The organism is Erythrobacter sp. S249, assembly GCF_057364975.1.
On the sequence record NZ_CP200287.1, the window covers coordinates 515,634 to 627,336 of the forward strand.

Consider the following 111,703-nt stretch of genomic DNA (forward strand, 5'->3'; position numbering starts at 1 on the left):
GGCAAAGAAGTTGATCATCGCGCTAAGGCTGAAATAGCCCGCAGTCCCCATCCAGAGGTTTTCACCGCGCCCTCGGCGCTGATCCAGCGAGGCGTGCTGCATTACGCCCCTGCGCGCGAGCTGATTGGCCCAATCCTGAGCCTCATTGGCGAGCTGCGGCGACCAAGAAAGGGCCTGAACACCGAATTCGGTGCGTTCTACGTTGTGCGCGTGCAGCAATTCACTGGCGAAGCGGTCTGCCTGCGAGGCGGAATTTTGGCGTTCTTGAGCAATAGCGCTGGGCGCGCTCACGCTCGCGAGAAGGGCCAGACACCCGAAAATTTTCGCACGGATTCGCATGGCTGCACCTTGACTTAGAGCCTTTAACAAAGGCTGAAAGAAGCGATGGCGCGTGCTCTTTACATCCACTGGCCCTTCTGCGCGAAGAAATGCCCCTATTGCGATTTCAACTCGCATGTCCGCGCCAGTGTGGACGTTCAGCTGTGGCAAACTGCGTTGCTCGCCGATATGCGGTTTGAGGCGAAACTGGCGGGCGGAGAGCCGCTGACATCGATCTTTTTCGGTGGAGGAACACCTTCGCTCATGCCGCCCGAACTGGTCGCAGCGCTGCTCGCAGAAGCAGAACAATTGTGGAGATTGGCCCCAAATATCGAAATCACTTTAGAGGCCAATCCTTCCTCTGTTGAAGCCAGCAATTTTGCGGCCCTAGCCAATGCCGGGATCAACCGTGTTTCGCTGGGTGTTCAATCGCTTGAAGACGATAGCTTGCAATGGCTCGGGCGTTTGCATGGGGCGGATGAAGCCCTCGGCGCGCTAACCACTGCGCAGCAACACTTTGAGCGGGTCAGTTTCGATCTGATCTACGCCATGCCTAATCACACCCCCAAATTGTGGGAGGCGCAGCTGGCTCGGGCGCTATCACTCGGCACGGCGCATCTGTCGCTTTATCAGCTCACAATTGAGCCCGGCACACGTTTTGCCAGCGATGTGCGGCGCGGCATTTTTACGCCGCTGGACGACGACGCAGCGGCAGAGCTCTTCACGATCACGCAAGAACTGACCGGCAAAGCTGGCCTGCCTGCCTATGAAATCAGCAATCACGCGCGGTGCGGCGAGGAAAGCCGCCACAATCTCACCTATTGGCGCTACCAAGACTATTGCGGGATCGGCCCCGGCGCGCATGGCCGGCGCGGCGGAATGGCCACAACACGGCACAAGAAGCCGGAAAACTTCCTTCGCGCGGTCAGTGAGCAAGGGCACGGTATTGCCGACAAACAGGCGCTTCGCCCGAGAGATCAAGCCGCAGAAGCGCTGCTGATGGGTCTGCGATTGATCGAGGGGATCGACCTTGGCGCAATGTCGGCGCGCTTCGAATTGGACGAGGCGCAATTGATCGATCCGCGCGGATTGAGGCGCAATTGCGATCTTGGCCTTATGTGGCGGCGCGATGACGCAATCGGGGTGACGCCGGCCGGCCTGCCATTGCTCGACGCGCTGCTGGGCGAAGTGGTGGCCGACAGCCTGGTGGACGCGTGAGCCTGCACGATCTTCTGTCCGAGTGGCGCGATCATCTGGCCGAAGGACGGCGGCGGAGCCCGCACACCGTACGCGCCTATTGCTCAGCGGCGGAGCGGCTGCTCAAGGCCCGCAATCTGACGGATTGGAACGGCGTTGCCGGATTGGAGGCGCATGACCTGCGCGCGCATCTCGCCGCACGCCGCAATGATGGCCTCTCCAACGCCAGCACTGCGCGCGAGCTATCCGCGCTCAAGGCGTTCATCACCTTTGCCCGGGCACAGACCGGCGATCCCGATCCATCCGCACCGCGCCTGCGCGGACCGCGCACCAAAAAGGGCCTGCCCCGCCCTGTCACCCCCGATGAAGCGGTCAATATCGCCGACCTCGTCGCAGGCATGCCGGATGAGGGTTGGATTGGCGCGCGCGACCGTGCGGTTCTACTGCTGATGTATGGATCGGGCTTGCGCATCGCAGAGGCCTTGTCGCTCAAGTGGTCCGATGCAGAGCTGGGCGAGACACTTCAGGTCACCGGCAAGGGCGGAAAACAGCGGATTGTACCGATCTTGCCCGTCACGCGGGACGCGGTGGCGCGCTATGCGGAACTTTGCCCGTGGAAAGCTGAATCAAGCGAAGTTCTGTTCCGCGGGGCAAAGGGCGGCCCGCTGTCCCCCGGCATGGTGCAAAGGGCGATGGCCAATGCTCGCCGCGCTTTGGGCCTACCCGACACAGCAACCCCGCATGCGCTGCGCCACAGTTTTGCAACGCATTTGTTGGGTGCGGGAGCCGATTTAAGGTCTTTGCAAGAGTTATTGGGGCATACATCACTCGGCTCAACCCAGATTTACACCCAAGTAGATGCGGCGCGAATGCTAGAAAATTACCGTGCTGCGCATCCGCGCGCCGGGAAAAAGAGATAAACGATATAGGAGGGAGAGATCATGAGATTGGACCTGGTAGCCATATTCGTGGTTGTTTCGGGCGGAGTGGCATTCGCGTATTACAGCGGGGCGTTTGGCGGCTCTCACACAAGCGAAGGTTATGAACGCGGCAAATATTACGCAAAGTGCGACACTGATTATTTGCAAAGCGCGCCCTATCTGAGTTTCAGCGCCTCATCCAATCAATGCGAGTGTTTTGACGACAAACTTCAAAAGCTAACGCCGTCGCAGCAAGCCGCCGCATACAAGTCTCTTGAAGACCGCCTGACCCTCGCATTCATGGGCAAGGCAGGCGCGAAGGTTGAAGGTTCAAATGTGACCTATAACGACAGCGCACTTGGCGAAGTGAGTGCAAATGTCAAAATTGAGACCAGCGGCAAAGCCATCATGGCTCAATGCAATATGTTCTAGCTCATCCGCCCCTCAATCGCGTCCCAGAACAGGTGGTTTTCTGGGCGCGGGACGGATTTGAGGAGCTTGCAAGAGTTGCTTGGCCACGCGTCATTGGGCTCAATGTAGATTGAGGCTAAGGTTGATCCTGCCGCGATGCTGGAAAATTATCGCTTAGCGCATTTCAGTGCGAAGAAATGAGTCATATGAGTTCAAGAATTGCGACGTTACTTTCGTTATATTAAAATGCGAAATTTTTCTTGTAAGGCTTCGACAATTATTGTCTTTCTAGAAAAAAATGGAGTTGATTCGTGAATCTTGCTAGAACACATAGCGGCCAATCTGAGACCAACACTGGAACAGATGATTTTGATAAATTTATAGTCATTGGATACACTCCAGTAGGCACAATCCAAGGTGGTTACGGCACAATTGAAGTTCATGCCCGGGAAACCGTAATAGCGGCGGCGAACTCAGTGAACCAACACATTAGGTTTGAAGTGAACTCAGGTGATGAATACGCGCAGACAACGATCGCGTCTATTAACGCGAAGCATGTCGACACGTTTATCTCTCATCTGGAGAAACTGCAGCAAACGACAATAGACAAAGATCGATATCAGTTCACCGAAATCCAAATTGAGTCCGACGAACTGAGGATTGTTGTATTTAACAATGATCGCAATGAGGTGATGTGGGCCTGTCAATGCCAAGGTCAAAATGTCCACTTTAACAGCTTGAATAAAATTTCGGAGTTTAAGAGCTTGGTCGAAAAAGCTAAGGCTCAATTAGCAGTTTGACAGAATTAGATGGCGAGCTCCTTTTCGGTTGGCTTGCCTCATGCCACCCGCCCCTCAATCGCGTCCCAGATCATGCCAGCCGTGTCGGTTCCGTTGAATGCATCAATCGCGACGATCCCCGTCGGTGATGTGACGTTTATCTCGGTCAGCCATTTGCCGCCGATCACGTCGATACCGACAAATGTCAGGCCCAGTCGTTTAAGCTCTGGCCCCATCGCATCGCATATCTCTTGCTCACGGTCTGTGAGGCCGGTTTTTTCCGCACTGCCGCCCATGGCGAGGTTAGATCGAAACTCGCCCTCGCCCGGTATCCGGTTGATTGCACCCGCAACTTCGCCATCGACCAGCACGATACGCTTATCGCCCTCCGCCACTTCAGGAAGGAACGGCTGGACCATATGCGGCTCTGGCCAGGTCTGGTTGAACACCTCAAACAGAGCGGTGAGATTGTCGCCATCGGCTGGCACGCGGAAGATCGCTTTGCCGCCATTGCCGTGGATTGGCTTCACCACCACAGCGCCATGTTCGGCCATAAAGCGCTTCACCTCGTCTGGGGAGCGCGTGATGAGGGTCGGCGGCATAAACTGCCGGTAGTCAAGCACCATCACCTTTTCAGGTGAATTGCGGACATTGGCCGGATCATTGACCACCAGCGTTTCTTTGCCAATCCGCTCCAGCAGGTGGGTTGCGGTGATATAGCCCATGTGAAACGGCGGGTCCTGCCGCATAAGGATCACGTCGATGTCCTTGCCCAGATCCAGCCGCTCAGCTGCGCCTTTGGTAAAGTGATCGCCCTCAACCCGTTGCACCGTGACCGGCGCACATTCGGCAAACAGACGGTCGTCCGCATCCAGCGTCAGGCTTTCAACATGATACTCATAGATGGAATGCCCGCGCTCTTGCGCGCCCAGCATCAGCGCAAAGCTGGAATCGCCCTTAATGTTGACGCTTTCAATAGGGTCCATTTGAACCGCGATGCGAAGACTCATCAATAATCCTTTCAAGGCTGGTGCCAGTCTAAGGCATCCAAGCGTTGGTGATGTGGCGAGGCATGCTGCCCGGTGCAAGGAGGATAACGTCAATTCGCATATCATCGCCCTCGCGCAAATATTCGTGGGCAACGCATTCGGCCGCGGCGGCAACGCGGGTTAGGCGTCTTTCATCGATCGCGTAGTCGAGGTCAGCCTTCTTCTTGCGCCATTTCACCTCTGTGAAGGCGACAAGCGCACCCTTGCGAGCGATGAGGTCGATCTCTCCGCGCGGCGTCTTCACCCTTTGGGCAAGGACCTGCCACCCCTTCAGGCGCAGCCACATGGCCGCCCGTAATTCGCCATCGCGGCCACTCTTTTCCGCGATCTGCCGCTTCATAGCGCTTTGAGCTCTACTGCGCGGGCATAGAGCGTCTTGCGGTCCAATCCGCTCGCCTTGGCCACTTGTCCCGCCGCCTTGCTGGGGCTCATGGTTTCTAGCGCCTCTCTCAGCAGTTCATCAGGATCACCCACCGGCGCATCACCCGACGGCGGGCCGATGAGGAGTACAATCTCACCCTTCGGCGGATGGTCGGTGTAATAAACCGCCAGCTCGCTTGCCGTTCCCACCCTGCATTCCTCATGCAGCTTGGTCAGCTCCCGGGCGACAGCGACCTGCCGGTCCGGCATATCCGCGGCGATAGCACCAAGGCTTTTGACCAGCCGAGGCCCAGTTTCATAGAAAATCAGCGTTGTGTTAACGGTACCGAGCTCTTGCAGCACTTCTCCGCGCGCCTTTTGCTTCACGGGTAGGAAGCCTGCGAACAAGAAGCGATCATTGGGTAAGCCCGCGAGTGTAAGGCCCGCAATGGCTGCGCACGCACCGGGCAGCGTAGTGACCGCTACGCCAGCCTCCCTCGCATCGCGCACCAGCCGAAAACCGGGGTCAGAAATCAGCGGCGTGCCCGCATCGCTCACCAGCGCCACGGAGCCAGCTCGCGCCGTATCAATAAGCTCTCGCCTCGCCCCCTCCTCGCTGTGATCATCATAGCGCCGCATCCGTTTCGAAATGCCTAGATGCGACAACAGCTTGCCCGTGACCCTAGTATCCTCGCAAGCAATCACATCACAGCGTTGCAAAATGTCGACAGCACGGAGCGTTATATCGCCGAGATTGCCAATCGGAGTTGCTACAATGTAGAGGCCCTGCTCAAGTGATTTGGATACAGGCGATGAAGAGTGCGGGTCAGTCACCCCAGCTCTTTGGAACAGCCAACAGGGGTCGGCAAGTATGAAGCGTAATTGGTTTAATCGGCGCACTCTGGTGATTGCGGGCGCTGCCGCTGTGCTCGGCGGGTGTCAGGTGATCCCCAAAACGGGTCCAACCACCACCACGGACCCGGGCCCCTCTACGGAACCTAGCGCGACTGCTCTGCCCACCGACGCCACCCGTCACCGGATAGCTCTGCTGGTCCCGATGTCGGGCAGCACAGGCGCCGTTGGCCAATCGCTGGCAAATGCCACAACCATGGCTTTGCTCGATACCAATGCGAACAATTTGCGCATTACGACCTATGACACCTCTCAGGGCGCGGGCGCGGCGGCTCGCAGAGCCATCGCCGATGGCAACCGCCTGATCCTCGGCCCATTGCTGTCCGAAAATGTGTCGGCGGTTCAGGCACAGGCCCGTCCAGCAGGCGTGACGACAATCTCATTCTCGAACGACACCAGCGTTGCGAGCCCGGATGTGTTCGTGATGGGGCACATTCCAGAGCAATCGATCCGCCGCAGCGTCCGCTATGCACGCAACCAAGGCGCAACGCGCTTTGCCGCTCTGCTTCCCAATGGCGACTATGGCGAGCGATCAATGGGCGCGCTTAGCAATGCTCTGCGTGATTTTGGCGGATCGCTGACCACAACTCAGCGCTACTCGCGCAGCAACACCTCTATCGTCAGTGCAGCCCAGCGTCTGCGCGATGCTGGCGGTTATGACACGGTGTTGCTTGGCGAAGGCGCGCGGCTATCGGTTCAGGCTGCAGGTGAGCTTAAGAAAGAAAACGGCGTAAACTCCCGGATCCTCGGCACGGAGCTGTGGAGCGGCGAAACCGCCCTCACCCGTTCCAGCGCAATGCGCGGCGCATTGTTCTCTGCGGTGTCTGATGGACGCTATAAGCGCTTTACGGACAGCTATGAGACCCGCTTCGGCTCCAAGCCCTATCGGATTTCAACCTTGGGCTATGACGCTGTCCTGCTCACTCTCAGGGTCGCGCGCGATTGGCGTGTTGGCAGCCAGTTCCCAGAACGGCAGCTGCGTGATCGCGGCGGCTTCCTTGGACTGGACGGTCCATTCCGCTTCCAACGCAACGGTGTTGTGGAGCGCGCAATGGAAGTGCGTGAGGTGCGCGGCAACAGCGTCGTAATCGTCGACCAGGCGCCTCAGCGCTTCGAGGACTGAGCAAAACGTAGAGTTACCTGCTTGTTAGCGGCTCTCTGCCGGGCCTATAGCCTTACGCATGTCTGATGATCTGTTTGAAGGTACTCCGTCATCGAGCGGTGATTACGATTCCTCATCGATTGAGGTGCTCGAAGGGCTGGAGCCAGTGCGGCGCCGGCCTGGGATGTACATTGGCGGCACGGATGACCGCGCGCTGCATCACCTTGCCGCCGAAGTTCTCGACAACTCGATGGACGAGGCCGTTGCGGGCCATGCCAACCGGATCGAAGTGCGCCTGGAGGAAGGCAATCGCCTGACCATCGGCGACAATGGCCGCGGCATTCCGGTTGATGAGCATCCGAAGTTTCCGGGCAAATCCACGCTTGAGGTGATCCTGTCCACGCTTCACTCGGGCGGCAAGTTCTCTGGCAAGGCCTATGCCACCAGCGGCGGTCTGCACGGGGTTGGCGTGAGCGTCGTCAACGCTCTGTCGTCACACACCCGGGTTGAGGTTGCGCGCGACAAGCAATTGTTCGCGCAAGAATTCTCCAAAGGGCAAACGCTCGGGAAGATCGAAAACCTTGGCGCAACGCCCAATCGGCGCGGCACGCAGGTCAGCTTCACGCCCGATGAAGAGATATTTGGCGACCGCAAATTTAAGCCGCACCGGCTATTCAAGCTCGCCCGTTCCAAAGCCTATCTGTTTGCTGGCGTTGAAATCCGCTGGAAATGCGCGCCTAGCCTCGCGTCCGAGGACGTGCCCGAAGAGGCCACGTTCAAATTTCCTGGCGGTCTCGCTGATCACTTGGCGGAGCAAGTCGGCGCACGCGAATGCGTTACCGCACAGGCCTTCACCGGAAACCAGGACTTTCCCGAGGACGACAGCGGCACCTCGCAAGGGCGGGTCGAATGGGCCATCGCATGGCCGCTCTATTCCGACGGATCGACCAGCTGGTATTGTAACACGGTCCCAACCCCCGATGGCGGAACGCATGAGCAAGGTCTAAGAGCTGCTCTGACCAAGGGCCTGCGCGCCTTTGGCGAGCTGACCGGTACGAAGAAGGCCAAAGACATCAGCGCCGATGACGTGATGACCGGCGGCGAGGTGATGCTCAGCGTCTTTATCCGCGACCCGTCGTTTCAGTCGCAAACGAAGGACCGCCTCACCTCGCCGGAGGCGGCCCGCTTTGTTGAGAACGCGGTGCGCGATCACTTCGACCATTTCCTCACTGACAATATGGACCGGGGCAAGGCCCTGCTCGGCGAGGTTATGGAGCGCATGGATGAGCGCCTGCGCCGCAAGCAAGAGCGCGAGATCAAGCGCAAGACCGCGACCAATGCCAAGAAGCTGCGCCTGCCAGGTAAACTCACCGATTGTTCCGGCGAAGGGGACAAAGAAACCGAGCTGTTTATCGTTGAGGGCGATTCGGCTGGTGGCAGCGCGAAGCAAGCGCGCAACCGCAAGACGCAGGCGATCCTGCCGATCCGCGGCAAGATCCTGAATGTGGCCTCGGCAACTGCCGACAAAATCCGCGCCAATCAGGAAATCGCCGACCTTTCACTCGCGCTGGGATGCGGCACCCGCAAAGACTGCGACGCTGAAAATCTGCGCTATGACCGCGTGATTATCATGACCGATGCGGACGTCGATGGTGCACACATTGCAACCCTGCTGATGACGTTCTTCTTCCAAGAGATGTCGGACATCGTGAAAAAGGGCCATCTGTTCCTGGCCAAGCCGCCGCTTTATAAGCTGACCGCTGGCAAAGAGAGCCGCTACGCCAATGATGATGCGCACCGCGCGCAGCTGGAAGAGACGGTTTTCAAAGGCAAAAAGGTCGAAGTTGGCCGGTTTAAAGGCCTTGGCGAAATGAACCCGCAGCAGCTTCGCGAAACCACTATGGATCCAGACACCCGCAGCCTGATCCGCATCACCCTGCCCCAAGAGTTTGAAGACCGCGCGGCGGTGAAGGAAGTCGTCGATCAGCTCATGGGCCGCAATCCAGAGCACCGCTTCAACTTCATCCAAAACCGCGCTGGAGAGGTCGACCGCGAGGCGATTGATGCCTGAGGAGAGATCAAAAATGCAGACTTCGGATCAAATCAAAACACGCACCGGATCTGGAAGCGGTACCGCCGATTTACTCTGTCCTAGGTGCGATGGAAGCTACCTACACCACAACGAAGTATTAGTCTTCGACAGATCAGAAGACGCGGAGGCAACGACCGTTTCAGAGGTGGATGCTGGCACGACTACGGTGAGAATGCTCGACTCAAATTCGTCTGGTAATCCAAGTGCACGACGTGACGGGATTTCGATCAAATTCTGGTGCGAGCATTGTGGTGAAGATCGCCCGCTCACTCTAAATATTGCTCAACACAAAGGCGAAACGGAAGTTTTCTGGGTTTTGATTGATGCCTGACGATCAGGACCAGCCTGACGACGCGCCAAGAAAATACCCCAACCCGCGCGAGGAAGACATCATGGCGGGAGACCGTCGGATTTCGCGCCCAGACAGCGCACTGCCTGATTGGCATATTCCCGATGCGGCCTACCGCCCCATCCCCATTGCCTGGTTTGCAGCCGCGTTTTTGCTGCAATCGATCGTTATGTTCGCAATCTTCATGCTGCTGATCAGCAAGAGCGGATATTTCACCATTGCTGGCGCGGCCATCGCCACCGGAGCAATTGGCGCATGGACCTGGGACAGGGGGATGAAAGACGCCGCAACCGGGTGGAAAGTCGCTACCATCGTGCTTCTTGCTGTGCAGTTTGCGCTGGTCGCGCTGACGGCATCTGCCCGCCTCTAACCCGCCGTTTCAGTGTGAATATGCAGATGCCCTTCTAACGTGCGGTGCACCGGGCATTTGTCCGCAATCGCAATTATCCGGGCGCGCTGGTCAGCTGTCAGGTCGTCGCCCAGAACCGTGATTGAGCGGTTGAGCGCCTGAATTTGCGCGCCTTCGCCCTCCTCCTCGCAATGATCGCAATCGCTCGCATGATCCCGCTCATGAGTCACATGCACCTGATAGCCGTCGACCGGCCAGCCCTTGCGGTCTGCATACATCTTCATGGTCATGACAGTGCAAGTGCCCAGCGCGGCGTTGAGCAGATCATAAGGGGTCGGGCCGCTGTCATCACCGCCATAGCTGCGCGGTTCATCAGCGACGAACCGGTGGCTGGTAGTGAACACCTCAGTTCCGAACTTGCCGTGACCAGATTTCACTAAAACGCCCGCTTCCGGCACTTCGGTCTCACCGCAACTCTTGAGGTATCTTTTCGCCCATGAAGCGATCGCTACAGCGGCATATTCGGCATCCTCTGCCTTGGTCAAAAGGTGATCGGCATCGTCTAGACTGATGAAACTTTTCGGATGAAAAGCGGCCTGAAACAAAGTCGCCGCATGCTCTACGCCGACGATTGTATCGGTAGGCGAGTGCAGCGCGAGGTATGGTAGCCGGAGCTCTTTAACGAGATCGAGCAATTTGACCGACTCCGTTCGCTCAAGAAATTCCCGGCTGACCGAGAACCTTTGCCCTCCAATTGTCACAGGTCCCTCGCCGTCGGCTCGGATTGCCTCGTGATCGCCTTTGATGATGTGCAGCACATGCGGAACGTCCGAAGGTGCGCCAATGGTCGCGACAGCCGCAACATTCTCCGCGCCCAGCTCATGCGCCGCGGCCAGCACCGCTGCTCCGCCAAGACTGTGTCCAACCATTAGTAAAGGCGCGTCGAAACGCGACCGCAAAGCGCCAGCGACCGCGACCAGATCGGCAATGTCCGTGGCAAAGCCAGCGCGGCCAAACTCACCTTCGCTTCCGCCAAGCCCGGTGAAGTCGAACCTGAGTGTCGCAATGCCCTGAGCAGCCAGTGCCCGAGCGACGCTGATCGCGGCGCGGCTTTGCTTGGTGCAAGTGAAGCAATGCGCAAAAACCGCAGCGCCTCTGACCAGCCCCGTGGGCATTTCAAGCGCCCCGTCCAGGCTGTGCCCGGCGGTTGTCGTGATCGAAAAAGTCTCTGTCGGCATTGCGGGCCCTCCAATGGGTGATGCTTGTAGGGCTATTAGCGCGCTCAAGCCATTTGGTTACGCCTTGCGGAACACCACCGCGCGATGCACTGTGCGTGCTATGCTCAGAAACCTTGCACTCGCTCTCTCGCTTCTACTCGTCCCTAGTTCCGTATTGGCCCAAGACTCGCCCACTAGCGAGACGGTGACTTCCGAGCCGCTGAACGCACGCGCGCAGGATGTGGTCGCTCTGATGAATGGAGAAAAAGCGCCAGAAGATGTGTTCGGGCCGCAATTTCTCGCGTCAGTGCCACCAGCACAATTCAACATCGTCACGCAGCAGCTGACCTCGCAATTTGGCGCCGCAATCGGAGTGGAGAGCGTTGAGCCAACCGGAGAATTCACCGCGAACATCGCTATTCGATTTGAAAAGGCGATTGGACAAGGCACGCTGGCGCTGAGTTCAACTGAGCCGCACAAAATCGAAGGCCTGCTGCTGCGCCAATTTGATGCGATCGATGACAGTCTTGCCAAGATCGAAGCAGATCTCGCTGCGTTACCAGGCGAAGTTGGCGCGTATTATGGCCCCATCAGCGGCGATGCCCCCGTCCTCTCCGTCAATCCTGATGAGCAATTCGCCATTGGCTCAGCGTTCAAGCTTTATGTGCTCGCAGCTCTCGCAGAAGATGTCCGGGCCGGCGAGCGGAGCTGGGACGAGGTCGTAACCCTGACTGAAAAGAGCTTTCCCAGTGGCATGATGCAAGACTGGCGGAATTCCGCGCCAGTCACGCTGCACACGCTGGCTAGCCTGATGATCTCGATCAGTGACAACACAGCGACCGATCAGTTGATCAAAGAGCTGGGAAGAGATCGAGTTTTGCGCGCGCTGATCGAGAGCGGGCATAGCGATCCATCGAAGAATGATCCCTTTCTCACAACCAGAGAAATGTTCGCGCTAAAAGGCGGCTCCAAGCAAGCACTCGAAGCCTTTCAGGCGGAGAGCAATCGCGATCGCCGGCTCGAAATGCTTGAGCAGCTTGAAGCAGCCTCCATCACCGCTGAAGAGATCAATTTAGCCTTTGCAACCGGTCCGGTCGCGCTGGATGTTGAGTGGTTCGCGAGCGCCAATGATCTGCGAAAATTGCTTCAGCGTATTTATACAGAATCCCACGATGGCGCATTGTCGATCATGGCGATCAATCCCAGCATGCCAGACAATCTGCGCAATCAATGGCGATATGTGGGCTATAAGGGCGGATCAGAGCCCGGCGTCCTTAACCTCACATGGCTTCTCGCCGACGAGTCTGGCAACAACCACGTCCTTGTGCTCAGCTGGAACAATCCCGATGCTGCGCTGGAAAACACTGCGCTGGAGCTGATCGCGCAGCGCATCCTTGCCCTGCCCCGCTAAAGCGGTCTCCGAGAACAGCCCTCCGGTTTGAGCGCGAGCTTACGTAGCGTCACCCTTGCCACCTGAACGGATCGACCTTAACCCTCGCGTCAAGTCCAGTTGCCAATTGAGATTTACAGGAAAACCCATGACCGACACGACGCAGCAGCGCTTTGAAGGCACCAATGATTACATCGCCACCGATGATCTGAAAGTCGCAGTGGATGCTGCGGTGACGCTGCGCCGCCCGCTGTTGGTCAAGGGTGAACCTGGCACCGGCAAAACAGTGCTGGCGCACGAAATTGCAAAAGCCATCGGCGCGCCGCTAATCGAGTGGAACGTGAAATCGACCACAAAGGCGCAGCAAGGCCTTTATGAATATGATGCGGTTGCGCGCCTGCGCGATGGTCAGCTGGGCGAGGAACGCGTCCACGACATCCGCAATTACATCAAGAAGGGCAAGCTGTGGGAAGCCTTCACCTCTGAGCAGCTGCCCGTGCTGCTGATCGACGAGATTGATAAGGCCGATATCGAATTTCCCAACGATCTCTTGCAAGAGCTCGATCGGATGAGCTTTGACGTCTACGAAACGCAAGAGCGCGTGGCGGCGAAAGAGCGCCCTATCGTGGTCATCACCTCGAACAATGAGAAGGAATTGCCAGACGCATTCCTGCGCCGCTGTTTCTTCCACTACATCAAGTTTCCAGACCGCGACACGATGCAGTCGATCATCGACGTGCATTATCCTGGCATCCAAAAGACGCTGGTCAAAAAGGCGATGGATATCTTCTATGAGCTGCGCGAAGTGCCTGGCCTAAAGAAAAAGCCATCAACCAGCGAGCTGCTCGACTGGCTAAAGCTACTGATGAACGAAGATATGCCGCTGGAAACGCTGCAGGACGCCAATCCGAACAGCGCCATTCCACCGCTTCACGGCGCACTGCTCAAGAATGAGCAGGACGTGATGATGTTTGAACGGCTGGCCTTTATGGCGCGGCGCAATCCGACTTAGTCAAACGAGTAAGCAAGCTCCAGATCGCCCCAACGGCGGCCTTTAAAGAACAGCGGCATGTAGACGTTGCGAACGACGATGTACTGCTCGCCGTTACCCTCTTGACGATAGACGGCCATCATATACGGTGCGTTGCTAGATTTTGCTTTCTTGTCGATTGGGTCGAGGATTATGCGGCCGTGGCGACAATACGTCGTGTCATGAACGACATCGCCAGTCGGCTCCTTGGACCGCTCACTAAGGTGCGTCGGCAGAAAGCCATTTACGTCAGTGCAGGCAGCAGCAACGATCGCTGAATCGAGATCCTTCGCTCTGTCCAAAAACGGCCGCCAGTTTTGATGGGCCCAATCGGTCAGTTTGTTGCGGAAACGCTCTGGATTGCTGCCAGCAATCCGCTGATAATTATGGTCAAACAGTTCCGCTTCGGTGATCTCACCATTTTCGAGCGCAGCCTCTGTATGGACCACCAGCTCTTGCATAAATTCCTGTGCCCGCGAGACCATTGCCTCATCTTCTGGGCACAGACCAGCTTGGACAATTTTATCAAACATCTCGCTAGCAGTAAGCTCTAGCTCCATCATGCGCAGGTGCGCATTTTGCAGATCTTCCTCGTTCTCACGAGCGGAAATATCATAGCGCGCAATAACTTCTTGGACCGATCCAACATGGCCGCTGATCGTTCCGGTGGACCGGGCAATCACATCGTTTTGTTTGTCGACCTCTTCCACCAGTTCGCCAACGCTGCTGATCGTCGTTTCAATCCGCGCAACGGAAGCCTTCGCATCGTCACTCGCAATCGATCCTTGCTCGATCTGACCGATCACACTGCTGGCTTCCTCACCCAGGCGGTCGATAGTTAGAGCAATTTCCTCTGTCGCTTTGCGCGTGTCATTGGCCAGACTTTTGACCTCTCCAGCCACCACCGCAAAGGTCCGGCCAGCTTCCCCAGCCCTCATCGCTTCAATAGTCGCGTTCAGCGCTAGGATATTGGTCGTTTCTGCAATTTGATCAATGTCATGAGCACTGCGCTTCACTTGTTCCATTGCAGCGGAAAAGCCTGTCACATGTTGGCCGAGGGTATCGACCAAGTTGAGGACGGCATTGATCTGTTCCAATGATGATTGGATAAGCGAGGTGCCCTCGCCCAACCGCTCAATTGCGCGCTCTGACAGAAGCCGTGCTTCATCGCTCGCTTCAGAGACCTTTGTCTGATCCGCTTCCAGTTCTGAAACGGTATCACGCAGCGCTTTGTGCTCTTCGCGCAGGGCCTGAGAGGATTTAATAACTCCGGCGACAATACCGGCAACATCGGTACAGCCCAAAGTGACCGAGCTGCAACTCTCTGGAATTGCCTTGAGGGCGCTGGCACCCTCACGATCGATCTCAAATGCTTTCATCAGTACCTGTTCCTAAAATCTGTGTGGGGCCTCTGGTAACCAGTGATGGTTAGCGAAGGCTTAAAGAGACCGAGAAAACGGCAAAATTTGGCCGCCCACGGCACTCGTATTCACACATTCAGGACTAGCGCCGAGGCACCGCTGCAGTTAGAGCTTCGCCCATGTTTTTCAATTTCGTCGACGAACTTCGTGAAGCCGGGATTTCGGCCAGTTTCAAAGAGCACCTCACCTTGCTGGAGGCGCTCGACAAAGATGTGATCGAGCAAACGCCTGAGGCCTTCTACTACCTCAGCCGTGCGACCTTCGTAAAAGACGAGGGGCTGATCGACCGCTTTGATCAGGTCTTCAACAAGGTTTTCAAAGGCATTCTGTCCGATTACGGCCAAAACCCAGTCGATATTCCAGAGGACTGGCTAAAGGCCGTCGCCGAGAAATTCCTCAGCGAAGAGGAGATGGAAAAGATCAAATCCCTGGGCGATTGGGACGAGATCATGGACACGCTGAAAAAGCGCCTTGAGGAACAGGAAAAGCGCCACGAAGGCGGCAATAAGTGGATCGGAACCGGCGGAACGTCTCCATTTGGGCATGGCGGCTATAACCCGGAAGGTGTGCGGATCGGCGGCGAGAGCAAGCATAAGCGCGCGATCAAGGTTTGGGAAAAGCGCGAGTTTCAAAACCTCGACAACACCAAAGAGCTGGGTACGCGCAACATCAAAATGGCGCTGCGCCGCCTGCGCCGCTTCGCCCGCGAAGGTGTGGCCGATGAGCTCGATCTGGATGCGACCATTGATGGCACCGCAAAGCAGGGCTGGCTCGACATTCATATGCGCCCCGAGCGGCACAATGCGGTGAAATTGCTGCTGTTCCTTGATGTTGGCGGATCGATGGACCCCTTCATCAAGCTGTGCGAGGAGCTGTTCAGCGCAGCCTCCTCAGAATTCAAAAACCTCGAATTCTTCTACTTTCACAACTGCCTTTACGAAGGCGTGTGGAAAGACAATTCGCGCCGCTGGCAGGAACGCACGAAGACGTGGGATGTGCTCCACAAATTCGGGCATGATTACAAAGTGATCTTTGTCGGCGATGCGGCGATGAGCCCCTATGAAATCACCCATGCCGGCGGCAGCGTTGAGCATATGAATGAGGAAGCTGGCGCGATCTGGATGAACCGGGTGACCAACACCTATCCGGCGACCGTTTGGCTGAACCCTGTGCCTGAAAAGCAGTGGAGCTATTCGCAATCGACCAAGATGCTCAAGCAGCTGGTGAATGACCGGATGTACCCGCTGACCTTGGACGGTCTGGACGATGCAACGCGGGAGCTGAGCCGCAAGGTGGGGCATTAGTCCTGATGTCAACTATCGACCGAAAGGCGGACGCTTGCATAGTGTTATTGTTTCTACCAAAATCAACGACATCCTCGATCACCCGCTATTCGGTAAAAAAAGGTCTTCATACATGATCTCAGTCCGCGTGCTCGCCGTGCTTGCTTCATTCGTTACGCTCACGGCGTGTGTGGATCGGGTTGAAACATCTGCCCCTCCTGCGGTTGATGGGCAATCGGGTGCAGACGACCGCTTGATGGTCGATACTGCTAGGACGCGGCTTCAGTCTGTGGTGAAGCAAGAAGACCTTCCATCGCTCTCTACCGCAATCGTCCGCTCTGACGGAACAATCGAATATCTCTCATTTGGGACGCTGCAACGCGGACAAAATACGCCGGTCTCGGAGGACACGATTTTCCAGATCGCCTCTTTGTCAAAAACGCTCACCGGAATTGTTACGAACAGTCTGATTAGATCAGATAGGTTGGACCCCGAAGCGCCTATCACGAGATATCTTGCTCCCCTTCTGGGAGCTCAAACTAATGCGACCCTTGCCAACATCACCACCAGGCAGTTGCTCCATCACCGAACTGGCATCAAAGATGAGAACTGTTCACTTTATGCGAAGCGCCAAGACGGTGAACCATGGCTCGATGGATATTCACGTGCTGAGTTGATCGCCGATTTGCGCGAACTATCGCTACCTGCAGAACCTGCCGGCTTCGGTTACACGAGTTGCGGCTATGCCATCGTCGGCCTCATCAACGAAGTGATTGCCGATGAGCAATTCGCTGCGCTTTTGAACGACCGCGTCGCCTTAAAATACGGCATGACAGATACGGTGGTCACGCTAAGCGCAGAACAGCAAAACCGACTAGCGACGCCGTATCGGAAGGATAACAGGCAGACCCCAACCGCAGCTTCGAATATGGGCATGGGAACTCCAGGAAGCGCCGTTTATTCCTCGACCCAAGACTTGGCGCGACTGCAGGTTGCCCAACTGAGTGCATATCGCGACTATATCGCCGATGGGACAGTGTCTGAGCTGATCCTCTCCCAAGAGACTGAAGCGGGTCGGAATGAAGACGTTCGCTTTGGAACTGGAATTATCGAGATTCGTGAGGAAGAAGGAACAATCTATCTGCACGACGGCGATGCAGATGGATTTGCGTCGCTCTATGCGTTTGCTCCAGAGCAGGACATTGGCATCGTCATGTTGGCAGGTAGCGGTGGACGAGTGTTTGTCGAAACTGGGATTGAGCTACTCACTGAATTCATGGCCCGCGAGAATGCCGCAATGGGTAAGGAGGAGAACTAGCCGAACCGCGCGGAAACTCTCCAATCAGCTTTGCATTGCTTCAACTGTTAGGCCCATTGCTAGCTTTCTATTCGGAAGACTCATGATTTGACGCTGGCTGCTGGTCTTGGAGACTCAATAAGGTTGCTACCACCCCAAAAAGACGGACGCTCCTCCTTAGTACAGCAAATGCTCCCTAACGGTCTGCACCCACGCGGCTTCATCGTTTGACGCCAGCGCGTCGAGATCGCTTGGCCGCGCTGCTGCATCGTCGACCCATTCCCGCAAAGATGGCCCGCCATTGATCACATCGATGGCCAGCACGTCATTGGTGTATTCGTATTTGAAGTCCGTCCCGCGCCACAGTTCATAGTCAGAATAAAGGCTGCGGATCGCCTTGAAAGCGAGCGCCTGAAGACGCCACGGCTTAAACAAATCATGATCGTAATGCGGCCCCTCTGCATGGATCATCAAGGCGTTACACAGCTTTCCTGTATGCTTGTGGAAGGTCGGCTCGAACCAACAATCCCTCAAAGCGCAGCCCTGAAGCCAATCAGGCTGGAGGCCGTGCATCTCTGCCAGCACTGCCTTTGCATCAATGTCTGGCGCGCCGAACAAGACTTCCAGTGGCCGCGTGGTCCCGCGGCCCTCTGACACAGTGGCACCTTCGATCATCACCGTACCCGCATAGGCGCGGGCCATGTTCACATTGGCGGCATTGGGTGAAGGGTTGATCCAGATCCGCGACGTGGGCCAGCCATGGCCCTCACCGCTCGGTTCCCAGCCCTCCATCGCAACCACGCGATAATCCACATCGAGGCCAAAGTGCGCAATGAACCAATGGCCCATCTCGCCGAGCGTCAGGCCGTGCCGCATGGGCATGGGCGCGGCTCCCACGAAGCTCTCGTGGCCCGGCACAAGCAAGGTGCCCTCGACTGGCCGACCAGCGGGATTGGGGCGATCCAGCACCCAAACCTCTTTGCCGCCCTTACCCGCTTCTTCCAGTAGGTAGAGCAGCGTAGTCACAAAGGTGTAGATGCGGCATCCAAGATCTTGAAGATCAAACAAAAAGATATCGGCGCTCGCCATCATATCAGGCGTCGGACGGCGCACTTCGCCATAGAGCGAAAACACCGGAATGCCGTATTGCGGATCGGTCTCGTCCGCCGTTTCCACCATATTGTCCTGCTTATCGCCTTTCAGCCCATGCTGCGGGCCGAATGCGCTGGTGACATTCACCCCAGCAGCGATCAGCGCATCGAGCGAATGGGTGAGGTCAGCGGTGACACTGGCCGGGTGCGCGACCAATGCGACGCGTTTGCCCTCCAGAGCGCTGAGCAATGGCTTGTCTGCCAACAGGCGATCAATTCCAAACTTCATGGCATGGATTTGCGGCAGGCGCGCGGCAAAGGCAACTCGCTTTTGCACATAAATTTTGTGCGCTTTGATCAATTGTGGTTATAGCAGCGTCTTATGGACTGGACCCTCGCTATTATCGCGGCCCTTTGGGCGATCATTCTCGGCGGAGCAGGCGGCCTTCTGACCGAAATTGGCGAGTGGTATCGCGATCTGAACAAGCCAAGCTGGCAGCCGCCGGATTGGTTGTTCGGTCCAGCATGGACGATCATCCTCGGCCTGTCGGCCTGGAGCCTGTATCTCGCATGGACAAACGCGCCCTCGCCCGCTGATCAGCGGATAATCGCCGGACTGTTCGGCATGAACTTCGCGCTGCACCTTGCTTGGTCGCCGCTGTTTTTCAAAGCGAAACGGCCAGATTGGGCGCTGTTTGAAAACGTCTTTCTGTGGCTTTCGGTGCTTTCGCTCGTGCTGGTCTTGCCGAATTACTCCACGCTCGCAGGCTGGCTGAATGCGCCATATCTTGCGTGGGTGACTTTCGCGGCATTCCTCAATTGGAAGATCGTGCAGCTCAACCGCCCCTTCGGCAGCGGCGCCGCGCAGGACACCTAGCGCTCGACCACCAATTGCCGGCAGGCTTCGCTGTGAAACTCCGGCTTGCCCGGCGGGAATGCCAGCGCCCAATATTGGATTGCTCCGTCACCATGCTCAACGATGGCGTTGAGCGCGACTTGCGCAGGACCAGGCAAGTCGGCGGCAATGCTCGCCTTTAGCACCAGCTCATTGTCACTATATGAGCATGATACGGCAATCGCATCGACCGGGGCATCGCGAGCGCCCTCGCGAAAGTCGTCAAAATCATAGGCCGCCCAGCGCGAAGAGGGCGAGAGATTGAACTCGCGGTAGTATGTGCCGCCAATCGGCTGCCAAAAAATCTCAAAGCAGGTCGTCTTCCACAGGAAGTCTTTGCGCTCTGGCCCGGCGTGCTGAGGCACTTTGATCCCGCCAATCGCCCCGTCGAAGCGAAATTCCGCATCACAGCCAACCGCCGTGGGCGTAATCTGCGCCGTAACCGCGTTGATGGGCCCGAGATCGCATGTCCGATGAAGCATAAGTGGTTGCATGGGAGACCCTATCGCCGAGCAGCGCGCGCCAGACAATGGCCATTCATGACTTTCCCGCCGCTTCGCACACTGTTAAGCGCTCGCCATCATGAAAGCTTACGAATCTGATCTGCTCCAGCTGCTCGATGAACGCGGCTACATCCACCAAGTCACTGACAGCGGCGCGCTCGATCAGCTCGCGGCTAAGCAGGTTGTGCCGGGATATATCGGCTTTGATGCGACCGCGCCCAGCCTACACGTGGGCAGCCTGGTCCAGATCATGATGCTGCGCCGTCTGCAACAGACCGGCCACAAGCCGATTGTTGTGATGGGCGGCGGCACGACAAAGGTCGGCGACCCTTCCGGCAAGGATGAAAGCCGCAAACTGCTGACCGGGGATGCTATTCAGGGCAATATCGCCTCGATCCGCACGGTGTTTGAGCGTTTGCTGACATTCGGCGACGGACCAAGCGATGCGGTGATGGTCGACAATGACGAGTGGCTGTCAAAGCTCGGTTATGTCGAATTGCTGCGCGATGTCGGGCCGCACTTCACGGTCAACCGGATGCTGACCTTCGATTCGGTCCGCTTGCGCCTCGACCGGGAACAGCCGCTTACCTTCCTCGAATTCAATTACATGATCCTTCAGGCCTATGACTTCCTAGAGCTCGCGCGCCGATATGAGTGCCGCTTGCAAATGGGCGGTAGCGATCAATGGGGCAATATCGTCAACGGCATGGAATTGTCGCGCCGGATGGAGAGCCGCGAGCTCTATGGCCTGACAACGCCGCTGCTGACCACGGCGGATGGCGCGAAGATGGGCAAGACCGCATCGGGCGCCGTTTGGCTCAACGATGATCAATTGCCCGCCTATGACTTCTGGCAATATTGGCGCAATTGCGATGACCGCGACGTGGGCCGCTTCCTGAAATTGTTCACAGACCTGCCGCTGGAGGAGATCGCCAAGCTTGAGGCGCTTGAGGGCGCAGAGATCAACGATGCCAAGGTCGTGCTCGCAAACGAAGTGACCAAGCTGGTGCGCGGCGATGAGGCTGCCAAAGCCGCCGAAGCAACTGCGAAGGAAACCTTTGCTGGCGGCGGTGCGGGCGAAGATCTGCCATCATTGGCGGTGGGCGCAGATGGCATGCGGATCGGCGCGGTGCTAACCAAAATCGGCTTCACAGCCTCCAATGGCGAGGCGAAACGCAAGATCGCCGAGGGCGCGGTAAAGATCGATGACACGGCCATCACAGAGCCCGGTTTTCTCGTGGCACCGGCGGATGGCGAGACCCTGAAACTGAGCCTGGGCAAGAAGAAGCATGGGCTGATTACCCGCTAAATTCCGCCTTTGTGACAGTTCTAAACCGCGCTCTATTTCGCCAGCTTTACCAATTGTCAGCCTTTTCGATCCATTAGAGTTGTCACTCGGACAATAATGGAGGGTCGAGAACTGTGTCAGCCGGAGCGAATCTGAGCGTCACTGATATGCGTCGAGCTGCACGTCACCCGGTCGATTTCCCGGTGATTGTGGAGCACTTTGCGCACGGCGACCTCGAATTACATGTATCAAACTTGTCCGCGCACGGCTTTATGGTCGACGATGCGAGCGGCAATCTCAATCGCGGTGATCGCGTGATCATCCGCTTGCCGATTGTTGGCCGGATCGAAGCCTATTTGATCTGGATCCACGAAGAACGGGCAGGCTTTCAGTTTGAGCGGATCATTCGGATTGACGACTTTATCGAAATAATTGACGCGCTTCAGCCCAATCCGCGCCTGCGCCGCAAGCGCTAGACCCTTGTCGCCAGTCCGTTTGACCGGGCAGCGATACAACAAATAGTTCTCGCACCTTGGCAGGCCATGTTGCGCCTGCCATTGCCCATGCGTGAGCGACACTGATCAAATTCCAAGCCACCCGTTCCGGGTTCCCAATTTCCGCGCCTATTGGGTCAGCCGCTTTGCGATGACGCTGGCGCAATACGCCATGCTGCTGATCATTGGCTGGCAGACTTATAATATCGCGCGCGATGCCGGGATGAGCATTGCCGAGGCTTCCGGCCAGCTTGCGCTTATCGGCCTTTTTCAGTTCCTGCCCTTGTTCGTGCTGACACCGTTTACGGGTCTCGCAGCGGACCGATTTGACAGGCGGCGCCTCGCGCAATTGACCGTATTTTTGCAATTTACCTGCGCCGCCGCCCTCGCCTGGTTCACGTGGAGCGGCGCGATCACACTCCCGGTTCTGTTCTCGATAGCCGTCCTGCTGGGCATTGCGCGGGGGTTCGCAGGACCAGCTCTATCAGCGCTGGCTCCCAATCTTGTTCCAAAGGCGCTGCTGCCCATGGCAATCGCTTTGTCATCCATCGCTTGGCAGGTCGGCATGATCCTCGGCCCAGCGATTGGTGGGGTGCTGTACCGAGCGGGGCCTGCCCTTCCCTACTTCGCGGCCTGCGCCTTGTTCGCAGTCTCGCTGATCGCACTGTCCATCATTGGGAAAGTGCCTCAACCGGCGACCCGCAAGGACCAGCGCCCAATCGGCGCGATCATCGATGGTGTGTCTTACGTTGTCCGCAACAAGATGGTCCTTGGCGCGATCACGCTTGATCTGTTTGCGGTGTTTCTTGCGGGAGCGACAGCGCTCTTCCCGGTCTACGCACGCGATATCCTGAACGCGGGAGAAGTTGGACTAGGCTTCCTCGCCGCGGCACCTGCGGTCGGCGCGGCGGTTACTGCCCTGTGGTTCTCATTTCGGCCGCTCAAGACCAATGTAGGCCCCAAAATGCTGTGGGCCGTCGCAGTGTTCGGCCTCGCGACGATTGTCTTCGGGCTATCCACGTCGATGCCGCTGAGCCTCGCGATGCTGGTAATTGTCGGCGCAGCGGACATGTTTAGCGTCTATATCCGGCAATCCTTGATCCAGCTGCACACGCCCGATGATAAACGAGGCCGGGTGTCCTCCGCGTCGCTACTTACGATCAGCGCCTCCAATGAAGGTGGGGATGCGTTCTCCGGTTTTCTCGCCAGCGCCGTTGGCCCGGTTGCCGCCGTTGTGGCCGGCGGAATTGGCGCGATTGTAACCGTTGGGCTGTGGAGCCGAATATTCCCTGTGTTGCGGATGACTAAGAGCTTCGATCCGCCGGAAGACATGCTAAACACACCATCAGAAACAATATCCCCCAAGGAAAAACATCAGGAGGCCTGAGATGAAAGCTGCAAACATTCTCGAGACGATTGGCAACACCCCGCACATTCGCCTGTCACGACTGTTCCCCAATCATGAAGTGTGGCTGAAATCAGAGCGCAGCAATCCTGGCGGCTCGATCAAGGATCGCATCGCCCTCGCTATGGTCGAAGACGCTGAGCAATCGGGCAAGCTCGCACCTGGCGGCACAATCGTTGAGCCGACCAGCGGGAACACCGGTATTGGTCTCGCCATGGTCGCGGCGGTTAAGGGCTATAAGTTGGTGCTTGTTATGCCCGAAAGCATGTCCATTGAGCGCCGCCGCCTGATGCTGGCCTATGGTGCAAGCTTTGACCTTACCCCGAAAGAAAAAGGTATGAAGGGCGCGATTGAGCGCGCAACCGAAATTGTCGAGAGCACCGAAGGCGCTTGGATGCCATCGCAGTTTGAGAACCCAGCCAATGTCGCGGTTCACGCCCGCACAACTGCGAAGGAAATCCTCGCCGATTTCGCCGACACACCGATTGACGTAATGATCACCGGCGTCGGAACGGGCGGCCATCTCACCGGATGCGCAGAGGAAATCAAAAAGAGCTGGAGTGGGTTCAAGGCGTATGGCGTGGAGCCAGAGCTGTCACCCGTCATCAATGGCGGCCAGCCCGGCCCTCACCCAATCCAGGGTATTGGCGCAGGCTTTATCCCGGGCAACCTTCACACGGACGCGATCGATGGCGCGATCCAGGTAGACGCAGAGGATGCCCGCGAAATGGCACGACGCGCAGCCGCTGAGGAAGGGATGCTGATCGGTATCTCCAGCGGCGCAACACTGGCTGCGATTGCAAAGAAACTGCCAGATCTGGATGCGGGCACACGCGTGCTCGGCTTTAACTATGATACCGGCGAGCGCTATCTTTCCGTGCCCGACTTCCTGCCGGTGGAATAACACCCGATCCAAGCCGTGAGTTTAATCTGATCTTGACCTTATCGCTTCATCAAAGGCGAGGTCTGGAGATACTGATATGAAATTCATCCTACTTGAATCGCGCGGCGGAAATTACATGGTGGTGGCAGACAACATCGCCTGGCTCCGCACCGGCGAAAATGGCCAAACCAATGTCGGAATGGTCGGGGGCAGCCCGCTGCTCGTCACCGGTTCGATTGAGGAAGTGGCCGAGAAAATTATGGCCGGAGCAAGTTCCGCCTAAGGCACGAAAAAGGCCCGAGAGTTTGCGCTCTCGGGCCTTTTCACGTGACGATGATATTTGGCGTTACGCCGCTGTGGCAAACGCGTCTGCCGACAGTTTCATCATATTTTCAGAGCCAGCCTCCAGCTTGCGGCGCAGAGCGCCCGCATCCGGCAGGAAGCGTTCGGCGTAATACGCCGCTGAGGTCAGCTTAGCTTCGTAGAACGCGCGGTCTTCTGTGTCCGTTGCCAGCTGCTGAAGCGCGGTCTTACCCATTTTCAGCCACATAAAGCCGAGCGACACGATGCCCATGATGTGCATATAGTGGTGCGCGCCAGCACCGAGGTGGTTCGGGTTCGCCATCGCGTTTTGCATAAACCACATGGTCGCGGCTTTCTGCTCACCCAGCGCCTTTTCAAGCTTGGTCGCAACGTCAGCCAGTTCGGGCGAGTCCTTCGCAGAGGCAATCTCTTCGTCGATCATCGCGAAGAAGGCCTGAACCGCGCGGCCACCCTTTGATGCGAGCTTACGGCCACAAAGATCCATCGCTTGCACGCCGTTGGTGCCTTCGTAGATCATCGCGATCCGGCTATCGCGGACAAATTGCTCCATGCCCCACTCAGTCACATAACCGTGGCCGCCGTAAACCTGCTGCATGTTGTTGGCGATGTCATAGCCCTTGTCAGTGCCGTAGCCTTTGATGACCGGGGTCATCAGACCGATCAGATCATCCGCGAGCTGGCGCTCTTCTTCGGTTTGCGCTTTGTGCGTGAGGTCCACCTGCAATGCGCCCCAAAGGCACAGTGCACGCATGCTCTCGTTGAACACTTTCGCGTCCATCAACATCCGGCGAACGTCCGGGTGGACAAAGATCGGATCAGCCTGAGCTTCGGTGTCTGCTGGACCGGTCAGAGCGCGGCCCTGACGGCGATCAAGCGCATAGGTGACAGCGTTTTGGTAGGCGACTTCTGCTTGCGCGAGGCCTTGCATACCAACGCCGAGGCGCGCTGCGTTCATCATCACGAACATTGCGGCGAGACCTCGGTTTTCTTCGCCCAGCATCCAACCGGTGGCGCCGTCATAGTTGAGAACGCAGGTCGCGTTGCCGTGAATGCCCATCTTCTTTTCGATGGAGCCACACGATACGCCATTGCGCTCACCCGGTTCGCCGTTCTCATCAACAATGAATTTCGGAACCACAAACAGCGAAATTCCCTTGGAGCTATCCGGGGCGCCCGGTGTCTTCGCCAGAACCAAGTGAATGATGTTGCTGGTGAGGTCGTGCTCGCCAGCGGAGATGAAAATCTTGGTGCCAGTGATCGCGTAGGAACCATCGCCCTTCGGTTCAGCCTTGGTGCGGATCATGCCAAGATCAGTGCCGCAATGCGGCTCTGTCAGGTTCATGGTGCCCGACCATTCGCCAGAGATCATCTTAGGCGCGTACATTTCCTTTTGCTCTTGCGTGCCCGCAGCCAGCAAGGCCGCTGTCGCGCCGCCAGTCAGGCCGGGATACATCGCAAACGCCTGGTTCGCGGTGCCGATATATTCTTCAAACGCAAAGCCAAGAACATGCGGCAGATCCTGACCGCCAAATTCCTCTGGCCCGGTCAGCGTCGTCCAACCGCTCTCGACCAATGCCTCATAGGCTTCTTTGAAGCCATCCGGCGTGGTCACAGAACCATCTTCATGACGGGTGCAGCCTTGCTCGTCGCCAATCTGGTTGAGCGGGGCGAGAACTTCTGAGCAAAACTTGCCGGCTTCATTCACAACCGTATCGATCATGTCAGGCGTCGCATTCTCAAAGCCCGGCAGATTGCCGTAGCTCGCCAGATCGAGCATTTCGCTGATGATGAAACGGGTTTCGCGGGTTGGAGCGGTGTATGTTGGCATCACTAGATCCCTTAGTGGAGTGTTGAGTGTTCAGGGGGGTTAGGCGGTCAAAGATCGAGCTTTTCGATCTCGGCCACAAAATCGGTAAGTTCCTTGATCGAGGAGTTGATATCGGCCCTCTGGCTTTTCAGCTTGGCGATGTGCGTGCGGCACTTCTCGATCGTGACACGGCGTTGTTCCACGCGGCCATCGTCGAGATCGTAGAGGTCGATCATCTCGCGGATCTCGGTCAGACTAAAGCCGACGTTCTTTGCCCGCATAATCCAGGCGAGCCTCGCACGGTCACGCTTTGAATAGACCCGGGTCAGCCCGACGCGAGCCGGAGAGATAAGCCCCTCGTCCTCATAAAAGCGCAGCGCGCGTGCGGTGCACTCAAATTCGCTGGTCAGGTCAGAGATGGAAAACTGTTCACGCTCGTGCTTATCCGGGCGATCAAGATGCGCGCCATTGCGGCGCCGGCCTGTTTCACCGGAAACGTCGGCTTTGCGAGAAGATGATTGTGCGTGTGCTGTAGCCATGCACAATCATCTACCTTACCTTTACGTGAGCGTCAAGTATTGACCTTAACGAGAGGCCTCGACCAATTGGCCACCTTCTATCCGGCGATAGAAACAGCTGCGCGCGCCAGTGTGGCACGTCGGCCCAGATGGTTGAACCTTCAGCACAATCGCATCTTGATCACAGTCCACCAACATCTCTTGAACCTCGAGAACATTACCCGAAGTCTCGCCCTTCATCCAAAGACTCTGACGCGAGCGCGACCAAAAATGCGCGCGCCTCGTTTCGATAGTCTTTTGCAAAGCCTCAGCGTTCATGAATGCGACCATCAGGACTTCACCAGTCCCCGAATCGGTAACCACTGCGCTCAATAAACCGCGATCATCAAACTTAGGCAGCAGCTCGCCACCTTGCTCTCGGTTCCGCTTTTCCGCAGCGTCACCGCCGCCCAAATCGTTGCTCAATTGTGAATCCTTCGGTGAATGGGGCTGCTAATGCGATGGCTTGTTGCACGATAACCACAGAGCCTACGCAAAATCCACCAGCCATCGGTTTCGACCTTTGCGAATTAAGACTCCAATGAGACAAAGCGTCTCAGCAGGCCTTAGCGGGTCTGTCCACCGGATACCGGCGTCTTAAGAATGCCAGGTTCAGGGGGTGGCTGTTTCTTCGCCGGCCGCGGGGTGTTGGCAAGAGACAGTTCGAACGATGAGGGATTGGATCCTGGTAGCCAAGTTAGGGGGTGGCTGCCTGAGCTCTTTAAGAGCGGGTCCGCATTTTTTCGTCACGTGGCGCCCGGGGTCGTAATGGCCTCGGGCGTTGTGTTTTCGGGCTTCTTTTTCTTAAGCTTCAGCCGCACTCAGGCGGTGGAGCGATGCGTCAAACTCGCTGTCTACGACGCGCGCGAAGCATGCGATCGTGACGGAGCGAGCGCCCGCTCTCAGCAGTACGCTGACGCAGGCATCGCTGGTCGCTCCGCTGGTGAGAACATCATCGACAAGAATCACATCGCGGCCCTTAATCGCCGCCTTGCGCGATTCTCGAATCGCAATCGCGCCAGACAAGGTCTTGCGCCGCTCCTTCGCGCCGAGCCCGCCTAAGCTTGGCGTGCGTTTTCGCCGAACCAAGCCATCGACCAGCACTTCGCCCTTACCCCGCTTCGCAAGTTCGGTAGCCAGCAAGCCGGATTGATTAAAGCCGCGCTGCCACAGCCGCCAGCGATGCAATGGAACGGGGATCAGCAGTGGCGGCGCATCGCCCTCCCCCGGATCGGGAAGCCGCGCGGCCAGCAATCGGCCGAGCAAACCCGCGAGCGAGATCTTGCCGCCATGCTTGAAGGTCAGGATCAACTTACGCGAGGCATCGTTATAGACCGTGGCCGCCACAATGCCGGAATGCTTGGGCGGGTCAGCCATGCACGGCGCGCAAAGCGCCTCTTCTTCCATCTGATCGGAGCCAAATGGCCTGCCGCAGGTTTTGCACGATGGCTCCCCCGGAATGACCAGATCGCCCCAGCATGCGCTGCATACGCCGCCCTGATCGGCAGTCGCATCTCCGCATAGCGGGCAGCGCGGCGGATAGACCAAGTCCACCACAGGCTTCAGCCCTTCGGCGATATGCGCACCCAAACCCATCTACAAACCCTCGCATGGCTTGCACTGCGGTGGCAAGCACGGCAGGGCAGCGCCGATTATGCAGACACGCCAAGTTCCAACGATCTTTTCCAAAGCACGGCGCGAGGCGAGAGCTGCGCGCGCTTCCCGATTGGCGCAGGCCGATGGGGTGGCCCGCTGGCTGGCGGAGGAGCTGGAGCAGGATTGCATCGAGCGCATTGGTTTTATGCGGCTTGAGCCATCGCGCGCGTTGGTTATCGGCGAGTTCACGGGCGCGCTTACCGCCGATTTGCGCCGCTTGGGTGCTGATCTCACTGCCCTGCCCGGACATGATGAGGAGCAACCAAGCGGCCTATCAGAGCTTGATCTGATCATCAGTCTAAACCGGCTCGACACGGTCAATGATCTGCCCGGCGCGCTGCTGCATTATCGCAATGCCTTAGCCGAGGGCGGCATCTTGTTTGCGCAGATGATCGGTGCAGGCAGCCTTCCCGCGCTGCGCCAGATTATGATGACCGCAGACGCAGACCGTCCGGCTGCACGCATTCACCCCCAGATTGACAGCCGCGCGGCGACCGGCTTGCTCGAACGTGCGGGTTTCAAGCGTCAGGTGGTCGATAGCCATACGGTAGAGGTCAGCTATCGCAGTCTGGAGCGCTTGATCGCTGACCTGCGCGAACAGGCCCTCACCAATGTGCTAGCCGATGCACCGCCGCCATTGACGCGCAGCGCGCTCGCCCGCGCGCATGACGCATTCGAAGCGATGAAAGACAGCGAAGGCCGCGTCACCGAGACCTTCGAACTGCTAACCCTTACCGGCTGGCTTTAGTCCCGCAGCGCCGATTGCGCCGCCGCCAACCGCGCGATTGGCACACGGTATGGCGATGCGGAAACGTAATCGAGCCCGACCTCTTCGCAGAACGCGATACTGGCGGGATCGCCGCCATGTTCGCCGCAAATCCCGAGCTTGATGTCGGCGCGTGTTGCCCTGCCCCGATCTGCGGCTAGTTCAACCAGCTGGCCAACGCCGTCCACATCGAGGCTGACGAAGGGGTCGCGAGCAAAGATGCCTTTATCGACATAAGGCGCCAAGAAACGCGCCGAATCGTCACGCGATACGCCCAAGGTTGTTTGGGTCAGATCGTTCGTGCCGAAGCTGAAGAATGCGCCCTCATGCGCGATTTCACCCGCCATCAAAGCAGCACGCGGTAACTCGATCATCGTGCCGACCAGATACTCAACGCGCGCGCCCTTTTCGGCGAAGACTTCCTCGGCGGTCCGATCAATCAGCTCGCGCAAAATCGCCAGCTCCTTGCGGGTCGCCACCAATGGCACCATGATTTCGGGCAGCGGCGCTTCGCCGCTGGAGGCCTGAACGTCGCAAACCGCCTCGAAGATCGCGCGCGCCTGCATCTCATAGATCTCAGGATAGGTAATCCCTAGGCGGCAACCACGGTGGCCGAGCATCGGGTTGAACTCGTGCAGTTCGCCCGCCCGGCGTTTGAGGTGATCGACGCCCAATCCCGTCGCATCCGCCAGATCGGCAAACTCCGCATCGCCATGCGGCAGGAATTCGTGCAGCGGCGGATCAAGCAGACGGATCGTGCATGGCAGCCCCGTCATCACCTCGAAAATCGCGGTAAAGTCTGCGCGCTGCTCTGGCAGCAGCTTCTCCAGCGCCCCGCGCCGTCCAGCCTCATCCTCGGCCAGGATCATCTGGCGAACCGCGCTGATGCGGCCCGCGTCGAAGAACATATGCTCCGTGCGGCACAGGCCAATCCCCTCTGCGCCAAATTGCCGTGCCATTTTGCAGTCCGTCGGCGTTTCCGCATTCGTGCGCACGCGCATCCGGCGGTGGCTGTCCGCCCATTCCATCAGAGTGCCAAAATCACCGACCAGCTCTGGCTCAATCGTCGGCACAATGCCCAGCATCACCTGACCATTGGCGCCGTCGAGAGTGATCTCATCGCCCTCTTTCAGCTCCTGATTGCCGATCCGCAAACTGCGCGAGGCAAGGTCAATCGAAACGCCGTTTGCGCCCGATACGCACGGTCGCCCCATGCCGCGCGCCACCACCGCCGCGTGGCTCGTCATCCCGCCGCGAGCGGTCAGAATGCCCTGCGCCGCGTGCATGCCGTGAATGTCCTCTGGGCTGGTTTCGACCCGCACCAGAATGACTTTATCGCCCCGGCCAGACCATTGTTCTGCCGTGTCGGCATCGAGCACAATCTTGCCCGCCGCCGCGCCGGGGGAGGCTGGCAAACCAGTGGTCATCACATTGCGCGGCGCATCGGGATCCAGCGTCGGGTGCAGCAGCTGGTCAAGCGCCATCGGGTCAACCCGCAGGATCGCGGTCTTCTGATCAATCAGGCCCTCACCCACCATCTCAACTGCCATTTTGAGCGCCGCCTTGGCGGTCCGCTTGCCGCTGCGCGTCTGCAGCATCCATAGCTTGCCGCGCTCCACGGTAAACTCGATGTCCTGCATGTCGCGGTAATGGCCTTCGAGTAGGTCAAACACGCGCGCCAGCTCGCCATAGGCGTCCGGCATGGCCTCTTCCATCGACAGCGGCTTTGCCCCCGCGGCATCGCGGGCTGCCTTGGTCAGGTATTGCGGCGTGCGAATGCCCGCGACCACGTCCTCACCCTGAGCATTGATCAGATATTCGCCGTAATACGCCCGCTCGCCTGTTGCCGGGTCGCGCGTGAACGCCACACCGGTCGCGCTGGTTTCGCCCATATTGCCGAACACCATCGCCTGCACATTGACGGCGGTGCCCCAATCGCTGGGGATGTCATTGAGACGGCGGTATACCTTCGCCCGGTCAGCATCCCAGCTATCGAAAACAGCGGCGATTGCGCCCCACAATTGCTCTGCGACATCTTGCGGAAATGGCTTGCCGTGCTCGCTTTCAACGATGCCCTTATATTCGCTCACCAAAGCGCGCCAATCATCCGCGCTCAGTTCAGTGTCGGCGTAGAAGCCATTGTCTTCTTTGCAGATTTCCAGCGCTTCTTCGAACAGGCCGTGATCCACGCCCAGCACCACGTCGGAATACATTTGCACAAAGCGGCGATAGCTGTCCCAGGCAAACCGCTCATCGCCAGACGTCTTCGCCAACCCCTCAACCGTTTCGTCATTGAGGCCAAGATTGAGCACCGTGTCCATCATGCCCGGCATGCTCACCCGCGCGCCGGATCGCACCGATACGAGCAAGGGATCGCTTGCATCGCCAAAGCTCTTGCCCACCGCGCTTTCAATATGCGCCAGCGCGTTTGCTACATTCGCGCGCAGATCATCGGAGAAATCCGCGCCTTCCTGCAAATAGCGAACGCATTCCTCGGTCGTGATGGTGAACCCGGGAGGAACCGGCAGGCCAATCGCCGCCATCTCCGCCAGGTTTGCGCCCTTGCCGCCGGTGACGGTCTTGTCTTTTTGGCGGGCATCATCGTGAGCGGCGTTTCCGCCAAATGGATAAACCGTGTTCACGTTACTTGTACCTTTTTGGTAGCGAAATTGGACACTTGCGGGTTCGTCCTGGGGAGAGACATTATCCTTCGACCCGGCTGAAATCGGCGACCTTGTGCACCGCATCGCGGAACCGAGCGAGCAAATCGAGCCGAGCGCTGCGAATATCCGCATCTTGAGCATTGACGATCACGTCTTCGAAAAATTGGTCGATTGGCGAACGCAAAGTGGCGAGAGCGGACATGGCCGCTGCAAAGTCTTCGCTTTCGATGGCGCTGGCCGCTTTGGGCGCGGCGAGGTCGAGTGCGTCGATCAGAGCTTTTTCGGCGGGTTCGGGCGACGGGTTGGAGGCTCCGCTGTCCCACTTCTCTTTCTTCAGGATATTGGCCGCGCGTTTGTAGCCAGCGAGCAGGTTGGTGCCGTCTTCTTTCTCGACGAAGGCTTGGAGGGCTTTGACGCGAGCGAGCAGGCGGACGAGATCGTCTTCGCCGCCAAGCGCAAACACTGCGTCGATCAGGTCGTGCCGGACGCCTGCTTCGCGCTGTTGGACTTTGAGGCGGTCTGCGAGGAAGCTCAGTATCTCGGTACCTTTATTTCCGTTGGTTCCAATTTGCAGAGCGAGGGAAATGCGACGCCTACCCTCTGAAGACATTTGCAACCTGGCGAGTAAACGCTCGTAAGAAGGATCAAGCCCACCTTCAGGAGCAACAAAATCAACGAGAATTTGAAGAGGCGTGAGACCTTCAGTTACGCGAGCCTCATAAAAATCTGAGAAATTTTTCCCCTCAACAGATGTATTGTGAATTTCCTCTGCTTCAGCTGCCTTTTGTAACTGGGTATCAATCGCCAAGTTTACGAACCATTCCTCGAAAGGCAGAACATTGAGCCTAACGTCTTGCGTCTGGCCAATTGAATTTACCGCAATCGCAGCTCGTCTGAGCCCGAAAGGATCTTTTGAACCGGTTGGTGGGCCAACGACTGAGAAAATTGTAAGAAGAGTATCCAGCTTGTCCGCCAAACTCACCGCTACCGTCACCGGTGCAGTCGGCACCTCATCGCCCTGCCCCACCGGCTTATAGTGATCGCGGATCGCGTCTGACACTTCAACTGGCAGGCCTTCTTTCGCGGCGTAATAACCGCCCATCAGGCCCTGCAATTCGGGAAACTCTCCGACCATCTCGGTGACCAGATCAGCTTTGCACAGCTTTGCGGCTTGCTCGGCGAGGTCGGCTAGTTCCTCGCGAGTCCCCGCGAAGGCGGGGACCTCATTCCCATTGGCGCTTTGTTGCGGGAGGTCCCCGCCTTCGCGGGGACTCGCGGATGGATTGACAATCCCCTCTTCGCACAGCCAGCGCGCCAGCTTCGCCACCCGGTCCACCTTATCAGCGACCGTCCCCAGCTTCTCATGGAACGTAATCCGCTCCAGCCCCTTGGCATGCTCGGCCAGCGTTTTCTTCTGATCCAATTCCCAGAAGAAGCGCGCATCGGCCAGCCGCGCGGCGAGAACCTTGCGATTGCCATCGACCACGACGGCGGGATCTTCCGCCTCTATATTGGCCGTGCAGATGAAGGCGTTGGCGAGTTTGCCGTCTGCATCCTCACACACGAAATATTTCTGGTTCACCCGCGCGGTCAGCTGGATCGTTTCTGGCGGCACGTCGAGGAAATCGTCCTCAAACCGCCCGAGCAGCGGCACTGGCCATTCGGTGAGACCCGCGTTTTCAACGACCAGCCCTTCGTCTTCAACGAGTTTTAGACCAGCCGCCTCAGCCGCCGCCTTCGCGCCCTCGCGCACGATCGCTTCACGCTCAACATGATCGACAACCACGCTCGCCTCACGAAGATCGCCAGCATAGTGGTCTGCGTTCGCAATCTCGATATTGCCGTTGGAATGGAACCGGTGCCCCTTGGTCTCGCGGCCACTGACAATCCCGTCCACTTCGCACGGCACCACTTCGCCATCGAGCAGCGCGATAATGCCCGACAAGGGCCGCACCCATTTGAGGCTCTCGGTTGAGATCGACGCCGCGCCCCAACGCTGAGATTTGGGCCAGGAGAAATCGCGAATGATCGCGGGGATCGCCGCGGACAGCAGATCAGCGACCGCCTGTCCCGGCTTTTCGATCACGGCAAAATAGGTGCCCCGCCCCTTTACTTCGCGCACTTCCAATTCGTCGCGCGTCACGCCGTTCTTGCGGCAGAACCCATCGACCGCCTGATCCGGCGCGCCTTCGGGCGGCCCTTTGGCCTCTTCGCGCACCGCCTCGGTCGCTGTTGGCAGCCCGTGCGCGATCAACGCCAGCCTGCGCGGGGTCGACCAGATGGTGAGTTCACCAACGGAAACGCCAGCGGCCTCCATCTCGCGGCGGAACAGCTTTTCCAGTTCGGCGCGCGCGCCCTTTTGCATCCGCGCCGGGATCTCTTCGCTGCGCAGTTCTAGGAGGAAATCGTTCATTTCGACCACTCCGGATATTTCTCAGCCCAGCCGGCGGCTTCCTTCTCCATATGCGCCTCGCATGATCCGCGTGCGAGGTCGCGGACGCGGGCCATATAGCTTGCGCGTTCCTGCACGCTGATCACGCCGCGTGCTTGGAGCAGATTGAAGATATGGCTTGCCTCAACCGCCTGCTCATAGGCAGCGATCGGCACTTGGGCCGCCAGAGCATTTTGGCATTCCGCCTCAGCCTTGTTGAACAGATCAAACAACGCGTCCGTATCAGCGACCTCAAAATTCCATTTCGACATCTGCTTCTCATTCTCGAGAAACACGTCGCCGTAGCTTACGCCATTCTGGTTGAACGCCAGATCGTAAACGCTGTCGACGCCTTGGATATACATGGCGAGGCGTTCGAGGCCGTAAGTCAGCTCTCCAGCGACGGGTTTGCAGTCAAATCCGCCCATCTGCTGAAAATAGGTAAACTGGGTGACTTCCATCCCATCGCACCAGACCTCCCAACCGAGGCCCCATGCGCCGAGCGTCGGCAATTCCCAGTCATCCTCGACAAAGCGGATATCGTGCTTAAGCGGATCAATTCCAATCTGGCGCAGGCTCTCCAGATAGAGCTCTTGAATGTCGCTCGGACTCGGCTTCAGGATCACTTGATACTGATAATAATGCTGAAGGCGATTGGGATTCTCGCCATAGCGGCCATCGGTCGGACGGCGGCAGGGCTGAACAAACGCCGCATTCCACGGCTCTGGGCCAAGCGCGCGCAAAGTTGTCGCGGTGTGAAACGTGCCCGCGCCCATCCGCATATCGTACGGCTGCAGGATAACGCAGTCATTGGCGCTCCAGAAATCATGCAGCGTCAGAATCATGTCCTGAAATGAACGCTTGGGGTCGCGCTGAGGAAGCTGGGTAGTCATGGCGGCAGGCTTTGGCGGATGCCCTAACCAGCGTCAATGCCGCGGCGCAGCATTGGCACAGAATGGCGCAGATGAAGCGCGGTCATGGTCAGCTATGTGTGACTTTAAGTCAGGTAGTCTTGACATAGTCAGCGAATCACGACATATAGTCATGCATACCTGACATATAGGAATGATGACATGACAGACAAAGAGATCGACTTCGAACAACTCATCAAGCGCATTTTTCAGCCCGAAACGAAAGCTGACCGCGAATTGATGTGGGCCGCCATTCTCTTCTTCGCGTTCGGCGTAATCGTGTTTTGAGCAACTAACAGCTAGCACAATCAATTCTAAACGGGAGCAAATCAGCCATGTCTGACAAACCCAATATCCAACTGGACCAAGGGATGGTCGATCAATCATTCTCGCGGATCTGGATCGGCCTTGCCCTAAGCACACTTGCGCTCGCGCTATACATCGCTGCCGCGGGCTCAGTTCTGAAATTTCCAGCCTTTGCCTTGATCGGCGCGTTTCTGCTTGCGGTGATGCCTTTCACCTCTCGGGATGATTACATCCGCGCAATCCACGGTAAGGCTACCAATGCCGCTCTCGGCCTACTCGCATTCTACCTCATTATCACAGGCATCATGCCGGTTATCGATCCGGTCTACACCGTAACCTTCGAACAAGGCACAAGCCGCCCCGATCGCATATTCTCCGGCTGGGCCGCCTATTGGTTTGATGGTCTGATTCTCGCGATTGTTGTGTCCTGGACATACTTCGCCGCATTCCTGTTCAATCATTACCGGCAGGGATCGTGACAATGCCTTACTCAATCAAACCGACGTTCGATGATGATTACGCCACAGTGTTCATCGCACTGCTTATCGTACTCATCTGTGCAGGATAAGACCGGCATGACCAAAGCAACCACATTTGAATGGGCCGGATGGATAGGCCTAACGACAACTGGCGTCGCGCTTGTCGGTGCGATACTCCCGATCGCCGAAGAAATTGGCACGATCGGAGGGGTTATTGCCTTCCTGTGCTGCTGGGTGCTGCTGTCGACCCGCAATGCCGATGAATTCACGCAGGCGCTGTGGACCTCTGCGGCGAGTCTAGCATTCACGTCGCTGCTCCTGATGATGATTGTCTGGCCGTTTCTCGAAGGCCTGATCGCTGGATTACGCGGTATAGACGATGCAGAGCCTTCCTTCGCGGGCATTATCGGCTGCGCGATTGTCGCTTTTTACATCGGCCTGTTTTGGAAGCGGTTTACAGGGGCTCAGCTGTCATGAAAAACCGCCTCAAAGTCCTGCGCGCCGAGCGCGACTGGAGCCAAGCCGACCTGGGCGTTCACCTCGATGTATCGCGCCAAGCCGTGAACGCGATCGAGACCGGAAAGCACGACCCTTCCCTCCCACTAGCGTTCAAGATCGCACGCCTGTTTGACATGCCAATTGAAGAGATTTTCGATGACGAATTCTGATACAGATCAACGACTGAGCCCGTCCGTCAAACGCGCGATCACTGTCGGCGCCGGAGGCACTGCATTCGTCTTTTTGCTAGGCGTACTGACCGGATTCGTATCCGGTGCGCTCGAACGTGGTGGCATGACTGGGAGTGATACCCTGATCACAGCGTGCATCGCTGCGACGATGGCTGCAATCGCTTATTTCGTGTGGCGCTATTGGCCCAATAGCAATGATGAACCCGTTCCTGCCAGCGAGCGCAAATCCCGCAATATCTTCTATGCGTCGATGATCTTGGGAGTGGTGCTTGGCATCTTCATGGTCGTGACTGGCGGAACGCAAAGCGATGCGGTGTTCTCGAATGGTCCGATCTCATCGACGGCGGCCATAGGAGCGATACTCGTCTGGGCCATCATCGCCCCTATCGGCACACTGTGGTGGCTACGCACAACCGATGAACACGACGTCGCGGCTTATCTCGACGGCGGAAACATCGCCTTTCACATCTATGTCTTTCTTGTTCCGAGCTGGTGGATGGCCACCCGCGCAGGTTGGCTGCCAGAGCAAGATCCGATGATCATCTGGATCGGCGTCGCAGTCATCTGGTGCCTCGGCTGGCTCTACCGCAAATATTTCTAACCCAATCCCATTTTCGAGTTTTCGTTCAACACCTTGTAATGTAACACCCTTAGGAGACCAAACCGATGAAACTGACCAAACCTTTTACCGCCGCCTTTACCGGCATTGCCTTGCTCACCAGCACCGCAGCCTGCGCGCAAACGCAGACGCTGCCAAAGCCGATTGAGACCACCAAAGCACCTGCCGAAACAGTCGAAATGACTGCCGAGCAAACCGCTTCTAACGGCCCTGCTTTGTGGAAGGTGGCTGACGAAGACACCACCATCTACATGTTCGGCACGGTCCACGCGCTGCCCGACAATGTTGACTGGTACAAAGGGGAGATCAAAACCGCTCTCGATGAAAGCTCGGTTCTTTTGACCGAAGTCAATATGACTGAAGAGACCACCGCTCAAATGCAGCAATTGGTCGGTCAAATGGCTATCCTGCCACCAGGAACTACGCTGCGTAGTCTTTTCACCGAAGAGCAGACCGCAACTTACGAAGCGGCGTTGGCATCGCTCGGTGCCCCAGCCGCTGCGCTAGACCCGCTGGAGCCCTGGATGGCCGCGATCGCGATGTCGCAAATCGCTTTCCAAAAGGCTGGGATTACTGGCGAAAATGGAACTGAAACCGTTCTTGAAAGCATCGTTGGCGACAGCAAGGAACGCGAAGCGCTCGAAACGGTCGAATTCCAGCTCGGCATTTTCGATAGCCTCCCACAAGACGCTCAGATCAAATATTTGATCGAAACTGCTGAGGAAATCGACAACCTTGCACCCGAATTGCAGAAAATCATTGATGGCTGGGCTGTCGGAGATGTTGAAAAGGTCGCCAACCTCTTGAATGAAGCCCTGGAAGAGGACCCGGCGCTGGTCGAAGCACTGCTTTACAAGCGCAACAGCAATTGGGCCGAGTGGATCGAAGCCCGTTTGGCTGAGCCGGGGACGATCTTTATGGCAGTGGGCGCGGGTCATCTCGTTGGTGAGAAAAGCGTTCAGGACTATCTCGAAGAGCGCGGCATCGTCTCCGCTCGCATCCAATAATGCACCGTTTGGCGAGCGCCCGCATTGCTGCCCCACTAGCAGCTTTGCTGGCGCTCGCCGGCTGCGGCTCTGACCCAGTCACCCCCGTTGCTGATGAAGCCTCTCCGCCTTTGTTCGAGATCACCAATGCGGACGGCGAAACTGAGGGGTGGATGCTCGGCACGATCCACGCCCTTCCCGATGGCACGAACTGGCGCACGCCTGAGATAAAGGCGGCTATTGATACCGCCGACTTGGTGGTTGTCGAGGTCGCCAACCTTGAAGACAACGGAACAATCGCCGCGGTCTTTGCTCAGCTTGCCTACACGCCGGACCTGCCGGACCTCGCCATGCGGGTCAGCGAGGATAAGCGCCCTGCCCTATTTGACCTAATCTCCAAATCAAACTTTTCCGCGGCGCAGTTCGGATCAACCGAAACATGGGCCGTCGCGCTGCAACTGGCGCAAGTTGGCGCACAAGGTGATCCGGCAAACGGCGTTGACCGCGCGGTGGTGCGCGAATTCAAGGGGCGACCCGTGCGAGAGTTCGAGGGCGCAATCGCGCAGCTGCGTATCTTTGACAGCCTGCCCGAACAGGATCAGCGCGATCTTCTCTCCGGCATTATTACCGAGGCAAAACAGCTTCAGGCCGATCCCGCGCGGCTGCGCAATGCCTGGCTAACTGGTGACACAGCCACTCTGATCAACGCGACCGAAACGGGCATCATGGCGGACCCGGAACTGCGCGAGGCGTTGCTCGTAGGGCGCAACCGGGATTGGGCGAAACAGCTTGAAATAATGCTGGCAGGTGATGAACGTCCGCTCGTCGCCGTTGGCGCCGCTCATCTGGTCGGCCCAGACGGCTTGCCAGCCATGCTATCGGCCAGCGGCTACACAGTAACGCCGCTGCACTAGCACTCGCTGCCTTGGCCAGAGGCACCACGCACCCGGCCAAAACGCTTGCCAAGCCCGCACGCACGCCCTAAGGCGCGCCCTCTTCACCCGTCATGGTCATCCCTGGAGGCGTGGCGCGCGAAGATTTTGAAACTTTATTCCGCATTTGAAAGGTAGACGATTATGAGCGACGCTCTGACACTGCCGGCCGAGGCACGCGAACGGGCAGGCAAGGGAGCCTCCCGTGCACTACGCCGCGAAGGTCGCATCCCCGCCGTTATTTACGGCGGCAAAGAAGAACCAACCACGATCCACATCGAAGAGAAAGAACTGGTCCGTCAGCTGATGACCGGCCAATTCATGAACTCGATCGTGAACATCGATGTTGATGGTAAGAGTGTCCGCACCCTGCCGAAGGACGTTGCCCTACATCCGGTCACTGACCGTCCGACGCATGTCGACTTCCTACGCCTTTCCAAGGATGCGAAAATCGAAGTCGCCATTCCGGTTATCTTTACCAATGAAGAAGAATCACCTGGCCTCAAGAAGGGCGGCGTTCTCAACGTGGTCCGTCACGAGCTCGATCTGGTTTGCGAATTTGACAAGATCCCAAGCGAGATTGAAATCGATGTGACCGGCAAGGAAGTCGGCGATTCGATCCACATCAGCGAAGTGAAGCTGCCAGCTGGTAGCGAGAGCGCGATCACCGATCGTGACTACACCATCGCAACGCTCGTCGCTCCGTCCGCTCTCAAGAAATCAGAAAGCGCTGAAGGCGAAGAAGATGAGGGCGAAGAGACTGAAGCAACCGAAGGCGGCGAAGAAGCAGCTGAAGGTGGCGAGGACAGCGGCGAGTAAATCGCGCCAGTCCTTTACAGACGCAATCACCAAGGCGGCGGGCTGGGAAACCAGTCCGCCGTTTTGCGTTATTGTGTTTCGCACATCATCCGATGTGCGATTTCCTCGCTCGTGCGACCTGAAGGTCGCGCCGCTGCGGGCGGGCGTGCGCCCTTGCGGTCGCGATCGCGACCGATCAATCCTTGCCAGATAGATTTGCTTGTCTAGAGAAGCACGATGCAGCTTTGGGTTGGCCTTGGAAATCCTGGACCGAAATACACCATGCACCGGCACAATGTCGGCTTCATGGCGTGCGATGTGCTGGCTGAAATGCACAGTTTTGGCCCGGTCCAAAAGAAGTTTCAGGGTTGGGTTCAAGAAGGTCGGATCGGGTCGCAGCGCGTTCTGCTGCTGAAGCCTGCCACCTTTATGAATGAGAGCGGCCGAAGCGTTGGCGAGGCCATGCGGTTCTACAAGCTGGATCTCAACGCCCTCACTGTCTTTCATGACGAGCTAGACCTTGCGCCCTTTAAGGTGAAGGTGAAGCAAGGCGGCGGCACGGCTGGGCACAATGGCTTGCGCTCTATCGACAAGCATCTTGGCGCAGATTTCCGCCGCGTGCGCTTGGGCATTGGTCATCCCGGCCACAAAGACCGCGTCTCCGGCTATGTGCTCGGGAACTACGCCAAGGCTGAACAAGACGACCTCGTCACGATGCTAGGCGCTGTTGGAGGCGAGGCGGAATGGCTCGCCAATGGTGATGAACCGCGTTTCATGAGCGAGATTGCGATGCGCCAGCAATGAGCAACCCTTACGAAGAGATGCGCAAGATGTCTGTTGCGGACATTTGCAAATCCGTCGGCGCTCAGGCCGTGTTTTTTGTCGGCATCGGTTTGCTGCTGTGGTCGATATCTGACCGCCCGCTTACCGATTTTGTGACGGTCGATTTTCGGCAAATCGCGTTGGGAATTGGCTTAGGCTTGGCAATGATCGCCGTGGCCGTGGCCATCTTCCAAGGCTTGCCGCAGCTTGCCGAGAAGCTCACTCGGCTTCAGGCAAAGAACTTCGCGTTCCTCGAAAAACGGCTTTCGATGCCGGTAATCATCTTCTTCTCGATCTGCGCGGGCGTGGGTGAGGAGGCGCTGTTTCGCGGCGGTTTGCAAACCCTGATGGGCGACTATGTCGCCCTGCCCCTCGCAGTCATATTCTCCAGTTTGATCTTCGCACTCATCCACTTTGCAAAGCCGCTGATCGCGGTCATCATTTTTGCAATTGGGGCACTGTTCGGAGTCTTTTACATCTGGAGCGGCAGCCTGCTAGCCGTGATGATCGGCCACGCCCTTTATGACGTCTACGCTATCTGGTTCCTGCAAAAAGAAATGCACCGATTGAACCTGTTTGAGAAACCAGAAGACACAGAATTGGCCGACTAGGAGCGCGCGGCTGATTAGGGTTCGAACCGCACAAATAATGCACAAAACGAATTCATTCAGGAACCCTGCCGCGCTGGCGCGTTGGTTAGATGAATTGGAGACCACATAATGACCCACGTTACTCGCCGATCATTGCTCGCAGGCGCCGCTGCGACCACCGCACTCACTGCCACGGCCACACTCGCTCAAGACGATATGCTGACGACCAAGCCCGATATGTCCGGCAAGAGCATCCTAATCACCGGCTGCTCAAGTGGTTTTGGTCGGTTGATGGCAGAGGATTTCGCGCGTCAAGGTGCGAAAATCTTTGCAACCATGCGCAACCTCCCTCGCACCGAAGCGGACGAGCTGCGTCAATTGGCCAAAGACGAAGAACTCGATCTGCATGTGATCGAAATTGATGTGACAGACGATGCTCAAGTCGTAGCTGGTGTTGCCGAAGCAGAGCGGATTGCTGGCGGCGCGCTCGACATTCTCGTCAACAACGCTGGAATTGGATACGCTGGCCCGATCGAACTGCAAGACATGCAGGCCACAAAGCTGATCTTTGACACCAATGTTTACGGCCCGCACCGCCTCGCCCGTGCGGCCCTGCCCGCAATGCGCAAGGCGAAGAGCGGATTGGTGTTCAACATTTCCTCGCAACTGGGACGCGTTATCGTGCCATCAGCGGGTCATTACTCCCCCACCAAGTTTGCGCTTGAGGCGATGAGTGAGGCCATGGCTTACGAACTGGTTCCCCACGGCGTTGAAGTCTGTGTGATTGAGCCAGGCGGCTATCCAACGAAGGTCTGGGTAAACCGCAATCAACTCGCCGCTGAATTGAAGGACCGCCTCACCGACGATCAACGCGCAGCATATCCGCAATTGGTCGGACGCATGGGCGAAGAGGACGGTTCACGGCGGAGCGCCGATCCCATGGACGTACCAAACGCGATTGCAGAGATCATCGCTATGCCTGCTGGCACGCGCCCCTTGCGTAAAGAAGTGCATCCCGGTTCTAAGCCGCAAATCGCGATCAACAATGTCGCGGCAGAGGTTCAGGTCGGCTGGCTTGGCGAATCACCCTTTGGCCCATGGATCAAGGCGGTTCACAACGTTTGACCGCCATGCTCGCTGGGCTGGCAATAGGCGCGCCTGCCCGCTAAGGGAGCGCAAATTCCTTGACCTAAGCGAGAATTACAATGGGTTTCCAATGTGGGATCGTGGGCCTGCCGAATGTCGGCAAGTCGACCCTCTTCAACGCTCTTACTGAGACGCAGGCTGCGCAGGCGGCGAATTATCCGTTCTGCACGATTGAGCCCAATGTCGGCCAGGTCGCTGTGCCGGACGACCGCTTGGACAAGATCGCGGCAATCGCGAAGAGCGCCAAGGTCATCCCAACCCAGCTCGCCTTTGTCGACATTGCGGGCCTGGTTAAAGGCGCGAGCCAAGGCGAAGGATTGGGCAACCAATTCCTCGGCAATATTCGCGAAGTTGATGCGATTGTGCATGTGCTGCGCTGTTTTGAGGACGACGATATTCAGCACGTCGCCAACAAGGTTGATCCAATTGCGGACGCCGAAGTGGTCGAGACCGAGCTGATGCTGGCCGATCTTGAGAGCCTGGAAAAGCGGGTTGAGAACGCGAAACGCCGCGCAACCAGCGGAGACAAGGATGCAAAGGCGCTCGCCAGCGTCCTGGGCCAAGCGCTCGATCTGCTAAAAGATGGCAAACCAGCGCGCCTGACCGAGCCGAAGGATGACGAGGAAGCCGCGTTGTTTGAGCAAGCACAATTGCTCACTGCAAAGCCCGTGTTGTATGTTTGTAATGTCGCCGAAGACGAGGCGGCCAGCGGCAATGACCTGTCCGCTGCTGTTTTCGCCAAGGCCGAGACTGAGGGCGCACAAGCCGTCGTCGTGTCCGCCGCAATCGAGGCGGAACTCGTCGCCATGCCAATGGAAGACCGCAGCGAATACCTAACCGAGCTGGGCCTGGAAGAAAGCGGGCTCGCCCGCGTCATCCGCGCTGGCTACACGCTGCTGGGCTTGCAAACCTTCTTCACCGCGGGGCCAAAAGAATCGCGCGCATGGACCTTCCCATCAGGCGCAAAAGCCCCGCAGGCCGCCGGCGAGATCCACACGGACTTTGAGAAGGGCTTCATCCGCGCGGAAACCATCGCTTACGACGACTACATCGCCCTAAACGGCGAAGCAGGCGCGAAAGAAGCGGGCAAAATGCGTCAAGAAGGCAAGGATTACGACGTGCAGGATGGCGACATCATGCTGTTTAAGTTTAACGTTTAACGGGCTATTCCCGTTTGGCCTGCGTAGGCCTAATCTGGCGATATCGCAGAGACGTGGTCAGCCAACGCTTGCAGTTCTGGATATGCGTCGAGATCGCAGTCATGTCGCGTGACAAAAGCGCGTCCTTTTTCTGATAAGTATTCGAATACGTATCGGGTGCCATCGGCGCAAATAATGAAAAGCCCGTCCTGATCCGAGACCAGTTGATGGTTCATTGTCGCTTTATAGACTTCTGCCGCATCAATCCGAGATTCGAGTGCCGTTGTTTCTTCTCGAGAAAGGTCTCGCTTCGCAACAGTCGCAACTGAACCAGGGTCATAGCCCCCGGCTCCGTTCAAACGAGTGAACGTCAAAGCAACTGGCTTGTCTGAGCTCTTATCAAATCGGTAGATGAAGGCCGGATCGAAGGTGGGAAGCACAAGAAGGCGAAAGCGATAGTTGAACCCCTCCAGATCTTTGGCTTGAGCTAAAGGCTTTTCATTTGCTGCAGCCAATTGGTCTCCGAACCAGCGTTCATAGTCGTCACGCGCCTCTGCTTCTTCTTCGGGATCATTACTCCAGCCCTCGTCAGGGACATAATCGACCGTCGTGCAACCAGTTTGAGCAATTGCCAGAAAGACCACAAGACAGGCCAATTTTGCAGTTCTCATATTTACCTCAATGCCGTCCAAACAGCTTCTCGACGTCTTCCATATCGAGCTTTATCCAAGTCGGGCGGCCGTGGTTGCATTGGCCTGAGCGCGGGGTTGCTTCCATCTCGCGCAGCAGGGCATTCATCTCTGGCACGGATAGCACCCGCCCTGCCCGCACTGATCCGTGACACGCCATGGTCGCCAGCACATATTCGAGCCGTTCGGACAGCAGCAGCGCGCCTGCGTCCTTATCAACCCCGTGTTTCGCAATGTCATCGGCCAGATCGCGCAGCAGCTTGTCTGAGTTCGCGCCGCCCAGCGCATGCGGGATTGAGCGGACCAGCATGGCCGACGGGCCAAAGCGCTCAATCGCTAGGCCGAAGCGCGCGAAGCCTTCCGCCGCGGCTTCCAGCCGGTCGCAGTCCACCTCGTCGAGCTCGACCACATCGGGCACCAGCAAAGCCTGCGCGCGGGCGGTCGCCTCCCCTGCCCCGGCGGCCCTCAGGCGCTCCAGAACCAGCCGCTCATGCGCGGCGTGTTGATCGACCAGCACCAGCCCATCTTTGCTCTCAGCCACGATGTACGTGTTGGCGACTTGTCCGCGCGCGATGCCGAGCGGATATTCGCGCTCTTCCTCCTCGATGGGCGCGGCCTCATGCGCGCGGCCAGTCGGTAGAGCCTCTGCACCACCCTCACGAACCTGCGCCTGCCAATCGGGCAGCCGCGGCTCTGATACTCGGTGCTGCGACCCGGAGCTGGAGGGCGTCCAATCGCGGCCTTCGAAAATCGAACGAAGGGCCGGTTTCGGCTCTGGCGCAATCGGTTCCGCCTGCCAGCGCTCCATTGCCGCGCGGTCTGGCCCTTGCGCGCTGCGCCGGTCGCCCGTTGCCAAGGCTTGACGCAAGCCGGAGACGATAAAGCCGCGCACCGCCGCTGCATCGCGGAACCGAACCTCTGTCTTCGCCGGGTGGACGTTCACATCCACCTCCTCTGGCTGCAAATCCAGAAACAGCGCCAGCACAGCGTGACGATCACGCGCGAGCATGTCGGAATAGGCACCGCGCACTGCACCGACCAGCAAACGGTCCTTCACCGGGCGGCCGTTCACAAACAGATATTGGTGATCGGCGACGCCGCGATTGTAAGTCGGCAATCCCGCAAGCCCGGTCAGGCGCATCGTGCCGCCCGGCGTCTCGCGCGTGAGATCAATCGCAACCGCATTGTCCTTAAGCTCGCGCGCGACAATCTGCGCGACGCGGTCAGCCAGCGGCTCATCCGTCTGGGTCGCCAGCACGCGGCGGTCCTTGCCATTGGCGCTTTGCTCCAGGGTAAAGGCGATGTCAGGCCGCGCCATGGCGAGCCGCCGCACCACATCAAGGCAGGCGATATACTCACTGCGCGCGGTGCGCAGGAACTTGCGCCGCGCCGGAACCTTGGCAAACAGCTGCTCCACGCGAACCCGCGTACCCGGCGGCAAAGCGGCGGGCGCATCTTCGATCAGCTCACCATGATCGACCACGCGCCGCCAGCCGCTATCCGTATCCTGCGGGCGGCTTTCCAAGGTCAGCTTTGCAACACTGGCAATCGAGGGCAGCGCCTCCCCGCGAAAGCCCAGCGTTGCGACCTGTTCAATCGCGTCATCCGGCAGTTTAGAGGTCGCGTGGCGTTCGAGCGCCAATTCCATGCCCTCTGGATCCATGCCGCAACCATCATCGGTGACCTCAAACCGGATCAGTCCGCCATCCGTTAACTTGATAGCGATTCGCGACGAACCGGCATCAATTGCGTTCTCAACCAGCTCTTTTAACGCCGCCGCAGGCCGTTCCACCACTTCACCAGCAGCGATGCGGTTAACGAGATCGCTGGGAAGGCGACGGATACGGGGCTTATTTTGGGGCATTTGTCGCATCTTAGCCGCCACACGCCGCAATTTCGAGAGCTCCGGGGAAAATGTGCCCCGCTGTCGACAAATATTTTGGCGTTTTTGCGAGGGATTCGCTAGGCGGATGAGGTGTTGTCATTATTGGGTGCAAATGGTCGCAGGGGGTCTGCGGGATTTGCCTCCAAATCCACGGAAAAACGATAAAAATGAGCTTTCTTTCCAACCTGTTCAAATTCGGCTCCCAAAACATGGCGATTGACTTGGGCACCGCGAACACCCTGGTCTATGTTCAGGACCAGGGCATCGTCCTCAACGAACCGTCAGTGGTTGCCATTGAGACGATCAACGGGATCAAGCGCGTCAAGGCCGTGGGCGATGATGCGAAGATGATGATGGGCAAGACGCCTGACAGCATTGAGGCGATCCGCCCTCTGCGCGACGGCGTGATCGCCGACATCGAAATCGCCGAGGAAATGATCAAGCACTTCATTCGCAAAGTGCATGGGAAGCGCAATCTGTTCCGCTATCCCGAGATTGTGATTTGTGTGCCATCAGGCTCGACCTCGGTGGAACGCCGCGCGATACGCGATGCGGCCTCCAACGCTGGCGCATCCGAAGTGCACCTGATCCTGGAGCCAATGGCAGCGGCAATCGGCGCAGACATGCCAGTGACCGAACCAGTTGGCAGCATGGTGGTCGATATTGGCGGCGGCACCACAGAGGTTGCCGTGCTGTCCCTGCGCGGCCTGGCCTACACCACCTCGGTTCGCACCGGCGGCGATAAGATGGACGAAGCCATCGTCTCTTACGTTCGCCGGCACCACAACCTGCTGATCGGTGATGCGACAGCAGAGCGGATCAAGAAGGATTATGGAATCGCAGTCACCCCGGAAGACGGTGTTGGCGAGAGCATCGTCATCAAAGGCCGCGACCTCGTGAATGGCGTGCCAAAAGAAATCACCATCAACCAAGCGCATGTAGCAGAAGCATTGTCTGAGCCGATCGGCGCGATTGTCGAAGGTGTGCGGATTGCGCTGGAAAACACAGCGCCAGAACTCGCTGCAGACATTGTCGACCAAGGCATCGTGCTCACCGGCGGCGGTGCGCTTATCCGCCGCTTGGACGAGCATCTTCGTGAAGAAACGGGTCTGCCTGTCTCTATCGCAGAAGATCCGCTAACTTGCGTCGCCGTTGGCACAGGCCGGGCGATGGAAGATCCGATCTATCGCGGCGTGCTGATGACCGCCTAATCAGGCAGAAGGGGAGAAACAGGCATGGCGCCGAATTCATCCCGGCGCTCGGGCCATTCGCGCAGGGCACAATATTCGGTCTTTACCGGCTATCTCCTCGCGGGGATTGGCGCGCTGATTGGCGCGGGCCTGCTCGTCATCTCCTATTGGCAACCCAGCGCATTTTCTGACCTGCGCGGTGCGGCGACCGACGTTGCGGCCCCGGCCGGCGAAGGCGCCGCGGTGGTACGCAGCGGCAGCGACAGTTTCTGGGACAGGGTCACCGCATATTATCAGGCGGGTCAACAAAACGCGGCCCTACGCGAAGAAGTTGAGATCGCGCGCATCCGCCTGGCGGAGGCCAAAGCCGTCGAGCAAGAGAACATCCGCCTCAAGGGATTGCTCGGCCTGTCAGTGACGGAAACCGAACCCGTCGCGGTTGCGCGGCTTGTCGGATCAAGCTCTACCAGCAGTCGCCGCTTCGCTTATCTTGGTGCGGGCCGCAATGATGGCGTCGAGATTGGCATGTCCGTGCGCAGCGCCAGAGGCGTCGTCGGGCGCGTGCTGGAAGTCTCGCGCAGCAGCTCTCGCATATTGCTGCTGACCGACAGCGAGAGTGTTTTGCCAGTGCGGCGCGCCACCGATGAAACGGTTGCTTTTGCGGAAGGGCGCGGAGACGGATTGCTGCGGATCCGCCTGATCAATCTGGGCGTCAATCCATTGGAGGTTGGCGATATCTTCCTGACCAGCGGCGCAGGGGGATATTACCGCCCCGGCGTTGCCGTCGCGATCCTTAGCGAGAAAACCAATGACGGCGGCATTGCCCGCCTGATCGCGGACCCATCGGCAACTGACTTCGTATCGGTCGAGCCGCTGTGGCAGCCCGAAGCGGTGGAAGGCGCGGACACTCCGATAGAGCTGGAGCTAGCGGAGTAATGGAACGCTACAGCCCGGCGGCGAGATCAGACAGATATGGTAGCCGGATCAACCGCACGCAGTCGCCGCTGCGCGCCAGCATTGTACCCTATGCCTCCATCTTGATCGGCTCGCTGGTGCCATTTGTCCTGCTGGCCGATGTGATGCCGCTTGCCCCGCCAATCGGCTTCATCGTGCTGATTGCTTGGCGGATCATGCGTCCCGGACTTCTGCCGCTCTGGGTCGGCGTGCCGCTGGGCGCATTCGATGATCTGTTCAGCGGACAGCCGTTTGGCAGCGCCGTGTTGCTATGGTCGCTCGCCATGATTGCGCTCGAAATGATCGAAACCCGTTTCCCATGGCGCGGGTTTTGGCAGGACTGGTTCAGCGCCGGTTTAGCCATCATTCTGTATATCTTTGCCGCAACGGCAGTGTCCGGCGCTGCCCCTACGATCCACCAACTTATTGCTGCGGTGCCGCAAGTCTTGCTGTCTGTCCTGCTCTATCCGATAATATCCCGCATGGTTGCTTGGCTCGATAGATACCGGCTCTCGCGTTCGCGGAGGATTGGCTGATGGCGAAGCGTCGACGCAACCAACCGATTGTCAGCGCCTCAACCCTTAAGAACACGTTCGACCGGCGCAGTATGGTGGTGGGCTCGATCCAGGGCGGGATCGGCGTTCTGCTGGCGGCGCGCATGGGCTATCTCGCGATTGCCGAGAACGAAAAGTACCGGCTTGAGTCAGAAAGCAACCGCGTCAATCTCACCCTGATCCCGCCGCGCCGCGGTTGGATCCTGGACCGGAATGGCGCGCCTCTTGCTTCTAACAGAGCAGACTTTCGGGTCGATTTGATTCCAGACAGGCTGGTCGATGCCGATGCGACAATTGATGAAATTGGCGCCCTGCTCTCACTATCCCCGGCGCGCATTGCCGACGTTAAACAGAAAGTCGCAGCGGTCAGCGGGTTTCAACCGGTCGAGGTCGCCAGCGGTCTCGACTACGAACAATTCGCCGCTCTCAGCGTCCGCCTGCCAGATATGCAGGGCGTGGTGCCCCAGCGCGGTTTCTCTCGGTTCTACCCGACCGGGCCAAGCGTCGGGCATTTGATCGGCTACGTTGGCCCTGCCAATGCCGAAGAATATGACGAGGAAGAGCGCAATCCGCTGCTGATCACGCCGGGCTATAAAATCGGCAAAGACGGGCTAGAAAAACAGTTCGAGCAGGAATTGCGCGGAGAACCGGGCGCTCGCCGGGTCGAAGTGACCGCATCAGGTCGGATTATCCGCGACCTCGACACTCGCGAGGACATTCAAGGCGATCCTGTCCGCCTGACCATTGATGGCCCGCTGCAAGATTATGCCGCACGCCGGATTGGTCTCGAGTCTGGCTCCGTCGTGGTGATGGATTGCGCGACGGGTGATCTGCTCTGCATGGCCAGCATGCCCAGCTTTGACCCGAACAGCTTTTCCGACGGCATTGGCAGCGTCGAATATGCGATGCTGCGCGAGGATGCGCGCATCCCTCTGCGCAATAAGGTTCTAAAGGGGCTCTACCCACCTGGCTCGACGGTAAAGCCAATGCACTGCATGGCTTTCCTGAAGGCAGGCATCAGCCCTGATGAAGCGATCACTTGCGCTGGCGGGCGGCGGATCGGCAATCGCTTCTTCAATTGCTGGAGCAATCATGGCCGGGTCGATATGGCCAAGGCGATCTATCAAAGCTGCGACAGTTATTTCTATCATTTCGCGCAGCTGATCGGCTTCGATAAAGTGGCCGAAATGGCCAAGCTCACCGGCATGGGTGAAGAGTTCCCCCTCCCCGTCACCAGCCAGTTTTACGGCACTGTTCCCAATGCGGAGTGGAAGCGGAACAAGTTTGATCGCGCTTGGGAGCCGTTCGACACGGTCAACGCCTCCATTGGTCAGGGCTATTATCTCGCCAGCCCGCTGCAACTCGCGGTTAGTTCTGCCCGGCTCGCAACCGGTCGGCATGTTATGCCGCGCCTCACGATGGATGCGGCGCCCAAAGGCTTTGACCAAGTCGACTTTCCCGATGAGCATGTCCGCTATGTGCGTCAGGCGATGAGTGATGTTGTGAACGGCCCTGGCACAGCGGGTCGCGGGCGTTTGCCGTTTCAAGACATCAAAATGGCGGGCAAAACCGGGACCGCGCAGGTGGTCTCGCTTAGCGTATCTGATGGCCGGTCCGGCCCATGGAAGTACCGCGACCACGGCCTGTTCACCTTCTTCGCGCCGTTCGACAATCCGCGCTATGCCGGTGCGGTAGTGATCGAGCATGGCGGCGGCTCGGGCGCAGCCTACCCAATTGCGCGCGACGTTATGACCTTCATGTTCGACCCGGCTAAGGGCTTGGAAAAGCTCAACGCCCTGGAGAAGCAATGGGGCGGCACCGCGCAGCAGCGGCTTGATAACAAATACGCCCGCTATGCCGCAGAGCGCGGTGAGGCCGTCGTGGCGGCCCCGCGCCGCGATGAAGACATCTTTGATCAGGTAGAGGCCGAGGCCCGCGTCGCTGCGCAGCAATCCGAAGAGATCGCGGAAGACTTTGTCGCCCCGCGTGAGGAAGCCACTCCGCGCGGCGCGCCGACGCCTACTGCGAACCAGACCCTCAGTCCAACGGCTCCCAATGCCCCGCCCTCAACGCCGGCAGGCACACCATGAGCCGCGCCGGTAGCATCGTTCCAGAGCCCATCGCGCGCCAGCCATGGGCCATGCTGATACCATTGTTGCTGCTTGTCTTGTTTGGCGCAGCCGTGCTCTATTCTGCCGCCGGCGGCTCTATGCAGCCATTCGCAAGCTCGCACCTAATTCGCTTTTCGGTCTTCCTCGTGATGGCGTCGATCATCGCCTCTTTGCCGCGCGAGTTTGTGAAGTTCATGACCTATCCCGCCTATATCGGCGTCTTGCTGCTGCTGATCGCAGTTGAGGTGATTGGCCAAGTCGGCGGCGGCAGCCAGCGCTGGATCGACTTCGGCTTTATGGTGCTTCAACCATCCGAGCTGATGAAGCCTGTTATCGTACTGGTGCTCGCTCGCTTCTATGCCTCTCTGCCTGTGGGCCTGATTACGGATTGGAGAGCGATCCTGATCCCCGGCGCTTTGATCGCTGTGCCGATGGCTTTCGTGCTGCTCCAACCAGACCTGGGCACTTCGCTGGCCATCGCCTTTGGCGGCGCGGTAGTCATGTTGCTCGCCGGCCTCCCCTTACGGTGGTTCATTGGCGGCGGCATCCTGGCCGCAATTGCAGCCCCGCTCGCATTCTTCTTTGGCTTGCAAGACTATCAACAGCGCCGGGTCATGACCCTATTCGATCCGGAAAGCGATCCGCTGGGCGCAGGCTATCACATTGCTCAATCCAAGATCGCAATTGGTTCGGGGGGCATTGTTGGCAAAGGCTTCAACAATGGCTCGCAAAGCCATCTGCAATACCTGCCAGAGCCGCACACCGACTTTGTCTTTGCGACAATGGCGGAGGAATGGGGCCTCATCGGCGGCATCTTCGTGATCGGGATCTTCGCGATCATCCTGCGTTGGGGCACGCGCGTTGCGCTGACTTCGCGGGACCGGTTCTCTAGCTTGGTGGCCGCTGGAATGGTTGCGACCATCTTCTTCTACATCGCCGTCAATCTGATGATGGTGATGGGCATGGCGCCGGTGGTGGGCATCCCCCTACCCTTCATGAGCCATGGCGGATCGTCCATGATGACGAACATGATCTGTATCGGTGCACTGATGATGGTCAACCGCTGGAACAGAAACGCCCCGCGCGGCGGCCTAGAGAACTGAGCCTAAGCTAGATCTTGATCAGGCCGAGTTTCAACGCCTTCACGGTCGCCCCCACCCGGTCAGACACGCCCAATTTCTCATATGTCCGCTTTGAATAGGTCTTCACCGTTTCTGGCGACAGATCGAGTATAGTCGCAATCACGCCAATAGACTTCCCGTGCGCGATCCATCCCAGCACCTCTTTTTCACGATCAGACAGCTCTGGTGCGGCTTGAGTGTTGTCGATCAGCACGCACACCCTCTGGTGCGCGGCTTGGGCAACGCTACGAACTGCGCCCAAGACTGCATCATCCACTTCGGAGACCGGGCGACCAAAATCATAGGAAGCATACGAATTGCGGCCTCTCGGACCGAACAAGGGAATGCCAAAGCCATGCACCAACCCCTCTTTTTTCAGCTCCTCAAAGTATTGCAGATTAGCAGGGGTGTTCTCACCGACCTCCATTGCCTCAGCCCATGTCAGCATCGCACCATGCTCCAGCGTTCTGCTCGGAATAGGATCCGACAATCTGAATTCTGACTGGTCATAACGCTCTAACCATTCGCGGCTGAATCCATGCGAATACACGATCGTGCCAATGGAATTGGGTTCTTCGAAAATGGGAGAAAAGTGGTAACTCTGCCGTATCACACCGTGATCAGATTGAATTTGCCGACCGAAATGCAAGAGCTCACTGAGATCTTCAAATTGCTCAATTTTTGCAAAGTATCGCTGCATATCTCGGTACAATGTAACACATGTCCCCCAATCGGGCGACTTATGCCTTGCGATCATTAACCCTATAGCAAAACTGTAAGCATCTGCGCTTCGGCCCTCGGGTCGAACCAAGCCGAACCTCCCACGCAGATAGGTTTGCATCCAAAGCCCTCCTGATTGGCCTGCGTGCGGCGCGGGCCAATCATGGGGCATCGTGGTTTTTTGATTTAAGGAGTTCGCTATGCGAGTGCGCATGCGCGATCGCTTTGCCCGCGCGCTCCCATTTCGGAGCCGCTCAGGCGAAGCGTCATCAAATATTGGTCTCGCCGACGCGCACAACGCATTAGAGGTTGCTGCTGTCGTTGCCCTATTGGGAGGTGTCTACAGCCGTGAATGCGCCGGACAATCGACCAGCCTGCGTCAGGTTCACCGCGTCGCCGGGCTAACCCAAAGCGCAGCCCTAAACCTTGTCGCGCGTCTTCAGGATGACGGCATGATCACGATCATCTCGGCGCTGCACGATGAGTTTGAATCGAGAATTGAGCTCACGGAAAAAGCAAAACGCAAGTTATCGCAATTGACCGAAGCACCCAAAACACCTTCCAATCGCCGATAAGCGCGCTATACGCAGCGCCTTCGCCGAATCGGCATGGCCCAACTGGGGCCTTCGAGCCTCGGCAAGCCGGCAGCATCGATAATGATCGAAGCGGCCAGATGGACGCATAGCTCAGTTGGTAGAGCAGCTGACTCTTAATCAGCGGGTCCTAGGTTCGAACCCTAGTGCGTCCACCATCCCTTTACTTTAGGCGAATGTTCTCGCGGTGCGGCTGCATGGTCGTAGCTGCTGGCCCCAAGCCAATCAGCCCGCCCATTCACCAATGACCGCGCGAAATTCCGATGCGCGGATCGATTGCCACACGCCAGCGCTGAAATAGGGGTCAGCTTCGAATTTGGCGCGGGCTTCCTTTTCATCGGCGGCTTTGATCACCAACAGAGACCCCGCTGGCTCTCCATCCTGCATCAGCGGACCAGCAACCACGTAGTCATTAAGATGCGCCTCGACATGCGCCATGTGCTGGGCCCGGAACCTCTCGCGCAATGCGGGGCCGTTCTCTCCATCACGGCAGTAGAAAGCATATAGCGGCATTAGGAACCTTCATTCTGTTTGAGGCCTGAGCCAAGTTGCGGCACCACACCAGCTTGCCAATCATCGCCTGAGAACCGGATCGCGGGCGCAATATGATTGGCACCGCCGTCCGCCTCGATCAACAGTCCGCGTTCGGCAATATGCGGCTGGTCAAGCGCCTCACGAAAGTTCAGAACAGGCGCGAATGCAACATCTTTGTCTGCAAACCACGCCTCCCACTGATCGCGCGATTTCGTTTTGAAGGTGTCACGCAGGAATTGGATCAGTTCGCCCTGCTCTCCTGCCTCGCGCTCAGCATGAGCAATCAGGTCTTGGCGGCCTAATGCGGCGAGCAGGTTTTTTGCAAACTTGATCTCTCGTCCACCAAGCGCGACGTGCCGCGCGTCTTTGGTGCGGTATATCTGATAGAAGCCTGCTCCGCCCAATGATCGCTGGCGCGATGAAACCGGGCTTTGCCCGCCCGCTATCGCGCTGCTGGCAGTGTGCGCACTCCATGGCAGCAGGCTGTCGAACATGGCGCAGTCAATATAGGCGCCCTCGCCGCTGCTAGAACGACCAACGAGCGCCATCAAAACGGCGGACAGGGCCGTTAGCCCCGCCGCCAAATCCGCGCTGGCCACGCCGGGGACCACGGGCGTTCCGTCGGTCCCATCATTCACCGATAAAAACCCAGCGAGCGCCTGCACCGCCACATCATGCGCCGGGTGATGCGCGAGTTCGCCAGTTTGGCCGAAGGCCGAGATTGAGCAGTAAATGATATCGGGCTTGATCGCTCTCACGCTGTCAAAATCGAAACCCAACCGTTTCATCACGCCGGGTCGGAACCCTTCGACAAAAACGTCAGCAGTGCGGCAAAGCTCAGCTAAAGTGGTTTGGCCAACCTCGCTCTTGAGGTCCAGAACCACGCTTTCCTTGCCGCGATTGAGGTTCGCAAACCACACCGAATGATCAGCACCATCATAGCGGGCACGCGGCTGCATATCGCGAGCGGGATCGCCTGCTTGTGGCTCAATCTTGATAACGCGCGCGCCTTGGTCTGCCATCATCACGGTCATCATTGGACCGGGCAGAAACTGCGTTAGGTCGAGGACTGTAATCCCTGAAAGCTTGCCCATAATCGTTCAGAACCGCGCCATTATTTGCTTCGAGGAAAAGCACCGCGATTGCAGGCGGGCCTTGCATCACGTGTAAGCGGACTTGTGCGAAGGTCAAAGCCGGGATGGCCACGTTTTTCCTACTCAGTGCAGTTTTGCTAGCCCAGCCATGGCTCTTTTTCATTGTGGATATGGATTGATGCGGCGGTGCGCGAGGATTGCACACATCCCAAAAGTCACAACGTCACGTTGCATTTGAGGTGTAAGTGGCTGGAAAAGAGCGCTTTCGCCCAAAAGTCACAGTTTCGAGAGTTGCAAATGTGTTCCACAGAGCGCACCCCCACCCCTTGAAATCACATTGAAATGTGATATCTTGCAAATATGAGCACATCGATAATCACACGCGTCCGCACACTCGTCGAAAGCGGCGAGATGACCAAAGCCGGCCTCGCCCGCGCCGCTGGCCTCCACGCCAACACTCTGCGCGATTGCGCAGATGAGGACTGGAACCCCACGACAGAGACGCTGACCAAGTTGGAGGCGTTTCTGGACGCCAATGACGAGCGCCCCGTTCTGGTCGGGATCGAAGAGATCATCGACGAAGCCCGCAATGGTAAGATGTACATTCTAGTCGATGATGAAGACCGTGAAAACGAAGGCGATCTGATCATCCCGGCGCAAATGGCAACGCCGGCCGCGATCAACTTCATGGCAACTCACGGGCGCGGCCTGATCTGCCTGTCGCTCGATAAGGCACGGGTCGATCAGCTGGGCTTAGAGCCGATGAGCCGCAACAATAAGGAAAGCATGCAGACCGCTTTCACCATCTCGATTGAGGCGAAAGAAGGCGTGACCACCGGTATCTCTGCGGCGGACCGTGCGCGCACCGTCTCGGTTGCGATTGATGCGACCAAGGGCCCGGACGATATTGTCACCCCCGGTCACGTCTTTCCGCTAACCGCACGTGATGGCGGCGTGCTGGTGCGCGCAGGCCATACCGAGGCGGCGGTGGACATCTCGCGCCTCGCTGGCCTCAACCCCAGCGGCGTGATTTGCGAAATCATGAACGATGATGGCTCGATGGCGCGGCTCGATGATCTGGTCGCCTTCGCCCGCAAGCATGATCTCAAAATCGGGACAATCCGCGATCTCATCGCTTATCGGATGCGCAACGACCATCTGGTTGAGCGGCTGGGAGAACGCGCGTTCGATTCCGATTATGGCGGGCAATGGCGGATGATCACCTATCGCAACACGGTGTCCGACAACGAGGCCTACGTTCTGCAAAAGGGCCATATTCAGCCCGGTGAGGCCACCCTCGCCCGCGTTCACCCAATCTCGGTGTTTGACGATGTGCTGGGCCAGCCCGGCCCGCGCAAGCGCACTTTGCAGCGCGCAATGCAGGCGATTGGTGAGCACGGATCTGGCATCATCGTGATCCTGACCGGTCGGGTCGGGTCCAGCGGCGAATACACCGCCGATGAAGCCAATCGCAATGTCGGCATCGGCTCACAAATCCTCGCCGATCTGGGCGTGGATGATATGATCCTGCTATCCAATTCACAGCCCAATGTCGTGGCGATCGAAGGCTACGGCCTGAACATCGTCGGGCACCACCCCATTCCGGAGTAAAACACTATGGCCCGCATTCTGATCGTCGAAGCGCGTTTCTATGCGCACCTAAATGACATGCTGATCGCTGGCGCGAAGGCCGCGATTGAGGCCGCGGGGCATGAGGCAGAAGTGCTGACCGTGCCCGGAGCGCTCGAGATCCCGGGCGCGGTTGCGCTGGCTGTGGAAGGCGGAGGCTATGACGCCTTTGTCGCAATAGGCGTGGTGATCCGCGGCGAAACCTATCACTTTGAGATCGTGGCCGGGGAAAGCGCGCGGGCAATTATGGCGCTGACCATGGATGGCATTCCAATTGGCAACGGCATCATCACCACCGAAAACGAAGCGCAAGCGTTAGAACGCGCCAACCCTGCGGCCAAGGATAAAGGCGGCGAAGCGGCGAAAGCGGCGCTGGCCTTGCTGGAGCTGACGCAGAGGTTCCCGCGCTGATCGCACCTATAGGAAGCTGTCCCAATCTTGAATTATCGGGCGAAAACTACGTAGTTTCCCTCTGTAGATTTTATGAAGGCATTAGTTTGAATTAGCAGCCATCAATTCGGCGCGCGTTGCAGTGCGCGGGACGCCGAAAATGACCTTCGAATTGGGATCGATTTGTTTTGACCGCTCAAGAGAACGCAATCCAAGCTGAGATTGCGCCGATCATCATGACCCTAGAGGCCCAGCTATCGCATCTGGACAGGATCGGCGCCTTTATTGCCGCTGCACATGTGGATGCAGCGATCACCAAACTGCGCATGGATTTCATGTCAGGAATAGAGGGACCAAAGCCGCCCAAACGGCCACATGCGTAATCACACGTAATGCCAACGATGTTCGACTCCATTATGGAGGGACATCAGGGCAAAACAGGGTGACCGGGGGCAAACCGTTCAACCAATCTTCAAGCCCATATGTGCAAGGAGGATTGCTTGGTTCGGCCGAGTTTCACATCTCTTACTAAGATTGCACCGAGCTAACCATGGATAGGGCTCGCAGATCACCTTTGTCAGATCGCAATGCGTCGGACGGCGACATGTCCGAACAGCGTGTTACAAACAGCGCCCTGACAGGTCATGGTGCAACGGTTGAGCCTGCGTCCTTCGAAAACGAGAACGGTCCGAGGCCAAACGCGCCCCAATCCCATGGCGACCTTACGCCCGTTGCGGACCAATTGATCGCCATCGCAGAGCAATTGCGCTCCGGCGATCAGGCAGCGGCTTTCGCCTCGCTTGCCCACGCCACGAGGGGAGCTGGCGCGAACGCGTGGGATGGAGGTACCGCTAGCCCAGGCCCAGACGCGCCAAAGAGCGCACCAGCAGACCTGTCAGCCCGGCGGCGCAGCTACGCACTGATGGCGCGCAAGGCCTATGATGTGCGCCGTACGCGCGGCACCTTCTTCGGTGATCCTGACCTGTTTGGCGAGCCGGCTTGGGACATCCTGCTCGACCTCTACGTCGCGCATGTCGACGATAAGTCTGTCTCTGTGTCCAGCGCCTGCATCGGCTCCGCCGCGCCGCCCACCACGGGCCTACGTTGGCTCGGCGTGCTAGCGGAACAGGGCCTTATCCTGCGCGAGCAAGACCCCGAGGATCAGCGCCGCGTTTTGGTGCGCCTCAGCGACACCGGCCTGGCATCGATGGACCGCTATTTTGAAGAGGCGGTGAAGCGCGGCGCGGCTTAGCTACCGCGCCAACGCATCCAACCCGCTGCTGCGAGGTCTACGCGCTCAGCGAACCGAAACAGCCCATCCCAGCATAGGCTGCGCTCGCGCCCAGCTCTTCCTCAATCCGGATCAGCTGGTTGTACTTCGCGAGGCGGTCAGAGCGGGCAAGCGAGCCGGTCTTGATCTGCCCGCAATTGGTCGCAACAGCCAGGTCGGCGATGGTGGAATCTTCTGTCTCACCCGAACGGTGGCTCATCACAGAGGTGTAGCTCGCGCGGTGCGCCATATCGACCGCAGCCAGAGTTTCGGTAAGCGTGCCGATCTGATTGACCTTCACGAGCAACGAATTTGCCAGACCCTTGGCGATGCCCATTTCCAAACGCGCAGGATTGGTCACGAACAGATCATCGCCAACCAGCTGAACTGTGTCGCCAACCGCCTGCGTCAGAGCTGCCCAGCCGTCAAAGTCATCTTCATCCATACCGTCTTCGATTGATCGGATTGGATAGTCTGCGCACAGTTTCGCCAGATAGTCAGCCATGCCCGGACCATCGAGCGACACGCCCTCACCTGAGATTTCGTATTTGCCGTCGCGGTAAAACTCGGTGGCGGCGCAATCGAGCGCGAGGACCACGTCTTTGCCGGGCGTAAAGCCAGCTTGCTCGACCGAGGCCATGATGAAATCGAGCGCCGCACGCGTGCTCGCAAGATCAGGAGCAAAGCCGCCTTCATCGCCGACGGATGTCGCAAGACCTTTGTCGGACAGACCCTTCTTCAGCGTGTGGAAAATCTCAGAGCCCCAGCGCACCGCCTCGGCCAAAGTTGGCGCGCCAACCGGCATAACCATGAATTCCTGGATATCGATCGGATTGTCCGCGTGCTCGCCGCCATTGATGATGTTCATCATCGGCACGGGCAGACGGTGGGCCGAGACCCCTCCGAGGTATGAGAACAGCGGCAGACCGCGCGCATTCGCTGCCGCTTTCGCTACGGCCAGGCTGACACCCAGGATCGCGTTCGCGCCGAGGCGGCCCTTGTTCTCTGTGCCGTCCAAAGCGATCATCGCCATGTCGATATCGCGCTGATCCTCGGCGTGCAGGCCGTCCAGCATCTCTGCGATTTCGCCGTTCACCGCATCGACCGCTTTCAGCACGCCTTTGCCCTTGTAACGCGCCGCATCGCCATCTCTCAGCTCAACCGCTTCATAGGCGCCCGTCGATGCCCCAGAAGGCACCGCCGCGCGGCCAAAGCTGCCGTCGTCCAGCAACACATCCACTTCAACGGTTGGGTTGCCCCGGCTGTCCAGAATTTCGCGGCCGTGCAGATCGATAATCGCAGTCATGTTTTGCTCCGGAGAGAATGTGTTGTATATTACTAAGACACCCCCATATAATGAGAGCAAATGCGCTCTATGCTTCGGATCAATTCCGCGCAAGGCGCGTTGGACCATTGAAGCGGGTGTGCCCCTATACATCCGCCGTGAATACGTATCTGGAGGATCAAAACAGACCTATGGCTGACGCAAAGAAGACCAAACCCGCTGCGAAGAGCGGCAAGACCACGGCTAAGAAGGCTCCGGCGAAGAAGGCATCCACTGCCAAGAAGGCCGCACCCAAGAAAACAGGCGCAAGCGCGAAATCAGCTGAAAAAATGCCTGCCGTGCCGGTTGAAACTGGCAGCGAGCACCGTACTGAAGCGAAAAGCCGCTTTAACGCAGCGCTAGAAGAGGCCAAAGCAGGCGCAGCCGCACTGCGCGCTGAGGCTGGGACGCGCGCTGGATCTTACCGGGAGAATGCAATGAATAAGAGTGACGATTTGGTAGCAGACGCGAAAGCTTATGGTGAGCAAGCCAAAACCAAGGCCGGCGAACTGGCAACCGAAGGCAAAGCAGCAACCAGCGACGCAATCGCATCGGTTGGCCGCGTTGTTGGCGATACCGCTTCTCAAATCGATGAGCGTTTCGGCGAGCAATATGGCGATTACGCCCGCAAGGCCTCGCGCAGCCTAGTTGAAGCCTCTGCAAAGCTTGACGCAAAGAGCGTGGATGAGCTGGGCGAAGATGCCCGCGAAATGGTCCGCAAAAGCCCCGGCGTTGCCGTTGGTCTGGCCGCCGTTGCAGGCTTCCTGATCGCGCGCATGTTCCGCGGCTCTAACGATTAATCTGCGCTTGCAAGGGGCTGTGCATGCGTGATGAGGAACAGCCAGACCGTCTGGGAGAGGATGCGAACCCTCTCCCGGATGCTACGCCAGCGGGCCTGAGCCCGGTGGATGGCAAGGCTGTGCCTGATCACGCTGACGCCCCCTTGCCCGACAACACAGATGACGATGAATTCAGCGAATCTCTAACCGAAGAGATTGCGGCGCTGATCGATGATGGGCGCACCTATGCCGAGGCAGAGCTTGCGTTTCAGAAGCGGCGCGCAGGGCTAGCCGGTCGCAAGGTCGGCGGCGCGCTCGTCTTTGCGATCCTGGCGCTTATCCTGCTGCATTTGATGTTCATCGCCTTGGCGGTTGGCATGGTCATTGCGCTGGAGCCTTTGGTCACGATTTGGGGCGCGATTGGTATTGTGGTCGGCGTTCTGCTGCTCGGCGTGATCGGCTTGCTGCTGCTGGTCCGCAGCAATGCTCTGGGCCTCGTCGCGTTGTTCAAGGGCGATGACAAGGCATGAGCAAGCTGGACAAGCAATTCCTTGAAGACCGCGCTCTGCGCGACGCGGCCCTCGCCGCGCTCAAGGACGACATCACACACCTCAAGACCGGCCTGTCCGGCAAGGGTCTGGCAGAGCGGACCGTCCGCCGCATTGGCACTGGCGCGAAAGACGCGCTGGGCGATGCTGGCGAAGCTGCAAGCGACAATCGCGGCATTATCGCAGCGCTATTTGGCGCCATCGCCCTATGGTTTGCGCGCGGACCCATCCTAGAAGGGCTCGGCCTGGAGCTGATCGGAGCCGACGAAGACGGTGACGACACGGAGGATGACTTTGAGACAGAAGCCTCAGAAGATGGCGCGTTGGATGATGGCGAGGAAGTCGCCAATATTGAGATAGCCGCAGAGGACGCAGTTCCCTCCCCTGAGGATGCGCTCAGCGAGACAATACCCGGAGACGAAAATGACTGACACAGGCGACAAGCGAGACGAGCTGCGCGCCAAAATCGAAGCCAGCGAGCGCCGCAATGCAAAGCGGACCATCGGCGATGATGCGGCAGAGGCGGCGAGCGCGGCAGGCGAGTTCATCAAAAAGAACCCCGCCGTGGCGATTGGCGGCGCGGTCGCAGCAGGCCTCGCGATTGGCATGATGACGAAGCCGGGCCGCCGCGCGGCTGGCAAGGCCGCCAAAGGCGCGGTGAGCGGCGCAAAGAAAGGCGTTGAGACCGTCAAAACCGCCTCTCTCACTGGCGCCAAGAAACGCAGCAACGAGGTGCTATCGCTGATCGGCGACGCGGTGATCGCGTATGGGATCAAGGCGATCGATAGCGCGATGGATGCCGCGCAAAGCGGGCAAGATGCGATCGAAGACCTGAGCGATGCCGGAACCGCAAAAGCGCGCGAGCTCAAACGCGATGCGAGCCATGCGGTGGGCAGCGCCAGCGACACGACGCGCGCGATTTCTCGCCGAGCGACACGTAAGGCAGAACGCGCGGTGCGCGACATCAAGGGCCGTGTCACCCGCTAAGCTCCACGTCGCTCCATGTGTTAATGCGCAGGACTTGCGCCCAGCCACGCTTGCTTTAAGGCGCGCGGAGACATTCTTGCTCCCCAAGGAAAGGCGCCAAACATGGAAGAAACCACTCCAACCCAGAAGCTCCACCTCGTCATGGGTGGCCGCGTAACCGACCCTCGTGGGATCGAGTTCGCTGATCCGGAAAGCATCCACGTTGTCGGCGTGTTCAGCAGCTATGACGCCGCTGAAGAGGCTTGGCGCGCCCAGGCTCAGCGCACCGTCGATGATGCTGAGATGAAATATGTGGTGGTGCACATCCACCACCTGCTCACGCCCGACGCCTAAGCGCCCTCGCTAGAGCGAGGTCGAAGCGCGGTGGAATACACCATCCGTCCATACCGCGACGCCGATGCGGATCGGCTCGGAGATATCATGCAGGCTGCGATCCTCGCGATTGGCCCTCGCGGCTATTCGCCTGAGCAAATTGACGCGTGGGCTGGCCGCGTGCCAGGCGGCGAACGGTTTCGCGAACGCGTGGCGGCGGGTGCGGCAATCTTCATCGCTGCTGATAAAGATGATGTGGCTCAGGCCTATTCGCTGCTGGAGATTTCAGCGGAGGACGGCGGCCACCTCGATCACCTCTATTGCCATCCGGACCACACGCGCCGCGGTCTGGCAGAGAGGGTTCTAAGAGCAGCGGAAGTGCACGCACGCGAGCAATCTACCGCCCGCCTGTTTACCGAGGCGAGCGAACTCGCCCGCGCCGCGTTTGAGCGTGCAGGTTACGTGGTTCAGCATCGCCGTGACTTTGAATTAGACGGCGTGCCGATCCACAATTTCGCGATGGAAAAGCCGCTCACCTAGAGCAGCTTCGCCCGCAAATTTAGATGAATTCGATCTTGTCGACGAGGTAAAACTTGTCGCCAGACGGCACCGTCACCTCGATCTCGTCTTCGACCTGTTTGCCGATCATCGCCCGCGCCAATGGCGAGCTGAATGAAATGCGACCGGCGGCGGCATCAGCCTCGGTCTCACCAACGATCTGATATTTGATCGGCTTGTCATCGTCGTCGAGCAAAGTGACGGTCGCGCCGAACACGATTTTGTCGCCGGTGAGCGTCGATGGATCGATAATCTGAGCGCGGCTGACCTTGCTCTCGATATCGCCGATCATGGCTTCGACCTGGCCCTGACGCTCTTTTGCAGCGTGATATTCAGCATTCTCCGACAAATCGCCATGCGCGCGAGCTTCTTCGATCGCATCAACAATTTTCGGGCGTTCATCACGCAAAGCCTTCAGATCGGTGGTTAGCCGCTCATAGCCCTCAGCCAGCATTGGAACTTTTTCCATCGTCGCCATTCCGTCTCTTTCTATTGACGTAAGTGCCCGAAACTATGGGTCATTTCATGCATCACCGCTTCTGCCGAGGCGGCGAGATTGCATCGAAATGTCGGGAAACTTCGCTGTATTACCTAGTCATAATAGTCCTGCAACGCGCGGACTTCAAGCTGGCTTGGCTTTACAGCGCCAATTGCCGCCGCCGCCGCCTTCGATGCGGTGGCCGTTGTGTAATACGGAACCTTCTTTTCCAAAGCGGTGGCGCGGATCGATTTGGAGTCCCTCAGCGATTGCCAACCCTCGGTGGTGTTGAAGATGAGCGCGATCTCACCATCGATGATTTTGTCGACAATATGCGGCTGGCCTTCTGCGACCTTGTTGACCTTTTCAACCGCAAGGCCCTGCTCGGCCAGATAGGTTTGCGTGCCTCCGGTCGCGACCACTTTGAAGCCTTTGTCGATCATACCGCGCACGGCGGGCACGATCACGCTCTTGTCGCTGTTCTTAACCGAGACAAACACAGTGCCTTCGCGTGGCAGCGTCATGCCCGCGCCCAGCTGCGATTTGAGGAAGGCTGCCTCGAAATTGGTGTCGATGCCCATCACTTCGCCGGTTGATTTCATTTCCGGGGTCAGGATCGGATCGGCGCCTGGGAAGCGAGCGAATGGGAACACTGCCTCCTTAATCGCCATATAGGGCAGATCGCGGCGGAAGGCAGGGAAGTCCGCCAGTTTCTCGCCCGCCATCACCCGAGCAGCGATCTTGGCGACCGGTTGACCGATGGCTTTGGCAACGAACGGCACCGTGCGGCTGGCGCGCGGGTTCACCTCGATCAGATAGACGACCTGCTTGTCGCCCTCTTCCTTTACCGCAAATTGAATGTTCATCAGGCCGCGCACGCCCAACGCAAATGCCAACGCCTCTGCCTGACGCTCCATTTCAGCGATGGTTTCTGGCGGCAGCGAATATGGCGGCAGTGTGCAGGCGCTATCGCCGGAATGCACGCCCGCCTCTTCGATATGCTGCATCACGGCGGCGACGCGCACTTCATCGCCATCGCACAAAGCATCGACATCGCACTCAATCGCATCGCGCAGATATTGGTCGATCAGCACAGGGCTCTCGCCCGAGACGTTGACGGCGGTGTTGATGTAATCATCAAGCTGCGCCTCAGAATCGACGATTTCCATCGCCCGTCCGCCCAGCACATAGGATGGCCTCAGCAGCACCGGATAACCGATATGCGCAGCAACAGCGGCCGCTTCATCACGGCTGCGCGCAATGCCATTGGCTGGCTGCTTTAGGTTGAGCTTGTTGACCAGCTTGGCAAAGCGCTCGCGGTCTTCGGCCAGATCAATCGCATCAGGCGATGTACCCAGGATCGGGATGCCTGCATCCTCCAGCGCCTGAGCAAGTTTCAACGGCGTTTGTCCGCCAAATTGCACGATCACACCCACCAGCTCGCCGGTGGATTGTTCAACCCGCAAAATCTCGAGCACATCTTCCGCGGTCAGCGGCTCAAAATAAAGGCGGTCCGATGTGTCGTAATCGGTCGAGACGGTCTCTGGATTGCAATTGACCATGATGGTCTCAAACCCGACCTCTTCGAGCGCGAAGCACGCGTGGACGCAGCAATAATCGAACTCGATCCCCTGCCCGATCCGGTTTGGGCCACCGCCCAAAATAACGATCTTCTTGCGGTCCGACGGGTCAGCCTCGCATTCCGGCTCTCCGAACGTCGGCGCCTCATAGGTCGAGTACATATAGGGCGTGATCGCTTCAAATTCGGCGGCGCAGCTGTCGATCCGTTTAAACACAGGGCGCACGCCCAGCCGTTCGCGCAGCGCGCGCACTTCGTCCTCGCTGGTTGCCCCGGCCATCGCGTGGAGCGCATCATGCAGCAGCCCGCTGCGCTTCGCCTGTGTCTCTGCCATGCCGCCCGCAACCCCGACAGAACGCACCGCCAAAGTCGCCAGCCGCTTGTCAGAAAAGCCCATCGCCTTCAGAGCGCGCAGCCCGTCTGCATCTTGTGGCAGGCCATTTTGAGCAATGTCATTCTCTGCCGCGACAATCGCCTCAATCTGGCGCAGGAACCACATGTCATAACCGGTGATCGGCTGAATATCTGCGGGCGTCATCCCCTCGCGCATGGCCTGAGCAACATTTAGCAGGCGGTCCGGTGTGCGCTGGCTGAGCGCGGCGGTGACGACATCGCGGCTCACCCCTTCTAGCTCGCGGACGCGGTTGAACCCGTCGAGCCCGGTTTCCAGACCGCGCAATGCCTTCTGCATGGATTCCTGGAAGTTGCGGCCAATCGCCATCACTTCGCCGACTGATTTCATCGCGGTGGAAAGCTTCGCCTCTGCCCCTTTGAATTTCTCAAACGCGAAGCGCGGGATCTTGGTAACGACATAGTCAATCGTCGGTTCAAAGCTGGCCGGGGTCGCGCCGGTGATCTCATTGGTGATCTCGTCCAGCGTGTATCCGACCGCCAGTTTCGCAGCGACGCGGGCAATCGGGAAGCCGGTGGCTTTGGAAGCCAGCGCGGATGAGCGCGAAACGCGCGGGTTCATCTCGATCACAATCAAGCGGCCATCCTTGGGATTGACCGCGAATTGCACGTTCGACCCGCCGGTTTCCACGCCAATCTCGCGCAGCACATTGAGGCTGGCGGTGCGCATGATCTGATATTCTTTGTCGGTCAGCGTCAGCGCCGGGGCGACCGTGATGCTGTCGCCGGTGTGCACGCCCATCGCATCGACATTCTCAATCGAGCAGATGATGATGCAATTGTCCTTGCGGTCGCGCACGACCTCCATCTCATATTCTTTCCAGCCGAGTAGCAATTCCTCAATCAGAACCTCGGTGGTGGGCGATGCGTCGAGCCCTTCGGAAACGATCTTGTCAAACTCCGCCTTGTTATAGGCGATGCCGCCGCCCGTGCCGCCAAGCGTGAAGCTGGGCCGGATGATCGATGGCAGGCCAGTGCGCTCCAGAATTTCGCGCGCTTCCTCCAGCGTGTTGGCGACGCCGCTGCGTGCGCTTTCCAGGCCGATGGCATCCATCGCATCGCGGAAACGCTGGCGGTTCTCCGCCTTATCGATCGCGTCTGCTTTCGCGCCGATCATCTCAACGCCGAATTTCTCCAGCGTGCCATCCGCATCCAGCGCAAGCGCACAGTTAAGCGCGGTTTGCCCGCCCATCGTCGGCAACAAGGCCATTTTCTCATCAGGATACGCCGCGCGCTCTTTCTCAATGATCTTGGTGACGATCTCTGGCGTAATCGGCTCCACATAGGTGCGGTCGGCAAATTCCGGATCGGTCATGATCGTGGCCGGATTGGAATTGACCAGAATGACCCGGTACCCTTCCTCTTTCAGCGCTTTGATCGCCTGAGTGCCCGAGTAATCGAACTCGCACGCCTGACCGATGATGATCGGCCCGGCACCAATGACGAGGATGGAGGATATGTCGCTGCGTTTGGGCATCTAGGCGTGAACCTTAAAAGGATGGTTGTGATAGGTGAGAGGCGTGGCGGCGGGGATCATCCGTTGGTGCCCCGATCTCTAAGGCGCAATCCGGGGCGCTCCGCCTTGCGGATGCAGGCGAGCTGCTGCTCTGATAGGCTTTGCTTGACCAAGAATAGTATTGATACGCCGTCGGTTGCTTGGCCGTAAATTGTCTTGCCAAGCGCGCATTCGGCCACAATGCCCTCCATCACGGATCGAGCGTTGCGGACGTAAGTGCTCGCACCGGGTGAACCCGGAATTCCCATGCCCGAGTGCACTTCGATTTGATATCTGGACACTGCCCGATCACCTTCGTGCTCTTTATGATCATAGTCGACCACGACGTTCTCAGAATTGGCGTGCTCTGGATGGCCTTGAGCATCCGCCGCGGCGCAGGCCAGCGTGGCGAAAGCTGCGACAGCAAGTACTGGAAGCTTGATATATCGGTTCATTGGTCTTCGCCTCCGCCATCGGCGCTACTGCCGCTTGAATTCTGAAGCTTGAAACTGATCAGGCGCATTCCCGGCTTTTGCATGGCGCAGCCCGTGGACAGCACCTGATCACCCGGCATGGCCTCACCGCGCACGCGGTAAAGCGAGGGATCGTCGCCGAAATAAAACGCGCCGTCTTCCGTCACGCTCAGTTCCATAAAGGCGGCGACAGGCGGCGCAGTCGCTCCAAAAGCGGACGTCCGCAGCGAACCGCGCGAATCCCCCGATGCAGGAACGATCATCTCATTAATCGCCATCAGTTCCATCTTGGTGATGTCAAAAGCATAGGTCGGGACGACCTGCCCCTCGGCCGCCTCCAGCAATTGCTTCACTTCAAGATCGCCAGACAAACGCGCCGCGCATTCCTCAGCGGTCTCTTCAACCTCACGCCAGTCTTTGTTTTCGAATGGGTTATCGCAGGCGGTGAGCGAGAGGGCGAGAAACGTTACGCAACTGAGAGACTTCATCTGGTCCATTAGCTTTGCGTCAGAGTTGGATTTGGTGTGTTGTTGATCCAATCCCAAATCGGACTTGGAAGTGAACCGCCGATTAGGTGGGGAACAACATACGTTAACGTGAAAAAGCTGCTTCCAAAAAACATTCTAAATTGATCGCTTAGCAACTGTAGCGGCATCTGCGACTTGACCAGATAAGAGCCTACAAAGGGCTGATACCAACTATCAATATCCCGGTTTTGAGCAATCATCACTCGTAGCTTATCTTCATCCGAAATGCCCGAATGCGTATACGATAAGACGTAAATATAACTATTCACTTTGATCTCCTGACGCATCCGCCAGTTGATCTTGACGTCCCAAGTTAGGGTTTTCATGGGGTGCGCCGGGATCGACAGATATGGTCATAGAATCTTCCGGCCCTCTGTTTGTCCCGTAAACCGAAATCGCTCCCATTTGCTCAGTGTGCTCTTCCGAATCCAGCAGATGGGGATTCCGAATGGCATGAAATGCCCAAATGCCAAACGTCCCAACAACAATGATGGTCATTAGGATAAGCAACCAAACCGCAATCCAAGGAACCACGAAGGCAAGAGGCAGCGCGCAAATCCCAGCGATAATCGAACACAGTCGAACGCCAACGGACAAAAAATTTGTGCGTCTATTAAGAAATCCAAATACGTTGGGCATCGTGCTCACCCCAGCCCCCCAACGAATTTCTCGAACAAGTAGAAGCTGTCTTGCGGGCCTGGCGAGGCTTCTGGGTGGTATTGCACGCCGAATGCGCGCTTGCCCTTTACCGCGATACCGCAATTGGAGCCATCGAACAGCGATACGTGCGTCTGCTCAAGCGTGTCCGGCAGGCTATCGGCATCCACCGCAAAACCGTGGTTCATGCTGGTAATCTCGACCAGCTCGAGCGTCTCGCCCCAGCCCTCGCCCACGCGTTGAACCGGGTGGTTCGCGCCGCGGTGGCCCTGGTGCATTTTCACCGTCTTTGCGCCCGCGGCCAGCGCCAGCAACTGATGGCCTAAGCAAATGCCGAACAGCGGCATGTCACGCTCCAGCAGAGCCTTGATCACCGGCACCGCAAACTCGCCCGTTGCCGCCGGATCGCCCGGCCCGTTCGACAGGAACACGCCGTCTGGCGACAGCGCCAAAATATCCTCAAGGGAGGTCTGCGCAGGCACTACGGTCACTTTCGCGCCAGCCCGCACCAGATTGCGAAAGATGTTGTCCTTAGACCCGTAATCAATCGCGACCACATGCGGGGTCGCGTCAAACGCCGCGCGGCCATAACCGTGGCCCAGGCGCCAATATCCGCCTTCCCAGTTTTCTTGCGCCTCGCGAGAGACCCGGCTGGCGAGGTCCATTCCCTCTAGCCCGGCCCAATCCTGCGCGCGCTTGATCAATGCGGGAATATCGAAGGTGCCACTGGGCGAATGCGCGATCACGGCATTGGGCGCGCCGGACAGACGGATGCGGCGGGTCAGCGCGCGGGTATCAACCCCGGCCAGCCCGATTTTGCCATTGGCCGTCATCCATTCCGTAAAGCGTTCAGCAGAACGGAAGTTTGACGGCTCCGTCACATCCTCGCGCACGACGCAGCCAACCGCGCCCTCCACCTGGCTCTCAATGTCTTCGCCATTGGTGCCGACATTGCCGATATGCGGGAAAGTGAACGTCACGATCTGCGCCGCATAGCTGGGATCGGTCATCACCTCTTGATAGCCGGTCATCGACGTATTGAAGCAGACCTCACCCACGTTTTCACCGGCGGCGCCAAAGCCGCGTCCCCAGATCACCGAACCATCGGCCAAAACAAGGACTCCCGTCGCGCCGGTGGGTTGCGCGCGAGAAGATGCGGTGTCGGCCATAGGGCGCTCCGAGTCAGTGGTTTCCAGCAATGTCGCTAAGACCCAGCAGCTAGGGCGCAGTGGCCGCCACGTCAACCTAGTCGAGCGGCCCGAAACACGTTAGAGCGCGGCCAAACACTCAATCATCCACAGCTTAGACAAAAAGAAGACCCAGACGATGCCTGAAGGTACCATGCGCGACACAATTAAGGCGGCCACGATTACTGCGATGAAAGCGGGCGAAAAGGAACGCACAGCGACCCTGCGCCAGATCTCGGCCAAGATTAAGGACCGCGACATTGAAATGCGCACATCAGGCAAAGAGACACCGGATGATGAGCTGGTGACCTCAGTCCTGCAGAAAATGGCGAAACAACGGCGCGAATCGATCACCATGTATGAGGACGGCGGACGCGCGGAACTGGCCGCGAAGGAACAGGCGGAGCTGAGCATTATCGAAGAATTCCTGCCGACGATGATGAGCGAGGAAGAAACCGCCGCCGCTATCGCCGCGATCAAAGCAGAGCTTGGCGCAGACAGCATGAAAGATATGGGCCGGCTCATGGGCGAGCTGAAAAAGCGCCACGGCGCGTTGCTCGATGGCGGAATGGCGAGCGGGCTGGTGAAGGCAGCGCTTTCTTAAGGCGCGATCACGCACAGATTGTTCCACAAGCCGCGCTTGATTGCGGCGGCGACTAGGCGCATTTTCTTCTTATGGCACTTTCCCCGCAATGGCTGGACGAACTGCGCGCGCGGGTGACGCTGTCGACGGTCATCATGCGCACCGACAAGCTGCAAAAGGCGGGGCGCGAGTGGAAGGCGTGCTGCCCGTTTCACGACGAGAAATCGCCCAGCTTTACGGTCAATGATCAAAAGGGCTTCTACCACTGCTTTGGCTGCGGCGCGCATGGCGATGTAATCCGCTGGATGACCGACCAACGCGGCATGGGCTTTATGGATGCGGTAAAGGAACTAGCCGCCGAGGCCGGGATGGAAGTCCCCGCGCCGGACCCTGTAGCAGCAAAGAAAGCGGAAAAGCGCGCCAGCCTGATCGATGTAACCAGTGATGCGCAGCATTGGTTCATGGACAATTTGCGCAGCGGATCGAGCGCAGAGGCGCGCGAGGCTCAGGAATATTTGAAGGGCCGCGGCCTTACCCGCAAAGTGCTGGATGATTTCGGTTTCGGCTATGCACCAGAGAGCAAGCAGGCGCTGGCGGGCGCGCTATCCAAGTTTGACGAGACGATGCTGGTCGAGACCGGCATGCGGATCGCCACCGATGATGGCACCAAATATGACCGCTTCCGGGGCCGCATCATGCTGCCGATTCAGGACGCACGCGGGCGGGTGATCGCCTTTGGCGGGCGCATTCTGGGCAAGCGTGATGGCATCGCGAAGTACCTCAATTCGCCGGACACCCCGCTGTTCGATAAAGGCCGTACGCTTTACAACCTGCACCGCGCCTCCCCCGCCTCTCGGCAAACGGACCGGGTGATCGTGGTCGAGGGCTATATGGATGTCGTCGCACTGGCGCAGGCGGGGTTTGAAGACGCCGTCGCCCCGCTCGGCACGGCGCTAACCGAGATGCAGCTGGAAATGCTGTGGCGCATGGTTGAGGTTCCGACCCTTTGCTTTGATGGCGACAATGCGGGGCAAAAGGCGGCGATGCGCGCAATTGGCCGAGCTTTACCGATGCTCGCGCCGGGGCGCTCGCTAAACATTGTGCGCCTGCCCAGCGGCATGGACCCGGACGATCTGATCGCCAAAAGCGGCCCGCAAGCAATGGAGAAATTGCTGAGCGAACCCGCCAGCCTGCTAGAAACTCTGTGGCAATTTGAGCGCGATGCGCAGCCTCTCGATAGTCCCGAAGCCAAGGCGGGCCTTAAGAAGCGCCTGCTCGATCATGTCGACACCATCGGACACGGCGACATCGCGGCCCTTTACCGCCGCGAATTGCTGGACCGTTACTCCGCCTTTGCGTTCCCACCGAGAGAGCAGCGCAGCGGATCAAACTCAAACTGGCGCAGCGGAGGTGGCGGCAGCCGCCAAGGCTTTAGCAAACCGCGCAATCCAACCCTGTCGGCGGAGGCGCGAGGCCAATTGCAACGCGCCATGTCCGGCGGGATGCGCGATGCTCTATCACGCGCCGTAATCGCTGGCCTGGTCCGTCATCCAAACGAGATTTCGCGCCACTCAGAGGCACTCACACGGCTCGCACAACTCGACCCGAAAACAAATGATCTGGTGGAATCCTTGTTCGAACTTGCAGAAACGCTTGATTCGGGTGGCACAAACGCCATATCAGAGGCGCAAGGCCTTCCCGCCCCACCGGACGATAGTCGTTATGCTTTCCTCAGAGAAGGCACCACACCGAGTGATGCGAGCGAGGAATTGGCTGAAGCTGTGTCGTTACTGGTCGAAAGACCTGCGCTGGATGCTGCGCTATTGGCAACCATCGCTAGGTTTGACGAAGACCCTGAAGGATCGATGGCTGAGCAAGCCCGGTTACGACAAAGCCAGACATTATTGAACGATCGATTGAAGGCCTTCGGGCGCCGCAAGGCCGCACAAGCGGCGACAACAGATTTAACCTCGACGCCAGATGACGATCCGGCGAGCGACTTTAGAACGGACTAATTGGGATCCATGGCTTCAAAAGCTAAAGCGCAAGATAAAGAAGATGCTCCACTGATCGACCTCAACGAGGCGTCAGTTAAGAAGCTCATGACCAAGGCGAAGAAAAAGGGCTACATCACTTATGATGAGCTCAATGAAGCTTTGCCGTCTGGTGAAATGAGCCCGGATCAGATCGAGGACATCCAAACCGCTTTGTCGGAAATGGGCGTTCAAATCGTCGAGAACGACGAAGAGGCTGAGGCCGAAGCGGAACAAGAAGCCGAAGTTGCAGAGATGCAGGTCGGCGACGAGAAGAAAGACGCCAAAAAAGCACCTGCCGCAGCGGTCAAGAAGACCGGCACGGGCGAGCGCACCGATGACCCGGTCCGCATGTACCTGCGCGAAATGGGCGCGGTGGAATTGCTCAGCCGCGAAGGCGAGATCGCGATTGCCAAGCGGATCGAAGCGGGCCGCGACATGATGATCATCGGCCTGTGCGAAAGCCCGATCACGTTCCACGCAATCATCCATTGGTCCGAAGCGCTCAACAACGAAGAAATGCAGCTGCGCGAGATCCTCGATCTGGACGCGATGCTTTCGAAGGAACCGCCTGCTGACAAAATGGCAGAGGGCGCCGAGGATGACGATGACGGCGAAATCTCTGAAGAGACCGCTGGCCCTACCATCCGCGACGATGATGACGACGACAGCGACGAAACATCCGACGAGGATGAAGACGGCGAAGAAGGCAGCTCCAAGCGCGAAGAAGAAGAGGAAGAGGACAACACTCTCTCGCTCGCGCAGATGGAAGCCACGCTTAAGCCGGACGCAATCGAGCGTTTTGCCCGTATCACCAAGCTGTTCAAAACCTTTGAGAAACTTCAGGCTGAGCGGGTCGACACTCTGGCGGCTGGCAATGAGTTTCCAAAGGCCAAAGAGAACAAGTACGAGAAGCTGGGCGAAGAGCTGACGGCGGAAGTCGAAAGCATGCAGTTCCACGCGACCAAGATCGAGTTTCTGGTCGACAATCTCTACGCCTTTAACCGCCGCCTGACCGCGCTGGGCGGCCAGATGCTGCGTCTTGCCGAGCGTCACAAGATCAAACGGATCGATTTCCTCAAGAGCTATGTCGGCAATGAGCTCGACGACAGCTGGATCAAGGCGAACGCGAAGAAAGACAAGAAATGGGCCGCTTTCGTTGAGAAAGAAGGCGCAGCGGTTGAGCGTATTCGCACCGAAATCACCGATATTGCCGCCAACACTGGTATGGCTCTGCCGGAATTCCGCCGGATCGTGAACATGGTGCAAAAGGGCGAGCGCGAGGCGCGTATCGCCAAGAAGGAGATGGTGGAAGCCAACCTTCGACTGGTGATCTCTATCGCCAAGAAATACACCAATCGCGGCCTGCAATTCCTTGATCTTATTCAAGAAGGCAACATTGGCCTGATGAAGGCGGTTGATAAATTTGAATATCGCCGCGGCTACAAATTCAGCACCTATGCAACCTGGTGGATCCGTCAGGCGATCACCCGTTCGATCGCCGACCAAGCGCGCACGATCCGTATTCCGGTCCACATGATTGAGACGATCAACAAGCTGGTGCGCACATCGCGTCAATTCCTACACGAGGAAGGCCGCGAGCCGACCCCAGAGGAAATGGCAGCGCGCCTGTCCATGCCGCTGGAAAAAGTGCGCAAGGTGATGAAAATCGCCAAGGAACCGATCAGCCTCGAAACGCCAATTGGCGATGAGGAAGATTCGCACCTGGGTGACTTCATTGAAGATAAGAACGCGATCATCCCTGTGGATGCCGCAATCCAAGCGAACCTCAAGGAAACCGTCACCCGCGTGCTCGCATCGCTGACCCCGCGTGAAGAGCGCGTGCTGCGGATGCGCTTTGGCATCGGCATGAACACTGACCACACTTTGGAAGAAGTGGGTCAGCAGTTCAGCGTGACGCGCGAACGTATCCGGCAGATCGAGGCGAAGGCGCTACGCAAGCTCAAGCATCCAAGCCGGTCGCGCAAGATGCGCTCATTCCTGGATCAGTGATGCCCTTGAAAAGATTAGCATTCTGCGCTGCCCCACTGGCTTTGTGGGCGGTTCCCTTGGCCGCGCAAGACGTCTCCGATGGGGGCGCCTCAATTGTCACTAAAACTAGCGACGTGCGCCTCAGCCTCGCAGCTGACATAATTGACAGGTCTTTTCCTGAGGCGACACGCGTCGAAATGTTTCAGGCGTTTTCCGACCAAATGGAAACCCAGATGATGCAGTCTTTGAACGGCATGATCACAGACGAAAAGGCGATGGACGCTATCGCTGATTGGCAAGAGCGCTTGTCCGTAAAGACTGACGCGATTTTGCGCAGCCATATTCCAGCCCTAATGGACGGCTGGGTCATTGCCTATGCTGACACCTACTCAGAGCCGGAATTGCGAGATATCCTTGCCTTTGTCTCGACCCCAAGCGGCCAGGCATTTATGCAACGCTCACAAGAGCTTATGTCTCATCCTGCATTTACAAGCGCAAATCAGAAATACATGGATGAAACCATGAAAGTTTTAACGGACGAAATGCCTGGTCTGATCAATGAATTGAGAGCTTCTCGGGCAGACTAAGCTGAATAACGCTGGACGCCCCCTTACCCTTTCATTGAATCGTAAAGCGGCACCGTATCGGCAACCGGATCAAACCGCACCCAGGTCGCAATCGCGAGTGCGCCGACTAGGCACGCCGCTGCGATCATAAAGCAGCGTTTTGCATTCACCGCCGGGATCATTGGGCCAAGCACCGGCAGCATCAAAGCCGCGAGCAGCGCCGTCACCATCGGCACATCCGGCCCAACGCCTTGCATAACCTGATGCCCAAACTGCAGCATCAATCCCAGTACCACGCCGCCGCAAAGCACCGAGGCGACCCTCGCGATTGCTCCATCAGGTTTGCCCGTCGCCACCCCTAAAATTCCGGCCAGCAGCAGCGGCCAAACCACCAGAAACGCGGTAGTGGGGACGAATATCTGCATGGCAAGAGCGATCAGAACGCCCACAATGCTGCCGCGCCGCCCCGCCCACAATGGCGCGCTGACCACGAGCGAAGCGATACAGATCAGCAGCGCCTGCGCCTCCAGCATCGGGATCGCGGCCAAACGGTCGTAATAGATATTCTCGCCCGCCCCCTGCCCTGAAATCGCATTGACCGTGTAAAGCGTCAGCCCGCCGCCCAGGATCACCACCGCCGATGCGGCCAAGCTCTTCCACCAGCCACCCGGCGCATTCTTCCGCAAGCAGATTACATGCAGCAGCGCGGTCAGCGCGAACAACGCCCAGCCCACGACCGTGCCGTAATGCAGCAGGAAGATGCCGAACACATCGAAGAATGTGCGATCCTCCGCCGCCTCTGGCAGGGTATCCGCATTGGCAAGCGCCAGTGTCAGTTCCAACGTCTGATCACCCATATCCTGCAGCGCACCTTCGTCGAGGTTCTGCGGCGTCGCTTGGGGCGAATGATACAGGCCCGGCCTGCCGATAAACGACAGGTTATAGGCTACATATGGGCGCTCGAGCGCAGGCGTCAGATCGGTGTTGTTGGGCAACACCTCATAAACAAAGCTTGCGAGCGAAGACCCGCCCGGCCGCGAGACCGCATCGGCATAGAGCTCAATCGCTGCGCCATTGTCTTTGGAGGTTTGGAACAGGGTCGTGCGCCCGCCCGCACCGCGCGCCTCCAGATTGATAATTGCACCAATCCGGTCCGCCAGCGGGTTCTCATCAATGAATTGCTGCGCGCCGAGCAGGCCCAGCTCCTCGCCATCGGTCAGCAGCACGATGATATCGCGCTCAGACCGCCCTTGGCTGGTGATCGCGCGCACTGCCTCCAATATGCTGGCAACGCCCGCGGTGTCATCAGAGGCTCCGGGCGATCCCCACACGGTATCGTGATGCGCCATCAGAGCGACGGCAGGCTTTGAACGGTCTTGGCCGGGGATTACGCCGATCACATTCGTCAGGGTCAGCGCATCAGGCGTCTCGCCACTCCAGCGGCCAAATCGGGCCAGACTGCGCTCGGGCACCGGCCCTTCGACCAGTGATACCTCTGCGCCCAATTCTTCTAGCTCAGCGGCCAGATACTCACGCACTTTGGCGTTCGCTTCCGAACCAGTCGGATGCGGCTCTGCGGCGATAATGCGCACATGCTCCATCGCCCGCTCGGCGGAAAAGCCTGCCTCATCGCTGTCGATTCTAACCGGGAATTGCGGCGTAGTGCCCAAAATCGCCAGCGCTAGGCCAACCAGAGCAGTCACAGCCAAATTCAGCCAGCGCATTCAATTCCCCCTGCCTTTTCCAAGCGATGCGCTGGCTTGTTCAGCATCTTGCGAGAAAAGCCAATAGCGACGCGTCACGCACGCATCATGCGCGAGCTAAGAAAGCGCCCGTTCTCCAAAGGAGGCTGAGAATTCACAATGCAGAAAACGGCCTAGCAATGAAGTCGCGGTTTGCGCTCCCACGTATCTTCCGCATCATCGCCAAGCTCTGATGAAAAATTGGCCAGCTTCTCGTACATTATAAATTCGCTGAACAACGGCAGTGTTTGCGCCCAGAAAAGCCATCGGCTCCCAGGCCCCAATCTGCCGCCAATGCTAGTCGCATCTAAGTCTTCTTGAGTGGCGATCTCTCCGGTGGACTCTGAACGCCAGCCGATCCCGTTGGCATTCTCGTGCAGCAAATAACCATCGCGGTGGCTCATATCGAGGACATACCCCGCTTTCGATATCTCCAACGACAGGTCGCCCAGCTGGTTCTGGCTGATCCCGTCAACGACGACCGCATTGCTCCCTTTTGTGATCACGACTTTGCGAGCGACATAGGCATTGGGATTGTCGTCCCATTTTTCGGTCTTGATGGTGATCTTTGTACCGTTTTCGAGCTTAAACGTGGTCGTGCCCCAAAAATCGAATGCCCGTATTCCATCAACGCCAATGTGCGGATCGCCCCAGATCCTCGTGTATTCATTTGTATTTGCATTGAAGACTTCAATCTCACTGGATCGCTCATCAAAATTGAGGGTGTAGCCATCCCCCAATTGCAGCTCCGCGCGCCCTTCCCCCGTGGTCTTTGCAATCCATTCTTGGGCAGGCTCAGGGCTCGCGCTGGGGAGGCTTGACGTGACCAGCGATGGAGAATGGAAATCTGCTTCGGGGTCCAAATCCGTGTAAGAACGCGCAACCATCAATTCCGGCGTTGTGGCGGAAGCAAACCGGCCCGCGTCCAGCGGGTCTTGGAATTGTCCCAAGACATCGGAGGAAATTTGCACCACGCCCCCGGGTAGAAGCGGATTCACCAAGTGCGTTATGACGGATAGACCACCGCCAATCGAGCTGATCATTGCAATTCCCCTAAATTACATCTGCCCTATCCAGCATTGCTAAGGACGTTGCACTCTGCGTTTCGCGTAGATTAGCTCTACAAAACGCATAAATTTGGGGAAGCCGCCGGAAAAGCCGTGCGGTGGGCCTAGTCATCGGGCGCGCGAGCCTCTAAATCAGCCCGCATGCGTATAGCAATTGCATCAGATCACGCCGCGACCGAAATGAAAGCGGAAATCGCCGAATGGCTCATCGAAGAAGGCCATGAGGTGGCTGACCTTGGCCCGGCCGCGGGCGAGAGTGTCGATTACCCGGACTATGGCTATAAATTGGCCGAAGTGGTCGCGGAGGGAACCGTTGAACGCGGCATCGCTCTGTGCGGATCGGGCATTGGCATTTCGATCAGCGTGAACCGCCATCCCGGCGTGCGCTGCGCGCTGGTGTCAGAGCCGCTGTCTGCCGCCCTTGCTCGCGAACACAACAACGCCAATGCTATCGCACTGGGTGCGCGGCTGACCGGCATTGAAATGGCCAAGAGCTGCATCGCGACCTTCCTAGACACAGATTTCGCCGACGCTGATGATCCCGCTGGCCGGCATCAGCGCCGCGTTGCCAAACTCGGCACCCCGCCCATCCAGACGACACGAATCGAGACCCACCAATGAGCACTGCCCCTTCTGACGTTCTGCCCGTGATGGACGGCTTCTGGAACGATGACCTCGCCGCCGCTGACCCGGAAATCGCGGCCGCTGTCACCAGCGAACTGGCCCGCCAACGCGACAAGATCGAGCTCATCGCGAGTGAGAACATCGCGAGCCGCGCAGTGCTGGAAGCCACCGGTAGTGTCTTCACCAACAAATATGCCGAAGGCTATCCGGGCAAACGCTATTACGGCGGCTGCGACTATGCCGACCAGGTCGAAACATTGGCCATTGAGCGCGCCAAGCAATTGTTTGGTTGCAACTTTGCCAATGTTCAGCCGAACAGCGGCAGCCAAATGAACCAAGCGGTGTTCCTCGCTCTGCTGGAGCCGGGCGACACCTTCATGGGCCTCGATCTGAATTCCGGCGGGCACCTGACCCACGGTTCACCTGTCAATATGAGCGGCAAGTGGTTCAACCCGGTCAGCTACGGCGTGACCGAGGGCGACGAGCTGATCGATATGGACGCGGTCGCGGCCACGGCGCGTGAGCACAAACCGAAGCTGATCATCTGCGGCGGTACGGCCTATTCGCGCACTTGGGATTTTGGCGCTTTCCGCGAAATCGCCGATGAAGTCGGTGCCTATTTGCTGTGCGACATGAGCCATATCTCTGGCCTCGTTGCTGGCGGCGCCCACCCCTCACCCTTCCCCCATTGCGATATCGTCACCTCAACCACGCATAAGAGCCTGCGCGGTCCGCGTTCTGGCATCATCTTGTGGAACGATGAGAAGCTGACGAAACCGCTGAACATGGCGGTTTTCCCCGGCCTGCAAGGCGGTCCGCTGATGCATGTCGTTGCCGGTAAAGCGGTGGCTTTCCGCGAGGCTCTGCAGCCTGAGTTCAAAACCTACGCGCACCGGATCGTTGAAAACGCCCGCGCGCTCGCCGCCAGTCTGGAAGAAAACGGCCTGCGGATCGTCTCTGGCGGTACGGACAATCACTCCATGCTGGTCGATCTGACGGCGAAAGACGTGACCGGAAAGGCTGCCGAGGCTGGCCTCGACCGGGCTTGGCTCACCTGCAACAAGAACGGCATCCCGTTCGACACACGTTCGCCATTCGTGACCAGCGGCATCCGTCTGGGCACACCAGCGGGCACAACGCGCGGCTTTGGCCCAGTTGAATTCCGCACGGTGGGCAAGCTCATCGCGGAGGTCGTTGATGGCCTCTCCAAGAACGGCCCAGAGGGCGACGCGCAGGTCGAAGAAAGCGTGCGCTCCCGCGTCAGCGAGCTTTGCTCTGCCTTCCCTGTCTATCCGGGCATGTGAGGCCAGGATCGTGAGCAACGCGCAAAATGACGGTCCTGACTGGGTCGAAGACACTAAGGCTGAACTCTCCGGCATGGCCAAAGAAGGGATGAAGCACCCTTCGACCAAGCCTGTGCTGACCGGCGCAGCGATTGGTGCGGTTGCCGGTGCAATCCTGCCCGTGATCAGCCTACCGCTCGGCCTTGCCGCGGGCGCTGGCATCGCCTTTTACAACCGTATCAAGAAGTAGCCCCAAACCATGCGCTGCCCCTTTTGCGCGAACGACGACAGCCAGGTTAAGGACAGCCGCCCGACCGAGGACGCAACTGCGACCCGGCGCCGGCGCCAATGCTCCAGCTGCGGCGCGCGCTTTACCACCTTTGAACGCGTGCAATTGCGCGAAATCGTTATCGTCAAAGCGGGCGATGACGGTCAGGAAGAACGCCGTGAGCCGTTTGACCGGGACAAGCTGGAACGCTCCGTCTCGCTCGCCTGCCGCAAACGCGGCGTGACACAGGACCGGATTGACCGGCTGGTCTCCGGCATTCAGCGCCAAGTCGAAACCGCTGGCGATGCCGAGGTTCCCTCTGCCAAGATCGGTGAAATGGTGATGGACGGGCTGAAGCAGATCGACAGCGTCGCCTATATCCGCTTCGCCTCGGTCTATCGCGATTTCAGCGAAGCCAGAGATTTTGAGGAATTTGCCAGCACCGTGCAGGAAGCGGCGCAGGACTGATCCGCGCGCATGACCAGCAACAACCAGCCCATCATCGTCCTTGTCCGCCCGCAAATGGGCGAGAACATTGGGCACGCCGCGCGCGCCATGCTCAATTTCGGGCTGACCGAGATGCGGCTGGTCGATCCACGCGATGGCTGGCCCAATCCCGCCGCTGGCCCCACGGCAGCCGGCGCGGATATCGTGCTGGAGCAGGCAAAGGTCTTCTCCTCCACAGAGGAAGCGGTGGCCGATTGCGCGAACATCTATGCGACGACCGTGCGCAAACGCGGCGTGTCAAAGCCGGTGGTGACGCCCGATGAGGCCGCACGCGAGATCAAGGCCCAGAGCGGGCGCAGCGCCATTCTGTTCGGGCGCGAAGCTTCTGGACTGGCGACCGAGGACGTCGGCCTGGCGCGCAGCATTTTGACCGTTCCGATCAATCCGGAATTTGGCTCGCTCAATCTCGCACAAGCAGTGATCCTGTGCGCTTACGAATGGTCAAAAGTGGCGCCTAGCGAGACTGGCCTGACCCAGCCGCCGCAAGAGGATCTGCTGCCCCCTGCCCCGCAAGAAGAGCTCGACGGATTGGTCGCGCACTTTGAGAAATTGCTCGAGCCAAAGGGCTATTTCCTGCCCGAGCCACGGCGCGAGGCCACAGCGCAAACCTTGCGCAATGTGCTGACCAAGCCGGGGTGGAACCACTTGGAAATCCGCACCTTGCGCGGGGTCTTGTCCTCGCTCGGGCGGACGCGGCGCGATCCTTAGGCCAAATGCGCGGCAAATTCAGGGCGCCAACGCCGCGACAAAGGCTTGACGCGCCCCGCAATCCTGCTATTTGCGCGCCTTCGCAAATTGGCTCCGCACCCCGGTGAAGCGGTAGCCGCGTTTGAGACATCTCAAACGGAGCGATGCCGGGTTCAACGGTCGCCACTGGGGCGGCTCATGCAATTTGAAAGATATATCTATGACGAAGCGTACCAGCTCGAAGCATAAACTTGACCGCCGGATGGGCGAAAACATCTGGGGTCGTCCAAACTCTCCAGTGAACAAGCGTTCTTACGGACCTGGCCAGCACGGTCAGCGTCGCAAGAGCAAGATGAGCGATTTCGGCCTTCAGCTACGCGCTAAGCAGAAGCTCAAAGGCTATTACGGCGATGTCACTGAGAAGCAGTTCCGCAGCACCTATAAGGATGCGACCCGGATCAAGGGCGACACCGGTCAGAACCTGATCGGCCTGCTTGAGCGTCGTCTCGACATGATCGTTTACCGCGCGAAATTCGCCCCAACGATCTTTGCCGCCCGTCAAATCGTGAGCCACGGTCACATCCGCGTGAACGGCGTAAAGTGTAACATCGCCAGCCGCCGCTGCGACGTTGGCGATGTGATCAGCCTGGGCGATAAGGCCAAGGAAATGGCCCTGGTTATCGAGGCGCAAAGCCTGCCAGAGCGCGAAATTCCTGACTACGTGGCACCTGATGGCACCGACAAGGTGACTTTCACCCGCGTGCCGAAGCTCGACGAAGTGCCTTACCCGGTAACGATGGAACCAAACCTCGTGGTCGAGTTCTACTCGCGCTAATTCCCGCGAGCATCTGATACGAAACAGGGCGGCCTTTACGGGCCGCCCTGTTTGTTTGTGATGAGGGCTTAGGTCTCTGGCAGCGACTGCGCCCTGTTGTAAATCACCATCTGTATCGCGAAGGCAGACCTTCAGCTCACGACCCAGTATCGGACTCCTAGCCCTATTGGTCGAGCGTGAAACCGATCACAGCTGGTGCAAGATAATTGGATCGGTGATTTTGCTATCGTCGGCAAGTAAGACCGCTTTTGATATGATGATCGAAAGCGTGCGGTCACCTTCAAATGGCAACCATACCTTGCCAGTTTTTGTCGTGTTTTTGGGGACGATGCAAATGTGCCGTCCGCTGCGTGAGCATGCGCCGGATCCCAAGTGAATTTCGTAGGTATGGAGCGAGCCAGTCACCACCAGTGCCTTGTCGTTCAGCGTTAGCTTATCGGCGATAGCCAAACGAGGAATGATCCGCTCAAGCATGGCGCGGCGACGTTTGCCTGACTCAACCAACTCAGCGGTGTTGGCCCGGTGCCAATACTGGTTGGCCTGGTCGCCCCACTGGCTCGGATGCGACGCCTGATCACCACGATCCAGCCAAGCCGCGTCAGCAGCAATTGAGGCGACCGCGGTGAACAGGTCGCAGCTACGCATAACTTCTGAAAAGATGATCGGCGACACCTCGTCGAATGCAAGCGGATCGCCGGTGCTTGGTCCATAGGCGCTGTCCACCGCTCCTTCTGGCGCTCGAAAAAACGTCACTCGGTCTGTGTTCACGAAATTGTATGCGCCGCTATCGTTTGTCTCAGGATCATCGCCGCCTGCGCCTTCTACCCAGTACTCGGCCACCAGATCGTGTTCGGGCAGATAAAGATGCCAGGGCTCATCATTGGCCTGGTCAACCCACATACGAGCGGTCACGGTCCACCCGTTGAGCCGTGCCAGTGTCATGGCTTGTTGTTGCTTCAGAATATGCGCGGCCCAGCGATTGCTATAGGTTCGGGTATGTCGCTCAGCATCAGTCAGTGCGTAGACTTCACGCCAAGCTTGGGCGAAGGGCTGTGTGATTTCGAGCTCTTCGAGCCGGTCGCGCCAACCTTCGACAGCCTCGACGCTGCTGTCCATCGGATGCCACAATCGGACTTTTACATCTTCGAGGTTGATCGGCGCACCAGTGATCGAAACCAGAGTGTCTCCGCCCTTATCCGGCAGCGCGGGCACTGGGTTTTCACCGTCGCATAAGACTAGCCAGATCAATCGGCGAGCAAAGCCGCGCATAAGGGGATGTTCGAGATAGCGTTCGCGCCACACTGCGAACGGCCAATCGCGATCCTGCAGATAGAGCTTTTGCAAGCGCCGTGGCTGGATCGACAAATCAGCCTGAAGCTCCTTTAGCTCGGCTTTCACCCCTTTCAACCGCTCTTTCTCTTGCTTTATCGCTGCGGTCGGCGCCTTGACCTTTTTCCCGTTAGCGTTTGTCCAATCGAGCCGCCCCTGATTACCATCGGCCACCAAAAATGCGCTGCCATTTTTAAAATCGACAACGCGCTTCCCGGTACGATCAAGATCATGGGTAGGCACTGTTGATTCGTCGAGGTCGGCGCGTGCGATGCCAGCTTTCTCCGCTGCTTCGTTGAGCTGCTTATCGATCTTCTTGCGGATCTTGGGATATTTCGTACGTGCGAGAATGCGCGCAAGATAGGGAACCCCAGCACCATCAGGCATTTGGCCAAGCGCCCACACGCATGCGTTACCTAGCTTTTCGTTGCGAATGCCAATCCCAGGATTGGTCACATAGCATTGTTTGAGCGCGTAATCGGTTAGCGCCATGCCCACAGTTTCCGAAGGCTGGTCGGCAGCTAGATAGATCAAAGCTCGCAACGTGTTGAGCCCAAGGAAGCGTCCATTACCTGTTGGCTCGTATTCCCTCAGCAATTGCAAGAGCATCGCCTTGTGCTGGTCAGTGCCATACCTTGCGACGATCTCGCGTGCGGAATTGAGCCATTTCTTTGGCGGGGTCGCTTTGGAATCAAGCGAATAGGATACAGTGTGCAGATCAATCCAAAGAGCGTCCAGCTCAGTCGGCTGGCCCATCAAGATGGCGTAGAACTCCTTGGATCGCTGGCCGCTGGGGCGATACGGCCCGCCCGATTTTAGCCCCGCGTCGGCGCCTGCTAATTTCGTAAAACGAGGGCTGCCCGCTTTAGTGCTGTCTTGCTTGAAATCTTTGCGCTCGCGCTGCGCGGATCTTTCTGCAGAGGGCTCGCCAAGCAATGCGCCAAGCGCCTCCTCAAAAAAGCCGAAAATTCCGCGCGCGTTACTAGAACCGCCACTCGTTCCGGCCCGCCCGCCCGGACGCATCTGCTTGCGGTGTTGATCCGAGCTCTTTTGCCGAGTTTGGGCTAACTCAGGCGAAAGAGGGTGCTTGGCCCGGATGGCAGCAATACGCGCAGGCCACTGCTTTCTGAAGTAATCGTTAGTGTAGGATACACCGAGTTCTTCGAGGATGGCGTGCGTCTGCGGCGCTTCCTGATTGGCCAAGGTCCATTCCACCGACGTCAGCAATCTAGTGCTCTTCTTGGGTGCGTTTTTCAGAACGAACGCTGTCGCTTCATCGGGCAGTTCAAAGCGCCGTATTTCAAGATTTTCAAGAATCTGCCCCAGCGCGCCCTCAAGAGGCGTGTGACCATTGGTTACAGTGCCGCTGGGGTTGAGCTTGGCAGCATCTAGCGAAACCTCGCCATTTCTTGTTCTAAACTTCAACGCATCTGCAAAAGCGAACCCAAGTTTGTCTCGGGGCAGTTTCGTGAGCGTTGTGTATTCGGGATGCTCGAGCGGTCTGCTGGCCGCCTCGGGGTCTTCCAGCAGGGCTTTCAGCATTGCACGCCAGTGTTCATTGGCACTAGCCAGCATTTTCGAACGATGCTCAGCGCGCGCAGATTGCTCGTGAGACCAGTTTTTTAAGGCCGAGCTTTTGGCTCCGTCTGCGGCGACGTACAGAGCTTTGATAAGGGCGTAATCACTGTAATTAAAATGCCCGTTACGCCAATCCTTTCTTGTGTGCTGCTCAGCGCCATCAAGGCGTTTTATCAAAGTGAGCAAACTTCGGTTGGAGGCTCCGTCCCGGCTTTGCGGGATTGTAAAGGATTGGCCGAGATATTTCTGCGCGGCTTGAGCAAATTTCCAGCCTCCCAGAAATTCAGTGCCCAGCGTCCAGGCGCGCGCCAGGCGAAGCGTCTCAGCTTCGTCGAAGGTCACATCGACAGGCCGGTAGATACCAAGCAGGCGTTCGCAGCCGTGCCAGATATCAAAGTATTTGCCGGGTTCAATGCTACCACGAGCTCGGTCGCCTAAGGAATGGGCCACGCAACCTCTTTCAATAAGCTCAGACAGATAGTTCGCGGTATCACGTTCGAGCCCGGCCTCGCGCAATTCGCGCGCCTCGTCGGTGTGCAGATATTCGTACCCGCTTTCGTCCAATCCCTTGAGTAAGGCCCTCAATTCTGGATTGCTTGGCTGCATGATTGCCTCGACAAGCCGAGATCGCGCCGGCTCAGAAAGGGTCGCGTTGTGCTCGTAAGTCGCCAGAACCTGATCTGCCGGTGTTTCTTGCTGATCATTGATTTGCGGAGTAGCCACGTTCACCCACCTTGTAACGGGGTGAGAAGCAGGAATGTCGCAGTACCGGTGCGCTTCACATCCACCATAGCATCGAGGTCCTGCGCCTGCCGGTCATCCAGCAAGACGAAGATCCGCTGTTCTAGAAAGGCCATCTCAGCGGCCTGAAACATCCGATCGAGCTTGCGCGTCTCGGCTTTTTGCGGCCCGCCGAACATTCCAAGAGTTGCGAGCGAGGCTGTGTTCAGCTGCCCTTCAACCGTCTTGGATGGATCGTGCTCGGGCTGCTCCGGAACATCGTGCACACATTCATGGCGAGCGTTCCATTCAAGCTCGACCCGCATCTGCAGTAGTTCACGAACTGATATGGCCAGCTTCGCGGTCTTCGCAGGACCGATTTCTTGGACTTCTTTTCCGGCAATCTCATCCACTAAAAGCATCTGTATCCTCCTGCACATGTGCCGAGGGTTTATGTCTTAAGATTTGAGAATTCGTTGAAACCGTTCTTTTTTATGTGCAGCCCTTTGTGAGGTAATCAAAGTGCATCTTGAAAGGCGTGACGTCACTAGCAGACGCAAGAGCGGTAGCCATTATACGAGTCCGCTTTCACCCCCAAAAACAGAAGTAATCGCTGGCTTATCTCTGATCCAATAGCGGACGCTTCCAACGCAATAGGCGACACCTAGGTCCGCGTGCGGTCCCATTCCTCAAATTCGTAAGCGATTGAGCCTTCGACCAAGCGCTCCCAAATATCGCCGATGACATTGCCCGGCAGGCCGCGCGCTTCCGCTTCGGCCACAGCGGCGGCGATCACGCTTGCCTTGCGCGCTTCATCGCGCACCGCATCGCGGCTGGGCTTAATCCGGGCCGCCGCCCGCATATAGCCAAAGCGTCGCTCCAGCAGCGCCACCAACTCCCTGTCGGTCGCATCCACGCCTTCGCGCACTTCGGCCATGCTCGCGCATTCCTCAGGGGCTTTGGCCTCAGGGGTCTTAATTGCCTTCGTCATGGGCGAGCACTTGGCCTGATCGACGTGCTTTGTCGAGGGCTTAACTGCCAAGAGCCTGCGTCAGAAACGCATCAATTCTGCCCAACATCTCTGTCCGAGCCTTGCTGTCACCCAGATCGTGCTGCAGGTCATCAAACTCGACGTAGGTGACCTGTTTATCGGCTTCCCTAAGCTCTTCGGCCATTTCACGCGAATGGCGCACCTCAACATTAATATCGAGCGTACCATGAAACAGCGCTACCGGTGCCGCGAATTTTTCGGCGTGGCGACGAGGGCTGCCTGCAGCTATGTGGGGCCCTTGCCCCAATTGCTGATCGCGCAAACGAGAAGAAGTGTATCCCTGCGCATCTGATCGTAGATATTCCAAGTCCGTAACAGGTGCGATCGCAGCAACCGCCTTGTATAGATCTGGATCGACCACCTGCGACTGTAACGCTGCATAGCCGCCGTAGGACCAGCCAACGATTGCCAGTTTATCGGGATCGGCAATCCCTTCGGAAACCAACCACCGCCCGGCATCGTTTACATCACCGATGGCGACATCCCAGGCCTGATAGCCGTTGCGTCCGAACCAAGCTTCTCCATAGCCAGATGAACCCCGGTAATTCGGTTGGAGTACCGCGTAACCGCGCGCGACAAAAAACTGGACGATCCAATCGAACCCCCAAAAATCCCGCGCTGCCGGCCCGCCGTGGGGCAAGACGATTGCCGACAAATTTTTGCCATCTGATCCAGGGGGAAGCGTCAAATAGCCTGGGATTTGCACTCCATCCGCCGCAGGGTAAGTGACTGGTTTCATTTCCCCCATTTGCTGATTGACCAAGAACTCACGCATGGCCAACAATTCTTCGAGACTCCGGCTTTCCTTGTCATAGATGTATGCTGTGCCTGGATCAGTGTCTGAAGAAGCAATGACAACCAGCTTGCTCTCATCTGCGCTGGCGCCCGCAAAATTTATCAAAGGCTTGGACGGAAGGGCCTTACCCAAAGAGGCAGCTAATTTAGCCAATTCTGGATCGAAGTATTGAACACTGCGCTTCTCCGTCGCGTAACTCACACCTACGACCCGTCGTTGACGACCAATCCTAATCAATGCGTCAACATCGATATTGTCGCGTGCCAGCACCACGCGCGCATCCTTTGAGCCGTCTAGCGCAACTTCAATCAGTGCTTCATACCCTTTGAGGCGCTCAAAGCCGAAGGCAACATTGCGCTTGGCATCAACCGCAATGGGGTAGAAATTGCCCAATTCCGCACCGTCGAGCTTCACATCCCCAAACGACTGCCAACGGCCACCATCCGCTTCTCTGTAATTGAAAAGGTAGTCGCCAGTTAGCAATCCTCGACTGTTCGTGACAGCGCGGACTTTGACGCGCAGTCGCCCTGTTTCGTCTGCAATATATCGGACCGCCTGCTCATCTGGCTGTTCCTCAACCCGGCGCCGTCCGTTCTCAACGTCAAACCTATCAACGCCCAGTCCTTCCTTGGAGTTTGCCATCCGAGTGCCGGTGGAAAATTCCTTGACATAATCACAGGTCAGCAAGATTTGACCATCTTGGCCCGCAACATCGAGCGCAACAATATCGCCACCATTTTGACTAAAGCCCAGCGCTCTCGAGCTCGCACGCTCGGTCAGGCTTTCAAAATTCTGTCCATCATGATCGACCGCGAACAAGCGCGTGTAAGGGACCAGGTCGCTTCCGTTGGCCACAGCCATGACCCGAACTTCACAAACAAGCCGCGTATCGGTCGCCCATTCACACCAACTCAAGTCTCCGCTCTTCTCGGTATTGTTCCCAATGACTTTGATGCCAGCATTACTCTTAAGGTCGACAACCATGATCACTTCGGAATGATCTGGACCCGGCCCAATCCATGCCAGCTTGTCACCTGAAGGAGACAGCGAAATATCAAGCACTGATGCGCGCGCGCCATAGCGCTTCGCAGCCTCTTCAGCGCTCTGCGTCTCTGCACTAGCCTGCCCCGCGAACGGAACGACACCGACAACGCACGCGAGCATCATTGCGCCGGCAGCTCAGGTTGCTTTCAGTACTCTCATTTCAATAGCCCCAAAAACCCTGTTAATAGTCAAATAATAGCAATGAGTTCCTCAAAAACAAAGACTATTTGGAAGAGTAGCTCTGCCTAAATTCGGTAGCAAATTCGGCAAATCGCCGCTCCGCAATGGCACCGCGCATAGCCTTCATCAAGCTTTGGTAGAAGGCAAGATTGTGCTCTGTCACGAGCATCGCGCCTAGGATCTCTCCTGATTTTTGCAAATGGTGCAAATAGGCCAGCGAATAGGTGCTGCAGGTCGGGCATTCGCAGCGCTCATCAAGCGGGCCGGTGTCCTCGGCAAAGCGCGCATTGCGCAGGTTAATCGCGCCGTTCCAGGTGAACGCCTGGCCATTGCGGCCCGAACGCGTGGGCAGCACGCAGTCGAACATATCGATCCCGCGCTCCACCGCGCCGACCAGATCGTCGGGCTTGCCAACGCCCATCAAATAGCGCGGCTTATCCTCAGGCAGTTGTCCCGGTGCATAATCGAGCACGCCGAACATCGCCTCTTGTCCCTCACCCACGGCAAGTCCGCCGACCGCATAGCCATCAAAGCCAATGTCAGTGAGCTTCTCAGCGCTGATCTGGCGCAGTTCTTCATCGAGAGCGCCCTGTTGAATGCCGAACAAGGCTGAGCGCGCCGCGTGCTCGCCGCCGCTGTCAAACCCATCGCGGCTGCGCTTGGCCCAGCGCATGGAGAGCTCCATGCTCGCAGCGATTTCCTCGCGCGGACGGTCGGCGCGCGGGCATTCATCGAAGGCCATCACGATATCGCTGCCCAGCAGGCGTTGAATTTCCATCGAGCGTTCTGGGGTGAGCATGTGTTTGGAGCCATCAATATGGCTACGGAACTCCACGCCCTCCTCGGTCAGTTTGCGCAGTTCAGACAGGCTCATCACTTGGTAACCGCCGCTGTCGGTCAGGATCGGGCGATCCCAGTTCATGAACTTGTGGAGACCGCCCAATTTCGCGACCCGCTCCGCACCGGGGCGCAGCATCAGGTGATAGGTGTTGCCAAGGATAATATCGGCGCCCAGCGCGCGCACGCTTTCCGGCTTCATCGCCTTCACGGTGGCCGCCGTGCCAACCGGCATGAATGCGGGCGTGGCGATGGTGCCGCGCTGCATTGCAATGCTGCCGGTGCGCGCCTTGCCATCGGTGGCGGCGATGCTGAATTTGAAACGCTCAGTCATAAGTCGCGCAGCGCCTAGCGCGTCACTCTCGCAAGCGCCAGCCAGTCTTGAAGATGAATGCGATAATTGCCGTGCAAACGGCCAAAAACCCGAGCGTTAGGCCAAGCGACAAGGCAATCGGCACATCCGAGGTGCCATAAAAGGTCCAGCGTAGCCCGCTGACCAGAAAGGCGATCGGATTGGCCAAGGCAATCGAATTCCATGGCTCTGGCAAATCATCGATCGAATAAAATGTACCGCCCAGAAATGTCAGCGGCGTGAGGATCAAGAGCGGAATAATCCCAAGCTTTTCAAAACTGTCCGCCCAAATTCCGAGAATAAACCCGAACAGCGAGAAACTGGCCGCGACCAGCATGATGTAGAACGCAGCGAACAGCGGGTATTTGATCTCGTAATCGACAAAGAATGTCGCCGTGACGAGAATAATCCCAGCCAGCAGCAGGCCCTTAGTCGCCGCTGCCCCTACAAACCCGATCAGCGTTTCAGCCACGCCAACAGGCGCGGAGAGCAGCTCGTAAATGGTGCCAGTGAAGCGCGGCATGTAGATGCCGAAGCTAGAATTGCTGGTGGTCTCGCCCAACAATGTGAGCATCAGCAGGCCGGGAATGATGAAGGCCCCGTAGGCGACCCCGTCAACCGGCTCCATCCGCGCGCCAATAACCGTGCCGAACACGATGAAGTAGAGCGAGGTGGTAAGGACAGGCGAGAGGATCGACTGGAATGCGGTGCGGAATGCGCGCATCAGCTCGCGAGTGTAAATCGACCATGCGCCGCGAAGGTTAAAGCCCATCATGCTGGCTCCTTCTCTTGGGAGAGGAGCGAGACAAAGATGTCCTCCAGCGAACTTTCACGAATGTCGATACCAGTGAAATCAATTCCCGCCGCGATCAGCGCTTTGGTAAGCTCGGCGACCTGCTGGCGGCCCTTGCCCGTCCCATCACCGCCGCGAAAGCACAGCTCGCGCCCGTCTGCGCTGAGCTCCAGAGGAAGCGCGGCCATGCTAGACGGTAGCTCAGACAGCGGCTCGGCCAATTGCAGCACCGCCTCGGTCCGCCCAAGCCGCTTCATCATCGCGGCCTTATCATCCACCATCAGGATCTTACCGCCGCGAATAATCCCGACGCGGTCGGCCATTTCCTCTGCCTCTTCAATGTAATGGGTGGTAAGGATGATCGTCGTCCCGCGCTCGCGCAGCGCGCTGATCTGCTCCCACATATCCTTGCGCAGCTCGACATCGACCCCGGCGGTGGGCTCGTCCAAGAACAACAGCTCCGGCTCATGCGCTAGCGCTTTGGCGATCAATACGCGGCGCTTCATCCCGCCGGATAGCTCGCGGATTTGCGAACTGCGCTTTTCGTAAAGGCTCAGCGAGCGCAGAATTTCGTGGATGCGCGCCTTGTCAGGAGCATGGCCGAACAGGCCGCGCGAATAGCTGACCGCACGCTCAACCGTTTCGAACATATCGGTGCTAAGTTCTTGCGGGACAAGGCCAATTCGCGCCCGAGCGCTGCGCCAGTCACTCTTCAGATCGTGGCCGAACGCGGTGATCACACCGCCGCTTGGCCGCACCAGCCCACACACCGCGCCGATCAGCGTCGTCTTGCCCGCCCCGTTCGGCCCCAGCAGTGCGAAAATCTCGCCCTTGCGGATCTCCAGATCAACATCATTGAGCGCCTTTACGCCCCCGGAATACACCTTGCTCAGGCCTGCGATGGAGAGAATGGGGTTTTGCATGGCCCTTGGTTACGGCAGCAGCAGGGACGAGTCACCATAAGAGTAGAAGCGGTATTTGCTTTCAATTGCGTGGGCATAGACCGCCATCATCCGCTCCCGCCCCATCAGCGCGCTGACCAGCATCATCAGGGTCGATTTTGGCAAGTGAAAATTGGTCATCAGCCCGTCAACCGCGCGAAACTGGTAACCCGGCGTAATGAAGATGTCAGTGTCTCCGGCAAAGGCCTCGATCTGGCCATCTGCCCGCGCTGCGCTTTCCAGCAGGCGCAGTGAGGTGGTGCCGACCGCGATCACCCGCCCGCCGGCCGCGCGCGCTGCGTTAAGGCGCTCGGCAACATCGGCCTCTATCCGGCCAAATTCGCTGTGCATTTGGTGATCGTCGGTGTCGTCGGCCTTCACGGGCAGAAATGTGCCCGCGCCAACATGCAGAGTCAGCGTCTCTCGCCCAATCCCCGCCGCATCAATCGCCTCGACCAGTTCTGGGGTAAAATGCAGCGAAGCCGTGGGCGCGGCAACCGCGCCATCTTCGGCGGCGAACATGGTTTGATAATCTTTCAGGTCAGCCTCATCGACCCCGCGCTTGCCCGCGATATAGGGCGGCAAAGGCATGCGCCCTGCCCGCTCCAGCAGCACCTCGACCGGCTCTTCGCCTTCGAACATCAAGGTGAGGCTGCCATCGGGATGGCGCGCCTCGGCGATGGCGGTCACTCCGCCGCCAAACACCAGCTGATCGCCCTCTTTCACGCGCTTTGCATTGCGGATGAAGGCCTGCCACCGGCGCAGATCGATCCGCTTGTGCAGGGTCGCGCCGATCTTGGCCTCTCCGCCTGCCCGCCTGCCCTCTAGCTGAGCCGGGATCACGCGGGTGTCGTTAAACACCAGCACATCGCCCGCCTTCAGCAGGCTGGGCAAATCGCGAACGCCCTTATCGGCAAAGGGTTCATCCCCCCGCGCCACCAGCATTCGTGCAGCATCGCGCGGGCGCACCGGGCGCAGCGCGATCAGATCTTGCGGAAGGTCGAAATCGAATAAATCAACACGCATCGGCGGGGCCTTAGCCGCGAGCGCGCAATGCGGAAAGAAAAACTAGCTGATTGGCGCGCTTAGAGCGTCCGCAGTAATCTCTTCTTCCGCTGCTGGGGCCGTCGGCATGACCTGCGGCTTGTTGTCGCTGGCCAGCGAAGCCTGGAGGATGCGGGTTGGCTCGGTTGGCGGTTCGCCGCGATTGATCGTATCAACGCCGGCCATATTGCTGATCACGCGGCCGAGATTGGTGTAGCGCTTGTCCAGGCTGAAACGCGGGTAGAACACGATGAAGAACTGGCTGTTCGCGCTGTCTTCCGAGCTCGCGCGCGCCATCGCCAAGCTGCCGCGAACATGCGGCATCGGGTTAAATTCCGCCTTAAGGTCAGGCAATTCAGAACCGCCTTGGCCCGTACCGGTTGGATCGCCGCCCTGAGCCATGAAGCCCTCAATCACGCGGTGAAAAATGATCCCGTCATAAAACCCTTGGCGGGTTAGCGTTTTGATCCGCTCGACATGGTTCGGCGCCCAATCCGGCTTTAAGCGGATCGCCACACGCTCGCCATTCGACAGGTCAAGCACCCAGATGTTGTCGGGATCCTCGTTCAAATCGAAATTCACCGGCGTGTAGACCGGGCGTTCTGCAGCCGGTGCTTCAACCTCTGCCGCTGGCGTTTCACCCTCTGGCTCGGCGTCCTGTGCAAAGACGGCCTGGGGCGCGGCAAGCAGCGCAAGAGAAGCGGAGGCGCAGAGTAGTTTACGAAAGATCATGAAGTTCGTTTTTCCGGGTAAATTGTGTGTTGCCCGCGCTGTTTAACCACGCGCGCCTGACACTTCAATGAATGAGTAACGCCCATCGACAGCTAAGCGCGGACACGGGGCAGAGTGATTGCCCTAATAATCGCCCTTTAGGCCGATTTCCTTGACGCGTGCGTTCACTTCCTCGCGCACCTTACCACTAACGAAAGGCGTTATATCTCCGCCATATAGCGCGATCTCTTTCACCAATTTCGATGCGATCGGTTGGAGCGATACGTCCGCCATCAGGAACACCGTCTCGATATTCTCATCAAGCTGCTGGTTCATGCCGGCCATCTGATATTCGTATTCAAAATCCGCCACCGCGCGCAGTCCGCGGATGATTACCCGCGCGCCCTGCTGCTGCGCGAATTTGACGAGCAGAGCGTTGAAACCCACCACTTCGACATTGCTCACGCCCATATTCGCAACCTCACGCTCCACCATCGCGAAGCGCTCCTCGGTCGAGAACATCGGGTTTTTGGACGGGTTGGTGGTGACCCCGATAATGAGCTTATCAACCAGCTTTGCCCCGCGCCGGATGATATCGGCGTGGCCCAGAGTGATCGGGTCAAAGGTCCCGGGATAAATTCCGATGCGTTCGCTCATGTCTACCGATCCCTCTCAACCACAAAGCGCGCGAGTGCTCTCAGCGTCTCTGCCTCTTCGCCGTAACTTGCGAGGTGACCAATCGCCTGATCGACCAGCGCGCTGGCCTGTTCGCGTGCCTTTTCCGCGCCCATCAGGGTCACAAAGGTCTGCTTTCCTTGGCTCTCATCCTTGCGCAGCGCTTTGCCCGCTTTTGCCTCATCACCGCTCACATCGAGCAGATCGTCGGCAATCTGGAACGCCAGGCCGATATCCCGGGAATACGCCCGCAAATGCGCGCGGCCTTCTGCGGCGACTTTGCCCATAATCGCGCCCATCTCCACCGATGCGGCCAGCAAAGCGCCGGTTTTGAGCTGCTGAAGCCGGGTGATGGAGTGTAGATCGTATTCGATGCCCTCATCATCCGCTACCATGTCCATCATCTGGCCGCCCGCCATGCCCTTCATGCCGCTGGCCGTGCCCAGCGTCATCATCAGCTCGCTGCGGGTAAAAGGATCGGCGCTGGTGCCCTGATCGGCCAAAATTTCAAACGCCAGCGCATGCAGAGCATCGCCCGCCAGCACAGCGGTCGCCTCGTCGAACACCTTGTGCACGGTCGGCTTGCCATGGCGCAAATCGTCATCATCCATGCAGGGCAAATCGTCATGGATCAGCGAATAGACGTGGATCGCCTCCACCGCGCAGCCCGCGCGCAAGGCCGCTGTGCGGTCGACGCCGAACAATTCCGCCGTGCTCACCAGCAAGAGCGGACGCACCCGCTTACCGCCGCCAATCGCGGCGTAACGCATCGCCTCGACCAGCCGGGCGCGCGTATCCTGCGGCACAGGCAAAAAGGCATCGAAAACGGAATCGATCTCGCCCTGAACCCGCTTTAACTGATCGGCCAGCAAGTTTGCATTATCCCCCACGCGCTACCGCTCCTATTGCTGCGCGTCGAGCGGCTCGGTGCCGGCGGCGGCGCCATCGCGGTTGGTCACGATCTTCTCGATCCGCGCGCTCGCCGTATCGAGCCGCTTTTGGCACGCCTCGCGCAGCTTCTCGCCGCGCTCATACAAAGCAATGGATTCGTCGAGCGGCACATCGCCGCGCTCCAATTGCTGGACGATGGTTTCCAGCGCGCTGAGCGCCTGTTCAAAGCTCATTTCGGAAAGTTCGGGCGCGTTTTCGATGATCTGTCCCTCGTAAGACCACAAATTGATTAGAAAGCGGGTTTTGACCCCGGCTCGCGGAGCGCGGAGCATTGACCCGCGCGGCGCGCCCGGTCAAGGCTACGCATGAAACGGGGAATTCAAATGAAGTGGTTCATTGCCTACATCACGGCGGCGCTCGCATTTGGCGTGCTGGATGCGATGTGGCTGAATTGGGCGGGAGCGAACCTCTATCAACCCAACATCGGCGAGCTGATGGCCGACAGCATCAATGTCGGCGCGGCGGCCACGTTCTACTTCCTGTATGTCGCCGGCATGGTGTGGTTTGGCGTAAAGCCAGCACTCGTCAGCGGCAAAGTAGCGAGTGCTACACTCAACGGCGCGCTGCTGGGCGCACTATGTTATGCGACGTTTGATCTTACCAGCCAGGCGGTATTCAAGGTGTGGGCGACGCATGTCACAGTGCTGGATATCATCTGGGGCGCGTTTGCAACCGGCACGGCGAGCTCTATAGCGGCATTCGTCACGTTGAAATTCACGCAGAAATCCGCGCGGTAATATCGGGATAAGGGGCACCCATGTTTATCGGTCACTTCGCGCCGGCGTTTGCCGCCGCAGCCATTTCACCGCGATCACCGCGGCTGGGCACTTTGTTTGTCGCGGCGCAATTGGTCGATTGGGGCTTTTTCGCGCTGGCCATGGTGGGCGTGGAGAAAATGCGGGTGGATCCGGATGCGACCGTGATGGTGCCGTTTGACCTTTATCATATGCCCTTCACCCATTCGTTATTAGGCACGGCGATATGGGCGGCCGTGTTCGCGATTATCGTGATGGTTTTTCAGCGCAATTTCTTTGGCGGAGTGCTCGCCGCCATTGTCGTCCTGTCGCACTGGCTGCTCGATTGGCTGACCCATGCGCCGGATTTGACCATCGCTGGCGGGCCGAAAACTTACGGCCTTGGCCTGTGGAATTACCCTCAGATCGCGATGCCGCTGGAGCTGCTGATCACCATTGGTGCGTTCATGATCTATATAAAGCGCACACGCGGCCCGGTCGGCCCGCCGCTGATCTTGCTCGGTGTGCTCCTGCTGCTGCAGGTGGTCAATTGGTTCGGTCCCGCCCCAACAGAGGCGAATATGGCGCTCTATGCGCAGGCCCTGATCGCCTTTGCCGTTACAACAGTGCTGGCGTGGTGGGTCGGGCATAACCGCTGGCACATTCGGCGTGGAGGCTTGGCGGCCCCAAGCGAGTGAATTAAAGCGCCCTGCATGAGCGATTCATCACCAAGCAGCGCACCCGAAATCACACCCGAAATTGTCGAGCAGCACGGCTTCTCGCCTGAGGAATACGAGCAGGTCCTGAAAAGCCTGGGCCGCGTGCCCAATATGGTGGAGCTGGGCATCTTCTCCGTGATGTGGTCGGAGCATTGCTCTTACAAATCATCGCGCTTCCATTTGAAGAAGCTGCCGACAGAGGCACCTTGGGTGATTTGCGGCCCCGGTGAGAATGCGGGCGTGATCGATATTGGTGATGGCCAGGCGGCGATCTTCAAAATGGAGAGCCACAACCACCCATCTTATATTGAGCCATACCAAGGCGCGGCGACCGGCGTTGGCGGGATCCTGCGCGATGTCTTCACCATGGGCGCGCGCCCGGTGGCAAATGCCAATGCGCTGCGCTTTGGACGGCCAGAGCATCCCAAGATGCAGCATCTGGTAAAGGGCGTGGTCGCAGGGATCGGCGGATACGGCAATTGCGTTGGCGTGCCGACCGTATGCGGCGAGACCAATTTCCACCCGGCCTATGACGGCAATATCCTGGTCAATGCGATGACCGTCGGCGTCGCGGATACGGATAAGATCTTCTACTCCGCGGCAACCGGCGTCGGCAATCCGATTGTCTATGTCGGGTCAAAGACCGGGCGCGACGGCATTCACGGCGCGACCATGGCCAGCGCGGATTTCGAAGAGGACGCGGAGGCCAAGCGCCCTACCGTGCAGGTTGGCGATCCGTTCACGGAAAAGCTGCTGATCGAGGCGTGTCTGGAGCTGATGGCTACCGACGCCATCGTCGCGATCCAGGATATGGGGGCCGCGGGCCTCACCTCTTCCAGCGTGGAAATGGCGACCAATGGCAAGGCGGGCATCCGCCTCAACATGGACATGGTCCCGTGCCGCGAAGAGGGCATGACGCCCTACGAAATGATGCTGAGCGAGAGCCAGGAGCGGATGCTCATGGTGCTGAAGCCCGGCAAGGAAGAGATGGCAGCGGAGATCTTCAAGAAGTGGGAGCTCGACTTTGCCGTGATCGGTGAAGTGACCGACACCCGCCACATGGTGCTGGAATGGGGCGGCGAGGTTGTCTGCGACATCCCGCTGGGCCCACTGGCCGCTGACGCGCCGGAATATGAGCGGCCCTATCTCTCGAAAGAAGAATACAAGGCCTGGGCCAAGGTTAAGCCGCTGGATGATGTCCCAGAAAGCACGGATATCGGCGCGGATCTGCTAAAGCTGATGGCCAGCCCCGCGCTCGCCAGTCGCCGCTGGATTTCGGAGCAATATGACAGTCAGGTGATGGGCGACACGCTGCAAACGGGCGGCGATGCTGGCGTTGTGCGCGTGCACGGCACGAAGAAAGCGCTGGCGCTGACCACCGATTGCACCCCGCGCTATGTCTATGCCGACCCGTATGAAGGCGGCAAACAGGCGATTGCAGAAGCGTATCGCAACCTATGCGCGGTCGGCGCGCGGCCACTCGCCGTGACCAATTGCCTGAACTTCGCCAACCCGCAGCGACCCGAGATTATGGCGCAATTTGTTCACGCGCTGGAGGGCATGGGCGATGCGTGCCGCGCATTGGACTTCCCGATCGTTTCGGGGAACGTCTCACTCTACAACGAAAGCAAGGCAACCGGAGGCGGCAGCGCAATCCTCCCCACCCCAGCCATCGGCGGGGTCGGCATTATCGACGATTATTCGAAGATGATGACGATGGGATTTAAGGAAGAGGGAGACTTCCTGTTCATTCTGAGGGGGCCTGAGATCATTCCTCCAAAACAAATGCTTGGGCAGTCATTATGGTTGAGAGAAACTGAGGGGGCAGAGGCAGGCCAACCACCTTTTGTCGACCTTGATCTGGAGCGACAAGTGGGCGAGAAAGTCTTGATCCTGATCGCCAAAGGCCTCGTCAATTCAGTCCACGACATTTCAGATGGGGGAGCCATGGTCGCAATTGCGGAGATGGCACTCGCTGGAAATATTGGATGCAATGTCGACATAGTCGATCATGCATTTTTGGAGCCTTTCGGCGAACAGCAAGGGACCTACTTGCTTACCGGGAAAGACCAGAAGGCGCTTATTGCCGAACTGGAAAACAGCAGCCTGAATTTAGAAAGTCTAGGCCGAGTCGCTGGGTCTGACATTCTACTGTCTGACGCTGACAATCGAGAATATCGGGTCCCCCTCGCCGATCTCCGCGAAGCCCACGCCAGCTTCTTCCGCGACTGGATGGAAGGGTGATGACCCCACTCGTCATTGCGAGCCTTGCGCCAGCAAGACGCGGCAATCCATCTCTCTTCCGTCGCAATCTGGATCGCCGCGTCGGCCAATTGGCCTCCTCGCGATGACGATGACGCGACTGGATGGAGGGGTGAACGAACTCAATCCCCCGTCATGCTGAACTTGGTTCAGCATCCATCGCCAGCGCACTGTTCGCAAACTTCGCGATGGGGATGGACTCCGGACCAAGCCCGGAGTGACGTCGAGGGAGTGGATAGCAAGAGAACCTCCAAATCCGTCTGGGCTGAGCTTGTCGAAGCCCTGCCCTTCACTCGCAAACCTGGTCTGAAGAATAGTGCAGCCCTTCGACAAGCTCAGGGCGAACGGGCTTAGGTTTGGACCTCCTCCAACCCATACTCCATTACGGCGGGCATTGGCTCGTCCCGTTCGCAATGGGATGGCTTATCTGGCGCGAGAATTGGCTGCGCGCAGGGCTGGTGATCGCCAGTGCAAACCTGATCGATCTCGACCATCTGCTGGCCGATCCGATCTTTGATCCGAACCGCTGCAGCATTGGATTTCACTATCTGCACGGCTGGGTCGGCGCGGGGCTTTACGCCGCAATGATCGCTTTACCCAAGGCGCCGTGGTGGATCCGCGCGCTCGGCATTGGCGCCTTGTGGCATCTCGCGGTTGACTATGCCGATTGCGTTATGATGACGGCCTAAGCCGCCTGCACCTCTGACAGGCCGAGGTTCTCTTCCGCGAAACCCTCCGCATCCAGCTGGGCCAAGCATTGGCGATAGACCACCGGCTCTCCAATGCTCAGCATTTTTCGGACCACATCAATGTCTTCGCGCATCACCGCCTCAACATCCATATGCGCCAGTGTGGCCGCGGCCTTGCCCAGTGCGCGTCCCTCGCGGATCGCATCATAGAGCGGTGCCTTGGTGCCCGTCACTTTCTTGATCTGGCGGGTGGCGGCATAGGCGATGAACTTCACGCCGAGATTGTGGTTCTGCTCATAGCTGAAGCCGAGCAGCGCCGCCTCGCCCAAGGCATCGCGGCCATAGCTGGTGAGGATGTGAAACAGATCATGCGTATCGCGCAGGCGGCTGATATACCATTCAACCTGATCCTCTGGGCGTTCTTCGCGCGGACGCCAGGCATAGCTTTCCTCGACCAGACCATTCGCGGTCAGGCCCTCGCGCTTCATAAAGCGGATGTAATGCTGCGCGACCGTGTTTGGGCCGCAATCGTCCCAGCGGCTGTGGTCATCCAGCATATCGGCGACCGGCAGAATGCTCTCACGCTGCATGAAACTGCGCGCATTGGGCGATTTGAGGAATTCCTCTGCCTGAGCCTGAACCTTGCGGCCTTTCAGCGCGTCGATGATATGGAAAACCTGCTTCGTGTCTTCCTTATCCGCGACCAGCTTGCGAAAATGGCTCAGCGCCTTGAACGGGCGAAACCCGGCAATGTCACGGTCCGGGTGCAGCAGTGGAAGGTCGAGCCAGTTCATGTGTTTGCTCCGCTTTTTTCGAGTCGCACACAGCTTATGACAAATAGGTTCATCAAATGCAACCTACATTGGTGTTAGTAGTGCGCGCACTCGCCTCTTTCCTTTGCCGCGCCAACGCGCAATAGTTTGACAATGAAAGAACACGATACCGTTCCCTATCACCTGCCTGCCCTCCCCGCTGAGGAGGCGATTGCCCGCGCACGGAGCCTTCGCGACCGATTGAAAGAGCGCCGATCCTGTCGCTATTTTTCCGATGATCCGGTGCCGCGCGAAGTGATCGAGGCCGCGATTGAGGCCGCTGGCACGGCGCCCAATGGCGCCAATCATCAGCCGTGGCATTTCGCGGTGGTGTCCTCGCCAGAGAAGAAGCGCGCAATTCGCCTAGCAGCAGAAGAAGAGGAAAAGCGCTTTTACGGCGAGGATGGCGATAAGCCCAAAGCGAGCGACGAATGGCTCGACGCGCTGAGCGACCTTGGCACCGATGCCGACAAGCCGTTCCTGGAGACCGCTCCGTACCTGATCGTCGTCTTTGCTCAGCGCAAAGGCGGGATCGAGGAGGACGGCAAGACGCAGAATTACTACGTCAATGAAAGCGTCGGGATTGCCTGCGGCATGCTGATCGCGGCGCTGCACGAGGGCGGCTGTTCGACGCTAACCCACACGCCATCGCCGATGGGTTTCCTGCGCGAGGCGTGCGAGCGCCCCGAATGGGAAAAGCCGCTGATGATTGTGGTAGTCGGCCGGCCCAGCGCGGATGCAACCGTGCCCGCTCACGCGCTAAAAAAGAAGCCGCTGAGCCAGATCGCAAGCTGGCTTTAAAGCGCGCTTAAGCCGCGACGGCTTCCGGCGTGTTTTCGCTGGCGAGCATGTCGTACGGGTCGATGCCCTCTTCGCGCCAGATGCGGTGGCATTCGCGGTAGACGCTCGGCTCTGGAATTTTGAGCATTGCGCGCACTTCATTGAGGTCCATCGCCAACAATTCGCGGATCGATTGCTCGATCAGCTTGGGAGCACCTGTGCCGGTGCGGCGCGCCTGATTGACGGCACCGATGACCGGCGCCTTGCTGCCCCACACCTGCTTTTTGATGTTCATTGCCCCGGCATATCCGATCAGCAGATGGCCGTGGCTCGGGCTCTGTCCGTGGGTGAACAGCAAAACGCATTGCTCGCCCAAGGCATCGCGGCCGTAGCCGGTCAGGATGTGAAACAGATCATGCGTATCGCGCGAACGCGACAGATACCAATGCGTGAGGTCGTCATATTTGGGCCGCCCCATCTTGTCGAATTCAGCGACCAAACCAGCGGCTGATAGCCCCTCGCGCTCCATAAAGTCGCAGTAAGCATGCCCCAGGCTGCCCTTGGACGTTTTGCGGATAGCGGCATGATCATCAAGAATTTCTGGCAGGCTAGGCTCGCTCGCACGCAATTCCTCACCGCGTTCACTCAGCGCAAAATTGCGGACGCGCTCAATGTAGTCTTTCGGCGGAAGCGCCTCAAAGATCTTGAAGACCTCGCTCGTGTCTTCCTTGTCCCGCATCAGATTACGGAAATGTCCGATGGCCTTGGGCAATGAATATTTCGGCTGCGGACGGTCAGGGTGACGCAGGACGGTGCCGTCGGCGGCATATTCAAGAGCGGTGGTGGTCATCAGTGCGGGCCTTATTGGGTTGCGGTACTCGGGTGATACCGACGCTTACTTACATTAGTGTAAATAACCCAGTTTAAGTCCCAAAACAAGACCTAGATTGGCAAAGAGGTGCTATTCGCCTCGTATTGACCTCACCCTATCGCGCCCATACCAGCCAGTTCTCAACCCTCAACCCACTCTTCTTGCGGCACGCCGAGCAAGGTCAAAATCGCAGTCAGGTCACCGCCATCAATCCGCCCATTCGCGGCGGCGCGCGCCTTTGGCTTCGCTCTGTAAGCAAAACCGTAGGTTGCAGCCTGGATCATCGGAATGTCATTCGCCCCGTCTCCCGTGGCTAGGCTGAGCGCGCCCTGCCCCGCCTTGGCGATCTCTTCGCGCAGCACCCGCGCCTTAGTCTCGGCATCGGTGACCGGTCCCGCGAGACGCCCGGTGAGCTTGCCGCCCTCCACCTCCAGCACATTGCCGACCACGCGCTCAAAGCCCAATTGCTCCGCCACCGCATCGGCGAAATGGTGAAACCCTCCGGTGACCAGCACGGTGCGGCAATCCTGCTCCAGCAGGGTCGCGACCAATGTCGCCGCGCCCGGTGTGGGCCTGATCCGCTCCGCCAGGCACTGCGCAATTGCGCCTTCGTCCAGCCCAGCAAGCAGTTTCACCCGCTCCCTCAGCGCGTCTTCAAAATCGAGCTCGCCCTGCATTGCGCGCTCTGTAATCGCGGCGATTTGGGGCTTGATCCCGGCGTAATCCGCCAGCTCATCAATGCATTCCTGCCCGATCATGGTCGAATCCATGTCCGAGACAAACACATCCGGCAGGTCAAAACCCTGGTCGCTAATCAGCGCAGCCTCAGGCTTTAGCACTTCGTCGAGAACCCGCGGCAGCAGCGAGGGATCGTTCTTTGATCCCCACTCCAATTCGTGCAGGTCATCATCCAGCTGAGTGAGCGAAAATTCCGCGTCCGCTGCGGCGAGCCATTCCGGCCCCTCCACAAGACGTGTTTCAAGCTGCGCGTTGTCTGCTATCAGCCGAGCGATGAGCAAAAGTGATACTCCTGATTTGAATCCAGTCGCGCTCATTGCAGGGCCGACCGCCAGCGGCAAGAGCGCGGTTGCAATTGCACTTGCAAAGGCGCTGGCCGAGGCGGGCAAGACCGGGATTGTGATCAATGCCGACAGCGCGCAGGTCTATGCCGATCTGCAAGTGCTATCCGCGCGCCCGAGCGAAGAAGAAATGGAAGGCATAGAGCACCGCTTGTTCGGAACATGGGACGGATCGCAGGCCTGCTCGGCGGCCGATTGGGCCAGCAAGGCGCGGGCAGAAATCGCGGATTGCCATGAGAAGGGCGCGGTGCCGATACTGGTCGGCGGCACCGGCATGTATATGAACATCCTGCTTGATGGCATTGCCCCAATCCCCGAAATCGACCCGGAAATCCGCCGCCATGTGCGCGCCTTGCCCACCCAAGGCGCCTACAGCGCATTGAAGATCGAAGACCCGGAGCGCGCACTGATGCTGGCCCCGGGCGACAGCCAGCGGATCGCCCGCGCGCTGGAGGTGGTGCGATCCACAGGCACGTCCTTAAGCGATTGGCACAATGCCAAGACCGGCGGCATTGCCGAGGATATCACCCTGCATCCGCTGGTGATGCTGCCGCCGCGCGAATGGCTCTATGATCGCTGCGATCGCCGCTTTGGCCTGATGCTAGAACACGGCGCAATTGAAGAGGTTGAGGCTCTGCTCAAGCGTAAGCTCGATCTGGGATTGCCGGTGATGCGCGCGATTGGCGTGCCAGAGATCTCCGATTACCTCCATGGCCACATCATGATCCCAGACGTCATCGCCGCAGGCGCTCAAGCAACCCGCAATTACGCAAAGCGGCAATACACGTGGTTCCGCAACCAATCGCCGCAAGATTGGACACGTTCCGAATCTAAAAATGTTGATGTGAGCGATATATTTGCATCATTATTACGTTCTTAATCGTTGACACGATAGATTATAACTCATAGCAGGCTCTCATCAGGCCCGACGCATTATCGCTGCGCCGGGCCTCGTTTATTGATACAAGTGCGTGCCTAAACAAGCAGAGTGAAATCAGCCGCCGGACAGGCATGCAAACCGCGCCTGAGCCAAGCAAGACCGAGAAGGAAGAACACGTGTCGGACCATCCCCACCCCGACCATCTAAAAACCGATCAGCAATCAGGCGCTGCGATCCTCACGCAATGCTTGGTCGATCAGGGCGTTGAGTTCGTATTCGGCTATCCCGGCGGCGCTGTTCTGCCGATTTATGATGAGCTGTTTGGCGATGAGCGGCTGCGCCATATCCTTGTCCGGCACGAGGCCGGGGCTGCACACGCGGCAGAGGGCTTTGCCCGCGCCACGGGCAAGCCGGGCGTGGTTCTGGTCACCTCTGGCCCCGGCGCGACCAATGCCGTTACCGGGATTGCCGATGCTTACATGGATTCGATCCCAATGGTCGTCATCACGGGTCAGGTTCCAACCGCCTTGATCGGCACCGACGCCTTTCAAGAGGCGGATACCGTCGGCATCACCCGTCACTGCACAAAGCACAATTATCTGGTCAAAGACCCGGCGGAACTTCAGTCCGTTTTGGAAGAGGCGTTTCGCATCGCAACCACCGGGCGTCCCGGCCCGGTTGTGGTCGACATCCCCAAGGACGTTCAGATCGCCGTACCTTCGCGCAGGGTTGCGGCAACGCTCACCGCATCGCATCGCTACGCGCCGCAAATGGCGGCCCCTGCCGAGCAGGTAATCGAGGCGGTTGAGATGATTGCGGCAGCTGAGCGCCCGATTTTCTACACCGGCGGCGGGGTGATCAATTCCGGACCAGAGGCGACCCGCCTGCTGCGCCAATTGCAGGACATCACCGGCGCGCCGGTCACCTCCACCCTGATGGGGCTTGGCGCGTTTCCTTCTGAGCATCCCGACTGGCTCGGCATGCTGGGGATGCACGGCACCTATGAAGCCAATCTCGCGATGAATAAGGCTGATGTTATGGTCTGCATCGGCGCGCGCTTTGACGACCGCGTTACTGGTAGGCTCGATGCATTTTCGCCTGATTCCAAGAAGATACACATCGATATTGATCGCAGCTCGATCAATAAAACTGTCCCAGTTGAGCTCGGCATTGTCGGCGATTGCTCCACTGTCCTGAGTCAAATGATTGAAAGCTGGGGCGCACGAAAGGCGAAGGATCTGGGCGAATGGAAAGCCCGCATTGCCGGATGGCGCGCGCGCGAATGCCTGGCCTATCCGGCAAAATCCGCCAAAGATCCCAGCGCGATCATGCCGCAAAAGGCGGTCGAGCGGCTGCACGCCCTCACCCACAAACGCGACCCGATCATCACCACCGAGGTTGGCCAGCACCAGATGTGGGCGGCGCAATATTTCGGATTTGAACAGCCGAACAAATGGCTCACCAGCGGCGGGCTTGGCACCATGGGCTATGGCATGCCAGCGGCCATTGGCGCGCAGCTTGGCTGCCCCGATGCGCTGGTGATCGACATTGCCGGTGAGGCCAGCATTCAGATGAATATTCAAGAGCTTGGGACGGCGAGCCAATACCGCCTGCCAGTCAAGGTTTTCATCCTCAACAACGAATATATGGGCATGGTCCGCCAGTGGCAGGAACTGACCTATGAAAGCCGTTATTCCAACAGCTATTCCGACAGCCTGCCAGACTTTGTGAAGCTGGCCGAGGCCTATGGCTGGACCGGCATTCGCATCACCGAGGAAAGCGAACTGGACGCAGGCATCGAGGCGATGCTGGCCGCAGATGGTCCGGTGATTGTCGATTGCATGGTCGCGAAAGACGCCAACTGTTTGCCGATGATCCCATCGGGCGCAGCGCACACCGAAATGCTGCTGTATGGCGATGCGCACGAGGGCACCATGGACGACGAAGCGAAGGCGCTGGTCTAAGCGGGCCGCGAAGGAAACAGCCACATGAAAATTGCGCACGACAATGCCGAGCGGCACGTCCTCACTGTTACGGTCGATAATGAGCCGGGTATTCTGGCCAAAATCACCGGCCTGTTCACCGCGCGCGGCTATAACATCGACAGCCTGACCGTGGCCGACATTTCGGACGATCACGCAATCAGCCGGATCACGATTGTGACCGGCGGCCCGCCGCAAGTGATCGACCAGATTGAGGCGCAGCTGGAGCGGCTGGTGCCGGTCCACGGGGTCGTCGACCTCACCACCGCCGGGGCGCATGTTGAGCGCGAGCTGGCGCTGATCAAGGTCACCGGCACTGGCGAGGCGCGGGTTGAGGCTTTGCGCGTGGCCGATATCTTCCGCGCCAGCGTGGTCGACACCACCACGGAAAGCTTCGTATTCGAGCTTACCGGTGCGCCAGACAAAATTGACAGTTTCATCGCCCTGATGCGCGAACTCGGCCTGGTAGAGGTCGGCCGCTCAGGGATTGTGGGAATGCTACGCGGAGCCGAAGGCTCTTAAACATAGAATTGAAGACAAAGGGAAATCCATGAAAGTCTATTACGACGCCGACGCTGATCTTGATCTGATTCAGAACAAGAAAGTCGCGATCCTCGGCTATGGCAGCCAAGGCCATGCCCATGCGCAAAACCTGCGCGACAGCGGCGTGAAAGAAGTCGCCGTGGCGCTGCGCGAAGGCTCCGCCACGCGGGCCAAGGCAGAGGCCGCTGGCTTTAAGGTGATGAACAACACCGAGGCGGCTGAATGGGCTGACTTGGTGATGGTCCTTGCCCCCGACGAGCATCAGGCCGCGATCTGGGCCGACGACATGGCTGGGCATATGAAGCCGGGCAGCGCGCTCGCCTTTGCGCACGGTCTCAACATTCACTTTGGCCTGATCGAGCCGCCAGCAGACATCGACGTGATCATGATCGCGCCAAAGGGCCCCGGCCACACCGTGCGCAGCGAATATGAGCGCGGCGGCGGCGTCCCCTGCCTGATCGCGGTACATCAAGAAGGCACCAGCAGCGGCGGCAATGGCTATGCGAAATCGCTCGCCCTGTCCTATGCCAGCGCGATGGGCGGCGGCCGCAGCGGCGTGATCGAAACCAATTTCAAGGAAGAGTGCGAGACCGATCTGTTCGGTGAGCAAGCCGTTCTATGCGGCGGGATCACCCACCTGATCCAGGCCGGCTTTGAAACCCTGACCGAGGCCGGATACGCCCCGGAGATGGCCTATTTTGAGTGCCTGCACGAAACCAAGTTGATCGTTGATCTGCTGTATGAAGGCGGCATCGCCAACATGCGCTATTCGATCAGCAACACCGCCGAATATGGCGACATCAAAACCGGTCCGCGCATCATCACTGATGAGACCAAAGCTGAAATGAAGCGCGTGCTCGCGGACATTCAGTCAGGCCGGTTTGTGAAAGACTTCGTGCTGGATAACCGCGCCGGTCAGCCAGAGCTGAAGGCCAGCCGCAAGGCAGCAGAAGCGCATCCGATCGAGAAGACCGGAGCCGAACTGCGGGCGATGATGCCATGGATCAGCGCGAACAAGCTGGTCGACAAGTCTAAGAACTAAGCACAGCTTGGGGCTGCGCGGGAACGCGCGGCCCAGGCAACCTCAGGCAGTTTCGAGCAAACGCTCTAGCGAAATCGGGGCCGCGCTGGTTATCTCAACCGCGCGGTCTTCGCCGTGGACTTGCCCGTGCATATCCGCCTTACGCAGCACATCGTCGCGGGTGTGCAATATCTCTGCGATCTGTTCGCGGGCCACGCCGACCATCGCGGTCAGCCATTCATTGACCAGCGGGTCGCCACTGGGGCCGCGCAGGTCAAACTGATCCAGCATCGCGATCACCGCATAGGCGGGATAGAGCCACTCATCAGTGACCCAGCGATTGGTGCCAAACCATTGCATCGGCAGCCCTTGGTCAGAAATTGCCAAAGCGGCGATATGCACCACATCGGCGCGCGGTTGGTCGCGCGGTGCCAGGGGCGCAGCGATCAGCGGAACGGTGCCGCCGGGCATTGCTGATCGGTCAAAAAACAGATGGAAATGGCCATGCTCACCTTCGGCGCGTTCGCCGGGTGGGTGGCAATGGTAGAAATAACGGCTGCCAGCCGGGCCATTGACAACATCGCCCTCTGGGTAATGTTCCCACAGCTCAGCGGTGCCATCCTCGGGCAAAATTCGGCTCATGAGCGGTTTGCCGCCAGCAAACATCGCCTCTGTGCTGGCAAGCAGCATATCAGCGTATTGATCACGAGTAAGACGGTCCGTCATGGTTGTTATCCAATTGGTGAGATGCCGCCCCCGCAGTGGGGCGGCATCTCTCAAAACTAAATGTGACCGGGTGCGCTAGGAGGTTGCGTCCCCGGCCACACTATATGCACGCCTTAGGCTTTAGGCGCGCAAGGGTTGGCTGCGCAGGGGTTTGCTGCACAAGGATTAGCGGCGCATGGATTGGCGGCACATGGGTTGGCCGCGCATGGATTTGCGGCACATGGGTTGGCCGCGCATGGATTTGCGGCGCATGGGTTCGCTGCACACGGATTGGCCGCACATGATGTAGACGCCTTGGTCTTGCGAGCCTTCTTAGACTTCTTCGCGGCGCGGCATGGGTTGTAATTGCTGAAGTTTGAAGAGCTGCTGGCGCGCGGGCCACATGGAGCATCAGCAAGCGCTGGCGCACCGGTCGATGCAACGGCGAGGCCGCCTGCAACCATCAACATACGGGCGAGGTTCTTAGAATTAGACATGGTAGAATATTCCTTTCGTGGGGTATTTAGGGAGTAGTGATAGTGCGGGTGGGAGATTGCGTGTCCCGGCCGGATCAATCGCCGAAGCGCTTGCCCTCGGGAATTTTGGCCCAAGCCGGATCGGACTTGGCAATGAAACCAGTGATGTCGCTCAGCCATGTTTGCTGAACATCGCGGTTGAAATTGAGGTAGAGCTTGCCGCCTTCAATTTTGTAGAGCGTGGGGTCACCCGGTGCGAGTGAACCGCGGCTCATGGCCCAGGCGCAGTGGCCGCCATATTGCGGGGCGAAAGCGTCAGGGTTTTCTTTGAACGCATCGGCATTGGCTTGGCTGGAAAAGTGCCATTCTGCACCGTCATGCTTCACCATGAAGCGCGCATCGCCTTTCACTGGAACGCCATTGCCTTGAAAATAGCTGACCGTGTCATAGCCGCTAACGGCGACGTTTTGACCTTCGACACCAACAAAAATGCCGCCGTCGGCTTGGGCTGGAATAGCGATGGCTAGGGGAGCGGCGAATGCTGCTGCGATGGCTAGATATTTAAACTTCATCGGGGTTCTCCAAAAACTGTTTGTGCCGCGGCCATCAAGCTCAGAGCCAGGGACAGGTAGGGTCAAAAATTGAACCGTAGGGGGGACCGGTTCGTTTTCTGGCGTCTGATGTTTGGCCCAGTGGCCGCGCACATAATGGAGTTCGCAAGGCCTGCACGTTTGGTTTCACTGACCGCAAAAAAAATTGAAATTTTTCGAAATCCGTCCCTGCGGCGACCGAATATTGTTGCGCGCTGCACGCGGCAAAGCCCTGCTAGACAAAGAGAAGTTGAGCCTTCACTGAGGGGCTAACAATGCGCATGCCAAAACCCCTTCACCTCGCCTATGCGGCATGCGGCATCGCCTGGGTCGTCGTTGTCTTCGGCACAGCAGCCGACACATTCCGGGGGCCATACGCCGTTCGCGAGCCCACCGCATCGCAGGAACAACTGGACTCGCTGGCCAAATCCACCCTCGCCAAACTGCAGCGCCGATCGTTTGAAGAAAAGCGAGAGCTGTGCGGATTGATGCTGGAGGATGAAGACGGGCAGCTGAGCGTATCCGACATCTTTGAAGGCGATGCCGCCACCTGCAGCTTTCAGTGGGTATCCAATCCAGAGAAATTCGCGGTCGCATCGTTTCATACGCATGGCAGCTATAATGACGAGTATGACAGCGAGGTGCCCTCCATCATTGATCTGGAAGGCGACATTGCCGACCGCATCGATGGCTACGTTTCGACTCCGGGCGGCCGGTTTTGGCATATTGACTGGCAGGAAGAAGCCGCCGAAATGATCTGCGGCGCAAGCTGCCTGCCCGCCGATCCAAATTACGTCCGCTGTGACGCGGCCCAACCGGATGAACGCTATACCGTGTGGGAGCTCAATCGGCGGCAAACGTATGAGAGCTTTGATTGCTGATGCGGCTGTCTGATTGCCACAATATCGAGGATTTTCGCATGCTGGCGAAGGCGCGTCTGCCTTTCCCCGTGTTCGATTACATTGATGGCGCCGCCGATGATGAACTGACCAAGGCGCGCAACACCAGCGCTTACGATACGTGCGATCTGGTGCCCGATGTGCTCGCCGGGGTTGAAGAGATCGACACCAGCTGCACTCTGCTAGGCCGCAAGTCGGCGCTGCCGCTGATGCTGTCGCCCACTGCCGTGCAGCGGGCCTTTCATTGGCAGGGCGAAACGGCGGTCGCAAAAGCGGCGGAGAAATACGGCCTGTGGTTTGGCATCTCCAGCCTTGCAACACGCAGCATTGAGGAAATCGCCGCGCTAACCAGCGGGCCGAAGCTGTTCCAGCTCTATGTCCACAAAGACAAGGGCCTCAACGCCAGCATGATCCAACGCTGTCAGGCCTCCGGCTTTGATGCGTTGGCGCTGACGGTGGACACAATCGTATCCGGCAAGCGCGAGCGGTGCCTGCGCAGCGGCTTCACCACCCCGCCCCGCTTCACCCCGGCCAGCATGTGGAGCTATGCAACGCGACCGCGCTGGACGCTGGATTATCTGCTGCGCGAAAAGTTTGCGCTGCCCAATCTCGATACACATGTGAGCGAGGGATCGAGCAAGGCGGTGAGCATTGCGGAATATTTCAACACCATGCTCGACACATCGATGGATTGGGACACGGCGGCCAGCATCCGCAGCGATTGGGGCGGAAAATTCGTGCTGAAAGGCGTGATGAGCGCGGGCGACGCTCGCCGCGCGGTCGATATCGGCGCGGACGCAATCATGATTTCCAATCACGGCGGGCGGCAATTGGACGGCAGCCGCGTTCCCTTCGATCAATTGCGCGAGATCGTGGATGCGGTCGGCGGCGAGATAGAGATCATTTGCGATGGCGGCGTGCGGCGCGGAACCCACGCGTTAAAAGCCGTGTGTGCGGGCGCGAGTGCGGCATCCGGCGGGCGGCTGTATCTCTATGCGCTGGCGGCAGCTGGGCAAGACGGGACCGAGCGCGCGATCGGCATTCTTAAGGACGAGATTGAGCGCGGCATGCGCTTGATGGGTGTGACCAGTGTGGATCAGTTGACAGAGGATCGCCTGCGCTGGAGATAGCGGCGCATTGACCGGCGGATTGCAGCCTGTCACGAAACCGAAACGTCAAAAGCGCCTGAGAGCGGGCGAGAGTGTTTAAGATCAATAAGGCCGATCATGACAAAGCTAAGGTTTGCAATTCTGACAGCATCCACGCTGGTGATTGCGGCGTGCGGTTCGGCTAAGCCAGACCAAGGCGCGAGCCAAGCCGATGAGTTTGCAGCGCGGATTAAGGGACCATCCGCCCCTGCCCCGGCGAGTGACGAAACGGCCGGTGATCCAGAAGCCAGCGCAGCGGCCGATGGCGAAAATGGTGCAGCGCCCGCTAAGGCGTCAATCCAGCCAAGCATTACCTATTCTGAACCTGTCAGCGGAACGACCGGGCCATTTGTACCCGGCACCGCCAACGATCCGAACGCCTCCATCTGCGGAGCGCCAGCGGTCGCGCCTTTCCTTGGGCGAAATGCTGACGAAGCAACGCGGGCTGAAATCGTCGCGGCAGTTGGCTCTCAAAACGAAGTGCGGTTTGTGATTCCAGGCTCGACCTTCATCAATCCCGATCCAACCTCATCGCGGCTCAATGTGATGATCGACAACACCGGGGTGATCCGCGACGCGCGGTGCGGATAGCGGCGAGCGGAAATCCAAAAGATTTCGG

Annotated in this window: 115 protein-coding genes and 1 tRNA gene (1 of these 116 running past the window's edge); 70 read left to right on the top strand and 46 right to left on the bottom strand. The window is 58.4% G+C overall.

The genetic code is table 11. The features are described 5' to 3' along the window. Positions 1-291 carry the 5' portion of a CAP family protein gene (locus AC0V6V_RS02480; RefSeq protein ID WP_486163891.1) on the bottom strand. Its footprint begins 201 nt before the window's first position, so 291 of the gene's 492 nt are visible here — the first part of the coding sequence; its start codon is at positions 289-291; its stop codon lies beyond the left edge, outside the window. Positions 292-384: 93 nt separating this feature from the next. Here AC0V6V_RS02480 and hemW point away from each other — a divergent pair, with 93 nt between their 5' ends. From hemW to AC0V6V_RS02500, 4 genes are all read left to right on the top strand, one after another. Then, positions 385-1,536 (top strand): radical SAM family heme chaperone HemW, encoded by a 1,152-nt coding sequence (hemW, locus tag AC0V6V_RS02485; RefSeq protein ID WP_486163892.1) that lies wholly within the window; start codon positions 385-387, stop codon positions 1,534-1,536. Next, complete coding sequence (locus AC0V6V_RS02490) at positions 1,533-2,435, top strand: tyrosine recombinase XerC (protein ID WP_486163893.1); 903 nt, start codon at positions 1,533-1,535, stop codon at positions 2,433-2,435. Before hemW ends, AC0V6V_RS02490 begins: the two co-directional genes overlap by 4 nt. A gap of 21 nt (positions 2,436-2,456) precedes the next feature. After that, positions 2,457-2,867: a hypothetical protein gene (locus tag AC0V6V_RS02495; RefSeq protein WP_486163894.1), complete on the top strand. Its 411-nt coding sequence runs from the start codon at positions 2,457-2,459 to the stop codon at positions 2,865-2,867. A 290-nt stretch (positions 2,868-3,157) separates the two neighbouring features. Further along, positions 3,158-3,646, top strand: a complete 489-nt coding sequence (locus tag AC0V6V_RS02500; RefSeq protein ID WP_486163895.1) for a hypothetical protein — start codon at positions 3,158-3,160, stop codon at positions 3,644-3,646. A 38-nt stretch (positions 3,647-3,684) separates the two neighbouring features. On the opposite strand, the gene gshB is transcribed toward AC0V6V_RS02500, so the two are convergent. From gshB to rsmI, 3 genes are read right to left on the bottom strand one after another with little or no spacing between them, the layout of a single operon-like run. Continuing rightward, entirely contained in the window at positions 3,685-4,635 is a 951-nt protein-coding gene (gshB, locus tag AC0V6V_RS02505; protein WP_486163896.1) for a glutathione synthase, read from the bottom strand. A 28-nt stretch (positions 4,636-4,663) separates the two neighbouring features. Beyond that, entirely contained in the window at positions 4,664-5,014 is a 351-nt protein-coding gene (locus AC0V6V_RS02510) for a YraN family protein (protein ID WP_486139016.1), read from the bottom strand. After that, on the bottom strand, positions 5,011-5,868 hold the full coding sequence (gene rsmI, locus AC0V6V_RS02515; RefSeq protein ID WP_486163897.1) for a 16S rRNA (cytidine(1402)-2'-O)-methyltransferase: 858 nt from the start codon (positions 5,866-5,868) through the stop codon (positions 5,011-5,013). Before rsmI ends, AC0V6V_RS02510 begins: the two co-directional genes overlap by 4 nt. 37 nt (positions 5,869-5,905) lie before the next feature. Here rsmI and AC0V6V_RS02520 point away from each other — a divergent pair, with 37 nt between their 5' ends. From AC0V6V_RS02520 to AC0V6V_RS02535, 4 genes are read left to right on the top strand one after another with little or no spacing between them, the layout of a single operon-like run. Continuing rightward, positions 5,906-7,069 carry a penicillin-binding protein activator gene (locus AC0V6V_RS02520; RefSeq protein WP_486163898.1) on the top strand — a complete coding sequence of 388 codons (1,164 nt, stop codon included), beginning with the start codon at positions 5,906-5,908 and terminating at the stop codon, positions 7,067-7,069. 58 nt (positions 7,070-7,127) lie between these two features. Beyond that, complete coding sequence (gene parE / locus AC0V6V_RS02525) at positions 7,128-9,119, top strand: DNA topoisomerase IV subunit B (protein ID WP_486163899.1); 1,992 nt, start codon at positions 7,128-7,130, stop codon at positions 9,117-9,119. A 13-nt stretch (positions 9,120-9,132) separates the two neighbouring features. Continuing rightward, on the top strand, positions 9,133-9,471 hold the full coding sequence (locus AC0V6V_RS02530) for a hypothetical protein (RefSeq protein WP_486163900.1): 339 nt from the start codon (positions 9,133-9,135) through the stop codon (positions 9,469-9,471). Then, positions 9,464-9,859, top strand: a complete 396-nt coding sequence (locus tag AC0V6V_RS02535; RefSeq protein WP_486163901.1) for a hypothetical protein — start codon at positions 9,464-9,466, stop codon at positions 9,857-9,859. Before AC0V6V_RS02530 ends, AC0V6V_RS02535 begins: the two co-directional genes overlap by 8 nt. On the opposite strand, the gene AC0V6V_RS02540 is transcribed toward AC0V6V_RS02535, so the two are convergent. After that, a complete protein-coding gene (locus AC0V6V_RS02540) occupies positions 9,856-11,076 on the bottom strand; it encodes a bifunctional alpha/beta hydrolase/OsmC family protein (RefSeq protein ID WP_486163902.1) in 1,221 nt (406 codons plus the stop codon). The genes AC0V6V_RS02535 and AC0V6V_RS02540 overlap by 4 nt on opposite strands. A gap of 184 nt (positions 11,077-11,260) precedes the next feature. Here AC0V6V_RS02540 and AC0V6V_RS02545 point away from each other — a divergent pair, with 184 nt between their 5' ends. Further along, positions 11,261-12,466 (top strand): serine hydrolase, encoded by a 1,206-nt coding sequence (locus tag AC0V6V_RS02545; RefSeq protein WP_486166183.1) that lies wholly within the window; start codon positions 11,261-11,263, stop codon positions 12,464-12,466. Positions 12,467-12,593: 127 nt separating this feature from the next. Further along, positions 12,594-13,457: an AAA family ATPase gene (locus tag AC0V6V_RS02550; RefSeq protein WP_472645345.1), complete on the top strand. Its 864-nt coding sequence runs from the start codon at positions 12,594-12,596 to the stop codon at positions 13,455-13,457. Here AC0V6V_RS02550 and AC0V6V_RS02555 read toward each other — a convergent pair. Continuing rightward, positions 13,454-14,854 carry a methyl-accepting chemotaxis protein gene (locus tag AC0V6V_RS02555; RefSeq protein WP_486166184.1) on the bottom strand — a complete coding sequence of 467 codons (1,401 nt, stop codon included), beginning with the start codon at positions 14,852-14,854 and terminating at the stop codon, positions 13,454-13,456. The genes AC0V6V_RS02550 and AC0V6V_RS02555 overlap by 4 nt on opposite strands. Before the next feature lie 161 nt (positions 14,855-15,015). On the opposite strand from AC0V6V_RS02555, the gene AC0V6V_RS02560 reads away from it, so the two are divergent. Next, the gene (locus tag AC0V6V_RS02560) at positions 15,016-16,200 is read left to right on the top strand and encodes a vWA domain-containing protein (RefSeq protein WP_486163905.1); all 1,185 of its coding nucleotides are present in this window, start codon (positions 15,016-15,018) and stop codon (positions 16,198-16,200) included. Positions 16,201-16,234: 34 nt separating this feature from the next. Then, complete coding sequence (locus tag AC0V6V_RS02565) at positions 16,235-17,497, top strand: serine hydrolase domain-containing protein (protein ID WP_486163906.1); 1,263 nt, start codon at positions 16,235-16,237, stop codon at positions 17,495-17,497. A gap of 156 nt (positions 17,498-17,653) precedes the next feature. Here the strand turns inward: AC0V6V_RS02565 and AC0V6V_RS02570 are convergent, their stop codons facing one another. Further along, positions 17,654-18,856, bottom strand: a complete 1,203-nt coding sequence (locus AC0V6V_RS02570; RefSeq protein WP_486163907.1) for an exo-beta-N-acetylmuramidase NamZ family protein — start codon at positions 18,854-18,856, stop codon at positions 17,654-17,656. A 93-nt stretch (positions 18,857-18,949) separates the two neighbouring features. Here AC0V6V_RS02570 and AC0V6V_RS02575 point away from each other — a divergent pair, with 93 nt between their 5' ends. Then, entirely contained in the window at positions 18,950-19,444 is a 495-nt protein-coding gene (locus AC0V6V_RS02575) for a TspO/MBR family protein (RefSeq protein WP_486163908.1), read from the top strand. On the opposite strand, the gene AC0V6V_RS02580 is transcribed toward AC0V6V_RS02575, so the two are convergent. Next, positions 19,441-19,956: a DOMON domain-containing protein gene (locus tag AC0V6V_RS02580; RefSeq protein WP_486163909.1), complete on the bottom strand. Its 516-nt coding sequence runs from the start codon at positions 19,954-19,956 to the stop codon at positions 19,441-19,443. The genes AC0V6V_RS02575 and AC0V6V_RS02580 overlap by 4 nt on opposite strands. An 88-nt stretch (positions 19,957-20,044) precedes the next feature. Here AC0V6V_RS02580 and tyrS point away from each other — a divergent pair, with 88 nt between their 5' ends. The 5 genes from tyrS (at position 20,045) to AC0V6V_RS02605 (ending at position 24,318) form a co-directional block, all read left to right on the top strand. After that, positions 20,045-21,274: a tyrosine--tRNA ligase gene (gene tyrS / locus AC0V6V_RS02585; protein WP_486163910.1), complete on the top strand. Its 1,230-nt coding sequence runs from the start codon at positions 20,045-20,047 to the stop codon at positions 21,272-21,274. A 113-nt stretch (positions 21,275-21,387) separates the two neighbouring features. Continuing rightward, entirely contained in the window at positions 21,388-21,729 is a 342-nt protein-coding gene (locus AC0V6V_RS02590) for a PilZ domain-containing protein (RefSeq protein ID WP_486139002.1), read from the top strand. 91 nt (positions 21,730-21,820) lie between these two features. Further along, positions 21,821-23,134 (top strand): MFS transporter, encoded by a 1,314-nt coding sequence (locus AC0V6V_RS02595; RefSeq protein WP_486163911.1) that lies wholly within the window; start codon positions 21,821-21,823, stop codon positions 23,132-23,134. A 1-nt stretch (position 23,135) separates the two neighbouring features. Continuing rightward, a complete protein-coding gene (cysK, locus tag AC0V6V_RS02600) occupies positions 23,136-24,056 on the top strand; it encodes a cysteine synthase A (RefSeq protein WP_486163912.1) in 921 nt (306 codons plus the stop codon). A 76-nt stretch (positions 24,057-24,132) separates the two neighbouring features. Beyond that, complete coding sequence (locus AC0V6V_RS02605; protein WP_486163913.1) at positions 24,133-24,318, top strand: hypothetical protein; 186 nt, start codon at positions 24,133-24,135, stop codon at positions 24,316-24,318. 63 nt (positions 24,319-24,381) lie between these two features. On the opposite strand, the gene AC0V6V_RS02610 is transcribed toward AC0V6V_RS02605, so the two are convergent. The 4 genes from AC0V6V_RS02610 to AC0V6V_RS02625 form a co-directional block, all read right to left on the bottom strand. Further along, on the bottom strand, positions 24,382-26,187 hold the full coding sequence (locus AC0V6V_RS02610) for an acyl-CoA dehydrogenase C-terminal domain-containing protein (RefSeq protein ID WP_486163914.1): 1,806 nt from the start codon (positions 26,185-26,187) through the stop codon (positions 24,382-24,384). A gap of 47 nt (positions 26,188-26,234) precedes the next feature. Next, on the bottom strand, positions 26,235-26,705 hold the full coding sequence (locus AC0V6V_RS02615; protein ID WP_486166185.1) for a MerR family transcriptional regulator: 471 nt from the start codon (positions 26,703-26,705) through the stop codon (positions 26,235-26,237). Between the two features lie 45 nt (positions 26,706-26,750). After that, on the bottom strand, positions 26,751-27,149 hold the full coding sequence (hisI, locus tag AC0V6V_RS02620) for a phosphoribosyl-AMP cyclohydrolase (RefSeq protein ID WP_486163915.1): 399 nt from the start codon (positions 27,147-27,149) through the stop codon (positions 26,751-26,753). Between the two features lie 378 nt (positions 27,150-27,527). Next, entirely contained in the window at positions 27,528-28,319 is a 792-nt protein-coding gene (locus AC0V6V_RS02625; protein WP_486163916.1) for a double zinc ribbon domain-containing protein, read from the bottom strand. Positions 28,320-28,377: 58 nt separating this feature from the next. On the opposite strand from AC0V6V_RS02625, the gene AC0V6V_RS02630 reads away from it, so the two are divergent. Beyond that, the gene (locus AC0V6V_RS02630; protein WP_486163917.1) at positions 28,378-29,127 is read left to right on the top strand and encodes a class I SAM-dependent methyltransferase; all 750 of its coding nucleotides are present in this window, start codon (positions 28,378-28,380) and stop codon (positions 29,125-29,127) included. On the opposite strand, the gene ppdK is transcribed toward AC0V6V_RS02630, so the two are convergent. The 3 genes from ppdK to AC0V6V_RS02645 all read right to left on the bottom strand — a co-directional run bounded on the left by ppdK (position 29,124) and on the right by AC0V6V_RS02645 (position 35,132). Then, positions 29,124-31,787, bottom strand: a complete 2,664-nt coding sequence (ppdK, locus tag AC0V6V_RS02635) for a pyruvate, phosphate dikinase (RefSeq protein ID WP_486163918.1) — start codon at positions 31,785-31,787, stop codon at positions 29,124-29,126. The two genes, AC0V6V_RS02630 and ppdK, sit on opposite strands and share 4 nt — an antisense overlap. 61 nt (positions 31,788-31,848) lie before the next feature. Beyond that, positions 31,849-34,221: a glycine--tRNA ligase subunit beta gene (glyS, locus tag AC0V6V_RS02640; RefSeq protein ID WP_486163919.1), complete on the bottom strand. Its 2,373-nt coding sequence runs from the start codon at positions 34,219-34,221 to the stop codon at positions 31,849-31,851. Continuing rightward, the gene (locus tag AC0V6V_RS02645; protein ID WP_486166186.1) at positions 34,218-35,132 is read right to left on the bottom strand and encodes a glycine--tRNA ligase subunit alpha; all 915 of its coding nucleotides are present in this window, start codon (positions 35,130-35,132) and stop codon (positions 34,218-34,220) included. Before AC0V6V_RS02645 ends, glyS begins: the two co-directional genes overlap by 4 nt. Positions 35,133-35,312: 180 nt before the next feature. Here AC0V6V_RS02645 and AC0V6V_RS02650 point away from each other — a divergent pair, with 180 nt between their 5' ends. The 12 genes from AC0V6V_RS02650 to ychF all read left to right on the top strand — a co-directional run bounded on the left by AC0V6V_RS02650 (position 35,313) and on the right by ychF (position 43,677). Beyond that, positions 35,313-35,438, top strand: a complete 126-nt coding sequence (locus tag AC0V6V_RS02650; protein WP_486163921.1) for a hypothetical protein — start codon at positions 35,313-35,315, stop codon at positions 35,436-35,438. 47 nt (positions 35,439-35,485) lie between these two features. Then, on the top strand, positions 35,486-35,935 hold the full coding sequence (locus AC0V6V_RS02655; RefSeq protein WP_486163922.1) for a hypothetical protein: 450 nt from the start codon (positions 35,486-35,488) through the stop codon (positions 35,933-35,935). A gap of 96 nt (positions 35,936-36,031) precedes the next feature. Continuing rightward, positions 36,032-36,412 (top strand): hypothetical protein, encoded by a 381-nt coding sequence (locus AC0V6V_RS02660; RefSeq protein ID WP_486163923.1) that lies wholly within the window; start codon positions 36,032-36,034, stop codon positions 36,410-36,412. After that, on the top strand, positions 36,409-36,603 hold the full coding sequence (locus AC0V6V_RS02665; RefSeq protein WP_486138987.1) for a helix-turn-helix transcriptional regulator: 195 nt from the start codon (positions 36,409-36,411) through the stop codon (positions 36,601-36,603). The genes AC0V6V_RS02660 and AC0V6V_RS02665 overlap by 4 nt, the downstream gene beginning before the upstream one ends. Then, positions 36,590-37,225, top strand: coding sequence for a hypothetical protein (locus tag AC0V6V_RS02670; protein ID WP_486163924.1), 636 nt, complete (start codon positions 36,590-36,592; stop codon positions 37,223-37,225). Before AC0V6V_RS02665 ends, AC0V6V_RS02670 begins: the two co-directional genes overlap by 14 nt. A 65-nt stretch (positions 37,226-37,290) precedes the next feature. Further along, on the top strand, positions 37,291-38,250 hold the full coding sequence (locus AC0V6V_RS02675; RefSeq protein WP_486163925.1) for a TraB/GumN family protein: 960 nt from the start codon (positions 37,291-37,293) through the stop codon (positions 38,248-38,250). Next, a complete protein-coding gene (locus AC0V6V_RS02680; RefSeq protein WP_486163926.1) occupies positions 38,250-39,143 on the top strand; it encodes a TraB/GumN family protein in 894 nt (297 codons plus the stop codon). Before AC0V6V_RS02675 ends, AC0V6V_RS02680 begins: the two co-directional genes overlap by 1 nt. A gap of 162 nt (positions 39,144-39,305) precedes the next feature. Continuing rightward, the gene (locus tag AC0V6V_RS02685; protein WP_486166187.1) at positions 39,306-39,980 is read left to right on the top strand and encodes a 50S ribosomal protein L25/general stress protein Ctc; all 675 of its coding nucleotides are present in this window, start codon (positions 39,306-39,308) and stop codon (positions 39,978-39,980) included. A 216-nt stretch (positions 39,981-40,196) separates the two neighbouring features. Next, positions 40,197-40,763 carry an aminoacyl-tRNA hydrolase gene (gene pth, locus AC0V6V_RS02690; RefSeq protein WP_486163927.1) on the top strand — a complete coding sequence of 189 codons (567 nt, stop codon included), beginning with the start codon at positions 40,197-40,199 and terminating at the stop codon, positions 40,761-40,763. Then, positions 40,760-41,392: a CPBP family intramembrane glutamic endopeptidase gene (locus AC0V6V_RS02695; RefSeq protein ID WP_486163928.1), complete on the top strand. Its 633-nt coding sequence runs from the start codon at positions 40,760-40,762 to the stop codon at positions 41,390-41,392. The genes pth and AC0V6V_RS02695 overlap by 4 nt, the downstream gene beginning before the upstream one ends. A 108-nt stretch (positions 41,393-41,500) precedes the next feature. Next, positions 41,501-42,496 carry an SDR family oxidoreductase gene (locus AC0V6V_RS02700; RefSeq protein WP_486163929.1) on the top strand — a complete coding sequence of 332 codons (996 nt, stop codon included), beginning with the start codon at positions 41,501-41,503 and terminating at the stop codon, positions 42,494-42,496. An 80-nt stretch (positions 42,497-42,576) separates the two neighbouring features. Then, positions 42,577-43,677: a redox-regulated ATPase YchF gene (gene ychF, locus AC0V6V_RS02705; protein ID WP_486163930.1), complete on the top strand. Its 1,101-nt coding sequence runs from the start codon at positions 42,577-42,579 to the stop codon at positions 43,675-43,677. Positions 43,678-43,706: 29 nt separating this feature from the next. On the opposite strand, the gene AC0V6V_RS02710 is transcribed toward ychF, so the two are convergent. After that, positions 43,707-44,327, bottom strand: coding sequence for a hypothetical protein (locus tag AC0V6V_RS02710; RefSeq protein WP_486163931.1), 621 nt, complete (start codon positions 44,325-44,327; stop codon positions 43,707-43,709). Positions 44,328-44,334: 7 nt separating this feature from the next. Then, entirely contained in the window at positions 44,335-46,209 is a 1,875-nt protein-coding gene (gene mutL, locus AC0V6V_RS02715; RefSeq protein WP_486163932.1) for a DNA mismatch repair endonuclease MutL, read from the bottom strand. A 188-nt stretch (positions 46,210-46,397) separates the two neighbouring features. Between mutL and AC0V6V_RS02720 the strand changes: the two genes are divergently transcribed. From AC0V6V_RS02720 to rodA, 5 genes are read left to right on the top strand one after another with little or no spacing between them, the layout of a single operon-like run. Next, a complete protein-coding gene (locus tag AC0V6V_RS02720) occupies positions 46,398-47,441 on the top strand; it encodes a rod shape-determining protein (protein WP_486163933.1) in 1,044 nt (347 codons plus the stop codon). A 24-nt stretch (positions 47,442-47,465) separates the two neighbouring features. After that, positions 47,466-48,356, top strand: a complete 891-nt coding sequence (locus tag AC0V6V_RS02725; protein WP_486163934.1) for a rod shape-determining protein MreC — start codon at positions 47,466-47,468, stop codon at positions 48,354-48,356. Beyond that, positions 48,356-48,910, top strand: a complete 555-nt coding sequence (locus tag AC0V6V_RS02730) for a rod shape-determining protein MreD (RefSeq protein ID WP_486163935.1) — start codon at positions 48,356-48,358, stop codon at positions 48,908-48,910. Before AC0V6V_RS02725 ends, AC0V6V_RS02730 begins: the two co-directional genes overlap by 1 nt. Further along, complete coding sequence (gene mrdA, locus AC0V6V_RS02735) at positions 48,910-51,018, top strand: penicillin-binding protein 2 (RefSeq protein WP_486163936.1); 2,109 nt, start codon at positions 48,910-48,912, stop codon at positions 51,016-51,018. Before AC0V6V_RS02730 ends, mrdA begins: the two co-directional genes overlap by 1 nt. Then, on the top strand, positions 51,015-52,142 hold the full coding sequence (rodA, locus tag AC0V6V_RS02740; RefSeq protein ID WP_486163937.1) for a rod shape-determining protein RodA: 1,128 nt from the start codon (positions 51,015-51,017) through the stop codon (positions 52,140-52,142). The genes mrdA and rodA overlap by 4 nt, the downstream gene beginning before the upstream one ends. 7 nt (positions 52,143-52,149) lie before the next feature. Here rodA and AC0V6V_RS02745 read toward each other — a convergent pair whose 3' ends face one another. After that, positions 52,150-53,001, bottom strand: coding sequence for a helix-turn-helix transcriptional regulator (locus AC0V6V_RS02745; protein WP_486163938.1), 852 nt, complete (start codon positions 52,999-53,001; stop codon positions 52,150-52,152). Positions 53,002-53,080: 79 nt separating this feature from the next. On the opposite strand from AC0V6V_RS02745, the gene AC0V6V_RS02750 reads away from it, so the two are divergent. Next, the gene (locus AC0V6V_RS02750) at positions 53,081-53,455 is read left to right on the top strand and encodes a hypothetical protein (protein ID WP_486166188.1); all 375 of its coding nucleotides are present in this window, start codon (positions 53,081-53,083) and stop codon (positions 53,453-53,455) included. 100 nt (positions 53,456-53,555) lie between these two features. After that, a tRNA-Lys gene (locus tag AC0V6V_RS02755) sits at positions 53,556-53,631 on the top strand. A gap of 67 nt (positions 53,632-53,698) precedes the next feature. Here the strand turns inward: AC0V6V_RS02755 and AC0V6V_RS02760 are convergent. Further along, entirely contained in the window at positions 53,699-53,986 is a 288-nt protein-coding gene (locus AC0V6V_RS02760) for a YciI family protein (RefSeq protein ID WP_486163940.1), read from the bottom strand. Next, positions 53,986-55,101: a CaiB/BaiF CoA transferase family protein gene (locus AC0V6V_RS02765; RefSeq protein ID WP_486163941.1), complete on the bottom strand. Its 1,116-nt coding sequence runs from the start codon at positions 55,099-55,101 to the stop codon at positions 53,986-53,988. The genes AC0V6V_RS02760 and AC0V6V_RS02765 overlap by 1 nt, the downstream gene beginning before the upstream one ends. 360 nt (positions 55,102-55,461) lie before the next feature. Between AC0V6V_RS02765 and ribB the strand changes: the two genes are divergently transcribed. The 4 genes from ribB (at position 55,462) to AC0V6V_RS02785 (ending at position 58,372) form a co-directional block, all read left to right on the top strand. After that, a complete protein-coding gene (ribB, locus tag AC0V6V_RS02770) occupies positions 55,462-56,712 on the top strand; it encodes a 3,4-dihydroxy-2-butanone-4-phosphate synthase (protein ID WP_486163942.1) in 1,251 nt (416 codons plus the stop codon). Between the two features lie 6 nt (positions 56,713-56,718). Further along, the gene (ribH, locus tag AC0V6V_RS02775) at positions 56,719-57,141 is read left to right on the top strand and encodes a 6,7-dimethyl-8-ribityllumazine synthase (RefSeq protein ID WP_486163943.1); all 423 of its coding nucleotides are present in this window, start codon (positions 56,719-56,721) and stop codon (positions 57,139-57,141) included. 167 nt (positions 57,142-57,308) lie between these two features. Then, positions 57,309-57,503, top strand: a complete 195-nt coding sequence (locus tag AC0V6V_RS02780) for a hypothetical protein (RefSeq protein WP_486163944.1) — start codon at positions 57,309-57,311, stop codon at positions 57,501-57,503. A gap of 221 nt (positions 57,504-57,724) precedes the next feature. Continuing rightward, positions 57,725-58,372, top strand: coding sequence for a MarR family transcriptional regulator (locus tag AC0V6V_RS02785; protein ID WP_486166189.1), 648 nt, complete (start codon positions 57,725-57,727; stop codon positions 58,370-58,372). Between the two features lie 37 nt (positions 58,373-58,409). Here the strand turns inward: AC0V6V_RS02785 and eno are convergent, their stop codons facing one another. Further along, entirely contained in the window at positions 58,410-59,696 is a 1,287-nt protein-coding gene (gene eno, locus AC0V6V_RS02790) for a phosphopyruvate hydratase (protein ID WP_486163946.1), read from the bottom strand. A gap of 170 nt (positions 59,697-59,866) precedes the next feature. On the opposite strand from eno, the gene AC0V6V_RS02795 reads away from it, so the two are divergent. The 6 genes from AC0V6V_RS02795 (at position 59,867) to AC0V6V_RS02820 (ending at position 62,880) form a co-directional block, all read left to right on the top strand. After that, complete coding sequence (locus AC0V6V_RS02795; RefSeq protein ID WP_486163947.1) at positions 59,867-60,514, top strand: hypothetical protein; 648 nt, start codon at positions 59,867-59,869, stop codon at positions 60,512-60,514. A gap of 23 nt (positions 60,515-60,537) precedes the next feature. Further along, positions 60,538-61,023, top strand: coding sequence for a phage holin family protein (locus AC0V6V_RS02800; RefSeq protein ID WP_486163948.1), 486 nt, complete (start codon positions 60,538-60,540; stop codon positions 61,021-61,023). Then, the gene (locus tag AC0V6V_RS02805; protein ID WP_486163949.1) at positions 61,020-61,472 is read left to right on the top strand and encodes a hypothetical protein; all 453 of its coding nucleotides are present in this window, start codon (positions 61,020-61,022) and stop codon (positions 61,470-61,472) included. Before AC0V6V_RS02800 ends, AC0V6V_RS02805 begins: the two co-directional genes overlap by 4 nt. After that, on the top strand, positions 61,465-62,028 hold the full coding sequence (locus AC0V6V_RS02810; protein WP_486163950.1) for a hypothetical protein: 564 nt from the start codon (positions 61,465-61,467) through the stop codon (positions 62,026-62,028). The genes AC0V6V_RS02805 and AC0V6V_RS02810 overlap by 8 nt, the downstream gene beginning before the upstream one ends. A gap of 102 nt (positions 62,029-62,130) precedes the next feature. After that, entirely contained in the window at positions 62,131-62,361 is a 231-nt protein-coding gene (locus AC0V6V_RS02815; RefSeq protein ID WP_486138898.1) for a DUF4170 domain-containing protein, read from the top strand. A 30-nt stretch (positions 62,362-62,391) separates the two neighbouring features. After that, a complete protein-coding gene (locus AC0V6V_RS02820) occupies positions 62,392-62,880 on the top strand; it encodes a GNAT family N-acetyltransferase (RefSeq protein ID WP_486163951.1) in 489 nt (162 codons plus the stop codon). 19 nt (positions 62,881-62,899) lie between these two features. Here AC0V6V_RS02820 and greA read toward each other — a convergent pair whose 3' ends face one another. The 6 genes from greA to carA form a co-directional block, all read right to left on the bottom strand. After that, a complete protein-coding gene (gene greA, locus AC0V6V_RS02825; protein WP_486138896.1) occupies positions 62,900-63,376 on the bottom strand; it encodes a transcription elongation factor GreA in 477 nt (158 codons plus the stop codon). A 113-nt stretch (positions 63,377-63,489) separates the two neighbouring features. Next, positions 63,490-66,843, bottom strand: a complete 3,354-nt coding sequence (carB, locus tag AC0V6V_RS02830; protein WP_486166190.1) for a carbamoyl-phosphate synthase large subunit — start codon at positions 66,841-66,843, stop codon at positions 63,490-63,492. Positions 66,844-66,899: 56 nt separating this feature from the next. Further along, the gene (locus tag AC0V6V_RS02835) at positions 66,900-67,316 is read right to left on the bottom strand and encodes a hypothetical protein (RefSeq protein ID WP_486163953.1); all 417 of its coding nucleotides are present in this window, start codon (positions 67,314-67,316) and stop codon (positions 66,900-66,902) included. Then, positions 67,313-67,822, bottom strand: a complete 510-nt coding sequence (locus tag AC0V6V_RS02840) for a hypothetical protein (RefSeq protein WP_486166191.1) — start codon at positions 67,820-67,822, stop codon at positions 67,313-67,315. Before AC0V6V_RS02840 ends, AC0V6V_RS02835 begins: the two co-directional genes overlap by 4 nt. Positions 67,823-67,830: 8 nt before the next feature. After that, positions 67,831-68,187 carry a hypothetical protein gene (locus tag AC0V6V_RS02845; RefSeq protein WP_486166192.1) on the bottom strand — a complete coding sequence of 119 codons (357 nt, stop codon included), beginning with the start codon at positions 68,185-68,187 and terminating at the stop codon, positions 67,831-67,833. Between the two features lie 318 nt (positions 68,188-68,505). Then, entirely contained in the window at positions 68,506-69,687 is a 1,182-nt protein-coding gene (gene carA, locus AC0V6V_RS02850; RefSeq protein ID WP_486163957.1) for a glutamine-hydrolyzing carbamoyl-phosphate synthase small subunit, read from the bottom strand. A 157-nt stretch (positions 69,688-69,844) separates the two neighbouring features. Between carA and AC0V6V_RS02855 the strand changes: the two genes are divergently transcribed. The 4 genes from AC0V6V_RS02855 to AC0V6V_RS02870 all read left to right on the top strand — a co-directional run bounded on the left by AC0V6V_RS02855 (position 69,845) and on the right by AC0V6V_RS02870 (position 74,900). Then, positions 69,845-70,309, top strand: a complete 465-nt coding sequence (locus tag AC0V6V_RS02855) for a GatB/YqeY domain-containing protein (protein WP_486166193.1) — start codon at positions 69,845-69,847, stop codon at positions 70,307-70,309. A gap of 71 nt (positions 70,310-70,380) precedes the next feature. Then, a complete protein-coding gene (dnaG, locus tag AC0V6V_RS02860) occupies positions 70,381-72,303 on the top strand; it encodes a DNA primase (RefSeq protein WP_486163959.1) in 1,923 nt (640 codons plus the stop codon). 9 nt (positions 72,304-72,312) lie between these two features. Further along, positions 72,313-74,334, top strand: a complete 2,022-nt coding sequence (gene rpoD, locus AC0V6V_RS02865; RefSeq protein WP_472638518.1) for an RNA polymerase sigma factor RpoD — start codon at positions 72,313-72,315, stop codon at positions 74,332-74,334. 56 nt (positions 74,335-74,390) lie between these two features. After that, a complete protein-coding gene (locus AC0V6V_RS02870) occupies positions 74,391-74,900 on the top strand; it encodes a DUF2059 domain-containing protein (protein WP_486163961.1) in 510 nt (169 codons plus the stop codon). A gap of 23 nt (positions 74,901-74,923) precedes the next feature. On the opposite strand, the gene AC0V6V_RS02875 is transcribed toward AC0V6V_RS02870, so the two are convergent. Then, positions 74,924-76,603: a M20/M25/M40 family metallo-hydrolase gene (locus tag AC0V6V_RS02875; protein WP_486163962.1), complete on the bottom strand. Its 1,680-nt coding sequence runs from the start codon at positions 76,601-76,603 to the stop codon at positions 74,924-74,926. A 152-nt stretch (positions 76,604-76,755) separates the two neighbouring features. Next, complete coding sequence (locus AC0V6V_RS02880) at positions 76,756-77,664, bottom strand: DUF1521 domain-containing protein (protein WP_486163963.1); 909 nt, start codon at positions 77,662-77,664, stop codon at positions 76,756-76,758. Between the two features lie 165 nt (positions 77,665-77,829). Between AC0V6V_RS02880 and rpiB the strand changes: the two genes are divergently transcribed. The 6 genes from rpiB to rpsD all read left to right on the top strand — a co-directional run bounded on the left by rpiB (position 77,830) and on the right by rpsD (position 81,892). Next, entirely contained in the window at positions 77,830-78,309 is a 480-nt protein-coding gene (gene rpiB / locus AC0V6V_RS02885; RefSeq protein ID WP_486138885.1) for a ribose 5-phosphate isomerase B, read from the top strand. Continuing rightward, a complete protein-coding gene (gene glyA, locus AC0V6V_RS02890; RefSeq protein ID WP_486166194.1) occupies positions 78,306-79,616 on the top strand; it encodes a serine hydroxymethyltransferase in 1,311 nt (436 codons plus the stop codon). The genes rpiB and glyA overlap by 4 nt, the downstream gene beginning before the upstream one ends. A gap of 10 nt (positions 79,617-79,626) precedes the next feature. After that, a complete protein-coding gene (locus tag AC0V6V_RS02895; RefSeq protein ID WP_486166116.1) occupies positions 79,627-79,845 on the top strand; it encodes a hypothetical protein in 219 nt (72 codons plus the stop codon). A 9-nt stretch (positions 79,846-79,854) separates the two neighbouring features. Continuing rightward, the gene (gene nrdR, locus AC0V6V_RS02900; protein WP_486163964.1) at positions 79,855-80,331 is read left to right on the top strand and encodes a transcriptional regulator NrdR; all 477 of its coding nucleotides are present in this window, start codon (positions 79,855-79,857) and stop codon (positions 80,329-80,331) included. Positions 80,332-80,340: 9 nt separating this feature from the next. Then, positions 80,341-81,078 (top strand): RNA methyltransferase, encoded by a 738-nt coding sequence (locus tag AC0V6V_RS02905; RefSeq protein WP_486163965.1) that lies wholly within the window; start codon positions 80,341-80,343, stop codon positions 81,076-81,078. Between the two features lie 199 nt (positions 81,079-81,277). Next, the gene (gene rpsD / locus AC0V6V_RS02910; RefSeq protein ID WP_486163966.1) at positions 81,278-81,892 is read left to right on the top strand and encodes a 30S ribosomal protein S4; all 615 of its coding nucleotides are present in this window, start codon (positions 81,278-81,280) and stop codon (positions 81,890-81,892) included. A gap of 186 nt (positions 81,893-82,078) precedes the next feature. Here rpsD and AC0V6V_RS02915 read toward each other — a convergent pair whose 3' ends face one another. The 12 genes from AC0V6V_RS02915 to AC0V6V_RS02970 form a co-directional block, all read right to left on the bottom strand. Further along, positions 82,079-85,522: a DUF4132 domain-containing protein gene (locus tag AC0V6V_RS02915; protein ID WP_486166195.1), complete on the bottom strand. Its 3,444-nt coding sequence runs from the start codon at positions 85,520-85,522 to the stop codon at positions 82,079-82,081. 2 nt (positions 85,523-85,524) lie between these two features. Beyond that, complete coding sequence (locus tag AC0V6V_RS02920; protein WP_486163968.1) at positions 85,525-85,941, bottom strand: hypothetical protein; 417 nt, start codon at positions 85,939-85,941, stop codon at positions 85,525-85,527. A 242-nt stretch (positions 85,942-86,183) separates the two neighbouring features. Continuing rightward, positions 86,184-86,510, bottom strand: a complete 327-nt coding sequence (locus AC0V6V_RS02925) for a chorismate mutase (RefSeq protein ID WP_486163969.1) — start codon at positions 86,508-86,510, stop codon at positions 86,184-86,186. A 40-nt stretch (positions 86,511-86,550) separates the two neighbouring features. Further along, on the bottom strand, positions 86,551-88,533 hold the full coding sequence (locus AC0V6V_RS02930; protein WP_486163970.1) for an alpha/beta hydrolase family protein: 1,983 nt from the start codon (positions 88,531-88,533) through the stop codon (positions 86,551-86,553). A 100-nt stretch (positions 88,534-88,633) separates the two neighbouring features. Continuing rightward, entirely contained in the window at positions 88,634-89,761 is a 1,128-nt protein-coding gene (tgt, locus tag AC0V6V_RS02935; RefSeq protein ID WP_486163971.1) for a tRNA guanosine(34) transglycosylase Tgt, read from the bottom strand. 22 nt (positions 89,762-89,783) lie between these two features. Beyond that, positions 89,784-90,551 carry an ABC transporter permease gene (locus AC0V6V_RS02940; protein WP_486166028.1) on the bottom strand — a complete coding sequence of 256 codons (768 nt, stop codon included), beginning with the start codon at positions 90,549-90,551 and terminating at the stop codon, positions 89,784-89,786. Beyond that, positions 90,551-91,495 (bottom strand): ABC transporter ATP-binding protein, encoded by a 945-nt coding sequence (locus AC0V6V_RS02945; RefSeq protein WP_486163972.1) that lies wholly within the window; start codon positions 91,493-91,495, stop codon positions 90,551-90,553. The genes AC0V6V_RS02940 and AC0V6V_RS02945 overlap by 1 nt, the downstream gene beginning before the upstream one ends. Positions 91,496-91,504: 9 nt before the next feature. After that, a complete protein-coding gene (gene queA, locus AC0V6V_RS02950) occupies positions 91,505-92,539 on the bottom strand; it encodes a tRNA preQ1(34) S-adenosylmethionine ribosyltransferase-isomerase QueA (RefSeq protein ID WP_486163973.1) in 1,035 nt (344 codons plus the stop codon). Between the two features lie 42 nt (positions 92,540-92,581). Continuing rightward, on the bottom strand, positions 92,582-93,289 hold the full coding sequence (locus AC0V6V_RS02955) for a peptidylprolyl isomerase (RefSeq protein WP_486163974.1): 708 nt from the start codon (positions 93,287-93,289) through the stop codon (positions 92,582-92,584). A 123-nt stretch (positions 93,290-93,412) separates the two neighbouring features. Then, positions 93,413-93,925: a pantetheine-phosphate adenylyltransferase gene (gene coaD, locus AC0V6V_RS02960; RefSeq protein WP_486163975.1), complete on the bottom strand. Its 513-nt coding sequence runs from the start codon at positions 93,923-93,925 to the stop codon at positions 93,413-93,415. A gap of 2 nt (positions 93,926-93,927) precedes the next feature. Further along, entirely contained in the window at positions 93,928-94,833 is a 906-nt protein-coding gene (locus AC0V6V_RS02965; RefSeq protein ID WP_486163976.1) for a polyprenyl synthetase family protein, read from the bottom strand. Between the two features lie 12 nt (positions 94,834-94,845). Continuing rightward, positions 94,846-95,166 carry an exodeoxyribonuclease VII small subunit gene (locus AC0V6V_RS02970; protein WP_472645500.1) on the bottom strand — a complete coding sequence of 107 codons (321 nt, stop codon included), beginning with the start codon at positions 95,164-95,166 and terminating at the stop codon, positions 94,846-94,848. 51 nt (positions 95,167-95,217) lie between these two features. Between AC0V6V_RS02970 and AC0V6V_RS02975 the strand changes: the two genes are divergently transcribed. The 4 genes from AC0V6V_RS02975 (at position 95,218) to AC0V6V_RS02990 (ending at position 99,298) form a co-directional block, all read left to right on the top strand. After that, on the top strand, positions 95,218-95,631 hold the full coding sequence (locus AC0V6V_RS02975) for a DUF2177 family protein (protein WP_486163977.1): 414 nt from the start codon (positions 95,218-95,220) through the stop codon (positions 95,629-95,631). Between the two features lie 20 nt (positions 95,632-95,651). Then, the gene (locus tag AC0V6V_RS02980) at positions 95,652-96,326 is read left to right on the top strand and encodes a metal-dependent hydrolase (RefSeq protein ID WP_486163978.1); all 675 of its coding nucleotides are present in this window, start codon (positions 95,652-95,654) and stop codon (positions 96,324-96,326) included. A 15-nt stretch (positions 96,327-96,341) separates the two neighbouring features. Then, complete coding sequence (purL, locus tag AC0V6V_RS02985; protein ID WP_486163979.1) at positions 96,342-98,591, top strand: phosphoribosylformylglycinamidine synthase subunit PurL; 2,250 nt, start codon at positions 96,342-96,344, stop codon at positions 98,589-98,591. A 374-nt stretch (positions 98,592-98,965) separates the two neighbouring features. Further along, positions 98,966-99,298: a DUF6122 family protein gene (locus AC0V6V_RS02990; protein WP_486163980.1), complete on the top strand. Its 333-nt coding sequence runs from the start codon at positions 98,966-98,968 to the stop codon at positions 99,296-99,298. Here AC0V6V_RS02990 and AC0V6V_RS02995 read toward each other — a convergent pair. After that, positions 99,295-100,092, bottom strand: coding sequence for a Coq4 family protein (locus AC0V6V_RS02995; protein WP_486163981.1), 798 nt, complete (start codon positions 100,090-100,092; stop codon positions 99,295-99,297). The two genes, AC0V6V_RS02990 and AC0V6V_RS02995, sit on opposite strands and share 4 nt — an antisense overlap. A 132-nt stretch (positions 100,093-100,224) precedes the next feature. Between AC0V6V_RS02995 and AC0V6V_RS03000 the strand changes: the two genes are divergently transcribed. Beyond that, positions 100,225-100,911, top strand: coding sequence for a nitroreductase family protein (locus tag AC0V6V_RS03000; protein WP_486163982.1), 687 nt, complete (start codon positions 100,225-100,227; stop codon positions 100,909-100,911). Between the two features lie 7 nt (positions 100,912-100,918). Here the strand turns inward: AC0V6V_RS03000 and AC0V6V_RS03005 are convergent, their stop codons facing one another. After that, positions 100,919-101,740, bottom strand: a complete 822-nt coding sequence (locus tag AC0V6V_RS03005; RefSeq protein WP_486163983.1) for a Coq4 family protein — start codon at positions 101,738-101,740, stop codon at positions 100,919-100,921. A gap of 161 nt (positions 101,741-101,901) precedes the next feature. Next, positions 101,902-102,780 carry a phosphoserine phosphatase SerB gene (gene serB, locus AC0V6V_RS03010; RefSeq protein WP_486166196.1) on the bottom strand — a complete coding sequence of 293 codons (879 nt, stop codon included), beginning with the start codon at positions 102,778-102,780 and terminating at the stop codon, positions 101,902-101,904. Between serB and miaA the strand changes: the two genes are divergently transcribed. From miaA to ilvC, 4 genes are all read left to right on the top strand, one after another. Then, the gene (gene miaA, locus AC0V6V_RS03015) at positions 102,773-103,720 is read left to right on the top strand and encodes a tRNA (adenosine(37)-N6)-dimethylallyltransferase MiaA (protein WP_486163985.1); all 948 of its coding nucleotides are present in this window, start codon (positions 102,773-102,775) and stop codon (positions 103,718-103,720) included. The genes serB and miaA overlap by 8 nt on opposite strands. Positions 103,721-103,851: 131 nt before the next feature. Next, entirely contained in the window at positions 103,852-105,684 is a 1,833-nt protein-coding gene (ilvB, locus tag AC0V6V_RS03020) for a biosynthetic-type acetolactate synthase large subunit (protein WP_486163986.1), read from the top strand. Positions 105,685-105,708: 24 nt separating this feature from the next. Beyond that, on the top strand, positions 105,709-106,224 hold the full coding sequence (ilvN, locus tag AC0V6V_RS03025; RefSeq protein ID WP_486163987.1) for an acetolactate synthase small subunit: 516 nt from the start codon (positions 105,709-105,711) through the stop codon (positions 106,222-106,224). 28 nt (positions 106,225-106,252) lie between these two features. Then, positions 106,253-107,287: a ketol-acid reductoisomerase gene (gene ilvC / locus AC0V6V_RS03030; RefSeq protein WP_472638489.1), complete on the top strand. Its 1,035-nt coding sequence runs from the start codon at positions 106,253-106,255 to the stop codon at positions 107,285-107,287. Between the two features lie 42 nt (positions 107,288-107,329). Here the strand turns inward: ilvC and AC0V6V_RS03035 are convergent, their stop codons facing one another. Beyond that, positions 107,330-107,992 carry a DUF6969 family protein gene (locus AC0V6V_RS03035; RefSeq protein ID WP_486138857.1) on the bottom strand — a complete coding sequence of 221 codons (663 nt, stop codon included), beginning with the start codon at positions 107,990-107,992 and terminating at the stop codon, positions 107,330-107,332. A 550-nt stretch (positions 107,993-108,542) separates the two neighbouring features. Continuing rightward, the gene (locus AC0V6V_RS03040) at positions 108,543-109,019 is read right to left on the bottom strand and encodes a YHS domain-containing (seleno)protein (protein WP_486163988.1); all 477 of its coding nucleotides are present in this window, start codon (positions 109,017-109,019) and stop codon (positions 108,543-108,545) included. 299 nt (positions 109,020-109,318) lie between these two features. Between AC0V6V_RS03040 and AC0V6V_RS03045 the strand changes: the two genes are divergently transcribed. The 3 genes from AC0V6V_RS03045 to AC0V6V_RS03055 all read left to right on the top strand — a co-directional run bounded on the left by AC0V6V_RS03045 (position 109,319) and on the right by AC0V6V_RS03055 (position 111,675). Beyond that, the gene (locus AC0V6V_RS03045; protein ID WP_486163989.1) at positions 109,319-109,918 is read left to right on the top strand and encodes a DUF4329 domain-containing protein; all 600 of its coding nucleotides are present in this window, start codon (positions 109,319-109,321) and stop codon (positions 109,916-109,918) included. After that, positions 109,918-111,066 carry an alpha-hydroxy acid oxidase gene (locus AC0V6V_RS03050; protein WP_486163990.1) on the top strand — a complete coding sequence of 383 codons (1,149 nt, stop codon included), beginning with the start codon at positions 109,918-109,920 and terminating at the stop codon, positions 111,064-111,066. Before AC0V6V_RS03045 ends, AC0V6V_RS03050 begins: the two co-directional genes overlap by 1 nt. A 96-nt stretch (positions 111,067-111,162) precedes the next feature. Then, on the top strand, positions 111,163-111,675 hold the full coding sequence (locus AC0V6V_RS03055; protein WP_486163991.1) for a hypothetical protein: 513 nt from the start codon (positions 111,163-111,165) through the stop codon (positions 111,673-111,675). Positions 111,676-111,703: the final 28 nt, after the last annotated feature.

What these genes read in the sequence shown, in the direction of transcription:
- hemW (WP_486163892.1), top strand. Translation starts at nt 385, where the DNA reads ATGGCGCGTGCTCTTTACATCCACTGGCCCTTCTGCGCGAAGAAATGC.
- AC0V6V_RS02495 (WP_486163894.1), top strand. Translation starts at nt 2,457, where the DNA reads ATGAGATTGGACCTGGTAGCCATATTCGTGGTTGTTTCGGGCGGAGTG.
- gshB (WP_486163896.1), bottom strand. Translation starts at nt 4,635, where the DNA reads ATGAGTCTTCGCATCGCGGTTCAAATGGACCCTATTGAAAGCGTCAAC.
- AC0V6V_RS02510 (WP_486139016.1), bottom strand. Translation starts at nt 5,014, where the DNA reads ATGAAGCGGCAGATCGCGGAAAAGAGTGGCCGCGATGGCGAATTACGG.
- AC0V6V_RS02520 (WP_486163898.1), top strand. Translation starts at nt 5,906, where the DNA reads ATGAAGCGTAATTGGTTTAATCGGCGCACTCTGGTGATTGCGGGCGCT.
- parE (WP_486163899.1), top strand. Translation starts at nt 7,128, where the DNA reads ATGTCTGATGATCTGTTTGAAGGTACTCCGTCATCGAGCGGTGATTAC.
- AC0V6V_RS02530 (WP_486163900.1), top strand. Translation starts at nt 9,133, where the DNA reads ATGCAGACTTCGGATCAAATCAAAACACGCACCGGATCTGGAAGCGGT.
- AC0V6V_RS02535 (WP_486163901.1), top strand. Translation starts at nt 9,464, where the DNA reads ATGCCTGACGATCAGGACCAGCCTGACGACGCGCCAAGAAAATACCCC.
- AC0V6V_RS02540 (WP_486163902.1), bottom strand. Translation starts at nt 11,076, where the DNA reads ATGCCGACAGAGACTTTTTCGATCACGACAACCGCCGGGCACAGCCTG.
- AC0V6V_RS02550 (WP_472645345.1), top strand. Translation starts at nt 12,594, where the DNA reads ATGACCGACACGACGCAGCAGCGCTTTGAAGGCACCAATGATTACATC.
- AC0V6V_RS02555 (WP_486166184.1), bottom strand. Translation starts at nt 14,854, where the DNA reads ATGAAAGCATTTGAGATCGATCGTGAGGGTGCCAGCGCCCTCAAGGCA.
- AC0V6V_RS02560 (WP_486163905.1), top strand. Translation starts at nt 15,016, where the DNA reads ATGTTTTTCAATTTCGTCGACGAACTTCGTGAAGCCGGGATTTCGGCC.
- AC0V6V_RS02570 (WP_486163907.1), bottom strand. Translation starts at nt 18,856, where the DNA reads ATGAAGTTTGGAATTGATCGCCTGTTGGCAGACAAGCCATTGCTCAGC.
- AC0V6V_RS02575 (WP_486163908.1), top strand. Translation starts at nt 18,950, where the DNA reads ATGGACTGGACCCTCGCTATTATCGCGGCCCTTTGGGCGATCATTCTC.
- AC0V6V_RS02580 (WP_486163909.1), bottom strand. Translation starts at nt 19,956, where the DNA reads ATGCAACCACTTATGCTTCATCGGACATGCGATCTCGGGCCCATCAAC.
- tyrS (WP_486163910.1), top strand. Translation starts at nt 20,045, where the DNA reads ATGAAAGCTTACGAATCTGATCTGCTCCAGCTGCTCGATGAACGCGGC.
- cysK (WP_486163912.1), top strand. Translation starts at nt 23,136, where the DNA reads ATGAAAGCTGCAAACATTCTCGAGACGATTGGCAACACCCCGCACATT.
- AC0V6V_RS02605 (WP_486163913.1), top strand. Translation starts at nt 24,133, where the DNA reads ATGAAATTCATCCTACTTGAATCGCGCGGCGGAAATTACATGGTGGTG.
- AC0V6V_RS02610 (WP_486163914.1), bottom strand. Translation starts at nt 26,187, where the DNA reads ATGCCAACATACACCGCTCCAACCCGCGAAACCCGTTTCATCATCAGC.
- AC0V6V_RS02615 (WP_486166185.1), bottom strand. Translation starts at nt 26,705, where the DNA reads ATGGCTACAGCACACGCACAATCATCTTCTCGCAAAGCCGACGTTTCC.
- AC0V6V_RS02625 (WP_486163916.1), bottom strand. Translation starts at nt 28,319, where the DNA reads ATGGGTTTGGGTGCGCATATCGCCGAAGGGCTGAAGCCTGTGGTGGAC.
- AC0V6V_RS02630 (WP_486163917.1), top strand. Translation starts at nt 28,378, where the DNA reads ATGCAGACACGCCAAGTTCCAACGATCTTTTCCAAAGCACGGCGCGAG.
- glyS (WP_486163919.1), bottom strand. Translation starts at nt 34,221, where the DNA reads ATGAACGATTTCCTCCTAGAACTGCGCAGCGAAGAGATCCCGGCGCGG.
- AC0V6V_RS02645 (WP_486166186.1), bottom strand. Translation starts at nt 35,132, where the DNA reads ATGACTACCCAGCTTCCTCAGCGCGACCCCAAGCGTTCATTTCAGGAC.
- AC0V6V_RS02650 (WP_486163921.1), top strand. Translation starts at nt 35,313, where the DNA reads ATGACAGACAAAGAGATCGACTTCGAACAACTCATCAAGCGCATTTTT.
- AC0V6V_RS02655 (WP_486163922.1), top strand. Translation starts at nt 35,486, where the DNA reads ATGTCTGACAAACCCAATATCCAACTGGACCAAGGGATGGTCGATCAA.
- AC0V6V_RS02660 (WP_486163923.1), top strand. Translation starts at nt 36,032, where the DNA reads ATGACCAAAGCAACCACATTTGAATGGGCCGGATGGATAGGCCTAACG.
- AC0V6V_RS02665 (WP_486138987.1), top strand. Translation starts at nt 36,409, where the DNA reads ATGAAAAACCGCCTCAAAGTCCTGCGCGCCGAGCGCGACTGGAGCCAA.
- AC0V6V_RS02670 (WP_486163924.1), top strand. Translation starts at nt 36,590, where the DNA reads ATGACGAATTCTGATACAGATCAACGACTGAGCCCGTCCGTCAAACGC.
- AC0V6V_RS02675 (WP_486163925.1), top strand. Translation starts at nt 37,291, where the DNA reads ATGAAACTGACCAAACCTTTTACCGCCGCCTTTACCGGCATTGCCTTG.
- AC0V6V_RS02680 (WP_486163926.1), top strand. Translation starts at nt 38,250, where the DNA reads ATGCACCGTTTGGCGAGCGCCCGCATTGCTGCCCCACTAGCAGCTTTG.
- AC0V6V_RS02685 (WP_486166187.1), top strand. Translation starts at nt 39,306, where the DNA reads ATGAGCGACGCTCTGACACTGCCGGCCGAGGCACGCGAACGGGCAGGC.
- pth (WP_486163927.1), top strand. Translation starts at nt 40,197, where the DNA reads ATGCAGCTTTGGGTTGGCCTTGGAAATCCTGGACCGAAATACACCATG.
- AC0V6V_RS02695 (WP_486163928.1), top strand. Translation starts at nt 40,760, where the DNA reads ATGAGCAACCCTTACGAAGAGATGCGCAAGATGTCTGTTGCGGACATT.
- AC0V6V_RS02700 (WP_486163929.1), top strand. Translation starts at nt 41,501, where the DNA reads ATGACCCACGTTACTCGCCGATCATTGCTCGCAGGCGCCGCTGCGACC.
- ychF (WP_486163930.1), top strand. Translation starts at nt 42,577, where the DNA reads ATGGGTTTCCAATGTGGGATCGTGGGCCTGCCGAATGTCGGCAAGTCG.
- AC0V6V_RS02710 (WP_486163931.1), bottom strand. Translation starts at nt 44,327, where the DNA reads ATGAGAACTGCAAAATTGGCCTGTCTTGTGGTCTTTCTGGCAATTGCT.
- mutL (WP_486163932.1), bottom strand. Translation starts at nt 46,209, where the DNA reads ATGCCCCAAAATAAGCCCCGTATCCGTCGCCTTCCCAGCGATCTCGTT.
- AC0V6V_RS02720 (WP_486163933.1), top strand. Translation starts at nt 46,398, where the DNA reads ATGAGCTTTCTTTCCAACCTGTTCAAATTCGGCTCCCAAAACATGGCG.
- AC0V6V_RS02725 (WP_486163934.1), top strand. Translation starts at nt 47,466, where the DNA reads ATGGCGCCGAATTCATCCCGGCGCTCGGGCCATTCGCGCAGGGCACAA.
- AC0V6V_RS02730 (WP_486163935.1), top strand. Translation starts at nt 48,356, where the DNA reads ATGGAACGCTACAGCCCGGCGGCGAGATCAGACAGATATGGTAGCCGG.
- mrdA (WP_486163936.1), top strand. Translation starts at nt 48,910, where the DNA reads ATGGCGAAGCGTCGACGCAACCAACCGATTGTCAGCGCCTCAACCCTT.
- rodA (WP_486163937.1), top strand. Translation starts at nt 51,015, where the DNA reads ATGAGCCGCGCCGGTAGCATCGTTCCAGAGCCCATCGCGCGCCAGCCA.
- AC0V6V_RS02745 (WP_486163938.1), bottom strand. Translation starts at nt 53,001, where the DNA reads ATGCAAACCTATCTGCGTGGGAGGTTCGGCTTGGTTCGACCCGAGGGC.
- AC0V6V_RS02750 (WP_486166188.1), top strand. Translation starts at nt 53,081, where the DNA reads ATGCGAGTGCGCATGCGCGATCGCTTTGCCCGCGCGCTCCCATTTCGG.
- AC0V6V_RS02760 (WP_486163940.1), bottom strand. Translation starts at nt 53,986, where the DNA reads ATGCCGCTATATGCTTTCTACTGCCGTGATGGAGAGAACGGCCCCGCA.
- AC0V6V_RS02765 (WP_486163941.1), bottom strand. Translation starts at nt 55,101, where the DNA reads ATGGGCAAGCTTTCAGGGATTACAGTCCTCGACCTAACGCAGTTTCTG.
- ribB (WP_486163942.1), top strand. Translation starts at nt 55,462, where the DNA reads ATGAGCACATCGATAATCACACGCGTCCGCACACTCGTCGAAAGCGGC.
- ribH (WP_486163943.1), top strand. Translation starts at nt 56,719, where the DNA reads ATGGCCCGCATTCTGATCGTCGAAGCGCGTTTCTATGCGCACCTAAAT.
- AC0V6V_RS02785 (WP_486166189.1), top strand. Translation starts at nt 57,725, where the DNA reads ATGTCCGAACAGCGTGTTACAAACAGCGCCCTGACAGGTCATGGTGCA.
- eno (WP_486163946.1), bottom strand. Translation starts at nt 59,696, where the DNA reads ATGACTGCGATTATCGATCTGCACGGCCGCGAAATTCTGGACAGCCGG.
- AC0V6V_RS02795 (WP_486163947.1), top strand. Translation starts at nt 59,867, where the DNA reads ATGGCTGACGCAAAGAAGACCAAACCCGCTGCGAAGAGCGGCAAGACC.
- AC0V6V_RS02800 (WP_486163948.1), top strand. Translation starts at nt 60,538, where the DNA reads ATGCGTGATGAGGAACAGCCAGACCGTCTGGGAGAGGATGCGAACCCT.
- AC0V6V_RS02805 (WP_486163949.1), top strand. Translation starts at nt 61,020, where the DNA reads ATGAGCAAGCTGGACAAGCAATTCCTTGAAGACCGCGCTCTGCGCGAC.
- AC0V6V_RS02810 (WP_486163950.1), top strand. Translation starts at nt 61,465, where the DNA reads ATGACTGACACAGGCGACAAGCGAGACGAGCTGCGCGCCAAAATCGAA.
- AC0V6V_RS02815 (WP_486138898.1), top strand. Translation starts at nt 62,131, where the DNA reads ATGGAAGAAACCACTCCAACCCAGAAGCTCCACCTCGTCATGGGTGGC.
- greA (WP_486138896.1), bottom strand. Translation starts at nt 63,376, where the DNA reads ATGGCGACGATGGAAAAAGTTCCAATGCTGGCTGAGGGCTATGAGCGG.
- carB (WP_486166190.1), bottom strand. Translation starts at nt 66,843, where the DNA reads ATGCCCAAACGCAGCGACATATCCTCCATCCTCGTCATTGGTGCCGGG.
- AC0V6V_RS02835 (WP_486163953.1), bottom strand. Translation starts at nt 67,316, where the DNA reads ATGAACCGATATATCAAGCTTCCAGTACTTGCTGTCGCAGCTTTCGCC.
- AC0V6V_RS02840 (WP_486166191.1), bottom strand. Translation starts at nt 67,822, where the DNA reads ATGAAGTCTCTCAGTTGCGTAACGTTTCTCGCCCTCTCGCTCACCGCC.
- AC0V6V_RS02845 (WP_486166192.1), bottom strand. Translation starts at nt 68,187, where the DNA reads ATGAAAACCCTAACTTGGGACGTCAAGATCAACTGGCGGATGCGTCAG.
- carA (WP_486163957.1), bottom strand. Translation starts at nt 69,687, where the DNA reads ATGGCCGACACCGCATCTTCTCGCGCGCAACCCACCGGCGCGACGGGA.
- AC0V6V_RS02855 (WP_486166193.1), top strand. Translation starts at nt 69,845, where the DNA reads ATGCCTGAAGGTACCATGCGCGACACAATTAAGGCGGCCACGATTACT.
- dnaG (WP_486163959.1), top strand. Translation starts at nt 70,381, where the DNA reads ATGGCACTTTCCCCGCAATGGCTGGACGAACTGCGCGCGCGGGTGACG.
- rpoD (WP_472638518.1), top strand. Translation starts at nt 72,313, where the DNA reads ATGGCTTCAAAAGCTAAAGCGCAAGATAAAGAAGATGCTCCACTGATC.
- AC0V6V_RS02875 (WP_486163962.1), bottom strand. Translation starts at nt 76,603, where the DNA reads ATGCGCTGGCTGAATTTGGCTGTGACTGCTCTGGTTGGCCTAGCGCTG.
- AC0V6V_RS02880 (WP_486163963.1), bottom strand. Translation starts at nt 77,664, where the DNA reads ATGATCAGCTCGATTGGCGGTGGTCTATCCGTCATAACGCACTTGGTG.
- rpiB (WP_486138885.1), top strand. Translation starts at nt 77,830, where the DNA reads ATGCGTATAGCAATTGCATCAGATCACGCCGCGACCGAAATGAAAGCG.
- glyA (WP_486166194.1), top strand. Translation starts at nt 78,306, where the DNA reads ATGAGCACTGCCCCTTCTGACGTTCTGCCCGTGATGGACGGCTTCTGG.
- nrdR (WP_486163964.1), top strand. Translation starts at nt 79,855, where the DNA reads ATGCGCTGCCCCTTTTGCGCGAACGACGACAGCCAGGTTAAGGACAGC.
- AC0V6V_RS02905 (WP_486163965.1), top strand. Translation starts at nt 80,341, where the DNA reads ATGACCAGCAACAACCAGCCCATCATCGTCCTTGTCCGCCCGCAAATG.
- rpsD (WP_486163966.1), top strand. Translation starts at nt 81,278, where the DNA reads ATGACGAAGCGTACCAGCTCGAAGCATAAACTTGACCGCCGGATGGGC.
- AC0V6V_RS02920 (WP_486163968.1), bottom strand. Translation starts at nt 85,941, where the DNA reads ATGCTTTTAGTGGATGAGATTGCCGGAAAAGAAGTCCAAGAAATCGGT.
- AC0V6V_RS02925 (WP_486163969.1), bottom strand. Translation starts at nt 86,510, where the DNA reads ATGACGAAGGCAATTAAGACCCCTGAGGCCAAAGCCCCTGAGGAATGC.
- AC0V6V_RS02930 (WP_486163970.1), bottom strand. Translation starts at nt 88,533, where the DNA reads ATGATGCTCGCGTGCGTTGTCGGTGTCGTTCCGTTCGCGGGGCAGGCT.
- tgt (WP_486163971.1), bottom strand. Translation starts at nt 89,761, where the DNA reads ATGACTGAGCGTTTCAAATTCAGCATCGCCGCCACCGATGGCAAGGCG.
- AC0V6V_RS02940 (WP_486166028.1), bottom strand. Translation starts at nt 90,551, where the DNA reads ATGGGCTTTAACCTTCGCGGCGCATGGTCGATTTACACTCGCGAGCTG.
- AC0V6V_RS02945 (WP_486163972.1), bottom strand. Translation starts at nt 91,495, where the DNA reads ATGCAAAACCCCATTCTCTCCATCGCAGGCCTGAGCAAGGTGTATTCC.
- queA (WP_486163973.1), bottom strand. Translation starts at nt 92,539, where the DNA reads ATGCGTGTTGATTTATTCGATTTCGACCTTCCGCAAGATCTGATCGCG.
- AC0V6V_RS02955 (WP_486163974.1), bottom strand. Translation starts at nt 93,289, where the DNA reads ATGATCTTTCGTAAACTACTCTGCGCCTCCGCTTCTCTTGCGCTGCTT.
- coaD (WP_486163975.1), bottom strand. Translation starts at nt 93,925, where the DNA reads ATGAGCGAACGCATCGGAATTTATCCCGGGACCTTTGACCCGATCACT.
- AC0V6V_RS02970 (WP_472645500.1), bottom strand. Translation starts at nt 95,166, where the DNA reads ATGCTCCGCGCTCCGCGAGCCGGGGTCAAAACCCGCTTTCTAATCAAT.
- AC0V6V_RS02975 (WP_486163977.1), top strand. Translation starts at nt 95,218, where the DNA reads ATGAAGTGGTTCATTGCCTACATCACGGCGGCGCTCGCATTTGGCGTG.
- AC0V6V_RS02980 (WP_486163978.1), top strand. Translation starts at nt 95,652, where the DNA reads ATGTTTATCGGTCACTTCGCGCCGGCGTTTGCCGCCGCAGCCATTTCA.
- purL (WP_486163979.1), top strand. Translation starts at nt 96,342, where the DNA reads ATGAGCGATTCATCACCAAGCAGCGCACCCGAAATCACACCCGAAATT.
- AC0V6V_RS02995 (WP_486163981.1), bottom strand. Translation starts at nt 100,092, where the DNA reads ATGAACTGGCTCGACCTTCCACTGCTGCACCCGGACCGTGACATTGCC.
- AC0V6V_RS03000 (WP_486163982.1), top strand. Translation starts at nt 100,225, where the DNA reads ATGAAAGAACACGATACCGTTCCCTATCACCTGCCTGCCCTCCCCGCT.
- AC0V6V_RS03005 (WP_486163983.1), bottom strand. Translation starts at nt 101,740, where the DNA reads ATGACCACCACCGCTCTTGAATATGCCGCCGACGGCACCGTCCTGCGT.
- miaA (WP_486163985.1), top strand. Translation starts at nt 102,773, where the DNA reads ATGAGCAAAAGTGATACTCCTGATTTGAATCCAGTCGCGCTCATTGCA.
- ilvB (WP_486163986.1), top strand. Translation starts at nt 103,852, where the DNA reads ATGCAAACCGCGCCTGAGCCAAGCAAGACCGAGAAGGAAGAACACGTG.
- ilvN (WP_486163987.1), top strand. Translation starts at nt 105,709, where the DNA reads ATGAAAATTGCGCACGACAATGCCGAGCGGCACGTCCTCACTGTTACG.
- ilvC (WP_472638489.1), top strand. Translation starts at nt 106,253, where the DNA reads ATGAAAGTCTATTACGACGCCGACGCTGATCTTGATCTGATTCAGAAC.
- AC0V6V_RS03035 (WP_486138857.1), bottom strand. Translation starts at nt 107,992, where the DNA reads ATGACGGACCGTCTTACTCGTGATCAATACGCTGATATGCTGCTTGCC.
- AC0V6V_RS03040 (WP_486163988.1), bottom strand. Translation starts at nt 109,019, where the DNA reads ATGAAGTTTAAATATCTAGCCATCGCAGCAGCATTCGCCGCTCCCCTA.
- AC0V6V_RS03045 (WP_486163989.1), top strand. Translation starts at nt 109,319, where the DNA reads ATGCCAAAACCCCTTCACCTCGCCTATGCGGCATGCGGCATCGCCTGG.
- AC0V6V_RS03050 (WP_486163990.1), top strand. Translation starts at nt 109,918, where the DNA reads ATGCGGCTGTCTGATTGCCACAATATCGAGGATTTTCGCATGCTGGCG.
- AC0V6V_RS03055 (WP_486163991.1), top strand. Translation starts at nt 111,163, where the DNA reads ATGACAAAGCTAAGGTTTGCAATTCTGACAGCATCCACGCTGGTGATT.